Consider the following 115343-nt stretch of genomic DNA (forward strand, 5'->3'; position numbering starts at 1 on the left):
GGGCTGGGGCTGGGGCTGGGATTGCCGGGTTGGCCGGAGCCTGGCCGTGACTGGTGCCCTGACGGTCGGCTTCCTCCTGGGCGATGGCAGCTTCAGTGGCGCGTTCTTCCGGGGTGCGGCGGTCGCTGAACACCAGCAGCATGTAGCGGCTACGGTTGAGCGCGGCGGTCGGGATGGCGCGGACAATGGCGAACGGCTGGCCGGAGTCATGGATCACTTCGTTGACCGTGGCCACCGGGTAGCCGGCCGGGAAACGCTGGCCCATGCCGGAGCTGACCAGCAGGTCGCCTTCCTTGATGTCGGCGGTGTCGGCCACATGGCGCAGTTCCAGGCGCTCCGGGTTGCCGGTACCGCTGGCGATGGCGCGCAGGCCATTGCGGTTGACCTGCACCGGAATGCTATGGGTGGTGTCGGTGAGCAGCAGTACCCGCGAGGTGTAGGGCATCAGCTCGACCACCTGGCCCATCAGGCCACGGGCGTCGAGCACCGGTTGGCCGAGGAACACCCCGTCACGCTCGCCCTTGTTGATCAGGATACGGTGGGTGAACGGGTTGGGATCGACACCGATCAGCTCGGCGACCTCGACCTTCTCGTTGACCAGCGCCGACGAATTGAGCAACTCGCGCAGGCGCACGTTCTGCTCGGTCAGGGCTGCCAACTTCTGCAGGCGCCCCTGCAGCAGCAGGGCCTCGGTCTTGAGTTTTTCGTTTTCGGCGATCAGCTCGGTGCGGCTGCCAAACTGGCCGGCCACGCCTTGCCACAGACGCTGCGGCAAGTCGGTGATCCAGTAGGATTCCATCAGGACCAGGCCCATCTGGCTGCGCACGGGCTTGAGCAGGTCGAAACGCGAGTCGACCACCATCAGCGCGACCGACATCACCACCAGCACGAGCAGGCGCACGCCCAGCGAGGGGCCTTTGGAGAAAAGCGGTTTAATGGGCCGTTCCTCGTGGACGACTCAGGAAGTCATTGGGCATGGGACAACGCACCGGCCTGCTTGCGGGTTGACGGAAACGGCGCCCGGGCGGGCGCCAGCACAGCGCATACAGGTAGCACTGTGCGTGCCACCTGTAAACCTGGGGATACCTTGCTGCCCGGCGATCACTCGCTGGAGAGCAGGTCCATGGCGTGCTTGTCCATCATTTCCAGCGCACGACCACCGCCGCGGGCGACACAGGTCAGCGGGTCTTCGGCGACGATCACTGGCAGGCCGGTTTCCTGGGCCAGCAGCTTGTCCAGGTCGCGCAGCAGCGCGCCACCACCGGTCAGCACCAGGCCACGCTCGGCGATGTCGGAAGCCAGCTCCGGCGGCGATTGCTCCAGGGCGCTCTTGACCGCCTGGACGATGGTCGCCAGGGACTCCTGCAGCGCCTCGAGCACTTCGTTGGAGTTCAGGGTAAAGGCACGCGGCACGCCCTCGGCCAGGTTACGACCACGGACGTCGACTTCGCGCACTTCGCCACCCGGGTAGGCGGTACCGATTTCCTGCTTGATGCGTTCGGCGGTGGATTCGCCGATCAGGCTGCCGTAGTTGCGGCGCACGTAGGTGACGATGGCTTCGTCGAAGCGGTCGCCGCCAACCCGTACCGATTCGGCATAGACCACGCCGTTGAGCGAGATCAGGGCGATTTCGGTGGTACCGCCACCGATGTCGACGACCATCGAGCCACGGGCCTCTTCGACCGGCAGGCCGGCGCCGATGGCGGCGGCCATCGGTTCTTCGATGAGGAACACTTCACGGGCGCCGGCGCCGAGGGCCGACTCACGGATGGCGCGGCGCTCGACCTGGGTCGACTTGCACGGCACGCAGATCAGCACGCGCGGGCTGGGCTGCAGGAAGCTGTTCTCGTGCACCTTGTTGATGAAGTACTGCAGCATTTTTTCGCAAACGCTGAAGTCGGCGATCACGCCGTCCTTCATCGGACGAATGGCAGCGATGTTGCCGGGGGTGCGGCCGAGCATGCGCTTGGCTTCGGTACCGACAGCGACGACGCTTTTCTGGTTGCCGTGGGTACGGATGGCAACAACCGAGGGCTCATTCAGGACGATACCGCGCTCACGCACGTAGATAAGGGTGTTGGCAGTACCCAGGTCGATGGACAGATCGCTGGAAAACATGCCACGCAGTTTCTTGAACATGGGAAAGTGACCCTGGGGAAAGCGTGGGTAAAAAAGTGCGGCAAACTCTAACAATGGCAGGGATTTTGGGCAAGGAGCCAATATGTTAAATTGGCTGTTTTTCCGAGCATGCCTGCCGATGATCGCGGCCCTTTGACCGCCGGAATCCCGGCATGTTCCTCACCACGGACCCATTCCGTTTCTCGATTTCCTGGAGATCCCCATGGCGCTTCAACGCTCCGACGTGGAAAAGATCGCCCATCTGGCCCGACTGGGCCTGAATGAAGGCGAACTGCCACGCATTACCGATGCCTTGAACAGTATTCTCGGGCTGGTCGACCAGATGCAAGCCGTCGACACCACCGGCATCGAACCGCTCGCCCACCCGCTGGAGACCACCCAGCGTCTGCGCCCCGACCAAGTCACCGAAAGCAACCAGCGCGACCGCTACCAGGCCGTCGCCCCGTCGACCGAGAACGGTCTGTACCTGGTTCCGAAAGTCATCGAATAAGGGATAGCGCCTGCCATGCATCAACTCACTCTGGCCGAGATCGCCCGCGGTCTGGCCGACAAATCGTTCTCTTCGCAGGAACTGACCGGCGCCCTGCTGTCGCGCATCAAGCATCTCGACCCGCGGCTCAACAGTTTCATCAGCGTCACCGAAGACCAGGCTCTGGACCAGGCGCGTGCCGCCGACGCCCGCCGTGCCGCCGGTGAAACCGGCGCCCTGCTCGGCGCGCCGATCGCCCACAAGGACCTGTTCTGCACCAATGGCGTGCGCACCAGCTGCGGCTCGAAGATGCTCGACAACTTCAACGCCCCGTACGACGCCACCGTGGTCGCCAAGCTGGCCGAGGCCGGCATGGTCACCCTGGGCAAGACCAACATGGACGAATTCGCCATGGGCTCGGCCAACGAGTCCAGCCACTACGGCGCGGTGAAGAACCCGTGGAACCTCGAACATGTACCGGGTGGTTCCTCCGGCGGTTCGGCCGCCGCCGTGGCCGCGCGCCTGCTGCCGGCCACCACCGGCACCGACACCGGCGGTTCGATCCGCCAGCCGGCAGCCTTCACCAACCTGACCGGCCTAAAGCCGACCTATGGCCGCGTATCGCGCTGGGGCATGATCGCCTACGCCTCGAGCCTCGACCAGGGCGGCCCGCTGGCCCGCACCGCCGAGGACTGCGCCCTGCTGCTGCAAGGCATGGCCGGCTTCGATGCCAAGGATTCGACCAGCGTCGATGAACCGGTACCCGACTACAGCGCCAACCTCAACGCCTCGCTGCAGGGCCTGCGCATCGGCCTGCCCAAGGAATACTTCGGCGCCGGCCTCGACCCGCGCATCGCCGAGCTGGTCCAGGCCAGCGTCAAGGAGCTGGAAAAGCTCGGCGCGGTGGTCAAGGAAATCAGCCTGCCGAACATGCAGCACGCCATTCCGGCGTACTACGTGATCGCCCCGGCCGAAGCCTCCTCCAACCTGTCGCGTTTCGACGGCGTGCGCTTCGGCCACCGCTGCGCGAACCCGGCGAACCTGACCGACCTGTACGAACGCTCCCGCGGCGAAGGCTTCGGCGCGGAGGTGCAGCGACGCATCATGGTCGGCACCTACGCCCTGTCGGCCGGCTACTACGACGCCTACTACATCAAGGCGCAGCAGATCCGCCGCCTGGTCAAGAACGACTTCATGGCCGCCTTCCACGATGTCGACGTGATCCTCGGCCCGACCACGCCGAACCCGGCCTGGACACTCGGCGCCAAGAGCAGCGACCCGGTCGCCGCCTACCTCGAGGACGTCTACACCATCACCGCCAACCTGGCGGGCCTGCCTGGCCTGTCGATGCCGGCCGGCTTCGTCGACGGCCTGCCGGTGGGCGTGCAACTGCTGGCCCCGTACTTCCAGGAAGGCCGCCTGCTCAACATCGCGCACCGGTACCAGCAAGTCACCGACTGGCACACCCGCGCCCCCAACGGCTTCTGAGGAGTTCACACATGCAATGGGAAGTTGTGATCGGGCTGGAGATTCATACCCAGCTCGCCACCCAGTCGAAGATCTTCTCCGGCAGCGCCACCACCTTCGGCTCCGAGCCGAACACCCAGGCCAGCCTGGTTGACTTGGGCATGCCGGGCGTACTGCCGGTACTCAACCAGGAAGCCGTGCGCATGGCGTGCATGTTCGGCCTGGCGATCGATGCCGAGATCGGCCCGCGCAACGTGTTCGCGCGCAAGAACTACTTCTACCCCGACCTGCCCAAGGGCTACCAGATCAGCCAGATGGACCTGCCGATCGTCGGCAAGGGCCACCTGGACATCGCCCTGGAAGACGGCACCATCAAGCGCATCGGCGTGACCCGCGCGCACCTTGAGGAAGACGCCGGCAAGAGCCTGCACGAAGACTTCAACGGCGCCAGCGGCATAGACCTGAACCGCGCCGGCACGCCGCTGCTGGAAATCGTCTCCGAGCCGGACATGCGCAGCGCCAAGGAAGCCGTGGCCTACGTCAAGGCGATCCACGCCCTGGTGCGCTACCTGGGCATCTGCGACGGCAACATGGCCGAAGGCTCGCTGCGTTGCGACTGCAACGTCTCGGTGCGCCCGAAGGGCCAGGCCGAGTTCGGCACCCGCTGCGAGATCAAGAACGTCAACTCGTTCCGTTTCGTCGAAAAGGCGATCAACTACGAGGTCCAGCGCCAGATCGAACTGATCGAGGACGGCGGCAAGGTGACCCAGGAAACCCGCCTGTACGACCCGAACAAGGACGAGACCCGCTCGATGCGCAGCAAGGAGGAAGCCAACGACTACCGTTACTTCCCCGACCCAGACCTGCTGCCGGTGGTCATCGAGCCAAGCTTCCTCGAGACCGTGCGCGCCGCCCTGCCGGAGCTGCCGACGCAGAAGGTCGAGCGCTTCCAGCAGCAGTACGCGCTATCGGCGTATGACGCCAACGTGCTGGCATCCAGCCGCGAACAGGCAGACTACTTCGAGCACGTGGTGAAAATTGGCGGCGACGCCAAGCTCGCGGCCAACTGGGTCATGGTCGAGCTGGGCAGCCTGCTGAACAAGCTGGGCCTGGACATCGACCAGTCGCCGGTCAGCGCCGAACACCTTGGCGGCATGCTGCTGCGCATCCGTGACAACACCATCAGCGGCAAGATCGCCAAGACCGTGTTCGAGGCCATGGCCGCCGGCGAAGGCGATGCCGACAGCATCATCGAAAGCAAAGGTCTCAAGCAGGTCACCGACACTGGCGCGATCGACAAGATGCTCGACGAAGTGCTCGCCGCCAACGCCGAACAGGTCGAACAGTACCGCGCCGCCGACGAGGCCAAGCGCGGCAAGATGTTCGGCTTCTTCGTCGGCCAGGCGATGAAGGCTTCCAAAGGCAAGGCCAACCCGGGGCAAGTGAACCAATTGCTCAAGACCAAGCTCGAAGGGTGATCCCGATCGCGGGGCAAGCCCGCTCCCACAGGATGGCGCAGTACCTGTAGGAGCGGCCTTGCGTCGCGAAAGGACCGCATAGCGGTCCCAGTGCCTGAATCGGAGCAGTCGACTTGATCAAGCATTCCCTCGCCACCCTCAGCCTGTTTTCCCTGCTGGCCGGTTGCGCCAGCCACGACATCGACCCACGCGGTTACGACGAAACCGGTACCGCCTCCTATTACGGCGCCCGCCACCACGGCAAGCGAACGGCCAGCGGCGAGCCCTTCAACCAGCATGGCCTGAGCGCCGCCCACCGCAGCCTGCCCTTCGGCAGCCGGGTGCTGGTCACCAACCTCAACAATCAGCGCAGCGTCGTGGTGCGCATCAACGACCGCGGCCCGCATACCCGTGGCCGCCTGATCGACCTGTCACGCGCCGCCGCAGAAAAAATCGGCATGTTGCGTAGCGGAACGGCGCGCGTGCGAGTACAAGGTTTGAGCGACTGACCTGACTGGAGCCCTCGCTATTTTCGACCTGGCCACCCTTCCCGCCTTCAGCCTGCTGCAACTGGGCCTGGGCCTGCTATTGCTGATTATCGGCGCCGAGTTGCTGGTGCGCGCGGCCCTGCGCCTGGCCGGGCGCCTGCACGTGCGTCCGCTGATCATCGGCCTGAGCCTGGTCGCCTTCGGCAGCACCGCGCCACAGCTGACGGTAAGCCTGCAGGCCGCCTACCAGGGCGCGCCGGACGTCGCCGTCGGCAGCGTGATCGGCAGCAACATCTTCAATGTACTGGTAATCCTCGGCCTGGCCGCGCTGATCATTCCACTGCGCGTGTCACGCCAGTTGGTGCGCCTGGACATCCCGCTGATGATCCTGGCCAGCGCGCTGGTCTACCTGCTCGCCTTCAACGGCCAACTGGGCCGCCTGGAGGGTGTCCTGCTGCTGCTTGGCTTGCTGGCCTACCTGGGCATGCTCTGGCACCAGTCACGCCACTACGCCCGCACCTACCCCGCGCCCAGCGCCGCGCACACCGGCGCAGGCCGCTTCTGGAGCGGCGCCCTGCTGCTGATCCTGCTGGGCCTGGGCCTGCTGAGCCTGGCCGGGCATCTATTGCTCGAGGCCGCCGTCGAAGTGGCCACCGACCTGGGCTTGTCCGAGCGCATCATCGGCCTGACCGTGGTGGCAGTGTGCACCTCGCTGCCGGAACTGGCCGCCGCGCTGATCGCCGCCCTGCGCGGCGAGCGGGAAATCGCCGTGGGCACGGTGATCGGCAGCAACCTGTTCAACCTGCTCGCGGTCCTGGGCCTGACCGCGGTGCTCACCCCCGAGCCGCTGTCGATTTCGCCCAATGCCCTGGACTTCGACCTACCGGTGATGCTCGGCGTCGCCGCGCTGTGCCTGCCGGTGTTCTACTCCGGTTACCGGGTCACCCGCGCCGAAGGCCTGGTGTTCCTGTGCCTGTACCTGGCCTACGGCCTGCACGTGGTGACGTTCACCACCGGCATGCCGCTGGCTGGCCGCCTCGAGCGCTGGATGCTGTTCTACGTCCTGCCGGTGCTCGGTATCGTGTTGTTGTATACCACCGTCCGCGCCTGGCGCCGCCAACACTAAGGAAACAACATGGCAGATTCGAAATCCACCGGCGAGCGCATTCGCCGCCAGGTCATGGGCGATGCCTTCGTCGACCGCGCCCTGGGCAATGCGAGCGAGTTCACCCAGCCGCTTCAGGACTTCGTCAACGAGCACGCCTGGGGCAGTGTCTGGGCTCGCGATGGCCTGGCGCTGAAGACCCGCAGCCTGATCACCCTGGCCACGCTGACCGCGCTCAAGTGCCCGCAGGAGCTCAAGGGGCATGTGCGTGGGGCCTTGAACAATGGCTGCACGGTGGTTGAGATTCGCGAAGCGCTGCTGCATTGCGCGGTGTATGCCGGGGTGCCGGCGGCGGTCGATGCGTTTCGGGCGGCGCAGGAAGTGATTGATAGTTATCAGGCGAGTCCTAGCGATTAATTAAAAGTATCTGTGAATATCCACGCCTACCGACTTTGACTTTCAGAGCGGGGATTTTGAAAGTTACATGCGCATTCATTGGCGATGGCGACGCATAATCACCTTTCCGCCCTTACGGCGGGTCCCTTTTTGAAGGATCAAAAAGGAACCAAAAAATCCTCGCTCCATTCATCCGGCCCCTACGCTTCGCTCCGGGGTTCCCTCGCTACGCTCTTGCTCCCGTGGGGACCGCGCTGTACGCCCCATCCTGGGGCGCAGCGCTCGACGGCCATCCATGGCCGTCGCCCCACTACGCAAGAACTCCGCTCGGCCTCCTGAAGTCGCAATTGGCGACGCCTGCACTATCGCGCACCTAGAAGCAACAGCAAGATCAAGATCAAGATCAAAGACCAAGAGATACGAAGTTAGTGGTTAGACAGTTGGCGATGTATTGACTGCCTGTAATGGCAACCGCGAGATTGAAAACAGACTTGAGTAACAATAATACGCCATCCAAGCCAACTCGGTTTCAGGACACCGTAACATCCCGAAACCGAACTAGATCCAATCAGGCCTGACGAGACTTTTTGATCCGAAACGCCACCCACAACACGGCAATCCACGCCGGAATCAACATCACCGAAATGCGAATCGGCGGTGTCAGGTACATAACCACCAGGATCAGCACAATGAACGCCAGGCACAGGTAGTTGCTCAGCGGGTGCCACAGGCTCTGGTAGAACGGCGTGATCCCCGCCGCCAGCTTGGCCTTGCGGAACTTGAGATGGGTGATACTGATGCTCGCCCAGTTGATCACCAGCGCCGACACCGCCAGCGCCATCAGCAGGCCAAACGCTTCACCCGGCATCAGGTAGTTGATCAGCACGCACAGGCCAGTGGCGAACGCCGATACCCCAAGCGCCGTCAGCGGCACGCCACGACGGCTGACCTTGAGCAACTGGCGCGGCGCGTCGCCCTGGGCAGCCAGGCCGAACAGCATGCGACTGTTGGCATACACACAGCTGTTGTACACCGACAGCGCCGCCGTCAGCACCACGATGTTGAGGATGGTCGCCACCAGGTCACTGTCGAGGTTGTGGAAAATCATCACGAACGGACTGCCGCCCTGCACCACCTTCTGCCAAGGGTACAGCGACAACAGCACCGCCAGCGCACCGATGTAGAAAATCAGGATGCGGTAGACCACCTGGTTGGTGGCCTTGGGAATGCTCTCGCGCGGGTTGGCCGCTTCAGCGGCGGTGATGCCCACCAGCTCCAGGCCGCCGAACGAGAACATGATCACCGCCAGCGCCATGACCAGCCCGACCACGCCATTGGGGAAGAAACCGCCGTACTGCCAGAGGTTGGCAACGCTGGCATCCGGCCCGCCATCACCGCTGGCCAGCAGCCAGGCGCCGAAGGCGATCATGCTGACGATCGCCACCACCTTGACCAGGGCGAACCAGAACTCCATCTCCCCGTAGACCTTCACCTGGGTCAGGTTGATGGCGTTGATCACCACGAAGAAGATCGCCGCCGTGGCCCAGGTGGGGAAGTCCGGCCACCAGTACTGCACGTAGATGCCCACCGCGGTGAGCTCGGCCATGCCGACCAGCACGTACACCACCCAGTAGTTCCAGCCCGAGACGAACCCGGCGAACTCGCTCCAGTACTGGTGGGCGAAGTGGCTGAAACTGCCGGCGACCGGCTCCTCGACCACCATCTCGCCCAGCTGGCGCATGATCAGGAAGGCCATCAGGCCGGCGATGGCGTAGCCCAGCAACACCGAGGGGCCGGCCAGCTGGATGGTCTGGGCGATGCCCAGGAACAGCCCGGTGCCGATGGCACCGCCCAGCGCGATCAGCTGGATATGGCGATTCTTCAGCCCGCGCTGCAAGCGCTCGGGCGTGCTCTGGTCTTGCATGAAGTGTCCTTTAGGTGAGGCTGTATTGTTGGTTTTGTGTGCAGTGAGGGTCTAGATCCAGGCGCCCCACTGCAAGACGAAAATACCGATGTTGGTGGTGATGGCCGCCATCAGTGTAGTGATCACGATGATCGATGCCGCCAGTTCGTGGTTGCCGTTGGCCTCGCGTGCCATCACATAGCTGGCCGCGGCGGTCGGGCTGCCGATGTAGAGGAACAGGATGCCCAACTCGGCGCCGCGAAAGCCGCACAGCCAGGCTCCCAGGGTACCCAGGAGCGGCAGCCAGACCATCTTCACCAGGCTGGCGTCCACGGCTAGCCGGCCACTGTCGCGCAAGGCCGCAAGCGACAAGGTACCGCCAATGCAGATCAGCGCCAGCGGCAGGGTCATCTGCGCCAGGTAGTCGCCGGAGGTCAGCAGCCAGTTGGGCAGCGGCACCTGGGCATAGGCCATGGGCGTGGCCAGCAGCACGCTGAGGATCAACGGGTTGCTGAGGATGTTCTTGCCGATGCTCCAGGGGTCGGACTTCAGGTCCGGGCTGTACACCGCCAGCACCACCGCCGACAGCGAGTTGTACATGAGGATCACCAGGCCCGCGAGCACGGCGCCCAGGGAGATACCGTAGTCGCCATACAGGCTGGCCGCCAGGGCCAGGCCGATAACCCCGTTGTTGCCGCGAAACGCGCCCTGGGTATAGATGCCGCGGTCAGCCCGCGGGCAGCGCCAGATGGCCAGCCCCCAGGCCAGGGCGAAGCCCGCCAGGGTGGCGATGACGAAATAGAGCATCACCCCAGGTTGCACCGCCGTCGCCAGGTCAGCGTGGTAGATGCCGAGGAACAACAGCGCCGGCATGCACACGTTGAACACCAGCTTGGAGGCGACCCGGTTGAAATTGTCGTCGATCAAGCCAACGCGCTTGAGCAACACGCCCATGAACAGCATGGCGAACACAGGGGCCGTGATGTTCAGTGTCTGGATAAGAAGGGCGAGCATGCAGCGCGATCCTGAGGCTGGGCGTTGAGGGGGGCAATCATACGCCAGTGCCGGGGGCTTGCGCCCGCCGTAGCTGCCAGTTGCCCGCACAAACAGACCTTGACGTAGGAAATTTCCTGAATATGATAGCAATTACTGTATATGCATACAGTATAAAAATGGATTATCCCGACATTGCAAGGAGCAAATCATGTCAGGAACACACACTGCGCCTGCGGCCGCCAAAGCCCAGGCCACCCTGGTGGTGGCCGACCTCGACCAGCTGTTCGAGCCGCAAGGCGTCGCCCTCCCCGGCCCAGATAGCCACCTGGTGCTGGTCATGCATGGCCACCACACCCTCAAGTACCACCGCTTCGCCGTGCCACAGAACAGCGGCAAGGCCGGTCAGCACGACGCCGAGCAATACTTCGAAGGCGCCGAGCACACAGCGATTGGTGACAACACCTTGCTGCGCTTCGAGGCAGGCAAGGCGCCCATCGTCGCTCATGAGGCGCCACTGCCGCTGCCTAATGGCCTGACCCTCACCTATGGCCAGGTGATCGCCCTGGGTGGCGACTTCTTCGGCCTGCCCGAGCGCCCCATAGCCGATGGCAGCACTGAAGCCGAACGCCTCGAACGCTTCACCCAGGCGTTCGACTCCCTGGCCCGCCTACCGGCGGCCAAGGCCGAAGCCGAGCAGATCCTCGCGGTGATGCAGGAAGAAATCCGCGCCGCCAACCAGGCCATCAAGGACGGGCGCCAGCCCCACGAAGCCTACGATGCTCTGGGCGACAGCCTGTCGGCGCGCTGGAACCGCATCACCGGCGGCGGCAGTTTCGCCTCCGACCTGTTCCCCCTGGGACGCTACCTGAAGCTGGCCGCCAGCAACTGGGACCACTTCGGCCCCTGGGCGCTGCTGGCCTACCAGGCAGGTCATGCCGCCGCCCTGCAGCAAGCCGTGAAGGCCCGCGCCAGTGGCAACGAGCGCGACCTGCAACTGGCCTACGCGATGAACGCCTTCGCCGACCACTTCCTGACCGACCTGTTCTCCGCCGGCCACCTGCGGGTGCCGCGCAAGGCCCTGGCCGACACCGTCACCCCCAGCGACGTTGGCTCGCTGATCTCGCGCTTCATGCACGACGAGGACAGCAAGTACGGCCTGGCAGTGCGCAACGCCGAGGGCGAGCAATGGCGCGCCTACGGCGACAAGCGCTACTTCGACACGGTGGATGTGGCCAACCGCCGCCAGGTGGGCCGCGCCGTGCAGCGCTCGGCCGACGAAGTGTTCCAGGCCTTTGTCGATGGCCACGTGCCACCGGCCAAGGACTATGGCGCCCTGCGCCTGACCCCGGACCTGCGCGCCGCCGAACAGGACCTGGTGCCGGGCAACTTCGCCCCGCTGTACTTCCTCGACGGCAAGGCCGTGCTGCGACGCAAGGATGTCAACGACCTCAACGACCGCAAGCGCATTGCCGACTGGTGGGGGTGGAGCACCTACCTGCTGCTCAAGGACTACAAGCCGAACACGCCTGTCGGCTTCATCGAGCCACCCGCCGGGTCGCCGGCGATCACCGGCTGGCAGCGCCGCGATCCAGACGGCCTGAATTGGCAACCGGGCAATGCGGTGCGTTATGCCTACAGCATCACCGATGTGCTCAACGAGTCGTACATCGGCCCCTGGAGCGCCTATGCCGAGCTGACCGATCAGTTCCACCCCACCGTGCAGGTGCCAGTGGATGGCAAGCAGCGCGGGCGCAACCTGTTCCGTCAGTTCCGTGGGGGCTCGCCGGAACTGATCGCCAGCCTGGATGGCGTGGCAACCACTTACATCGATCGCAACGCGTGACAGGGAGGTCACTCATGACAATCAAGATCAAGCTGGAACTGGCGTCGGGCCAGTCGATGGCAGGGCTACCGCTGGAGTTGCTGCGTGATGGCAAGGTGATCGGCCGGGCCATGGTGCCGGCAGGCGGGCTGGTGGCGTTCGAGGCGCCATCAGGATCTGGACAGCTGGCGGTGCGGGTTGACCGCTCGGGAGGGAAAGCCTGATAGCCGGCGGGGCCGCTGCGCGGCCCTTTCGCCCCACATGCCGAGCCTCTCATCAAGCCATGCGCGCTCTCTGTAGGAGCGGACTTGTGTCGCGAAAGGGCTGCGCAGCAGCCCCAGGCCCGGTAAAGCGCTGAAACCGCAGGGGCCGCTTTGCGGCCCTTTCGCGGCACAAGGCCGCTCCTACAGGGATGCGTGTCACCTGCTCAGCAGACAAGACAGCGTGCCGCTGGGAAGGATCTCAGCGTCGAACCGGACGCTTCTGCAGCTTGCGCTGCAAGGTGCGCCGATGCATGCCCAGCGCCCGCGCGGTGGCGGAGATGTTGCCTTCGTGTTCGCCCAGCACGCGCTGGATATGCTCCCATTGCAGGCGATCCACCGACATCGGGTTTTCTGGCACCAGGGTATCCAGGTCGGTGTGCTCCGAGAGCAGCGCCGCCAGCACGTCATCGGCGTCGGCCGGCTTGCACAGGTAGTTGCAGGCGCCGCGCTTGACCGCTTCGACCGCCGTGGCGATGCTCGAGTAGCCGGTCAGGATCACCACCCGCATCTCCGGGTCCAGCTCCAGCAGCTTGGGCAGCAACACCAGGCCCGAGTCACCTTCCATCTTCAGGTCCAGCGTGGCGTAGTCCGGCAGGTCCTGCTCGGCCAGCTTCAGGCCTTCCTCGGCGGAACCTGCGGTACTCACACGGAAACCCCGGCGGCTCATGGCACGGGCCATGACCCGGGTAAAGGTGGCGTCGTCGTCCACCAGCAACAGGTGCGGCAGTTCTTCGCCTTCGACCTGGTTTTCTTCGCTCATCGTTCATCTCCTCGCTTGCCATGGGGCAGGCGCAATTCGGTCAGGGTGCCACCCTGCTCATGACTATAGAGTTTCACCGAACCGCCCGCACGGGTCACGCTGGCCTTGCTCAAGAACAGGCCCAGGCCGAAGCCTTTGCCCTTGGTGGTAATGAAGGGTTTGCCGATCGCCTCGGCGATGGCCGCCGGCACGCCAGGGCCATGGTCACGGATGCTGATGACGATGTCCTGGGCGTCCCAGTCCAGGCGTACCTCCAGGTCATCCGGGCAGGCATCGGCGGCATTGTTCAACAGGTTCAGCAGAGCCTGGGTCAGGTCCGGCGGCGGTGTCAGGCGCGGCACCGCGCCATCGCGCAGGCGCTGGAAGCGGTAGCTGGCCTCGGGGCGCATCAGGTGCCAGCGGTTGAGCGCCTCGTCGAGCCAGGCGGTGACATCCTGCTCGATGATCGCCAGGCGGCGATTGGCCTCGGCGGCGCGTACCAGCTGCTGCAGGGTCTCCTTGCACAGCTTGACCTGGTCCTGAAGGATCTGCAGGTCTTCCTGCAACTGCGGGTCGGCGTGGTCCTGGCGCATTTCGTTGAGCAGCACGCTCATGGTCGCCAGCGGCGTGCCCAGCTCATGGGCGGCGCCGGCAGCCTGGGTGGCCACGGCCAGCAACTGCTCGTCGCGCAGGCTCTCCTCGCGCCGCTCGGCACGCAGGTTCTCCTGGCGGCGTAGCTCCTCGGCCATGCGCGCGGCGAAGAAGGTGATCACCCCTGCGGCCAGGGCGATGCTCAGCCACATGCCGTAGACCTGCATGGTGTCACGGGCCAGTGGCAGCGTTTCCAGCGGGTAGTACTGCACCAGCAACAAGCTGTAGGCCACCAGGGCGATGCCAGAGAGCACCAGCGAATAGAGCCACGGCAAGGTCACCGCAGCGATCGCCAGCGGCACCAGGTAATAGGAAACGAAGGGGTTGGTCGAACCGCCCGAGTAATAAAGCAGGGCACTGTGGATCAACAGGTCGCAGGCCAGCTGCAGGGCATACTCAAGCTCGGTGACCGGCAGCGACAGGCGCAGGCGCAAGGCGGTGAAGGCGCACAGCAGCGACGACAGGGCCAGGGTCACCGCCAACGAGAACCACGGCAGCGGCAGCAGCTCGGTCCAGTAGGCCACGCCCACCGAGCCGGCCTGGGCGGCCAGGACGAGGATGCGAATGAAGGTCAGGCGCCAGAGGTTCTGGCGTGTAGCGGACAGCGGATGTGCGGCGGCGAGCATGAGCTCTCCCGATGAGTGCTCCAGGAAAATCGGCTGGAGTATACCGAAGCCGGGCGCCTCGCTGCAGCAATGCGGCAAAGCGCCACACTTTGTCACAGGTACATGATGGCACTTTTGAACCCACTACACTGTTTCACGGTCTGATCGGCCATGCGTGGTCTCGTTGCCACGCCTTATCTTGCCAAGGAGCTCCACATGCATATTCCCCGTCGCGGCGCCGCCGCCGTTGCCTTGTCCTGCGGTCTGCTCGCCAGCCTGCCCGCCCTGGCCGCCGACGAGCCGCGCTACAACCAGGTTTCACTGCGCGCCGAAGTGAGCAAGGAAGTGGCCCGCGACCTGATGGTCGTGACCCTGTACAGCGAAGCGCAGAACAGCGACCCGGGCAAACTGGCCAAAGAGATCACCGAGGCCATGAACAAGGCCGTGCAGCAGGCCCGCCAGGTCAAGGACGTGAAGATCAGCCAGGGCAGCCGCAACAGCTATCCGATCTACGACACCAAGGGCCAGAAGATCACCGGTTGGCGCGAACGCGCCGAACTGCGCCTGGAAAGCGCCGACTTCCCGGCCCTGTCCAAGCTCACCGGCGAGCTGCTGCAGGACCTGAAAATGGGCGGCATGGACTTCTCCATCGCCCCGAGCACGCGCAAGAGCAGCGAAGACGCACTGCTCAAGGACGCCGTCGCGGCCTTCAAGGCCCGCGCCCAACTGGCCACCGAAGCCCTCGGCGGCAAGGGCTACAAAGTAGTCAGCCTGAACCTCAACAGCAGCGGCTACCCGCGCCCGTACCTGCGCAACGCGCCGATGGCGATGATGGCCAAGGGCGCCGCCGACGAAGCCGCGCCAGCACCGGATATCGAAGCCGGCACCAGCGAAGTCAGCATGAGCGCCGATGGCCTGATCGAAGTCCAGGTACCCTGACCCCTCCACTTGAATATCCGAGGCGGTCAAAACCGTCTCGGATAACTGTTTCAGACCCTTCCTACGCACCAAACGGGTGCATCCGCTTGTCACATAAAGTGCGAAATATCCTGAAAAATTCGCTCCGTTTGACTACGCAAACGATCAACATTCGCCAAAGTTATACGGATGCGACATCCATGTACGTCCGTACCACGTTTTTGCCGTCAACCATCCTGCTGAGTGTTGCATTGGGAATACCCCCTGCATAAGTATCCGCAGGTCGGCTCACGAGGCCGCCTCAATTCGAAAAATGACAACAATGAGGCCACCATGCTTAAACACGCAGTCATTCCGTTCCTGGTAGGCGCAGGCTTGCTAGCCGGCGCACCGATCGCCCACGCCGCGTCCAACCTGGTGTTCTGCTCCGAAGGCAGCCCGGCCGGTTTCGACCCGGGGCAATACACCACCGGAACCGACTTCGACGCCTCCGCCGAGACCATCTTCAACCGCCTGACGCAATTCGAACGCGGCGGCACCAAGGTCATCCCCGGCCTGGCCACCAGCTGGGACGTCTCCGAGGACGGCAAGACCTACACCTTCCACCTGCGTGAAGGCGTCAAGTTCCACACCACCGATTACTTCAAGCCGACCCGCGACTTCAACGCCGACGACGTGCTGTTCACCTTCAACCGCATGCTCGACAAGGACCAACCCTTCCGCAAGGCCTACCCCACCGAGTTCCCGTACTTCACCGACATGGGCATGGACAAGAACATCACCAAGGTGGAGAAGCTCGACGACCACACGGTGAAGTTCACCCTCGCGCAAGTCGACGCCGCGTTCATCCAGAACATGGCCATGCACTTCGCCTCGATCCAGTCGGCCGAATACGCCGACCAGCTGCTCAAGCAAGGCAAGCCCGCCGACATCAACCAGAAGCCGATCGGCACCGGGCCGTTCGTGTTCAAGAGCTACCAGAAAGACTCCAACATTCGCTTTACCGGCAACAAGAGCTACTGGAATCCTGAGGACGTGAAGATCGACAACCTGATCTTCGCCATCAGCACCGACGCCTCGGTGCGCATGCAGAAACTCAAGAAGAACGAGTGCCAGGTCACCTTGTTCCCACGCCCTGCCGACATCAAACCGCTGAAAGAAGATCCGAAGCTGCAGATGCCCGACCAGGCCGGTTTCAACCTCGGCTACATCGCCTACAACGTGATGGACAAGGTCAAGGGCAGCAACCAAGCGAACCCCCTGTCCCAACTCAAGGTCCGCCAGGCCCTGGACATGGCGGTCAACAAAAAGCAGATCATCGAATCGGTGTATCAGGGTGCCGGCCAGCTGGCGGTCAATGCCATGCCACCGACCCAATGGTCCTATGACGACACCATCAAGGACGCCGCGTACGACCCGGAGAAGGCCAGGCAACTGCTCAAGGAAGCCGGCATCAAGGAAGGCACCGAGATCACCCTGTGGGCCATGCCGGTGCAGCGCCCCTACAACCCCAACGCCAAGCTGATGGCCGAAATGCTCCAGTCCGACTGGGCCAAGATCGGCATCAAGGCCAAGATCGTCAGTTACGAATGGGGCGAGTACATCAAACGTTCCAAGGGCGGCGAGCAGGGCGCCATGCTGATTGGCTGGAGCGGCGACAATGGTGACCCGGACAACTGGCTGGGCACGCTCTATGGCTGCGATGCCATGGACGGCAACAACTTCTCCAAGTGGTGCTACAAGCCCTACGACGACCTGATCAAGCAAGCCAAGGCGACCTCCGACCAGGCCAAGCGCACCGAGCTGTACAAGCAGGCGCAACATATCCTCAAGGAACAGGTGCCGATCACCCCGATCGCCCACTCCACCGTGTATCAGCCCATGAGCGCGAAAGTGAAGGATTTCAAGATCAGCCCGTTCGGCCTGAACTCCTTCTACGGGGTCAGCGTGGACAAGTAACGGCCGTGATCGTCCTGTCGCCATGGTTGGCGGCAGGACGATGACACGATCGGGCGATACGTAGGGAAAATCTCTCACGCTCGCCAGAATTTTCGCGCCCCCATACCAGTACTCAACCCATGGTTCCCGCATCCTGACGCCTCTATCGTCGGGACTGGGACGCCACAGCCGCGTGTTGCCCACGTGGCCCGTTTCGACAACACGGACAAAGGATATGCCATGCGCTTCACCACGCTGAGCTCTACCCTGATCGCCCTCGGCCTGCTGGGCCAGGCATCGACCAGCCTGGCCAACAACCTGGTGTTCTGCTCCGAGGGCAGCCCGGCGGGCTTCGACACCGCCCAGTACACCGCGGCCACCGACAACGACGCCGCCGAACCCATCTATAACCGCCTGGTCGAGTTCGAGCAGGGCGGTACTGCCGTGCAAGCGGGCCTGGCCACCGACTGGCAGGTGTCCGCCGACGGCCTGACATACACCTTCCACCTACGCCCCGGAGTGAAGTTCCACAGCAACAAGGACTTCAAGCCCAGCCGCGACTTCAACGCCGACGACGTGCTGTTCACCTTCAATCGCATGCTCGACAAGCAACAGCCGTTCCGCCAGGCCTATCCCACCGAGTTCCCCTACTTCGTCAGCATGGGCCTGGACAAGAACATCGCCAAGGTCGAGAAGACCGACCCACTGACCGTGGTCTTCACCCTCAACAGCGTCGATGCCGCGTTCATCCAGAACATCGCCATGGCCTTCGCCTCGATCCTCTCCGCCGAATACGCCGAACACCTGCTGGCCAGTGGCAAGCCCAGCGACATCAACCAGAAGCCTATCGGCACCGGGCCGTTCGTGTTCCAGCGCTACCAGAAGGACTCGCAGATCCGCTTCAAGGGCAACAAGGACTACTGGGCGCCGGAGCGAGTGAAGATCGACAACCTGATCTTCTCCATCAACGTCGACCCATCGGTACGCATCCAGAAACTGCGCAAGAACGAATGCCAGGTCACCTTGCACCCCCGCCCTGCCGACCTGCCGGCGCTCAAGCAGGATGACAAGCTGCAGGTCATGACCCAACCGGGCTTCAACCTCGGCTACATCGCCTACAACACCCAGCACCCGCCGTTCGACCGCCTCGAAGTGCGCCAGGCCATGGACATGGCGGTGAACAAGCAGGCGATCATCCAGGCTGTGTACCAGGACGCAGGGCAGCCGGCGGTCAACGCCATGCCGCCGACCCAATGGTCCTACGACAAGTCACTCAAGGACGCCCCCTTCGACCCGGAAAAGGCCAAGCAACTGCTCAAGCAGGCCGGAGTCAAGGACGGCACCGAGATCACCCTCTGGGCCATGCCGGTCCAGCGCCCCTACAACCCCAACGCCAAGTTGATGGCCGAAATGCTCCAGGCCGACTGGAGCAAGCTCGGCTTCAAGGTACGCATCGTCAGCTACGAATGGGGCGAGTACCTCAAGCGCATGAAGAACGGCGAACATGACATCGCCCTGATCGGCTGGACCGGCGACAACGGTGACCCGGACAACTGGCTCGGCACCCTGTTCAGCTGCGATGCCATCGGCAGCAACAACTACTCCTTGTGGTGCGATAAGCAATACGACGCGCTGGTGAAAAAAGCCAAGCAAGTCACCGACCGCGAACAACGCACCAGCCTTTACCAGCAAGCCCAACAACGCCTCAAGCAACAGGTACCGATCACCCCAGTGGCGCACTCGACAGTCAACCAGCCACTGAGCATCAGCGTGAAAGACTTCAAGGTCAGCCCCTTCGGACGCAACGTTTTCTCCGGCGTCAGTATCGATTGACCCTGCAACGTCAGGCCGGGGGTGCAACCCACTCCCGCGACCGCGTGCAGCCCGAATTTGCCTGGCAACCCCCAGGCAGACACCCGCAGTACCGCGTCACCGTGACAAGCCCGGCCCACGAAGCCGGGTGATAACTAAAAAAAAGAAAGGGAGCTTTCATGTCGAGACGTACCGCAACCACCGCATTGGCCTTGTCCGTGGGCGCCTTCTGCGCCCTCGCCCAGGCCGAACCCGCCAGCCAGGACTATATGCCGATCACGCTCAAGTCCAGCAGTGAACAGGCCGAGGCCAAAGGCTTCATCGACGGCCAGAGCCTGTCCGGCAGCACCCGCAACTGGTATGCCCGCGAACGCGCCACCCGCGCGCCGCTGTGGAATTACACCAAGAGCGACGGCACGCGCCGTCCCACCCACAGCCGTGACAACTGGGTGCAGGGCACCATCCTCAACTACAGCTCGGGCTTCACCGAAGGCACCGTGGGCTTTGCCGTCGAGGCCGCGGCCTACAACGCCATCGCCCTGGAGCGCGGGCGCGCCGCAGTGGCCGGGCCGAACAACCGGACACTGACCCATAGCGACGGTGACCCGATCGGCCAGTGGAGCAAGATGGGCCTGGGCAACGTCAAGGCGCGGATGTCCAACACCACCCTGACCCTGGGCCGCCAGTCGGTGGACACGCCGATGATCGCCTACATTGGCAACCGTGCGTTGCCGTCGAGCTTCCAGGGCGCGTTCCTGCACAGCGCCGAGTTCGACAACCTGTCGTTCGACCTGGGCACCTTCGACCGCGTCTCGCCGCGTACCGAGCAGAGCCTGAGCAAGTTCCGCAGCGAATATGGCGCCGAGGGGGTCGAGACCGACCGCGCCAGCACCGCCGGCATCAACTACCAGCCGTTCAAGAGCCTGACCACCAGCCTCTACGCGACCAAGGTCGATGACTTCTGGAACCAGTACTACTTCGGCGCCAACCATGTGCTGGGCGACAGCGCGGTGCTGAGCCTGACCACCGGCCTGAACTACTACAAGACAGTCGACGCCGGCAGCAAGAAAATGGGCGAGATCGACAACGACACCTACAGCCTGTCGTTCGGCCTGACCCACCAGGCCCATACCCTCACCGCCTCCTGGCAGCAGGTCAACGGCAACGAGTACTTCGACTACCTGCACGAGACCAACGGCATCTACCTGGCCAACTCCCTGCTGTCGGACTTCAACGGCCCGAACGAGAAGTCGCTGCAGATCAGCTATGTGTTGAACATGGCCCCATACGGCGTGCCGGGTCTCAAGTTCAACCTGTACAACGCCCGCGGCTGGGGCATCGACGGTACCCACTACAAGGGCACCGCCTATGAGGTGCGTGGCATGGACGGCGAAACTCACTACGAGTGGGGTATCGGCACCAGCTATGCGGTGCAGAGCGGCATGCTCAAGGACACCACCATCCGCGCCACCTACACCGCGCACCGCGCCAGCAAGGCCCAGGCCGACGGCAGCCTGGACGAGCTGCGGATCGTGACCACCATTCCATTCAACATCCTCTGACCGTTGCCGCCATGGCCCGACTCCCCACGGGCCGTGGCGGCTACGCTGGAACGAACACTGCAGGGAGGTTCCATGAAATCGCTACCGTTACGCGCTGCCCTGGCGGCGGTCATCCTGGGCGCCGCGTCGAACCTGGCGGCCAAGCCGCTGGTGGTATGCACCGAGGCCAGCCCGGAAGGCTTCGATATCGTCCAGTACACCACCGCCGTCACCGCCGATGCCACGGCCGAGGCCATCTTCAACCGCCTGGTCGACTTCAAGCCCGGCACCACCGAGATCCAGCCGGCGCTGGCCAAGAGCTGGGACATCAGCCCCGATGGCCTGGTCTACACCTTCCACCTGCGCGAAGGAGTCAAGTTCCACACCACCGACTATTTCACCCCCACCCGCGACTTCAACGCCGATGACGTGCTGTGGAGCCTGAACCGACAGCTGCGCAAGGACCACCCCTGGCACGACAAGACCAGTGTCGGCTACCCCTATTTCGAGAGCATGGCCTTCAAGGACTTGCTCAAGTCGGTTGAAAAAACCGACGACCATACCGTGGTGATCACCCTGACCCGCCCGGAAGCCCCGTTCCTGCGCGACATGGCCATGGCCTTCACCTCGATCTACTCCGCCGAATACGGCGATCAGTTGCTCAAGGCGGGCAAGACCGGCGACCTCAACAGCAAGCCGGTCGGCACCGGGGCGTTCATCTTCCAGCGCTACAACAAGGACGCCCAGGTTCGCTACAAGCCCAACCCGGACTACTTCCGTGGCAAGCCACCGGCCGATGCGCTGATCTTCGCCATTGCCACCGACAGCAACGTGCGCCTGCAGAAACTGCGCGCCAACGAATGCCAGATCGCCCTGTACCCCAAGCCTGACGACGTGCCGGGCATCAAGACCGATGCCAAGCTCAAGGTGGCCGAGATCGAGGCCCTGGTCACCGGCTATATCTCCATGAACACCCAGCACAAGTACCTGAGCGACGTGCGCGTGCGCAAGGCGATCAACATGGCCTTCGACCGCCAGACCCACGTCGACCAGCTGTTCGGCAAAGGCAACGCGCTGGTCGGGGTCAACCCCTACCCGCCGACCATGATCGGCTACAACACCGACAACAAGAACCCGCCCCACGACCTGGACAAGGCCCGCGCCCTGCTCAAGGAAGCCGGCGTCCCGGAAGGCACGGTGATCACCCTGTTCACCCGCAACGGCGGCGGCCCGACCAACCCCAACCCACGGTTGTCCGCCGAAATGCTGCAAGCCGACCTGGCCAAGATCGGCATCAAGCTCGATATCCGTGTGCTGGAATGGGCCGAGATGTTGCGCCGCGCCAAGAAAGGCGAGGCCGACCTGGTTTCGGCGGGCTGGGCCGGCGACAACGGCGACCCGGACAACTTCCTCACGCCGATGCTCAGTTGCGACGCGGCGAAAAGCGGCGAGAACTATGCGCGCTGGTGCAACCCTAAGTTCCAGGAACTGATCACCCGCGCCCGCGAGGTCATCGACAACGACGAACGCGCCAAGCTCTATAACGAGGCCTTGGCGGTGTACGATGAAGACCAACCGTGGATCAGCATGGCCCACCCGAAAATGTTCACCGCCATGCGCGAGAACGTCGAAGGCTATGTCATCAATCCACTGACCAACAATAACTTCGCCACCACCAAGGTGAAGTAGAACAACAACAACGACCGCCGGCAGCCTGTACGGGAGCCGGCGGCACTGCCTTTACCGGCTGGATGAGGTACCCACGAACATGTTGAGTTTTATTGCCCGGCGCCTGGGCCTGCTGATCCCGACCTTCTTCGGTATCACCCTGCTGACCTTCGCGCTCATACGCCTGATCCCCGGCGACCCGGTGGAAGTGATGATGGGCGAGCGCAGGGTCGACCCCGAGATGCACGCCCAGGCCATGGAGCGCCTGGGCCTGAACAAGCCCCTGCCGGTCCAGTACCTGGACTACGTCGGCAAGCTTGCCCAGGGTGACCTCGGCGAGTCCCTGCGCACCCGCGAAAGCGTCTGGAACGAATTCCTCACCCTGTTCCCCGCCACGCTGGAGCTGGCCATGGCCGCCCTGCTGTTCGCCGGGGTGATCGGCCTGCTGGCCGGGGTGATCGCCGCGCTCAAGCGCGGTTCGCTGTTCGACCACGGGGTGATGGGTATCTCCCTGGCGGGCTACTCGATGCCGATTTTCTGGTGGGGCCTGATCCTGATCATGTTCTTCTCCGTGAGCCTGGGCTGGACCCCGGTTTCCGGGCGTATCGACCTGCTCTACGACATCGAGCCGAAGACCGGCTTCATGCTCATCGACACCCTGCTCAGCGACGAGGAAGGCGCCTTCAAGGACGCGGTCATGCACTTGATCCTGCCGGCCATCGTGCTGGGCACCATCCCGCTGGCGGTGATCGCCCGCATGACCCGCTCGTCGATGCTCGAGGTGCTGCGCGAGGACTACATCCGCACCGCTCGCGCCAAAGGCCTGTCGCCGTCGCGCGTGGTATTCATCCATGGCCTGCGCAACGCGCTGATCCCGGTGCTCACCGTGTTCGGCCTGCAGGTCGGCACGCTGCTGGCTGGCGCCGTGCTCACCGAGACCATCTTCTCCTGGCCGGGCATCGGCAAATGGCTCATCGAAGCCATCGGCGCCCGTGACTACCCCGTGGTGCAAAACGGCATCCTGTTGATCGCCTGCCTGGTGATCCTGGTCAACTTCGTCGTGGACATTCTCTACGGCCTGGCCAACCCACGCATCCGTCACCAGCGCTGAGGATTCCATCATGACCAGCCCCATTCCGAAATCCGTCACACCGACCAGCGCGGTTGACCAAAGCTTGCTCTACCCCTCGCCGTACAAAGAGTTCTGGCAGGCCTTCTCGCGCAACAAAGGCGCGGTGGCCGGCCTGGCCTTCATGTGCCTGATCGTGTTCTGCGCGCTGTTCGCCCCCTGGGTGGCACCGCACAACCCCAGCGAGCAGTACCGCGACTTCCTGCTGACCCCGCCGGTGTGGCTCGAAGGCGGCACCTGGCAATTCATCCTCGGCACCGACGAGCTGGGCCGCGACCTGCTGTCACGCCTGATCCAGGGCTCGCGCCTGTCGCTGCTGATCGGCCTGTCGTCGGTGGTGATGTCGCTGATTCCAGGCATCTTGCTCGGCCTGCTGGCCGGTTTCTTCCCGCAGATTCTCGGCCCGTCGATCATGCGCCTGATGGACGTGATGCTGGCCCTGCCCTCGCTGCTGCTGGCCGTGGCCATCGTCGCCATCCTCGGCCCAGGCCTGATCAACACCGTGATCGCCATCGCCATCGTCTCGCTGCCCTCCTACGTGCGCCTGACCCGCGCCGCGGTGATGGGCGAGCTGAACCGCGACTACGTCACCGCCGCGCGCCTGGCCGGCGCCGGCCTGCCGCGGCTGATGTTCGTCACCGTGCTGCCCAACTGCATGGCGCCGCTGATCGTCCAGGCCACCTTGAGCTTCTCCTCGGCCATCCTCGACGCCGCCGCCCTGGGCTTCCTCGGCCTCGGCGTGCAGCCGCCAACCCCCGAGTGGGGCACCATGCTGGCCTCGGCCCGCGACTACATCGAACGCGCCTGGTGGGTAGTGAGCCTGCCAGGCCTGACCATTTTGCTCAGTGTGCTGGCAATCAACCTGATGGGCGACGGGCTGCGCGACGCGCTGGACCCGAAACTCAAGAATGCCGCCTGAGGAGACCGCCATGTCACTGTTGCAGATCAACAACCTGAACGTGCGCTTCGGCGACGCCAACGCCGTGCCCGTGGTCGACGGCCTGGAGCTTGCGGTGGACGCCGGCGAGATCCTCGCCATCGTCGGCGAATCCGGCTCCGGCAAGTCGGTCACCATGATGGCCCTGATGGGCCTGATCGACGCCCCCGGGCGCATCACCGCCGACGTGCTCAACTTCGACGGCATCGACATGCTCAAGCTCAGCAGCCGGCAACGGCGCAAGGTGGTGGGCAAGGACATCGCCATGGTCTTCCAGGACCCGATGACCGCGCTCAACCCCAGCTATACCGTCGGCTACCAGATCGAGGAAGTGCTGCGCCAGCACCTGGGCCTCAAAGGTAAAGCGGCGCGCCAACGCGCCCTGGAGCTGCTGAAGAAGGTCGAGATCCCCGCCGCCGAAAGCCGCCTGGATGCCTACCCGCACCAGCTGTCCGGCGGCATGAGCCAGCGCGTGGCCATCGCCATGGCCATCGCCGGCGAGCCGAAGCTGCTGATCGCCGACGAACCGACCACCGCGCTGGACGTGACCATCCAGGCGCAGATCATGGAACTGCTGGTCAACCTGCAGAAGGAGCGCAACATGGCGCTCATCCTGATCACCCACGACCTGGCCGTGGTCGCCGAAACCGCCAAGCGCGTGTGCGTGATGTACGCGGGCCAAGCGGTCGAGGTCGGCCAGGTGCCGGAGCTGTTCGACATCCCCGCCCACCCCTACAGCGAAGCGCTGCTGGCGGCGATCCCCGAGCACAGTATCGGCGCCGAGCGCCTGGCCACCCTGCCCGGCATCGTCCCCGGCCGCTATGACCGGCCGCAAGGTTGCCTGCTGTCGCCGCGCTGCCCCTACGTGCAGGAAAACTGCCGCCGGCAGCGCCCGGCCCTCGATCCCCAGGCCCATAGCCTGGTGCGTTGCTTCTATCCGCTTAACCAGGAGGTGGCGTGATGGCCGTCGTACTGTCCGCCCGCGAATTGACCCGCCACTACGAAGTCTCCCGCGGCCTGTTCAAGGGCCACGCGCTGGTGCGCGCGCTCAATGGCGTGTCGTTCGAGCTGGAGGCCGGCAAGACCCTGGCCGTGGTTGGCGAGTCCGGTTGTGGCAAGTCCACCCTGGCCCGCGCCCTGACCCTGATCGAAGACCCCTCCTCCGGTTCGCTGCAGATCGCTGGCCATGAGGTCAAAGGCGCCAGCAAGGAGCAGCGCAAGCAATTGCGTCGCGACGTGCAGATGGTGTTCCAGAGCCCCTATGCCTCGCTCAATCCACGGCAGAAGATCGGCGACCAACTGGCCGAGCCGCTGCTGATCAACACCTCGCTGAGCAAGGCCGAGCGCCGCGAAAAAGTGCAGAAGATGATGGAGCAGGTGGGCCTGCGCCCCGAGCACTACCAGCGCTATCCGCACATGTTCTCTGGCGGGCAGCGCCAGCGGATCGCCCTGGCCCGGGCGATGATGCTGCAACCCAAGGTGCTGGTGGCGGACGAACCGACCTCGGCGCTGGACGTGTCGATCCAGGCCCAGGTGCTGAACCTGTTCATGGACCTGCAGAAGGAATTCAACACCGCCTACGTGTTCATCTCGCACAACCTGGCGGTGGTGCGCCATGTGGCGGACCAGGTGCTGGTGATGTACCTGGGCCGGCCGGCGGAGATGGGGCCGAAGGAGGATATCTACGAGAAGCCGCTGCATCCGTATACGCAAGCATTGCTCTCGGCGACCCCGGCGATCCACCCGGACCCACTCAAGCCGAAGATCCGCATTGCCGGTGAGCTGCCCAACCCGCTGAATCCGCCGGATGGTTGCGCGTTCCACAAGCGCTGCCCGTATGCCACCGAGCGCTGCGCCAAGGAAGTGCCGGCGCTGAGGCAGGTCAGTACACGGCAGGTGGCCTGCCATTACGCCGAGCAGTTCCTGTAGATCGTTGGGGGCGCTTTGCGCCCCTTTCCGGCCGGTCCGGCCGGAAAGGGCCGCAAATCGGCCCCGGGGATCTCAGTGCATGAAGAACCAGATCAGGATGATCACCGGAATCGGCACCCCAATCATCCACAGCAGTATCGAGCGCATGATGCTTCTCCTCGTTCGTGGTCTACCAAAGTCCGTGCAGCGCCCATGCCAGTTGTGTCAAAAAATGACATCCATATGAAACAAGGCCTTAGCCATTAAGCCACGTTGATCCACCGTGCAAAATGCAGGATCACCGCCCACCCCCGAGGCGTTCTGCAATGCCTGGTCTTGTCACCCTGAACCACGCCAAGGCACTATCGCCCCCATGACCTCCACCACCCTCCCCGACAGCCCTGAGCAAACCCCGCTCACCGCCGCCACGGTCATGCGCTACCACCTGTGCTGGAAGCATCGCGACCTCGACGGGGTCATGGCGCTGTACCACCCGCACATCCAGTACCACGACTTCTTCCAGAACCGCGTGCTCGGCTTCGACGAGCTGCGCGACTACGTGCGCGCCTGCCTGCCCCATGAGGCCGGCGAGGACATCGTCCACAGCGATCGTATCCGCATCGATGGCTGTACCGCGTTCATCCAGTACCAGGTCACGGTGCAGGGCGGCGACGGGCTGGTGGCGTTCCAGTCCAGCGAAGCGATCACGGTCAGGGACAACCTGATCTGGCGGGTCAACGAATACGCCACCCTGGTTCGCCAGAACGACATCGGCCGGATCAGCGACGGCCCACGCCCGGCCACCAGCCGCCTCGGCTTGTCACCACGGCAGTTGTCGAGCATGGCCCAGGACCTGGAGCATTACTTCCAGCGCCAGCGTCCCTACCTCGACCCGGAACTGGACCTGCAGCAGGTGGCCAACGCCAGCGGCTACAGCCGCAACCAGATTTCCTACCTGCTCAACCAGGTGCTCGGGCAAAGCTTCTACCGCTATGTCAACCAGGCGCGCCTGCAACACCTGATGGCGAGCCTCGACGACGTCAGCGTCGAGACGCCGATCGACGACCTGGCGTTCAACGCCGGCTTCAACTCGCTCTCGGCGTTCTACAAGTGCTTCCGCGAGCACACCGGCCTTACCCCCAAGGCCTATCTCAAACAAATTTCCCTGCGTGCACGCACGTAAGACAGGCGCGGACCGACACCACTAGCATCGCCCACAGACCTAGACGGATGTGGAGCAAAACCCAATGCAACCCCCGCGCACGATCAGCCTGTGGATGGACCAGCTCAACGAGCCGCTGTGCGCGCGCCCGTCCCTGCGCCAGGACCTGGACGCCGATGTGTGCATCATCGGCGCCGGCTACACCGGCCTGTGGACCGCCTATTACCTCAAGCGCCAGGCGCCCCAGCTGAACATCGCGGTGATCGAGGCCAACATTGCCGGTTTCGGCGCCTCCGGGCGCAACGGCGGCTGGCTGATGGGCAACCTGCTCGGCGAGGACCGCCTGCTCGCCACCCTCTCGCCACAGCAACGGCGTGAAAGCATCGACCTGCTGCACGCCATCCCCGACGAAGTCCATGAGGTGCTGCTGCGTGAAGGCATCGCCTGCGATTACCGCAAGGGCGGCGTGCTGTATTGCGCCGCGCGCTACCCGGAACAGGAGCGCAGCCTACGCGCCTGGCTCGATGACCTCTATCGACTGGGCATGACCGAGGACGACTATCGCTGGCTGCGTCCCGAACAGCTAGAGACCCAGCTGAAGATCAGCACGCCCTATGGCGCCATCTTCAATCCGCATGTCGCCACGGTCCAGCCGGCCAAACTGGTACGCGGCCTGGCGCGAACGGTCGAGGCCATGGGCGTGCCGATCTACGAAAACACCCCGGCCATCGACTGGCAGGCCGGCGAAGTGCGCACCCCACTGGCACGCATCCGCAGCCACTGGGTGGTGCCCGCCGTCGAAGGCTATGCCGCCAGCCTGCCGCCACTTGGGCGGCACCAGTTACCGGTGCAGAGCCTGCTGGTGGCCACCGAACCCCTGCCGGAATCGACCTGGGAACAGATCGGCCTGAGCCAGGGCCAGGCCTTCAGCGAAAGCAGCCGCCAGGTCACCTACGGCCAGCGCAGCGCCGACAATCGCCTGGTGTTCGGCGCACGCGGTGGCTATCGCTTTGGCGGTCGCTTGCGCGAGGACTTCACCCTCACCGGCAACGAAGTCGAACTGCGCCGCTACCTGTTCGGCGAGCTGTTCCCGCAGCTCAAGCACGTGCGCATCACCCACTCGTGGGGTGGCAACCTGGGCATGGCCCGGCGCTTTCGCCCGCACATGCTGTGCGATCGCCAGCGCGGCATCGCCCTGTCCGGCGGCTACGGCGGGGAAGGTGTCGGCGCCAGCAACCTGGGGGGACGCACCTTGGCGGCGTTGATTCTCGACCAGCACAACGTCCTGACCGCCCAGCCCTGGGTACACGACAACCGCCCGCTGTCGAGCCTGGCCAGCTGGCCGCCCGAACCCTGCCGCTGGGTGGGTTACAACGCGATCATCCAGAGTTTCGTCCACGAGGACCGGACCCTCGCCAACCCGGCCAGCGCCCGCTGGCGGCGGCGCCTGGCCAGCGGCTTGGCCGATTTCATGGAAAGCTTCATGCACTGACTTCCCTTCATCACCACACAGGATCCACCGGCCATGAGCATCACCCAGTTCAAGCGCACCGACAGCGCCATCCTGGACAGTTCCACCCCGGTCGCCGTGCCGCTCGGCGCACCGGTCGCGGTCACCTCGGTCACCTGCGTCGAACGCGGTGACGGCGTCGAAACCGGCATCTGGGAGTGCACCCCCGGGCGCTGGCGGCGACAGATCGTGCAACAGGAATTCTGCCATTTCATCAAGGGCCGCTGCACTTTCACCCCCGATGGCGGCGAGCCGCTGACCATAGAAGCCGGAGATGCCCTGATGCTACCGGCCAACAGCCTCGGCACCTGGGACATCCAGGAGACGGTGCGCAAGACCTACGTCCTGATTTTCTGATCCGCTGATCGCCTGCCTTCGATAACAACAGACAAAGCAAGGTAACCCCGACATGCGCACCTACCTTCTCGCCCCCTTGATGCTGGCCGCAAGCGTTGCCAGCGCCGCCGACTCGGTGAAGATCTACAACTGGTCGAGCTATATCGCCCCCAACACCCTCAAACAGTTCCAGCAAGCCACGGGCATCGTGCCCACCTACGATGTGTTCGACAGCAACGAAACCCTCGACGGCAAGCTGATGACTGGCAACTCTGGCTATGACGTGGTGTTTCCGTCCAACCACTTCATGGCCCGGCAGATCCAGGGCAAGGCCCTGAAGAAACTCGACAAGTCGCAGTTGCCGAACTGGAAGCACCTCAACCCGGTGCTGCTCAAGGCGCTGGAGGTCAACGACCCGGGCAACCAGTATGGTTTCCCCTACCTGTGGGGCAGCACCGGCATTGGCTACAACATCGACAAGGTCAAGGCGGTGCTCGGCGACCATGCGCCCATCGACTCATGGGACCTGTTCTTCAAGCCCGAGTACCTGTCCAAGCTCAAGGGCTGTGGCGTGGCGGTGCTCGACAATGGCCCCGAACTGCTACCGATCGCCCTGCACTACCTGGGCCTGCCGCACCACAGCCAGGCCCCGGCGGACTACGACAAGGCCAAAGAGTTGCTGATGAAGGTGCGCCCGTACATCAGCTACTTCCACTCCTCGAAGTACACCGGCGACCTGGCCAATGGCGATGTGTGCCTGGTGGTGGGCTTCTCGGGCGATGTGCTGCAGGCGAAGAACCGTGCCGAAGAGGCGAACAATGGCGTGAAGGTGGGTTATTCGATCCCCAGGGAAGGCGCGCCGATGTGGTTCGACATGGTCGCCATGCCAGCCGATGCGCCCAACGAGAAGGCCGGCTATGCCTACATGAACTATCTGCTGCAGCCCGAGGTGATGGCGCAGATCAGCAACTTCGTGCAGTACGCCAACGGCAACCAGCAGGCCGATGCGCTGGTGGACCCGGCGCTGAAGGGCAACACGATGATCTATCCGAGCGCGGATGTGATGGACAAGCTATATGCGCTGGAGGCGATGCCGGCGAAGATCGACCGCATTCGCACACGCATCTGGACCAGTATCAAGGCCGGGAATTGATTGCAGGCATTACGCGGCCCCTGTAGGAGCGGCCTTGTGCCGCGAAAGGGCCGCGTAGCGGCCCCAGGGTTCAGTGTTAGAGAAAGATTCTGGGGCCGCTTTGCGGCCCTTTCGCGACACGAGGCCGCTCCGACAGGGTCGAGTGCAGGCCTGCTGGATCAGTGATGCTCGCGGGTCGCGCGGAACTTGATGTCCGGCCAGCGCTCTTCCATCAGCGACAGGTTGACCCGGGTCGGGGCCAGGTAGGTCAGGTGACCGCCACCGTCGATGGCCAGGTTCTCCATGGCCTTGTTCTGGAATTCCTCGAGCTTCTTCTTGTCGTCGCAGGCGATCCAGCGCGCCGACCAGACGGTGATCGGCTCATAGGCGCACTCGACCTTGTACTCTTCCTTCAGGCGGCTGGCGACCACATCGAACTGCAGCACGCCGACCGCGCCGAGGATGATGTCGTTGCTGCGCTCGGGGAAGAACACCTGGGTGGCGCCCTCTTCGGCCAGCTGCTGCAGGCCCTGGCGCAGCTGCTTGGATTTCAGCGGGTCCTTCAGGCGCACGCGGCGGAACAGCTCCGGGGCGAAGTGCGGGATACCGGTGAAGCCCAGCGCCTCGCCTTCGGTGAAGGTGTCGCCAATCTGGATGGTGCCGTGGTTGTGCAAGCCGATGATGTCACCGGCAAAGGCCTCTTCCAGTTGCTCACGCTCGGAGGAGAAGAACGTCAGCGCATCACCGATGCGCAGGTCCTTGTTCAGGCGCACATGGCGCATCTTCATGCCCTTCTCGTACTTGCCCGAGCAGATACGCATGAAGGCGATGCGGTCGCGGTGTTTCGGGTCCATGTTCGCCTGGATCTTGAACACGAAGCCGGTGAATTTCTCTTCCACCGGTTCCACGGTGCGCTCGTGGGCGACCCGGCCCAGCGGGCGCGGTGCCCAGTCGACGACCGCGTCGAGCACATGGTCGACACCGAAGTTGCCCAGCGCGGTACCGAAGAACACCGGGGTCAGCTGGCCGTTGATGAACTCGTCCTGGTTGAACTCATGGCAGGCGCCCTGTACCAGTTCCAGCTGCTCGACGAAGCTGTCGTACTGGTCGCCCAGATGCGCGCGGGCCTCGTCGGAATCCAGCTTCTGGATGATCTTGGCTTCGGTACGCTCGTGGCCGTGGCCCGGGGTGTAGACGATGATGTAGTCGCCAGTGAGGTGGTACACGCCCTTGAAGTCGCGGTAGCAGCCGATCGGCCAGGTGATCGGCGCGGCCTTGATCTTCAACACCGCCTCGATTTCGTCGAGCAGTTCGATCGGGTCGCGGATGTCACGGTCGAGTTTGTTGATGAAGCTGACGATAGGTGTGTCGCGCAGGCGGCACACGTCCATCAGGGCGATGGTCCGCGGCTCTACGCCCTTACCGCCGTCGAGCACCATCAGCGCCGAGTCCACCGCGGTCAGGGTGCGGTAGGTGTCTTCCGAGAAGTCCTCGTGGCCGGGGGTGTCGAGCAGGTTGATCATGTGCTCGCGGTAGGGGAACTGCATCACCGAGGTGGTGATGGAGATGCCGCGCTGTTTCTCCATTTCCATCCAGTCGGAGGTGGCGTGGCGGTCGGACTTGCGCGACTTCACGGTACCGGCGACGGCAATGGCCTTGCCCATCAGCAGGAGCTTCTCGGTGATGGTGGTCTTACCGGCGTCGGGGTGGGAAATGATGGCGAAAGTGCGGCGCTTCGCGACTTCGGCGGCCTGGTTGGTCATGGGAAATCGCCTGACTGGGGATTCAAAAAGGGGCGATATCATACCTGAAGTCGGGGCGCGGGCCAAAACCGAAGATACGAAAGGCGGCCCGAACATGGCATTCGAGGAATCACGACAGCCACGCATACATCGCCTAGCCCAGGGCCATCCAACGTCGCGTCGGCAAACGCCTCGATAGCAGGTACTTCAACGCCTCCACGTAATATCCGCGCTTTTTTTTCGCGTGAAAATTCCTAGAACCCAGTGATTAACACTGGCCAAATGCCGCCCCAGATGGGAACCTTTACGCCCACGGAGACGTCCACTCCCCTGCAAGCCGCTTCGCTTCAGGGCTGGTTTCACCTGCTTCACGAGCCCGACGGGGTTCGGCTCATGGCCTGATGCCACGCATCGGCTGCTACTCGCGAGCACACCACCCGCCGCCAGGAATGGCCGGCCGCACGGGGGTGTGATCGCCGACTATAAAAAAAGGAGTCCGCCTGTGGCTGCACGCTACGGAAAAGGGCTGTTGGGATGGGCCGCCGTGCTCGTCATCCTGGCCCTGCTGGTCCACTGGATCGGCATCGACACGATCGCCCGCTACCGCGACGATCTTGGGTTCTACCTGCAAGCGCACCTGGTCCTGGTGCTGGCTTCGATGGCGGCGGCGCTGGCCGTGGGCATCCCCGCCGGCATTGCCTTGAGTCGACCGCACCGGGTCGACAAAGCCGAACGCTTCATGCAGTTTTTCAACGTAGGCAACACCATCCCTCCCCTGGCCGTCCTGGCCATCGCCCTGAGTATCCTGGGCATCGGCGCAGGTCCTGCGATCTTCGCGCTGTTCCTCGCCTCCCTGCTGCCCATCGTGCGCAACACCTACGAAGGCCTGAAGAACGTCCCCGCCTCGCTCAAGGAAGCAGCCACCGGTATCGGCATGACCCCGCGCCAGCAGCTGTGGCAAGTGGAACTGCCCAATGCCGTGCCGATCATCGTCGGCGGCGTGCGCGTGGCCCTGGCGCTGAACGTCGGCACCGCGCCCCTGGCGTTCCTGATCGGCGCCAACAGCCTGGGCAGCCTGATCTTCCCCGGCATCGCCCTGAACAACCAGCCGCAACTGCTGCTCGGCGCCGCGTGTACAGCGCTGCTTGCCCTGGTGCTGGATGCCCTGGTGAGTTTCTCCAGCAAACGCTGGCTGGAACGCGGCCTGGCCGGATAACAAGAGGGAACCCATGAAAAGAATCATCGCCTTGCTGCTGGGCGCGGCCCTGCTATACGCAGGATTTGCCCAGGCAGCGGAAAAACCGCTGGTGCGCATCGGCGCGCGGGTGTTCACCGAACAGACCGTGCTCGCCGAAATCACCGCCCAGTACCTGCGCGCCAACGGCTTCGACGTGCGCGTGACCAGCGGCCTTGGTAGCAACATCGCGCGCCAGGCCCAGGAAACCGGCCAGCTCGACCTGATGTGGGAATACACCGGCGTCTCGCTGGTGTCGTACAACCATATCGACGAGCGCATGCCCGACGCCGCAGCCACCTATGCCAGGGTCAAGGCCCTGGATGCGCAGAAGGGCCTCGTCTGGCTGGCTCCGTCGCGCTTCAGCAACACCTATGCCCTGGGCCTGCCGAAAGCGGTCGCCGCCGCCTACCCGCAGATCAACTCGATCAGCGACCTCAACCAGGTGCTGCGTGACGAACGCCAGCGCACCCACCTGGTCGCGCTGGACACCGAGTTCGCCAACCGCCCCGATGGCCTGGTCGGCCTGCGCGAGCTGTACGGCCTGCCGCTGGACCGGCGCAACATCCGCCAGATGGACGGTGGCCTGGTGTACACCGCCATGCGCAACAACCAGGTGTTCGCCGGGCTGGTGTACACCACCGACGGCCGCCTGAACGCCTTCGACCTCAAGCTGCTGAAAGACGACAAGCACTACTTCCCCGACTACACCGCCGCCCCGGTCGTGCGCAAAGCCGTGCTCGACGCCCACCCGCAACTGGCAGGGCTGCTCAAGCCGTTGGCCGAGCGACTGGACGACCAGACCATGCGCCAGCTCAACGCCAAGGTCGATGTCGAGCACCAGAGCCCAAGCCGTGTAGCCGCCGCCTTCTTGCGCGAGCACTCACTCAGCGAGGTGCAGCCATGAACCTGCTCGATACCTTCGCCCACCTCGACTGGGTCCAGGTCCTGCAATTGACCGGCCAGCACATCACCCTGGTCGGCATCGCCGTGGGCCTGGCCATCGTCGTCGGCGTGCCGCTGGGCATCCTGATGACCCGCTTCCCAGTCTTTGCCGGCCCGCTGCAGGCCAGCGCCACGGTGCTGCTGACCATCCCCTCCATCGCCCTGTTCGGCCTGCTGCTGCCGTTCTACTCCAAGTTCGGCCAAGGCCTCGGCCCGCTACCGGCGATCACCGCGGTGTTCCTTTACTCACTGCTGCCGATCCTGCGCAACACCTACCTGGCCCTGACCAACGTCGAACCCGGTATCCGCGAAGCCGCCCGCGGCATCGGCATGACCTTCGGCCAGCGCCTGCGCATGGTCGAGCTGCCCATCGCGGTGCCGGTGATCCTCGCCGGGGTGCGCACCGCCGTGGTGATGAACATCGGCGTGATGACCATCGCCGCCACCATCGGTGCCGGTGGCCTGGGCGTGCTCATCCTCACCGCCATCAGCCGCAGCGACATGTCGATGTTGCTGGTCGGCGCGGTGCTGGTCAGCCTGCTGGCGATCATCGCCGACCTGCTCCTGCAAACCCTGCAACGTGCCCTGACTCCGGAAGGACTGCGCTCATGATCGAATTGAAGAACCTCAGCAAGACCTTCAACGTCAACGGCAAGGACGTCAAAGCCGTCGACTCGGTAAGCCTCACCGTCAACGAAGGTGAGATCTGCGTGTTCCTCGGCCCCTCCGGCTGCGGCAAGAGCACCACGCTGAAGATGATCAACCGCCTGATCACCCCGACCTCAGGGCAAGTGTTCATCAATGGCGAGGACACCACCGGCCTCGACGAGGTGACCCTGCGCCGGCACATCGGCTATGTGATCCAGCAGATCGGCCTGTTCCCCAACATGACCATCGAGGAGAACATCACCGTGGTGCCGCGCCTGCTCGGCTGGGACAAGCAGAAATGCCACGAGCGTGCCCGCGAGCTGATGCACATGATCAAGCTCGAGCCCAAGCAGTACCTGCAGCGCTACCCGCGCGAACTGTCCGGTGGCCAGCAGCAACGCATCGGCGTGATCCGCGCCCTGGCCGCCGAGGCCCCGGTGCTGCTGATGGACGAGCCGTTCGGCGCGGTCGACCCGATCAACCGCGAGATGATCCAGAACGAGTTCTTCGAGATGCAGCGGGCGCTGAACAAGACGGTGATCATGGTCAGCCATGACATCGACGAGGCCATCAAGCTGGGCGACAAGATCGCCATCTTCCGCGCCGGCAAGCTGTTGCAGCTGGATCACCCGGACACCCTGCTGGCACACCCGGTGGACGAGTTCGTAAGCAACTTCGTCGGCCAGGACAGCACCCTGAAACGCCTGCTGCTGGTGCGCGCCGAGGATGCGGCGGACAACGCGCCGTCGCTGAGCCCGGAAACACCGGTGGGCGACGCGCTGGAGCTGCTGGACGAGCATGACCGCCGTTATGTGGTGGTGACCGATGCGCAGAATCGCGCGCTGGGCTATGTGCGCCGGCGCGACATGCACCGCCAGCAGGGCACGTGCGGGGATTTCCTGCGATCGTTCAATGCCACGGCGGCGCACGATGAGCACCTGCGCATCCTGCTGTCGCGCATGTACGAGTTCAATCGGGCGTGGTTGCCGGTGCTGGATGCCGAACAGGTGTTCCTGGGCGAGGTGACGCAGGAGTCGATTGCGGCTTACCTGAGTTCGGGCAGATCACGGGGGGCCAAGACCAGTATTGTGTCGCCGGCCGAGGCAGTGATCTCCTGATAGAAAGCCGGGGCCGCTGTGCGGCCCATCGCGACACAAGGCCGCTCCTACAGAGGAATGCGATCTCCTGTAGGAGCGGCCTTGTGCCGCGAAAGGACCGCAAAGCGGTCCCATTCAGAACCCTACACTGGCCTGCACATAGAACGTGCGCGGCTCACCCACATAAATGCCGGCATTGTTGTCGCTGGAACGGGTGAAGTACTGCTTGTCGAACAGGTTCTTCACCCCGGCCGCCAGCTTCAGGTTCGACAACCGCGGACCGAAGTCATACCCGCCACGGGCATGCCAGATCACGTACCCCGGAATATCGCCATACTGCCCGTCGGCGCTCGGCTCGGTGATGTAGTTGCCGTTGAAGCTGCCATTGGCGTTCATCCCAGTGCCCGGCGCGCGCTGTTTCGACTGGGCGTAGGCATCCAGGTTCCAGGTCCAGCGGTTGACCTGGTAGCGCAACCCGGCGGTGGCCACCTGCCGCGAGTAGAACGGCAGGTCACGACCCTTGAACCCGGGGATTTCACCTTCGTAGGTGGCACGGGTATAGGTGTACCCGGCATTCACCGAAAGCCCTTGCAGACGCGGGTCCAGGCCAGACAGGTCGTAGCGCGCCGAGGCCTCGATGCCCTGGTGCTTGGTGGCGCCGAGGTTGGTCCAGCCGACATCGTTGCTGATGTACTGCAATTCATCGTCGAAGTCGATGTAGAACGCGGTCAGTTCACCCGCCCAATGGCCGTTGTCATAGCGCGTGCCGATCTCGTAGGTCTTGGCCTTCTCCGGCTCCAGGCCGTTGGCGGTGCTGTCGCCGCTGCCGCCCTGGCCGAGCTGGAAATACTGCAAGCTGCCGAACGAAGTCTCGTAGTTGGCGAACAGCTTCCAGGCGTCCGACAAGTGATACATCACGCTCAAGGCCGGCAGCGGCTCGTTGCTGGTGATGCTGCGGTTCTTCTCCGGCACCGGGCGCTGGTTGGCGTCCAGCACCGGGCGATCGCGCCAATCGGTGTTGATGTGCTCGAAGCGGATACCCGGGGTGATGGTCCAGTTGCCCACGTCGATCTTGTCGTCGATGTAATAGGCGCTGGCCTCGGTGCCGCCGCTGCGGTCCTGGAACACATGGCCATCGGAGGTCGGGGTCGCGGTCGGCACATTGTCGATCAGCGCCAGGCGGGTGGACTGCTCGCGCATCGCTTCCTTCAAGTAGCGATAGCCGACGCTGACTTCCTGGGTGGTCGGGCCGAGGAAGAAGATCCGCGACAACCGCGGCTCGATGGCGAAGGTGTGGTAGTTGCGCGGATACGCCGACAGGGTCTTCATGTCGCGCGCGGCGATGGCGCTGCCGCGGAAGCTGTCGGTGTAGTAGGTCAGCACCTCGAACTGGGTGGCGTCGTCGATCTGCCGCAGCCACTTGAACGACACATCCTTGCGCCGGCCACTGAAGTAGTCGTAGTCGCGCAGCGACTGGTAGGGGTTGTGGTCGTACTGGGCCTGGGTCAGGCCGCCAGGCATGTCGGCGCGGCCATCGTAGTAGTGGAAGTTGAGCCAGAACTCGTCGACATCGGTCGGTGCCCAGTGGGTCTTGAGCATCACATCATCGATGTCGTTGTCGTTGTTGCGCTCGCGATAGCCATTGCCGTTGACCCCGGTGTATAGCAACGCCACGCCCATGCCGTTATCGGCGGTGCCTCCGACGAAGGCTGACTCGGTGTGCTTCCAGCCACCATGGCGCGAGGTTTCCACGCTGGTCGACAACTCGCCGGTGGCCTTCTCGGGAATCGCCCGAGTGACGAAGTTGATCACTCCACCGACGTTCTGCGGGCCATAGCGCACCGAGCCTGCACCACGGACCACGTCGATGCTGTCGAGGTTGCCCGAGGAGATCGGCGCCATCGACAGCTGTGGCTGACCGTAGGGGGCGAAGGCCGCCGGAATGCCATCGATCAGCACAGTGGAACGCGGCGACAGGCGCGACGTCAGGCCACGCACGCCGACGTTCAGCGACAGGTCGCTGCCACCGGTGCCGTTGGAATCCTGCACCTGCACGCCCGGGATACCGCGCAGGGCGTCACGTACGTTCATCGTGCCCTTTTCCACCATCGCTTCGCGGCGCACCACGGTGCGCGCGCCTGGGTGGTTCTGCACCACGCTCTGATCGGCATTGCCCAGCCAGTCTCCGACCACCTTGATATCGGTGGGCGCCAGCTCCAGGCTGCCGCTGGTCAGGGTACCGGCGGCCTGGGCCGGCTTGACCACCACGGTGTCGGCGGACTGCTCGAAGGTCAGCCCGCTGCCTTGCAGCAGTTGCTGCAGGGCCTGCTCCGGCGCCAGGTTGCCGGAAACCGCCGGAGCCTGCTTGCCGTCCACCAGCTCGGGGCTGAAGAACAGTTGCAGGTTGGTCTGCTGGCCCAATTGCTTGAGCGCGCCCGCCAATGGCTGGGCCTGGATCTGGATGCTGTCGGCGTAGCTGTTGCCGGCGGCTGCGCTGACCGCCAGGGCCAGCGCCAGGCGGCGCAGCTGGAGAAGGGGATTATTGTTGTTCACGTCTTCGATGGGTCCTGAGAGTCGGTATAAACGCCAACCGCATGCAAATGGAAATGCTTGGCAGTTGCAGCTGGCGGGGAAGACGAACGAACGGGAAAAAACCTGAATCTATTTCAGAACAATTTCGCTGGAGCCATCTGCAAGGGTCTTCACCCGCACCGGCAAGATGCTCGGCAAGGCCCGCAACAAGGCGTCTGGGTCGTCGGTGCTGAAGGTGCTCGACAGGCGCAGCGCGGCGGCCTTGCCGGGCGCCACATGCAGTGGCCGGGCACGGTAGCGCGAGACTTGCGCCACGACGTCGCTCAGTGGCGCGTTGTCGAATACCAGCTTGCCCTGGCGCCAGGCGGTCACCGCGTTGGCATCGATGGCATAGGGCGCGGCGACCTTGCCCTGGGCGTCGATATGCGAACCCTGCCCGGCGCCGAGCAGCGCCAGCGACTCGCCCGCGCCCTGCACCTTGACCGAACCCTGCTCCACCGCCACGCGGGTGCTGTTCGGATCCTGGCGTACATCGAAGCGAGTGCCGGTGACGGTGACTTCACCTTGGGCGGTGCTCACCACGAATGGCCGGCCACTGTCGTGGGCGACGATGAACATCACCTCGCCCGCGCCCAGGCGCACATGACGTTGCCCCGAAGAGAACATCACCTGCACCTGTGTGGCACTGTTGAGCTCCAACCGTGAGCCGTCCGGCAACTCGACCTGACGCCGCTCGCCCAGGGCCGTGCTCAACCTGTCCTGATGGTTGAGCTGCTGATACTGCCAACCTGTCCAACCCAGCCCCAGCGCGACCACCGCTACGCCGGCCGCCAATGCCTGGCGCAGCAGGCGGCGGCGCGGAAGCTGGCGCACCGGCTCGGGCTGGCACAGCGCCTCGAGGCGTTGCCGAGGGATGAAGTCGGCGGCGCGCCACAGCTGTACCAGGCGCTCGTACTCCTGCCGATGCGCGGGATGCTGTGCCAGCCACGCCTGCAATGCCGCCTGCGCGGCGTCATCGCGCGGCGCGTCCTGGGTGCGGGCGAACCACGCGGCCGCCTGCTCGCCCACGGAGTCGGGCGCGTGCTGTTTCATCGAAGGGGTCTCCTGACTCATCTGGCCGACACATCCAGGTGCTCACGCAGATGTCGGAGCGTGCGGATCATATACTTTTCGACCATGTTCTTGGTCAAACCCATGCGCTCGGCAATTTCGGCCTGGGTCAGGCCTTCGAGCTTCTGCCAGATGAACACCCTGCGGCAATTGAGCGGCAGCTCGGCCAGCGCCCGCTCGACGCTGTCTGCCAGTTCCAGGGCGTGCACGTACGCCTCCGGATCGCTGCCATTGGCCGCGCCGTCGGCGAACGCCTCCAGTTCGAGTGCCTGGCGACGGTCCTCGCGGCGAAAGCCATCGACGGCGATGTTGCGGGCAGTCTGGTGCAGGTAGGCACGCGGCTGCTCGACCTGCTCGTTCGGGTTTTCCAGAACCCGGACAAAGGCGTCGTGAGTGAGGTCCTCGGCCTGCTGACGACTGCGCAACTTGCGCGTCCAGGTGCCGATCAGCTCATGGTAGTGGTCGAGGAAGCCTTTGTGTCCGGACACGTTCGGGGTCGTCAGGGAGGCAGATGAGGTCGCGAATAGTAATTCTTCTCATCAATGACGGCAATCGGCCCAGTCCTGAGCCGACCAAGAGTGATTTCCGGTGTCGGTAACAAAAAATTTATGGCGATTTCGAAAAAAAAGACAGGCGTCGCGGCGTGGCCATAAATATGAACACTCTGCAGAAAATTCCCGTTCAGCACACACACCTGACAAACGGTCTTCTGCCGATTCTTCGGCTCTTTCGCGGCGAAAGCCAGCCAACATGCAAAGAACCCAGCTATCAGCCGTTCGCGACCAGATCGCCACCTATTCCACAATTTTTAACGCTTGTGGCCTTTTCCGGAACATCCACTCGACGCATCGGTCGGTTATTGCAGCGGTGGGGACGAACACCCCGGACCTGCCTGTTGATATTGCCGTTTTCACGTCCTAAAGTGCGCGCCGAACGTCCATGCTGGAAACGATCCATCCGGCTCAAGTACTGACGACGAGACAGCAAGGTCACCCACCTTTTCCGGGCACGGCTGACCTTTTTGCTTTCGGCGACATGCCTTGGGAAGTAGGCGAACCAAAGTGGGGATACGGAGGACGTTCAGTTGCTGCCACTTATCTTTTCAGTTTGCCCATGGAGCCCCAGAGCATGTCGATCCAGGTCGAAGACTACTTTGCGCGTGACACCTTCCAGAAAATGAAGGCGTTCGCCGACAAGCAGGAAACCCCGTTCGTACTCATCGATACCCAGATGATCAGCCAGGCCTATGACGACCTGCGCGCCGGTTTCGAGTTCGCCAAGGTCTACTACGCGGTCAAGGCCAACCCTGCGGTCGAGATCATCGACCTGCTGAAGGAAAAAGGCTCGAGCTTCGACATCGCCTCGATCTATGAACTGGACAAGGTGCTCGGCCGCGGCGTCAGCGCCGACCGGATCAGCTACGGCAACACCATCAAGAAGTCCAAGGACATCCGCTACTTCTACGAGAAAGGCGTGCGCCTGTACGCCACCGACTCCGAGGCCGACCTGCGCAACATCGCCAAGGCCGCGCCGGGCTCGAAAGTCTATGTGCGCATTCTCACCGAAGGCTCCACCACTGCCGACTGGCCACTGTCGCGCAAGTTCGGCTGCCAGACCGACATGGCCATGGACCTGCTGATCCTCGCCCGCGACCTGGGCCTGGTGCCCTACGGCATCTCCTTCCACGTAGGCTCCCAGCAGCGCGACATCAGCGTGTGGGACGCGGCCATCGCCAAGGTCAAGGTGATCTTCGAGCGCCTGAAGGAAGAAGACGGCATCGAGCTGAAGCTGATCAACATGGGCGGCGGCTTCCCAGCCAACTACATCACCCGCACCAACAGCCTAGAGACCTACGCCGAAGAGATCATCCGCTTCCTCAAGGAAGACTTCGGCGACGACCTGCCGGAAATCATCCTCGAGCCTGGCCGTTCGCTGATCGCCAACGCCGGCATCCTGGTCAGTGAGGTGGTGCTGGTGGCACGCAAGTCGCGCACTGCCGTCGAGCGCTGGATCTACACCGACGTGGGCAAGTTCTCCGGCCTGATCGAAACCATGGACGAGGCGATCAAGTTCCCGATCTGGACCGAGAAGAAAGGCGAGGCCGAGGAAGTGGTGATCGCCGGCCCAACCTGCGACAGCGCCGACATCATGTACGAGAACTACAAGTATGGCCTGCCGCTGAACCTGGCCATCGGCGACCGCCTGTACTGGCTGTCCACCGGTGCCTATACCACCAGCTACAGCGCGGTGGAGTTCAACGGTTTCCCGCCGCTGAAGGCCTACTACCTGTAATGCAAGACGGGGCCGCGAGGCCCCGTTTTCATTTTGCCGTTTCAAACTACCTCGCCCCCTGTAGGAGCGGCCTTGTGTCGCGAAAGGGCCGCGCAGCGGCCCCGGCGATTGATGCGTCAATGCTGAAAACCTGGGGCCGCGATGCGGCCCTTTCGCGGCACAAGGCCGCTCCTACAGGGGGGGCGCCGACCTTAGTTCGATCTCCTCGGCATACCGCGCCGCATGGGCTTCCAACACCGGACCCGCGCCCTGCAACGTCACCAGCGCACTGCGCAGGAAATTCAGGTTACCCTCGACCCGCGCCCGTTCCAGCCACGGCCCGGCCTCAGCAAGCTCGCCGCGCTCGACCAGCACCAGCGCCAGGCTGAACATCCCGCGAAAATCCCCCGCCTCGGCTGAACGCCGATACCAACGTACCGCCCGCGCCGGGCTCGCGGTGGTGGCAATGCCCTGCTCCAGATAACGCCCATACAGGTTCATCGACTTGGCATGCCCCAACTGGGCGGCCTGTTCGTAGCACCCCAGCGCCTGGGCCTGGTTGGCCGGCACGCCACGCCCGGTGGCCAGCAGGTTGCCCAGGTTGTACATGCCCCAGTCCAGCCCGGCATCCGCCGCGTGGGCGTAATGAATAGCCGCCTGCGCCAGGTTCACCTCGCCGCCCCAGCCGTGCTCCAGGCAACGCCCGAGCATGTTGTGGGCCATGGCGCTGCCACCCTGGGCGGCGATGCCAAACCAGCGCCGGGCGACCACTTCATCGGCTTCGATACCTTGCCCATCCAGCAGGATCTGCCCGAGCAACAACTGGGCCTCGAGCACCCCCTGCCCGGCAGCGGCGAGGATCGCCTGGGCCGCCTGGCCCGGGCTGTGCTCGAGCATTGCCCGCAGCCCGGCCGCGTCCACCACCTCTTCACGGCGCAATTGATAAGACACGATTCAGACCTCGGCCCAGCGGCGCAGCAGGTTGTGGTAGGTGCCGGTCAGTTGCAGCAGCGAGGGGTGCTCGGGCACATCGGCGCCGAGCTGGCGAATGGCATTGTCCATCTCGAACAGCAAGGTGCGCTGGCTGTCCTCGCGGACCAGGCTCTGGGTCCAGAAGAATGCGGCATAGCGCGCCCCCCGGGTCACCGGGTTGACCTTGTGCAGGCTGGTGCCGGGGTACAGCACCAAGTCGCCGGCGGCTAGCTTGACCTCGCGCACGCCATAGGTGTCCTGGATCACCAGTTCGCCGCCGTCGTAGCTGTGCGGATCGCTCAGGAACAGCGTCGAGGACAGGTCGGTGCGCACCCGCTCGGCACTGCCCTTGGGCTGGCGCAGGGCATTGTCGATATGAAAATCGAAGCTGCCGCCCTCGCGGTAGCAATTGATCAACGGCGGGAACACCTTGTGCGGCAGCGCCGCCGACATGAACAGCGGGTTGCGCCACAGGCGGTCGATCAACGCACCACCGATCTCCTTGGCCAGTGCATGACCCTCGGGCAGTTGCAGGTTGTGCTTGGCCTTGGCCGACTGATAGCCCGCGGTGACCTTGCCATCGGCCCAGTCGGCCTGCTCCAGGGCCTGGCGGATACGCAAGATTTCGTCGGCATCGAACAGCCCGGGAATATGAAGCAGCATGGCAACGGCACCTGATGGGCGAGGAGTAAAGGCGCAATGATATTGATTACCTTTTACGCAGGACAAGCCCCCGGCATTGATCCACGACGTATGACCCCGTAAAAACCGTAAGGTGAAATTGTAAAGAATGTAAATTTATAGCGAATGGTAACGCTTCTCAATTGTTCCTTACATTCGCTTACATTATCATCCGCGGCCTTCATACCTTGGGGAAGGTCCATCACCATGCGTCACGTGCCAACCGCTGTGAGTTCACCACGCCTGCTCGTTTCCGCCATTGGCGTCGCCATCACCACTGCTGCTGCGGCCCAGGTCGCCGTCGCCGAACAAGCCAAAGATGCCGTCATTTCGCTGGATGCGACCAGTGTGAACGCGACGCAGGACGCTACCAGCTACAAAGCCGACACCGCCAGTTCGAAAAAGTACACGGCACCTCTGCGCGAAACCCCAAAGAGTGTCACCGTCATTCCGCAACAAGTGATTCGTGATACCGGCGCAACGACCTTGGTAGATGCGCTGCGTACGACGCCAGGCATCACCTTCGGCGCTGGCGAAGGCGGCAACCCAGCCGGCGACCGCCCGATCATCCGTGGCTTCAACGCCGAGAGCGACGTTTTCGTCGACGGCATGCGAGACGTGGCCTCGCAAAGCCGGGAAATCTTCAACGTGGAATCGGTCGAGGTCAGTAAAGGTCCTGGCTCGGCCTTCACTGGCGCGGGCTCCACAGGTGGTAGCCTGAACCTGGTCACCAAAACAGCAAAGCTGGGTGATGCTTATAACGGTGGGTTCACCTGGGGTAGCGATCAAACCAAGCGCACCACGCTGGATCTGAACAAGCAACTGACCGACAGTTCGGCATTTCGCTTGAACCTGATGAAGCACGAAGCCAACGTCGCGGGTCGCGATGGCGTCGATGTAAGCCGTTGGGGTGTTGCCCCGTCTTTCGCCTTTGGCCTGGGTACCGATACCCGCGTGACGGTAGGCTACTACCACCTCAAGACCGACGATATGCCGGACTACGGTATCCCCCTGACGCGCAGCGCCACGCGCAGCAAATACAACGTGGACAAGCCCGCCCATGTCGACCGTGACAATTTCTACGGGCTCAACAGCCGCGACTACCGCAAGACCAGCAACGACAGCGGGACCATCCGGATCGAGCACGATCTGAACGAAAACTTGACGTTGTCCAATAGCTTCCGGATGTCGCGCTCGACACTCGACTACATCGTTACCAACCCTGATGACAGCAAGGGCAACGTTGCCAATGGCACCGTCTATCGGTCCACCAAGAACCGTAACTCCACCTCCAAGGGCTGGGTCAACCAGACCGACCTCAGTGCCAAGTTCAACACCGGATTCATCGAACACAGCTTGGTTACAGGCCTGGAGTTCACCTACAGCGACACACACAACCGTGGCTATGTAATCACCTCCAGTGCCGGTACAGGCACAACCTGCAACCCTGCCCTGCTCGGTTCAGGTGATTGCACCAGCCTGTACGATCCGTCTCCAAAGGACGGTTGGTCTGGCACCATCACCGACAGCCCGGCCTATACGGACACCGACACCAAGACTAGCGCCGCTTACGTGTTCGATACGCTGACATTCAATGAGCAGTGGTCGCTGAACCTTGGACTGCGCTATGACGATTACCAGACCAAATCCAGCGGTTACAGCACTGGTGGACGTGGGTCGGTGGCGGGTGATTTTTCTCGCGAGAACAATGCGCACCTGTGGAACTACCAACTGGGCGTGGTCTACAAACCACTGCCCAATGGCAGCATCTACGCAGCCTGGTCGACTTCCAGCAACCCATCGGGTGAAACCAGCGGCAATGGCGGCTTAGAGCTCGCGGCCAACAACAGCAACCTCGATCCAGAACGCAACCGCAACTATGAGATCGGCACCAAGTGGGACTTCTTCGATGAGAACCTCTCGCTGACAGCAGCGCTGTTCCGTACCGACAAGACCAACGCTCGGGTAACCGACCCAGACAATGCCACCTATCAGGTACTCGACGGAGAACAACGCGTCCAAGGCTTGGAACTGACCTATGCCGGTAATCTGACCAGCAAATGGAAGGTCTATGGTGGCTACACCTACATGGAAAGCGAGATCGTCAAGACCACCACCGCGGCAAACGAAGGCAACCATATGCCGAGCACGCCGCGGAACAACTTCACCTTCTGGTCGACATACGACATCGTTCCGCAACTGACAGTCGGGGCCGGCGCCACCTTCGTCGACTCACGCTTCGGAGATGAGGCCAACTCTGTCGAAGTACCGTCCTACTGGCGTTATGACGCAATGGCGACCTATCGCCTGACCAAGAACGTCGATCTGCAATTGAACCTGCAGAACCTCACGGACAAACGCTACTTCGACCAAGTGTTTTCCACCCACTACGCACACGTCGCAGCGGGTCGTACAGCACTCATGAGCGCCAACTTCCACTTCTGATGGTGTGACAAAAAGCCCCGTTCATTCCCATGAACGGGGCTTTCGCATATCAAGGCATAATGCACGCCGCGCGGTAGTTGGCGGCCAGACAAGGTAATCGATGTGGTGAAGAAGACGCTGTTCCAAGTGCACTGGTTCTTTGGCATCAGCGCCGGCCTGGTGCTCGCGCTGATGGGCATCACCGGGGCCATCTGGTCGTTCCAGGAAGAACTGCTGCGCGCGTTCAACACCGAAGTGCTCAAGGTCCAGGTGCGCCAGGAAGGCGTGCTGCCACCGGCCGAACTGGTGCGCCGGGTCGAGGCCGCCGAGGGTGACAAGGTGTCGATGCTCTGGGTCGATACCCGCGAAGGCAATGCCGCACGGGTCTTCTTCATGCCCGCGCCTGGCGAGCGTCGTGGCCAACTGCGCTATGCCGATCCCTACACCGGCGAGCTCAAGGGTGAAGTCGCCGGGCTAAGTTTCTTCAACCTCATGCTCAACCTGCACCGCTTCCTGGCGATGGGTGACAGCGGCCGGCAGATCACCGGCGCCTGCACCCTGATGCTGATTTTCTTCTGCCTGTCCGGCCTGTACCTGCGCTGGCCGCGCAAGGCCTTGAACTGGCGCGCCTGGCTGACCCTGGACTGGGCCAAGAAAGGCCGCGCGTTCAACTGGGACCTGCATGCGGTATTCGGCACCTGGTGCCTGCTGTTCTACCTGCTGTTCGCCTTGACCGGGCTGTTCTGGTCCTACGAGTGGTACCGCGAGGGCTTGAATACACTGCTGGCCGACAAACCGGCTGCGGGCGCGCAGAAACGCGGTGAAGGCCGCGGTGGACGCCATGGCCCACCCAAGGCGGACAAGAACGCGCCACCGCTGGTGGTCGACTACGACGCCATCTGGGCCAACCTCAAGGAGGCCGCCGGCCCGAACCTTGCCAGCTATAACCTGCGCCTGCCGCCGGTTGGCGGCCAACCGGCGACCCTGTTCTACCTGCTGCAAGGCGCCGAGCATGAGCGGGCCTTCAACACCCTCACCCTTGATCCGGCCACCGGCCTGATCAAGCGCCACGAGCGCTATGCCGACAAATCGTTCAAGGCCCAACTGCTGCAGAGTGTCTACGCCCTGCACGTGGGCAGCTACTTCGGCCTGCCGGGGCGCATCATCGTCACCCTGGCCAGCCTGACCATGCCGTTGTTCTTCGTCACCGGCTGGCTGCTGTACCTCGACCGCCGCCGCAAGAAACGCCAGGTCCGTGCCGCCCGCGGCGCGGTGGGTAGCACGGCCAGCACTGGCGACAGCTGGCTGATCGGCTTCGCCAGCCAGAGCGGGCTGGCCGAGCAACTGGCCTGGCAGAGCGCCGGCCAGTTGCAGGCCGCAGGCGTGCCGGTCCAGGTGCGCCCGCTGGCCGAACTGGGCGAGCCCGAGTTGCGCCAGGCCAAGCGCGCCTTGTTCGTGGTCAGCACCTTCGGCGACGGCGAAGCGCCGGACAGCGCCCGTGGCTTTGAACGCAAGGTGCTGGGCCAACCCTGGGCGCTGGAGCACCTGAACTACGCCCTGCTGGCCCTGGGCGACCGCCAGTACCCGCACTTCTGCGGCTTCGCCCGCCGGCTCCAGGCCTGGCTCGGCGAACGTGGCGCCAGCAGCGCCTTCAGCCCGGTGGAGGTGGACAACGCCGACCCCGCCGCGCTGCAACTGTGGCAACAAGAACTGGCGCAACTGACCGGCGCCCGCCCGGTCGCCGCCTGGCAACCGCCGAGCTTCGGCAACTGGCGCCTGGCAAGCCGTGACCTGCTCAACCCTGGCAGTCAGGGCGCAGCGGTCTACCTGCTGGGCCTGCAAGCCGAAACACCCTGCGCGTGGGATGCCGGTGACCTGATCGAAATCCTGCCACGCAACGGCCAGCCCCGCGTCGATGCCTTCCTGGCCGGCCTGGGCCTTGATCCATGCAGCCCGGTGCAACTCGACGGCCTGCAGGAAACCCTGGCGCAGGCCCTGGCCAGGCGTCAGTTGCCGGTCAGCCGCGAACACCTGATCGGCCTGCATGCCCAGGCCCTGGTCGATGCCCTGGTCCCGCTGAGTGCCCGTGAATACTCGATTGCCTCCATCGCCAGCGATGGCGTGCTGGAGCTGATCGTGCGCCAGGAGCGTCACGCCGATGGCAACCTGGGCCTGGGCTCCGGCTGGCTGACCGAGTACCTGCCGCTGGATGGCACGGTCAGCGCACGCCTGCGGCGCAACAGCGGTTTCCACCTGCCCGCCGATTCGGCGCCCATGGTGTTGATTGGCAACGGCACCGGCCTGGCCGGCCTGCGTAGCCTGCTCAAAGCCCGTATTGCCGGGGGCGAGCAAGGCAACTGGCTGCTGTTCGGCGAACGCAACCGGGCGTATGACCTGCTGTGCGGCAAGGAGCTGCAGGGCTGGGTGCAAAGCGGCGACCTGCAACGGCTGGACCTGGCGTTCTCGCGCGACCAGGCCGAGAAGGTGTATGTGCAGGATGTGCTGTTGCAGCAGGCCGCCGAGCTCAAGCGCTGGATCGACGCTGGCGCGTGCGTGTACGTCTGCGGCAGCCTGCAAGGGATGGCCGCAGGGGTGGATGCGGCGTTGCAGGGGATCCTCGGTGACGCGGTCGTGCAGCAGTTGATCGAGGATGGGCGGTATCGGCGGGATGTGTATTGAGCACATCGCGCGGTATCCCCTCGTAGCGTGAACTGTAGGAGCCAGCCTTGCTGGCGAAGCAAACACCGCGGTGCTTGGCACCGGCTACGCCGGTGTTCGCCGGCAAGCCGGCTCCTACCCAAAATGCGCTGCGGTGCTGGCACCCACGGCGATCACCTCTTCAATGCAGCTCGAAGGTATCGGCATCCAGGTTGGCCGGGAAGCGCGCGCGGTACGCCGCCAGCTCCGCCGCGCGCAGCACCACGGTGAACACACCGTCGGCCTCGCCCGCGCTCAACAGGCTCTCGCCCTGGAAGTCGAGCACCTGGCTGTCGCCTGAATAGGCGAAGCCCTTGCCATCGGTGCCCACCCGGTTCACCGCCGCCACGAAGCACAGGTTCTCGATGCCCCGCGCCGGCAACAGGCGGTTCCAGTGCAGACGCCGTGCCGCCGGCCAGTTGGCGGTATACAGCAGCAGGTCGGTGTCCTGGGCATCGCGGCTCCACACCGGGAAACGCAGGTCGTAGCAGATCAGCGGACGGATACGCCAGCCCTTGAGCTCGAACTGCACCTGGCGCTCGCCTGGGGTGTAGTGCTTGTGTTCGCCGGCCATGCGGAACAGGTGGCGCTTGTCGTAGTGCAGGACCTCGCCGTCCGGGCGTGCCCACAACAGGCGGTTGCGGTGGCTGCCATCGGCGGCCTGGATGATCACGCTACCGGTAATCACCGCGTTGGCCTTTTTCGCCTGGGCCTTGAGCCACTTGTAGGTGGGGCCGTTCTCCGGCTCGGCGAGCCGCTCGGACTCCATCGAAAAACCGGTGGTGAACATCTCCGGCAGGATCACCAGGTCAACCTCGCCGGCCTGCCCGATCATTTCCTCGAAGTGCGCGTAGTTCGCTTCGCGGTCATGCCAGGCCAGGGTGGTCTGCACCAGGGCGATTTTCAGGTTCGCTAGTTCGCTCAGATCGCGCATAGTCGTTCCGCCGCCTGTCGCAGCGTCTCCTCACGTTTGGCAAAGCACAGGCGCACCAGGCGTTGCTCGGGGATGGGTTGCTGGTAGAACACCGACACCGGGATGCTGGCCACGCCGTGCTCGCGGGTCAGCCACAGGGCCATGTCGACATCGTTGAGGTCGGGGCGGATCTGTGAATAGTCGACCAGTTGGAAATAGGTACCCGGGGTGCGGGTGAAGGTGAAACGCGAGCCTTGCAGCAAGTCGCAGAACAAGTCGCGCTTGGCCTGGTAGAAGCCTGGCAGCTCATCGATGTGCTCGGGGTGTTCAGCCATGAAGTCGGCCAGGGCGCACTGCAACGGCGTGACACCGCAGAAATTGACGTACTGGTGCACCTTGCGCAGTTCTGCGGTCAGGGCCGGCGGGGCGACCACGTAGCCGGTCTTCCAGCCAGTAACGTGGTAGGTCTTGCCGAACGAGCTGATGACGAATGCCCGTGCGTAGAGCTGCGCGTGGGCGAGCACGCTGGCATGGCGCACGCCGTCGTAGACCAGGTGTTCGTACACTTCGTCGCTGACCAGGTAGATGTCACGGTCGGCGATCAGCCGTGCCAGCTGGTCCAGGTCGTCGCGGCTGATCAGCGCGCCGCTGGGGTTGTGCGGCGAGTTGAGGATGACCATGCGCGTGCGCGGGCTCAGCGCATCGCTGAAACGCTGCCAGTCGATGCTGAAGCTGCCGTCGCGCAGCGGTACATGCACGCAGCGCCCACCGGCCAGCTCTACCGAGGGTTCGTAGCTGTCGTAGCAGGGGTCGAAGACGATCACTTCGTCGCCGGGGTGGATCACCGCCTGGATGGCGCAGAAGATCGCCTCGGTGGCACCTGGGGTGATGGTCACTTCCTGATCGGCGTCCACCTGCGCGCCATACAACCGGGCGATCTTAGCCGCCACCTGCTGGCGCAGGGCCGGCAAGCCGGTCATGGGCGAATACTGGTTGTGCCCGGCGGCCACATGACGGCCAACAGCATCGAGCAGGGCCTGGGGGCCATTGAAGTCAGGGAAGCCCTGGGAAAGGTTCAGCGCACCGGTTTGCATGGCCAGTTGCGACATGGTGGTGAAGATGGTCGTGCCGACGTTCGGCAGTTTGCTGCGGATCATGGAGCCCTCTTTCCTGGGGTTGGTCCGGCACGGGGTGGAATCCGAGCATAGCGGATCGAGCAGTCAGGAAAAAGGTTGAAACAATAGGATCAAGCCATGGAAAGCAACGTGGGAGCGGGCTTGCCCGCTCCCACGATGAAGGTCAGCGCTTGTCGCGGCGCTTCTTCTCGGCCTTCTTGTGGTGCGACATCAAGCGGCGCTTCTTGTTGACCTGGCGATCGGTGAGGGTGTTCTTCTTGCCCTCGTACGGGTTGTCACCGCCCTTGTACTCGATGCGGATCGGCGTGCCGACCAACTTGAGCACCCGGCGGTAGGTGTTCTCCAGGTAACGCGAGTAGGAGTTGGGGATCTTGTCGGTCTGGTTGCCGTGGATCACGATCAGCGGCGGGTTGGCGCCACCGAGGTGGGCATAGCGCAGCTTGATCCGGCGACCATTGACCAACGGCGGCTGGTGCACGCTGATGGCGTCTTCGAGAATCTGCGTCAGGCGGCTGGTCGGCCAGCGGGTGACCGCCGACTTGAACGCGGCCTGCACCGATTTGTACAGGTGGCCCACACCGGTGCCGTGCAGCGCAGAAATGAAGTGGATGTCGGCGAAGTCGACAAAGAACAGCCGGCGCTCCAGCTCGGTCTTCACGTAGTCGCGCTCGCCCGACTCCATGCCATCCCACTTGTTCAGGGCGATGACCACGGCGCGGCCGGCGTCCAGGGCAAAGCCCAGCAGGTTGAGGTCATGGTCGACCACGCCCTCGCGGGCGTCCATGACGAAGATCACCACGTTGGCGTCCTTGATCGCCTGCAGCGTCTTGACCACCGAGAACTTCTCGACTTCCTCGTGGATCTTGCCGCGCTTGCGCACGCCGGCGGTGTCGATGAAGGTGTACTTCTCGCCATCACGCTCGAACGGGATGTAGATACTGTCGCGGGTGGTGCCCGGCTGGTCGTACACCACCACGCGCTCTTCGCCGAGCATGCGGTTGACCAGGGTCGACTTGCCGACGTTGGGGCGACCGATGATGGCAATCTTGATGCCATCCTTTTCGCTCGGGCCAGGGATACGCGTGGCTTCCTCGCCTTCGGCGACGTCCTCGTCGAGGGCTTCTTCCTCGGGATCACGGGGAATGTGGCCGAGCAACGACTCCATCAGGGCGTTGATGCCACGGCCCTGGGAACCGGCCACCGGGATGGCGTTGCCCATGCCCAGCGGCGAGAACTCGGCGCGGGCGATGTCGGGGTCGATGTTGTCGATCTTGTTGGCGACCAGCACCGCTTCCTTGTTCCGCTTGCGCAGATGGTCGGCGATCATCTGGTCAGCCGCGGTCATGCCAGCGCGGGCATCGACCAGGAACAGCACGTAGTCGGCTTCCTCGATGGCCATCAGCGACTGCTCGGCCATCTTCTCGTCCATGCCCACTTCGTCACCGGTGATACCGCCGGTGTCGATCAGGATGTAGGAACGACCCTGCCAGCTGGCATCGCCGTACTGGCGGTCACGGGTCAGGCCCGACAGGTCGCCGACGATGGCATCGCGGGTCTTGGTCAGGCGGTTGAACATGGTGGATTTGCCGACGTTCGGCCGGCCCACCAGGGCGATTACGGGAACCATGCGGCTCTCCACTCTTGAATTCTTGAAAATGCAAAGGCCGCTGCAAGGCAGCGGCCGGTATTCGGGGGCGCATCGTGCGCCGCAGCCCGGGGCCGGTCAGAGCCCCAAGCTTAGCTTCAGCGGATGGTCAGTGCCTCGAGCTTGCCGCTGTTGCCAAAGACGTAGATGGTGTCGCCGACCACCAGGGGCCGGGCGCGCAGGCCATCGCTGTCGATACGCTCACGGCCGACGAAGCGGCCATCGACCTGGCTGAGCAGGTGCAGGTAACCCTCGAAGTCACCCACCGCCACGTAGCTGGAGAACACTTCCGGCGCCGACAGCTGACGACGGGCCATGCTGTCGTTGCTCCACAATGCGCTGGAGGAACGTTCATCGACACCCTCGACGGTGCCCGAAGCCAGGCTCACGTAGACGTTGCCGAAGCCCTGGGCGACGCCGACATAGCTGCTGGCATCGCGCTGCCAGAGTACCCGGCCGCTGTCCAGATCCAGGCCAGCGACGCGGCCTTGATAGGTGCTGACGTACAGGGTGCCACCGGACAGCAGCAGGCCGCCGTCGATGTCCACCACGCGGTCCAGCTCGGAACGGCCCTGCGGAATCGCCACGCGGCTTTCCCATACCGGCACGCCGTTGCTGATGTCCACCGCCACCACCTTGCCGGTGGACAGGCCAGCGATGGCCAGGCGGTTGGTCACCACCGGGGCACCGGTACCACGCAGGGTCAATACCGCCGGGCTGCTCTCGTAGATCCAGCGACGATCGCCAGTGGCGGCGTCCAGGCCGATCAGGCGGTCGTCCTGGGTCTGTACCACCACCACGTCGCCGTTGTTGGCCGGCGGTGCCAGCACTTCGCTGGTGACGCGGGAACGCCAGCGTTCCTCACCGGTGCTGGCGTCCAGGGCAACCACTTCACCCTTGAGGGTGCCGAGCATGACCAGGCCGTAGCCGACACCGACCGCGCCGGATACCGGCAGCTCCAGGTCCTGCTTCCACACCACGTCGCCGTTGACACGGTTGAGGGCGAACACCTTGCCGGTGACGTCGGCAGCGTAGATGCGCTCGTTCTCGATGGCCGGTACCAGGGTGTTGTAGGTTTCGCCCTGGCCATCACCGATCGAACGGCTCCACTGCTTCTTGAGCACCACTTCCTCGGTGAACTTGGTCAGCTCGGCCGGGGGCAGTTCCTTCTTGCTGTTGCTGCTGCAACCCGCGGCCAGTACGGCAAGGGTGAGCACAGCTGCTGTTTTCCAACCCTTCACTTCAGGCGTCCCCTTTGGCCAGGTCATCCAGCTTCAGTTGCAGGCCACCGATCGCGGCGTCGTCGGACAGCGCGGCCTTGGCTTTCTCGTAGGCGCTGTGCGCATCGTCGGCACGACCCAGCTGTACCAGCAGGTCGCCCTTGAGTTCTTCACGGCTGGCCTGGAAGGCCTTGTCGGTATCACCGTCGAGCAGCTTGAGCGCATCCTCGGCCTTGTCCTGGGCCGCGAGCACGCGGGCCAGACGCTGGCGGGCGATCTCGCCCAGGGTGGCATCGGCCGGTTTTTCCATCACGCCCTTGAGCTCGCTGGCAGCATCGTCCAGCTTGCCGCTCTCGACCGCGACCTTGGCCACGAACAGGCTGCCGTACTGGGCATAGGCGCTGCCGCCGAACTCGCTCTTGAGCTTGCTCGACAGCTCGGCGACCTTGGTCGCATCCGGCTTGCCGTCAGGGGTCAGCGAGGTTTCCAGCAGGGCCTGGTACAGCGCCGAGGCACCTTGCGACTGGTTGGCCTGGTACTTGTGCCAGGTCTGCCAGCCCATCACCACCACGCCGGCCAGCAAGGCACCGGTCAGCAGCGGCTTGCCGTTGCGGTTCCACCAGTCCTTGATCCCTGCCAGATCATCATCATCGGTACTCGACACCCCAATACTCCTTTTCGCCTATTCGCTTGTTGAACCGCGTTACGCTTGCGCGATCGCGGTTTCCAGGTGCTCTGCCAGAGCATCCCAGGCAATGTTCTGTTGTTCGCCCTGGCCACGCAGGGGCTTGAGGCCGATCTCTTGCTTGGCCAGTTCGTCGTCACCCAGGATAAGGGCGAACAAGGCGCCGCTCTTGTCGGCTTTCTTGAACTGGCTCTTGAAGCTGCCACCACCAGCGTTGACCGCCAGGCGCAGGCCCGGCAGGCGGTCGCGCAGGCTTTCGCTCAGGCGCAGGCCTGCCAGCTCAGCCGGCTCGCCGAAGGCGCACAGGTAGACATCGAGGGTACGGCTGAGCGACTCGGGCACCTTGCCCAGGGTCTCCAGCAGCAGGATCAGGCGCTCGATGCCCATGGCGAAGCCAACGCCCGGGGTCGGCTTGCCGCCCATCTGCTCGACCAGGCCGTCGTAGCGGCCGCCGGCGCAGACGGTGCCTTGGGCGCCGAGCTTGTCGGTGACCCACTCGAACACGGTCTTGCTGTAGTAGTCCAGGCCGCGCACCAGCTTGGTGTTGATCACGAACGGAATGCCGGCGGCGTCGAGACGGGCCTTGAGGCCCTCGAAGTGCACGCGGGACTCTTCGTCCAGGTAGTCTTCCAGCTTAGGCGCGCCGACCAGCACCGCCTGGGTGTTCGCATCCTTGCTGTCGAGGATGCGCAGCGGGTTGCTCTTCAGGCGGCGCTGGCTGTCTTCGTCCAACTGCTCGAGGCGGGCGCTGAGGTAGTCGACCAGCGCGTCGCGATAGCGCGCGCGGGCTTCACTGGTGCCCAGGCTGTTGAGCTGCAACTCGACGGCATCCTGGATGCCGAGCAGGCCCCACAGGCGCCAGGTCAGCATGATCAGCTCGGCATCCACGTCCGGGCCGTCGAGGTTGAACACCTCCACGCCGATCTGGTGGAACTGGCGGTAGCGGCCTTTCTGCGGGCGCTCGTGGCGGAACATCTGGCCGATGTACCAGAGCTTCTGCACCTGGCCGTTGCCGGTGATGCCATGCTCGAGCACGGCGCGCACGCAGGCGGCGGTGCCCTCGGGGCGCAGGGTCAACGAATCGCCGTTGCGGTCCTCGAAGGTGTACATCTCTTTTTCGACGATGTCGGTGACTTCACCGATGGAGCGCTTGAACAGCTCGGTGAACTCGACGATCGGCGTGCGGATCTGGCTGTAGCCGTAGCTGTCCAGCAGGCCGGCCACGGTGCCCTCGAAGTAGCGCCACAGCGGCGACTGGTCGGGCAGGATGTCGTTCATGCCACGAATGGCTTGCAGCGATTTGCTCACGAATAGTCCTTACGAATCTGTGTCAGCCGCGGGCGATCAGCGCCGCGTCGGCCTCGGCCTTCTCGGCCGCTTTCTGGCGGATGAGCTTTTCCAGCTCATCGACCAGGTTGTCGTTGTTCAGCTTCTGCGACGGTTTGCCATCGATGTACACCAGGTTCGGCGTGCCACCGGTCAGGCCCACGTGCGACTCCTTGGCTTCGCCCGGGCCGTTGACCACGCAGCCGATCACCGCCACGTCCAGCGGCACCAGCAGGTCTTCCAGGCGCCCTTCCAGCTCGTTCATGGTCTTGACCACATCGAAGTTCTGCCGCGAGCAGCTCGGGCAGGCGATGAAGTTGATGCCACGCGAACGCAGGTGCAGCGACTTGAGGATGTCGTAGCCGACCTTCACTTCCTCGACCGGGTCGGCCGCCAGCGAAATGCGAATGGTGTCGCCGATGCCTTCGGCCAGCAGCATACCGAGGCCAACGGCGGATTTCACCGTCCCTGAGCGCAGGCCACCGGCTTCGGTGATCCCCAGGTGCAGCGGCTGGATGATCTGCTTGGCCAGCAGGCGGTAGGCCTCGACGGCCATGAACACGTCGGAGGCCTTGACGCTGACCTTGAAGTCCTGGAAGTCGAGGCGATCAAGGTGCTCGACATGGCGCAGCGCCGACTCGACCAGCGCGGCCGGGGTCGGCTCGCCGTACTTCTTCTGCAGGTCCTTTTCCAGGGAGCCGGCATTGACCCCGATACGAATCGGGATACCACGGTCGCGAGCGGCATCGACCACCGCGCGCACGCGGTCTTCGCGGCCGATGTTGCCCGGGTTGATGCGCAGGCAGTCGACGCCCAGCTCAGCCACGCGCAGGGCGATCTTGTAGTCGAAGTGAATGTCGGCGACCAGTGGCACGCTGACCAACTGCTTGATACGGCCGAACGCCTCGGCGGCGTCCATGTCCGGCACCGACACGCGGACGATGTCCACGCCGGCATCGACCAGGCGCTGGATCTGCGCCACGGTGGCGGCCACGTCGTTGGTGTCGGTGTTGGTCATGCTCTGCACCGCGATGGGGGCATCGCCACCCACCGGCACATTGCCGACCCAGATTTTGCGGGATTCGCGACGTTTGATCGGAGATTCGCCGTGCATGACTTACTGTCCCAACTTCAGGCGAGCGGTTTCGCCACTGGTGAACGGGGCGACATCGACCGCCTGGCCGTTGTAGCTCACCTGGGCGCCGCGGGCGAAGCCCAGGCGCACCGCGAACGGTGGCTTGCCGGTCAGTTCCAGGCTGTCGCCCTTGCGCTTGATGGCGCTGAACAGCACCTTGCCGTTGCCGTCGGTGACCTGGGTCCAGCAATCGGCGGTGAACTGGATGTGTACATTAGCGCTGCCGGCGGCGGCCGGGGTGGCCTCGCTGACCGGCGCCGCGGCCACGGGGGCAGCGGGCACCACGGGCACGACCGGAGCCGCCGGCGTGCTGGCGACAGCCTGGGCCGGGGCACTGGCGAGCGGCGCGCTCGGCGCCACAGGAGCGACCGGCGCGGTAGTGCTGGCGGGTGCCGTCGGGGCTTGCGCAGCCTCGGCAGGTGCCGCTTCAGGGATGGCGGGCTCCAGCGGCAGGGCCTGGCCCTCGGCTTGCTGGCCCTCGCTCACGGCCTGGTCTTCCGGCTCGTCCAGCGGGTGGATCTGGGTGGTGCCGTCGGCGCTCTCGACCTCTACGTGCTCCAGGGCAATCTTGGCCAGGTCCTTGCCACGCTGGCTGCTCTGGTCCTGCCACCAGAAGAAACCACCACCGACCACGGCCACCAGCAGCAGCAGGCTGACCACCCGCAGGATGTTGTGGGACAGGCGCACCGGCTCTTCGATACGGCCCAGCGCATGCACTTCGCTGCCCTTGGCGTGGCTCCCGGTGATCTGGTCGAAAGCCTCGACCAGCGGCGCCTGGTCCATGTCCATCAGCTTGGCGTAGGCGCGAATGTAGCCACGGGCGAAGGTGTGCCCCGGCAGCTTGTCGAAGGCGCCGTTTTCCAGGTTGTTCAGCGAAGATACCGTGAGGTTGAGCTTTCGAGCGACCTCGGCCTGGCTCCAGTCCCGCTTTTCGCGAGCCTGGCGCAAGACGTCACCGGGGTTCTGGCCAGTCGCTGCTGCTACTTCGGTGTGCGCGGCTTTCATCGTTGCTCCGACAGGTATTGCTGATATTCCGGCGTACCGGGATAAAGTCGTTGTAGTTGCCGGCCCAGCCGGGCCGCGTCGCCCTGTTCGTCGAGGGCACGGGCCAGGCGGCTGCCCAGCAGCAGGCTGCGGGCGTTCTGGTCGCTCAGCTGGCTGAATCGATCGTAGTAGTCCCGGGCCGGCACATAATGCCTGTTTTCGTAGGACAACTCAGCCATTTCGAGCAAAGCCTTCGGTTGCCGCTGATTGAGCCGAAGGGCTTTTTCCAGATAGTCGCGCGCTTGCGCTGCCTGCCCCAGCTTCAGGGCGGTCAGCCCCAGGTTCTCGTACACCCGGGACCGCTCAGGATACAGGGTATCGGCGGCGGCCTGGCGAAAGTTCGCCTGGGCTTCGCCGAAACGGCCCTGAGCATATAGGAAACTGCCGTAATTGTTACGGATTCGTGTGTCATTCGGCTGGGTCGCCAGCGCCTTGGCAAAGTGCTGGTCAGCCAATGCCGGTTCGCCTTCGGCCTGGAACACCAGCGCCAGGGCGGCGTGGGCATCGGCATCTCGGCTATCGAGGGCCAGGGCCTTGCCCAGTGGCGCCTTGGCCTGTTCGGTCAAACCTTGTTGCAAATACCCCAGGCCCAGCTGCACATAGGCCCTGCCCGCATCCTCGCGCCCCTGGCGGCTGGCCAGGGGATCGCCCGCGCCACCGGACACGCAGCCGGCCAGCAGCGAAAGCGTCAGGATCGACAGCGCGGTGCGCAAGGTCATGGGCAGGTGCTCGTCAGGGGCGCGCGGCGCTGTCTTGCGGCTCGTCGGCGGCCAGCTGGCGCACGGCGATGTAGCGCTCGCTGCGCCGGGTGCGGTCGTTGACCTGGCCCACCAGCTGCCCACAGGCGGCATCGATGTCGTCACCGCGGGTGGTGCGGGTGGTGACGTTGAAACCGCCGTGGTGCAGCAGGTCCTGGAAACGCCGAATGGCGTTGTTGCTCGGCCGCTCGTAGCCCGAGTGCGGGAACGGGTTGAACGGGATCAGGTTGATCTTGCACGGCACGTCGCGCAGCAGTTCGATCATTTGCGCCGCGTGCTCTGGCTGGTCGTTGATGTCCTTGAGCAGGGTGTACTCGATGGTCAGCACACGCTTGCCACCCAGGGTGGACATGTAGCCCATGCACGAGTCCAGCAGCATCTTCAGCGGGTACTTCTTGTTGATCGGTACCAACTTGTTGCGCAGTTCGTCGTTCGGGGCGTGCAGCGACAGGGCCAGCGACACGTCGATGTGCTTGGCCAGCTCGTCGATCATCGGTACCACGCCCGAGGTGGACAGGGTCACGCGACGCTTGGAAATGCCATAGCCCAGATCTTCCATCATGATCTTCATGGCGGCGATGACATTGTCGAAATTCAGCAGGGGCTCGCCCATGCCCATCATGACCACGTTGGTAATCGCGCGGTCGATCTTGGCCGGGACGGTCCCGAAGGATTTGTTGGCAAGCCACACCTGGCCGATCACTTCGGCGGCGGTGAGGTTGCTGTTGAAGCCTTGCTTGCCGGTGGAGCAGAAACTGCAGTCCAGGGCGCAGCCGGCTTGCGACGACACGCACAGGGTGCCGCGATCGTCGGTGGGGATGTAGACGGTCTCGACGCAGCTGCCGGAGGCAACGCGGACCACCCACTTGCGGGTACCGTCGGCGGAAATGTCTTCACTGACCACCTCCGGACCACGAATCTCGGCAACGGCCTCGAGCTTTTCGCGCAAGACCTTGCCGACATTGGTCATGGCGGCGAAATCATCGACGCCAAAATGGTGAATCCATTTCATCACCTGACCGGCACGGAAACGCTTCTCCCCGATTGAGTCGAAGAACTGTTCCATTTCCGCCAGGGTCAGCCCCAGCAGGTTGATCTTGTCAGTCGATGTCGTCATGGATTCACCCTCACCCGTAAGCTTTCGCTTAGCGAGTGGTTACCTCGGTAGCAGCGAAGAAGTAAGCGATTTCGCGAGCAGCGGCGGCTTCGGAGTCCGAACCGTGAACGGCGTTGGCGTCGATCGACTCGGCGAAGTCAGCACGGATGGTGCCGGCAGCAGCCTCTTTAGGGTTGGTGGCGCCCATCAGCTCGCGGTTGGCCAGAATGGCGTTCTCGCCTTCCAGAACCTGTACAACGACAGGGCCCGAAGTCATGAAGGCAACCAGGTCACCGAAGAAGCCGCGCTCTTTGTGCTCGGCGTAGAAACCTTCGGCCTCGGCTTTGGACAGCTGCTTCATTTTCGAAGCGACGACGCGCAGGCCGGCTTTCTCGAAGCGAGTGGTGATCTCGCCGATGACGTTCTTGGCAACGGCGTCAGGCTTGATGATGGAGAAAGTACGTTGAACAGCCATGGAAAACTCCAGAATATTGAGTGTTGCGAAAAATTAAACCCGCGAATTATACGCGGGTTCCAGGGGATTGCCTAACCTACAGCGTCACGCTTAGTCGGCTTCTTCGATCCAGGCCGCCTGGATGGCCTCGAGCACTTTCTCACCGCCGCGTGACGGATCGTCGCTGAACTCTGGCAAGGCCAGTACCCAGCGGTGCAGATCGACGAAATTCACGTAACGAGGATCGACCTCAGGCTTGCTTTCCGCAAGCTGGATGGCGATCTCAAGTACATCAATCCATTTCAGGCTCATGGGGCAACCCTCAGTGCGGCGCTTCGGCGGCGTGGTTGAGCGAGTACTTGGGGATCTCGATGGTGAGGTCCTCGTCACCGACGATCACCTGGCAGGCCAGGCGCGATTGCGCTTCCAGGCCCCAGGCCTTGTCGAGCATGTCTTCCTCGAGCTCGTCGGCTTCCTCGAGCGAGTCGAAGCCTTCGCGCACGATGCAATGGCAGGTGGTGCAGGCGCACACACCGCCACAGGCGCTTTCCATCTCGATGTGATGCTCGTGGGCCAGCTCCAGGATATTGGTGCCCGGCTCCACTTCAACCACCAGCCCATCCGGGCAGAACTTTTCGTGCGGCAGGAAAATCACCTGGGGCATCGGTTACTCCTCGATCTCATTCAGGTTGCGCCCGGCCAGTGCGGCTTTGACCGTCGAATCAAGGCGACGGGCGGCAAATGCATCGGTCACCTGCGACAGACGCTTGGTCTGCTGCTCGATGGCGGCGCCATCGGTGCCGGTGAGCAAATCACGCAATTCTTGCATCTGGAAGGCAATGGCCTCGCGTTCGTCGCTGCTGAGCAGGCGCTCACCGTCGGCATCGAGGGCGCCCTGCACCGCTTCGAGCAGACGCTCGGCATCGACCTGGTGCTCGCGCAACTGGCGGGCCTGCTTGTCGGAACCTGCGTGCTCGAAGGAGTCCTTGAGCATGCGCGCGATCTCGCCGTCGGTCAGGCCATAGGACGGCTTGACCTGGATGCTCGACTCGACCCCCGAGGCCAGTTCGCGAGCGGCCACGCTGAGCAGGCCGTCGGCGTCGACCTGGAAGGTGACACGGATCTTCGCCGCGCCGGCGACCATCGCCGGAATGCCGCGCAGCTCGAAGCGCGCCAGCGAGCGGCAGTCGCTGATCAACTCGCGCTCGCCCTGCAGCACGTGGATCATCATGGCCGACTGGCCATCCTTGTAGGTGGTGAACTCCTGGGCGCGAGCCACCGGAATGGTGGTGTTGCGCGGGATCACCTTCTCCATCAGCCCGCCCATGGTCTCAAGGCCCAGGGACAGCGGGATGACGTCGAGCAGCAGCAATTCGCCCCCTTCGCGGCGGTTGCCGGCCAGGGTGTCGGCCTGGATGGCGGCGCCGATGGCCACCACCTGGTCTGGGTCGATCGAGGTCAACGGGGTGCGGCCGAACAGCGTGCCGACCGCTTCGCGCACACGCGGCACGCGGGTCGAACCACCGACCATCACCACCGCGCCGACCTCTTCGAGCTCGACGCCACTGTCGCGCACCGCGCGGCGGCAGGCCTTGAGGCTGCGGGCCAGCAGAGGCTCGATCATCGCTTCGAAGGCTGCGCGGCTCAGCTCGCCCTGCCAGGCACCATGGCTGACGACGACCACATCGGCATCGGTCAGGGCTTCCTTGGCGGCGCAGGCGGCCTGCAGCAACTGGCGCTGGGTAGCCGGATCAAGGTCCGAGGACAACCCGGCCTGCTCGATGATCCAGCCGGCAATGGCATGGTCGAAGTCATCACCACCCAGGGCGGTATCGCCGCCGGTGGCCAGCACCTCGAACACACCGCCGGTCAGGCGCAGGATGGAAATATCGAAGGTACCGCCACCCAGGTCGTAGATCGCCACCAGGCCTTCGGCGTTCTGGTCCAGGCCATAGGCCACGGCCGCCGCGGTTGGCTCGTTGAGCAGGCGCAGCACGTTCAGGCCGGCCAGGCGCGCAGCGTCCTTGGTGGCTTGGCGCTGGGCATCGTCGAAATAGGCCGGCACGGTGATCACGGCACCGACCAACTCGCCACCGAGGGTGGCCTCGGCGCGTTGGCGCAGCACCTTGAGGATATCGGCGGATACCTCCACCGGGCTCTTCGGCCCCTGCACGGTGTCGATGAACGGCATGTGCGATTCACCACCGACGAAACGGTACGGCAGTTGCTCACCCAGTTGCTTGACGTCCGCCAGGCCACGCCCCATCAGGCGCTTGACCGACAGGATGGTGTTCAGCGGGTCGCTGGAGGCGGCGTCGCGGGCGGCCTGGCCGACTTCGTTGCGGCCTTCGAGGTAGCGCACCGCCGACGGCAGGATCAACTGCCCCTGGGCATCGGGCAGCGGTTCGCTGCGCCCGCTGCGCACGGCGGCGACGAGAGAATTGGTGGTGCCCAGGTCGATACCCACCGCCAGGCGGCGCTGGTGCGGCTGGGGGCTCTGACCGGGTTCGGCGATCTGCAGTAGGGCCATGCTTATCTGAGTACCTTAGGCGTCATCACGGGCGACGCCGGGGTTAATCGTCGAGGCGCTCTTCGAGTTGGCGCACTTCTTGGGCGAGCTTGTCGAGGAACTGCATGCGGCGCATCAGGCGCTCGGCCTGGTCGCGCTCGGCAGCCACATCCCAGCAGGCGGCGAAATCCTCGTTGAGCTTGTCCTGGGCGGCCTTGAGGCGCTTCTTGAACACCCCCACGCCGTCGAGGTCGGCTTCGTCCTGCAGCTCTTCGAGCTCTTCGCGCCACTGCATCTGCTGCAGCAGGAAGTCCGGATCGTGCACGGTGACTTCCTGGGGCACTTCGTGGCCACCGATGGCCAGCAGGTAGCGGGCCCGACGTGGCGCACTGCGCAAGGTCTGGTAGGCGTCGTTGAGGGCCGCGGATTTTTCCAGGGCGAGGCGTTGCTCGCGCTCGGAAGCATCGGCGAAGCGGTCCGGATGGACCTCGCGGGCCAGCTCGCGATAACGCGTGGCCAGTTGGTCGAGGTCCAGGCGGAAGCCCGGCTGCAGGTCAAACAGGGCGAAATGACAAAGAGTACCCACAGCCAGCCTCAGACGTTGAAGCTTTCGCCGCAGCCACACTCACCGCGCACGTTGGGGTTGTTGAACTTGAAGCCTTCGTTCAACCCTTCCTTGACGAAGTCCAGCTCGGTGCCATCGAGGTACACCAGGCTTTTCGGGTCGATGATGACCTTCACGCCGTGGTTCTCGAACACCTGGTCCTCTGCGGCCAGCTCGTCGACGAACTCCAGCACGTAGGCCAGGCCCGAGCAGCCGGTGGTGCGCACGCCCAGGCGAATGCCCTCACCCTTGCCGCGCCCGTCGAGGGAGCGGCGAATGTGGTTGGCGGCGGCTTCTGTCATGCTGATAGCCATCGGAACTCCTTACCTCTACCTTGCGTCAGTCGACTCAGATCAAGCCTTTCTTCTGCTTGTAATCGCGCACGGCTGCCTTGATGGCATCTTCGGCGAGTACCGAGCAGTGGATCTTGACCGGCGGCAACGCCAGTTCTTCGGCCAGCTGGGTGTTCTTGATGGTCTCGGCTTCGTCCAGGGTCTTGCCCTTCATCCACTCGGTGGCCAGGGAACTGGAGGCGATGGCCGAACCGCAGCCGTAGGTCTTGAACTTGGCGTCTTCGATGATGCCTTGCTCGTTGACCTTGATCTGCAGACGCATCACGTCGCCACACGCCGGGGCGCCGACCATGCCGGTCCCGACATCCGGGTCCTCGGCGTTCATCTTGCCGACGTTGCGTGGGTTTTCGTAGTGGTCGATGACCTTTTCACTGTATGCCATGGTGCAATTCCTTCCTCATCAGGGAGCCGCTCTTGCCGGCGACTGCTTAGTGGGCGGCCCACTCGATCTTGGAGATGTCGACGCCGTCTTTGTACATGTCCCACAGCGGCGAGAGTTCGCGCAGCTTGTTGACTGCCTTGCAGACTTCCTGCGCGGCGTAGTCGACTTCTTCCTCGGTGGTGAAGCGGCCGAAGGAGAAGCGGATCGAGCTGTGCGCCAGTTCGTCGTTGCGGCCCAGGGCGCGCAGGACGTAGGACGGCTCGAGCGAAGCGGAGGTGCAGGCCGAACCGGACGAAACGGCGATGTCCTTGAGCGACATCAGCAGCGACTCGCCTTCGACGTAGTTGAAGCTCAGGTTCAGGTTGTGCGGCACGCGCTGGGTCTGGCTGCCGTTGACGTACAGCTCCTCGAGGTCGGAGACCTGCTTGAAGAAGCGGTCGCTCAGGGCCTTGATGCGCACGTTTTCCGCGGCCATTTCCTGCTTGGCGATGGCGAAGGCTTCGCCCATGCCGACGATCTGGTGGGTCGGCAGGGTGCCCGAACGCATGCCGCGCTCATGGCCACCGCCGTGAATGATGGCTTCCAGGCGCACGCGCGGCTTGCGGCTGACGTACAGCGCGCCGATGCCTTTGGGGCCGTAGACCTTGTGCGCCGAGAACGACATCAGGTCGACCTTGAGCTTTTGCACGTCGATCTCGACCTTGCCGGCCGACTGGGCGGCGTCGACATGGAACAGCACGCCGCGCGAGCGGGTCAGCTCACCGATGGCGGCGATGTCGTTGATCGAGCCGACTTCGTTGTTCACGTGCATCAGCGAGACCAGGATGGTGTCATCACGCAGGACGGCCTCGACCATGGCCGGGGTGACGATGCCGTCTTCGCCCGGCTCCAGGTAGGTCACTTCGAACCCTTCACGCTCGAGCTGGCGAGCGGTATCCAGGACCGCCTTGTGCTCGATCTTGGAGGTGATGATGTGCTTGCCCTTGGTCTGATAGAAGTGCGCCACGCCTTTCAGGGCGAGGTTGTCGGACTCGGTGGCACCACTGGTCCAGACGATCTCGCGCGGGTCGGCGTTGATCAGCTCGGCCACTTGGCGGCGGCCGTTTTCCACCGCTTCCTCGGCTTTCCAGCCAAACACGTGGGAACGCGAGGCCGGGTTACCGAAGTTCCCGTCGACCAGCAGGCACTCGGCCATCTTTTGCGCAACGCGCGGGTCGACCGGGGTGGTCGCGGAGTAATCGAGGTAGATCGGCAACTTCATTGAGTATCTCCTATCAGGCGGTGGCGTCGCTCGTCGCTGCTATCAGTCGACGGCGGACGTCTCAATCTTGTCCAGCTGGGCGCTACGGCCTGCGACGCGGCGCAGGTCCTGACGCTGGGCGACTTCCTGCACCTCGCGGCGCATGACGAGGTCGGCCAGGCTGATGCCACTGAGGAATTCATGGATTTGCTGGCTGAGATCGCACCACAGGTGGTGGGTCAGACAGGTATCACCGGCGTGGCAATCCCCCAGGCCCTGGCAGCGGGTGGCATCGACCGATTCGTTGACTGCGTCGATAACCTGGGCCACCTGGATGGTTTCCATGCCCCGCGACAGCTGGTAGCCGCCGCCCGGGCCGCGAACGCTGGAAACCAGGCTGCTGCGGCGCAGCTTGGCGAACAGCTGCTCCAGATAAGAGAGGGAGATGCCCTGGCGCTCGGAAATATCGGCCAGAGACACCGGCCCATGCTGCGCGTGCAACGCCAGGTCGAGCATGGCGGTCACGGCGTATCGGCCTTTGGTAGTCAGTCGCATGGCGTATGGGTACCACGGGAGTTACAGGATGTGTGCGAGTATGCGATTCCCGAGCATTTAAGTCAACTATTAGACCTAGTGCTTTAGTCGGGTATGCATGCGGGAGGCGGGCGCGAGTGTAGCAGACAAGGGGCGCGAGCACACGCCCCTTGTATCGGACCGGCGCAATCAATGCGACTGAGTGTCGCCCTGCTTGGCCTCGGCGCAGGCTTCGGCAAACTCATCGGCGGGCAGCGCCGGCAGCTCCTTGGCACAGTAGTCACTGCCCATCCGGGTCAGCGCGCCACACATGCCCTCCAGGCGCTCGTCGACGGCTTGCAGATGGTCGAGCATCTGGCCGATCGCGCGCGCCACCGGGTCGGGCATGTCGCCGCTGACCCCATAGGCGTCGAAACCGATCTTCTCGGCCATGGCCTTGCGCTTGGCCTCGAGCGCGTCATCCTCGCTCTTGACGATGATCCGCCCGGGGATGCCCACCGCGGTGGCACCGGCCGGCACCGCCTTGGTCACCACCGCATTGGAGCCGATCTTGGCCCCGGCGCCGACGGTGAACGGGCCCAGCACCTTGGCGCCGGCACCGACCACCACGCCGTTCTCCAGGGTCGGGTGGCGCTTGCCCTTGCTCCAGCTGGTGCCACCTAGGGTCACGCCCTGGTACAACGTGACGTCGTCGCCGATCTCGGCGGTTTCGCCGATGACGATGCCCATGCCGTGGTCGATGAAGAAGCGCCGGCCGATGGTGGCGCCGGGATGGATCTCGATGCCGGTCAGCCAGCGGCCGAAGTTCGACACCAGCCGCGCCAGCCATTTGCAGTCACGCTTCCACAATGCGTTGCCCAGGCGGTGCAGCCAGATCGCGTGCATGCCGGGGTAGCAGGTCAGCACCTCGAAGGCGTTGCGCGCCGCCGGGTCACGATGGAACACGCTCTGGATATCTTCACGCAGACGCTCGAACATCTTTCAGTCCTTCCGTTTATGCGGCTCGCCCCGTGCGACTTTCTGGGTCTCGGTGAGGATGCCGCGCAAAATGCTCATTTCCGAACGATTGACCGCGCTGCGCCCATAGAGCCGGCGCAGGCGCGGCATCAGGTGCTTGGGCTTTTCCGGGTCGAGGAAGCCGATGTCCACCAGGGTCTTTTCCAAGTGGTCGTAGAACAGTTCCATTTCGTCCATGGTCGCCGGCTCGTTGCTGCGCAGCGAGTTGGCATCGAACTTCTCGACTTTCGACGGCGCGCCTTCGGCCGCCAGCCAGGCCATGCGCACCTCGTAGGAGAGCACCTGGACCGCGGCGGCAAGGTTCAGCGAGCTGAAGTCGGGGTTCGAGGGAATATGCACATGGAAGTGACATCGCTGCAGTTCTTCGTTGGTCAGGCCGGCGTGCTCGCGCCCGAACACCAGGGCGATCTCTTCGCCGCCACGGGCGTGCTCCACGGCCTTGGCCCCGCACTCGCGCGGGTCGATCAGCGGCCAGGGGATACTGCGCTCGCGGGCGCTGGTGCCCATCACCAGGCTGCAACCGACCAACGCATCCTCGAGGCTGTCGACCACCTGGGCATTGGCCAGGATGTCGTCGGCGCCCGAGGCGCGCGCGGTGGCGTCGCCTGACGGGAACTCTTTTGGCTGCACCAGCACCAGGCGCGACAGGCCCATGTTTTTCATGGCACGAGCAGCGCCGCCGATATTGCCGGGGTGGCTGGTATTGACCAGAACAACACGAATATTCTGCAACAAGGTGTTGAGCTCACGGAGTAGGGATAAAGGGGCAAACGATCTTACAGAAGCGACGGACGTAACGCCACGAAAGCGCATCTGACCCTTCTGCCGTCGTGGATTTCTGATAGACTATGCGGCTTTCCTCTTTAACATCCCAGGTGAAACGCCCATGCAGCCTATGCTGAATATCGCCCTGCGCGCCGCTCGCAGCGCCAGTGAACTGATTTTCCGCTCCATCGAACGCCTGGATAGCATCAAAGTCGACGAAAAGCAGGCCAAGGACTACGTCTCCGAGGTCGACCGCGCCGCCGAGAAAGTCATCGTCGATGCCCTGCGCAAGGCCTATCCGAACCACTCCATCCAGGGTGAAGAGACCGGCCTGCACGCCGGCTCCGGCGAAGAAGGCAAGGACTACCTGTGGATCATCGACCCGCTCGATGGCACCACCAACTTCCTGCGTGGCGTTCCTCACTTCGCGGTCAGCATCGCCTGCAAATACCGCGGCCGCCTCGAGCACGCCGTGATCGTCGACCCGGTTCGCCAGGAAGAATTCACCGCCAGCCGTGGTCGTGGCGCCCAGGTCAATGGCCGCCGCATCCGCGTCAGCTCGCGCACCAGCCTGGACGGCGCCCTGCTGGGCACCGGCTTCCCGTTCCGCGACAACCAGATGGCCGACCTGGACAACTACCTGGGCATGTTCCGCGCCCTGACCGGCCAGACCGCCGGCATCCGCCGCGCCGGTTCCGCCAGCCTGGACCTGGCCTACGTGGCCGCCGGCCGCTTCGACGCCTTCTGGGAGTCGGGCCTGTCCGAGTGGGACATGGCGGCCGGCGTGCTGCTGATCCAGGAAGCCGGTGGCCTGGTCAGCGACTTCAACGGTGGCCACGACCACCTCGAGAAGGGCCACATCGTCGCGGGTAACATCAAGTGCTTCAAGGCCGTGCTGACTGCCATCCAGCCGCACCTGCCAGAGCACATGAAGCGCTGATCGCTTCGGGCACAAAAAAGCACCCTCGGGTGCTTTTTTTATGCCTATTGTCCCGCGAACCACGCCCCCCCCTTGTAGGAGCGGCCTTGTGTCGCGAAAGGGGCGCAAAGCAGCCCGCGCCGGGATCACTGCCCCGGCTGATTCTGGCTCAGCACCAGCTTGCCATTCTTGTCCAACGGAATGGTCGAGCCCGGGTCGCGGTCCATCTTCACCTTGCCCACCTGGTCACCGATGGAATAGGTCACGTTGTAGCCCACCACCTTCTCGCTCAGGTCGTTGACCGTGTTGCAGCGGGTCTGGGTGGTGGTGTAGGTGTCACGCTCCTGCATGTACTCCTGGGCCTTGTTGCCGGCATAACCGCCACCGACCGCGCCGGCCACCGTGGCGATCTTCTTGCCGGTGCCGCCACCGATCTGGTTGCCCAGCAGGCCGCCGGCGAGCGCGCCGACCACGGTGCCGGCGATCTGGTGCTGGTCCTTGACCGGCGCCTGGCGCGTCACCGCCACGTCCTTGCACACCTGACGCGGCGTCTTGATGGTTTCCTTGATCGGCTGCACGTCGGTGACCTGGGCGTACTCAGGCCCCTTGTTGACCAAGCTGTAGGTCGCCACAGCACCTCCGGCGGTTACACCGACAGCACCCAGTACCGCACCCACCAGCATTGATTTGTTCACGCGAACCTCCTAGTCATACCCGCGGGGTCTTGGCCCGCCTTCTCCCTGCCTTGGAGCAAAAAAAAAGGCGCGAGTTCAACACTCGCGCCTTTCTTTACGCCAAACGGCGTGGGACCCAGCGTTATGGACGCTCGTCCACACCCTCGGTCTTCACCGGCGGGATCAGGTCTTCGCTGTTCAGGTTCAGCCAGATCAGCACCACGTTGGCGATGTAAATCGACGAGTAGGTACCTGCCATGACGCCAATGAACAGCGCCAGGGAGAAGCCGAACAGGTTGTCGCCGCCGAAGAACAGCAGCGCGGCGATGGCCAGCAAGGTCGACACCGAGGTGGCGATGGTGCGCAGCAGGGTCTGGGTGGTCGAGACGTTGATGTTCTCGATCAGCGAAGCCTTGCGCATCACCCGGAAGTTCTCGCGCACCCGGTCGAACACGACGATAGTGTCGTTGAGCGAGTAACCGATGATCGCCAGTACCGCCGCCAGCACCGTCAGGTCGAAGGTGATCTGGAAGAACGACAGGATACCGAGCGTGACCACCACGTCGTGGACCAGCGAGATGATCGCGCCCACGGCGAACTTCCACTGGAAGCGGAAGGCCAGGTAGATGAGGATGCCGCCCAGGGCCAGGAGCATGCCCATGCCGCCCTGGTCGCGCAGTTCTTCACCCACCTGCGGGCCTACGAACTCGACGCGCTTGACCGTGGCCGGGTTGTCGCCACCGGCCTTCTGCAGCGCCGCGGCCACCTTGTTGCCCAGTTGCGGGTCGTCGCCCGGCATGCGTACCAGCAGGTCGGTGGTGGCGCCGAAGCTCTGCACCACGGCCTCGTGGAAGCCGGAATCGACCAGCTCGGCACGCACGGCCTTGAGATCTGCCGGACGCTCGTAGGTCAGCTCGATCAGCGTACCGCCGGTGAAGTCCAGGCCGAAGTTCAGGCCTTTCTGCCACCAGCTGAACAGCGCCAGCACGGTCAGGAGCACGGTAATGGCGAACGCGACATTGCGCACGCCCATGAAGTTGATGGTTTTCATCGCAGCTCCCTCAAACCCACAGCTTCTTGATGTCACGCCCGCCGCAGGTCAGGTTGACCATGGCGCGGGTCACCATGACGGCGGTGAACATCGAGGTGAAAATCCCGAGGGACATGGTGACCGCGAAGCCCTTGACCGGGCCAGTACCCATGGCGAACAGGATGCCGCCGACCAGCAGGCTGGTCAGGTTGGCGTCGATGATCGCGGTGTAGGCGCGATTGAAACCTTCGTGGATGGCGCGCTGCACCGACATGCCGGCTTTGAGCTCCTCGCGGATACGCGAGAAGATCAGCACGTTGGCGTCCACCGCCATGCCCATGGTCAACACGATACCGGCAATACCCGGCAGGGTCAGCGTGGCGCCCAGCAGCGACATCAGCGCCAGCAGCAGGACCATGTTGCCCGCCAGGGCAACGGTGGCGATCACGCCGAAGCCGCGGTAGATGGCGATGATGAACAGCGAGACGAACAGCATGCCCCACAGCGACGCATCGATACCCTTGGTGATGTTGTCGGCACCCAGGCTTGGGCCAATGGTACGCTCTTCGGCGAAGTACATTGGCGCGGCCAGGCCACCGGCACGCAGCAGCAGGGCCAGCTCGGACGACTCGCCCTGGCCGTTCAGGCCAGTGATGCGGAATTGGCTGCCCAGCGGCGACTGGATGGTCGCCAGGCTGATGATCTTCTTCTCTTCCTTGAAGCTCTGTACGGCAACGTCCTTCTCGACGCCGTCGACGGTCTGCTTCTCGTAGCGGGTGATCGGCTTCTGCTCGATGAAGATCACCGCCATGCTGCGCCCGACGTTGCTGCGGGTGGCGCGGCTCATCAGCTCGCCACCATGGCCGTCGAGGCGAATGTTCACCTGCGGGCGACCGTGCTCGTCGAAGCTGGCCTGGGCGTCGGTGACCTGGTCACCGGTGATGATCAGGCCGCGCTCGACCGCGGCGGAGCGGCCGCCTTCGCGGAACTCGAACACCTCGGTGGTGGCCTTGGACGCGCCCGGCTCGGCACCGAAGCGGAACTCCAGGTTGGCAGTCTTGCCGAGGATACGCTTGGCCTCGGCGGTATCCTGCACGCCCGGCAGCTCGACCACGATGCGGTTGGCGCCCTGGCGCTGGACCAGCGGCTCGGCCACGCCCAGCTCGTTCACACGGTTGCGAACGGTGGTCAGGTTCTGCTTGATGGAGTATTCGCGGATCTCGGCGACCTTGGCCTGGGTCAGCGCCAGGCGCAGCACGGCGAGTTCGCTGCGCTCGGTGGTGGTCAGGTCGAAATCATTGAAATTCTTGCGGATCAGGCTACGGGCCTGTTCGCGGGTGGCATCGTCGGCGAAGCCCAGCATGATCCCGCCATCCTGCTGCGGCAGGCTGCGGTAGCGGATGCGCTCTTTGCGCAGCAAGGTCTTGACCTCGCCTTCGTAGACTTTCATGCGCGCGGTCATGGCCTTGTCCATGTCCACTTCCAGCAAGAAGTGCACACCACCGGACAGGTCCAGGCCAAGCTTCATCGGGCTGGCACCCAGGTTGCGCAGCCACTGCGGGGTGGTCTGGGCCAGGTTCAGGGCCACGACATAGTCGTCGCCGAGGGCCTTGCGCGCCACATCCTTGGCTGGCAGCTGGTCTTCCTGGTTGCTCAGGCGCACCAGGGCACTGCCCTTCTCGCCCAGGCTGCCGCCCTTGACGGTGATGCCGGCATCGCCCAGCGCCTTGGTCACGCGGTCGAGGTCGGCCTGGCTGACATGCAGGGCGGAGCTGGCGCCGCTGATCTGCACCGCCGGATCATCCGGGTAGAGGTTGGGTGCGGAATAAATGAAGCCGACCGTCAGTACCAACACGATCAGCAGGTATTTCCACAGAGGGTATTTGTTCAGCATCACGCCGCCCGTTCAAGACGCGGGGCGCTTTGCGCGCCCCGACTGGAAAAATGAAACCGGTAACTCAGATAGCCTTGAGCGTACCTTTTGGCAGGGTCGCGGCAATGGCGCCCTTCTGGAACTTCAGTTCGACGTTGTCGGACACTTCCAGGACCACGAAGTCGTCGGCAACCTTGACGATCTTGCCGGCGATGCCGCCATTGGTAACCACTTCGTCACCTTTTTGCAGGTTGCTCAGCAGGTTTTTCTGCTCTTTGGCACGCTTGGCCTGCGGGCGCCAGATCATCAGGTAGAAGATGACCAGGAAACCGACCAGGAAAATCCACTCGAAGCCGGTACCGGCTGGGCCGGCGGCGGGGGCTGCTGCGTCCGCGTAGGCGGCGGGAATCAAGAAGCTCATTGGGCACTCCTAATGCAAATTTTCTAATAATGGATGCGAACAGTCAGTCCAAGGGCGGCACAGGCAGCCCGCGCTTGGCATAGAAGGCGTCGACAAAGGCGGCCAATTTACCTTGTTGGATAGCTTCGCGTAAACCGGCCATCAAGCGCTGGTAATGGCGCAAGTTGTGGATGGTATTCAGCATGCTGCTCAGCATTTCGCCGCACTTGTCCAAGTGGTGCAGATAAGCGCGGGAGAAGTTGGTGCAGGTATAGCAATCGCAGGTCGGATCCAGCGGCGATTCATCGTGACGATGGAACGCGTTGCGGATCTTGATCACCCCTGTATCGACGAACAGGTGGCCGTTGCGCGCATTGCGGGTAGGCATCACGCAGTCGAACATGTCGACGCCGCGGCGCACACCCTCTACAAGATCCTCCGGCTTGCCTACCCCCATAAGGTAACGAGGTTTGTCAGCGGGCATTTGCGCCGGCAGGTAGTCCAGCACCTTGATCATCTCGTGCTTGGGCTCGCCCACCGACAGGCCGCCGATGGCCAGGCCGTCGAAGTCGATGTTGACCAGCGCTTCCAGCGAGCGCATGCGCAGGTCCTGGTACATGCCGCCCTGGACGATGCCGAACAGCGCCGCGGTGTTGTCGCCGTGGGCGTTCTTCGAGCGCTGGGCCCAGCGCAGCGACAGCTCCATCGAGGTGCGCGCCACGTCGTGCTCGGCCGGGTACGGCGTGCACTCGTCGAAGATCATCACGATGTCCGAGCCCAGGTCGCGCTGGACCTGCATGGACTCTTCCGGCCCCATGAACACCTTGGAACCGTCCACTGGCGATGCGAAGGTCACGCCTTCCTCCTTGATCTTGCGCATGGCGCCCAGGCTGAACACCTGGAAACCACCGGAATCAGTGAGGATAGGGCCTTTCCATTGCATGAAGTCGTGCAGGCCGTTGTGTTTCTTGATGACCTCGGTGCCCGGACGCAGCCACAGGTGGAAGGTGTTGCCGAGGATGATCTCGGCGCCGATGGCCTCGATATCGCGCGGCAGCATGCCCTTGACCGTGCCGTAGGTGCCCACCGGCATGAAGGCCGGGGTCTCGACGGTGCCACGGGGGAAGGTCAGCCGGCCGCGACGGGCCTTGCCGTCGGTGGCCAGCAGTTCGAACGACATTCGACAGGTGCGACTCATGCTTGATCCTCTGGGCCGCGTGGCGCCGGATTGCGGGTGATGAACATGGCATCACCGTAACTGAAGAAGCGGTAACCGTTTTCGACCGCCGCCGCGTAGGCAGCCATGGTCTCGGGGTAACCGGCGAAGGCCGAGACCAGCATCAGCAGCGTGGACTCCGGCAGGTGGAAATTGGTGACCAGGCAATCGACCACATGGAACGGCCGGCCCGGGAAGATGAAGATATCGGTATCACCGCTGAAGGCCTTGAGCTCGCCGTCGCGCGCCGCGCTTTCCAGCGAGCGCACGCTGGTGGTGCCCACCGCGACCACTCGCCCGCCACGGGCGCGGCAGGCCTGCACGGCGTCGACCACATCCTGGCTCACTTCGAGCCACTCTTTATGCATGGTGTGGTCTTCGATCTTGTCGACCCGCACCGGCTGGAAGGTGCCCGCGCCCACGTGCAGGGTGACGAAGGCCCGCTCGACACCCTTGGCGGCGATCTTCGCCAGCAGGTCTTCGTCGAAGTGCAGGCCGGCGGTGGGCGCCGCCACCGCGCCGGCGCGCTCGGCGTAGACGGTCTGGTAGCGCTCGCGATCAGCGCCCTCGTCGGGGCGGTCGATGTAGGGCGGCAGCGGCATGTGCCCGACGCGCTCGAGCAGCGGCAGCACTTCTTCGTTGAAGCGCAGCTCGAACAAGGTCTCGTGGCGCGCGACCATCTCGGCCTCGCCGCCGCCATCGATGAGAATCACCGCGCCAGCCTTGGGCGCCTTGCTGGCGCGCACATGGGCCAGCACGCGGTGGCTGTCGAGCACGCGCTCGACCAGCACTTCCAGCTTGCCGCCGGAGGCTTTCTGGCCGAACAGCCGCGCCGGGATCACTCGGGTGTTGTTGAACACCATCAGGTCGCCGGGGCGCAGGTAGTCGAGCAGGTCGGTGAACTGCTTGTGGGCCAACTCACCGCTGGGGCCATCGAGCACGAGCAGGCGGCTGCCGTGACGCTCGGCCAGGGGGTGGCGGGCGATGAGGGAGTCTGGAAGTTCGAAGGAGAAATCGGCGACGCGCATGATGATGTTCGGTTCGACAGGGCCGGGAAGTTTAGCCCAATGCATGAAAATTGACCATGAAAGCCGATTGACCGCCTTGAGCGACCTCTCTATACTGCGGCGCCACAAGCCCTGATGGCGGAATTGGTAGACGCGGCGGATTCAAAATCCGTTTTCGAAAGGAGTGGGAGTTCGAGTCTCCCTCGGGGCACCAAGATCCAGAAAAAACCGACCTTATGGTCGGTTTTTTTGTGCCTGAAAAACACCTGAAAGCCAGCCACCTTCACCACCACCACGACAGGAAGTCCAGGGTATGCCAGCACAGCAATCGAACACAGGAATGCGAACACGTCTTTGGACCGTTCTGCCCGGCTTGCTCGGGGGCATGGCAGTAACCACCTGCATCGCCCCCTTCGGCGAGTTTTTCTGGGCGAATGTTGTCGACATCTGGGGGCCGCAGGCCGCCATCCTGTTCGTTTTGCTGATACTACGAGCGCCAAGCCCGGTAATCGGCGGCGCCGCACTGACCATGGCGCTGTACCTCGGGCTGTTCTATCTCTGGTTCTTCACCAGTGGACGAGGCGATGTGATGGCTTGGTTCGCCTATCTGTTCAGCTTGCCTGGAGCACCGATCGGCGCCTGCCTGGCGCTGTGCTTCACGCGGCAGGCAAGGCCTATCGTCGCCGTTGTGCTGGCCGCAGCCTGGGTGACGGCTGGGCTGGTGGTCAATCAGACGATCATCTGCTCTACCCTCATCTATTGCCTGGGGTGAGGCAGACATAGGACGTTCAACGGCGAGGCCATGGCGTATGCTGGCCGCTCACTCGAGCACGGACTTCCCCATGCAACTCAGCCACCGCCCCGTCACGCATGCCGATATCCCCGCCCTTTGCTGCTTCCCACAGGGCCCGGACGAACTGTTCTACATGTTCCCCAAGGCCACCTACCCCCTGACGCCCGAACAATTGAGCGACGCCATCGCCCAGCGCAGCGGCTCGACGGTGATCGAGGCCGATGGCGTGCTCGTTGGCTTCGCCAATTTCTACCAGGCCGAACACGGCGGCGTCTGCGCGCTGGGCAACGTCGTGGTGGCACCGGCCGCACGGGGCAAGGGGGTGGCGCGCTACCTGGTGCAAAGCATGCTCGCCCTGGCCCGCGAACAGTTCGCCGCGCGGGAGCTGTGGGTGTCGTGCTTCAACCACAACACCGCAGGCTTGCTGCTTTATCCACAACTGGGTTTCGTCCCGTTCGCGATCGAACAACGCCGAGCGCCCGATGGCAACCGGGTGGCGCTGGTGCGGATGAAGCAGATGTGCAACCCATGACCCGGCAGGAGCCAGCCTTGCTGGCGAACAGCACCACCGCCGATTTGCGCGTGGCGTTGGTTCGCCAGCAAGGCTGGCTCCTACACGACGAAACACACCGAACCTTACCCCGCCGCCGGCGTCGGAACCTGCATCCATCGTTTCGAGGTTCCCCCACGTGAAAACCCTCCTCGCCCGCAAGTACCGCCTGGTGGTCAAGACCTTTGGCTACATCGGCTGGTCGCTGTTCTGGCTGCTGATCTGGGACGTGCTGGTCACCATCGACTTCATGCTGTTCTTCAACAGCAAGTTCAGCCTGCCGCTGATCCCGCTGACCTTGCTGGGCTCGGCGCTGGTGGTGCTGGTGAGCTTTCGCAACAGCAGCGCCTACAACCGCTGGTGGGAAGCCCGCACCTTGTGGGGCGCGCTGGTGAACGGCTCGCGCAGCTTTGCCCGCCAAGTGCTGACGCTGATGGACGACCCGGACGATGGGCCGAACCCGGTGAAGGCGACCTTGCTGCGCCGGCATATCGCCTATGTGAACTGCCTGGCGGCGCACCTGAAGGGCGACAAGTGTCCGGACGAACTGATGGCGTTCATCCCGCTCGCCGAGTTCGAGCGGCGCAACCGTTCGAACAACTTCGCCAACGATATTCTCGCAGGCTCGGCGGCGTTACTGGCCCAGGAGTACCAGGCTGGGCGCCTGGACAGCATTCGCCTGGCGCGACTGGAGTCGACGCTGGTGGATCTGTCCAATGCCCAGGGCGGCATGGAACGCATCGCCAATACACCGCTGCCCTACCCCTACGTGTACTTTCCGCGGCTGTTCATCACCTTGTTCTGCCTGATCGTGCCGGTGGGGCTGGTGGAGTCGCTGGGCTGGTTCACCCCGTTGGCGTCGACGGTGGTGGGCTTCATGCTGCTGGCGATCGAGCGCATCGGCACCGACCTGCAAAGCCCGTTTCGCGCCAGCGAGCACCAGATCCCGATGGATAGCATCTGCGAGACCATCGAGCGCAACCTGGAGTCGATGCAGCGTGGGGAGCAGGTGTCTGCGGCGAACGCCATGCCGTAGCCAGCTTGCTGGCGAATCCGGCGGCGCGGTGGATGGCACCGGCGCTGCCGGTGTTCGCCGGCAAGGCCGGCTCCTACGGGGGGGGGGCGGAGGTTGCGGCGTGTAGGAGCCAGCCTTGCTGGCGAACCCGGCAACGCGGTGGATGGCACCGGCGCTGCCGGTGTTTGCCGGCAAGGCCGGCTCCTGCAGGGATAGCGCCTGTCTAGGCCCTCACATACCGCTGGCGCAGCACATCGCTGAACGCATCCACCAGCAACACCAACACCAGCATGGCAATGATCACCGTGCTGGCCTGGGCTTCCTGGAACAGGCTCAGGGTGGTGTAGAGCATCTGCCCCAGACCGCCCGCTCCGACGAAACCAAGCACGCTGGCCATGCGGATGTTGTTCTCCCAGCGGTACAGGCTGTAGGCCAGCAGTTGCGGCCAAAGGTTGGGCAAGGTGCCGAAACAGAACGCCGCCACCTGGCTGCCGCCCTGCAGGCGAATTGCCGCCGCCGGCTCAGGCGGGGCGTTTTCCAGGGCCTCGGCGAACAGGCGGCCGAGCACGCCGGCGGTATGCAGTGCCAGCGCCAGCGTGCCGGCGTTGGGCCCCAGCCCTGCGGCGAGCACGGTCAGCGCCGCCCACACCAGCTCGGGAATCGCCCGCAGCGCATTGAGCAGCAAACGCGCCGCGCCTTGCAGCGGCCAACCAAATCGCCCTGCCGCCGGCAGCGCCAGCAACATGCCGAGCAGCATCGCCAGCAAGGTGCCGAGCCCGGACATCGCCAGGGTCTCCAGCGCCCCACGGGCCACGGCGCGCAAGTGCTCGAGCGACAGGTCCGGCTGCAGGAAGCGCCCGGCGTACTCCGCCATCTGCCCCAGCCCGCCCTCGCCGACCAGCGCGTGCAGGTCCAGCTCCAGGTAGGCGAACGACGCCACCAGCGCCGCGACGATGCCCAGCAGCACCAACAGGTTGATTGACCGGCTCATGCCAGCCTCCCGCGCAGAAAACGGCTGAGCAGGTCGGCCAGCACCACCAGCACCAGGAACGCCAGCAGCATGCTCGCCACCTGGTCGCCGGCGAACATGCGCATCGACAAATCGATCTGCTGGCCCAGGCCGCCAGCACCGACGAAGCCCATCACCACCGAGGCGCGCACCGCGCACTCCCAGCGGTAGACGGTGTACGACACCACCTCGGCCGCGGCATTGGGCAGGATGCCATAGCAGAAAGCAGCCAAGCGGCCGCTGCCGGCCTGCAACAAGGCATGGGCCGGGCGCTGGTCGACCGACTCGAAGATTTCCGCATAGACCTTGCCGAGCATGCCGCTGTAGGTGATGGCGATGGCCAGCACCCCGGCGGTCGGGCCAAGGCCCACGGCGCGGACGAACAGCAGCGCCCAGACGATCTCCGGCACGCTGCGCAGGAACACCAGCAGGCCGCGCACCGGCAGGCGCAAGGTGCGCGACCAGAACCCCGGGCGCCCGCCGCGGGAGGCTGCGCGCAACGACAGGGCGCGACTGGCCAACAGGCTCGCCGGCACCGCCAGCAGCAAGGCCAGGGCCATGCCGGCAGTGGCCACGGCCAGGGTCTGCAAGGTGGCTTGCCACAGCAGGCCAAGGAAGTCGTGATCGTGAGCCGGCGGCCAGAAGCCACTGACGAAGCTGGCCATCTGTTGCCGGTTTTCCGCCTGCAACAGCACGCCGGGGTTCAGTTCGCTCAACTGCAATCCGGGCCACAGCAGCGCCAGGCACAGCAAGGTCAACAACAGGCGAGGTAGCGCCGCAGGGTCGCGGACAGCGGCGTTCAGCATCGTGGGATCTGCACCGTCAGGGTCGCCCCGGCGGTGACCGGCGACGCCAACTGCTCGTTGGCATACAGCGCATCCAGCAGGCTTTCGGTCACTGCCTCGGCCGGGCAGTCGAAGGCCACCTGCCCTTCGCGGATACCGACGACCCGCGGGAAGTGCGCCAGCGCCAACTCCACCGCGTGCAGGCTGGCGACCAGGGTCACGCCATGGGCCTGGGCATGACGGTTGAGCAGCGCCAGGCTGTGGTCGGCCAGCACCGGGTCCATCGCCGAGACCGGCTCGTCGGCCAGCAGCACCTGCGGGCGCTGGTACAACGCCCGGGCGATGCCGACCCGCTGCAACTGGCCGCCGGACAACTGCCCGCACTGGACGAACAGCTTGTCCGCCAACCCCAGTTCGGCCAGGGCCTGGCGCGCGCCCGGCACATCGCCTGGGTGCAGCAGGTTGAGCAACCCGCGCAGGGTGCTCCACTGCCCCAGGCGCCCGGCCAGCACCGCGGTCACTACCCGCTGGCGCGGCGGCAAGGGCGGCGCCTGGTGCACCAGTGCCACCCGTGCCCGCAGTCGCTGGCGGGCGCGCGCCGACAACGCCCAAGGCTGGGCGTCGAGCAACGTCAGTTGCCCGGCGCTGGGTTGCACGGCGGTGGCCATCAGGTGCAGCAGGCTCGACTTGCCGGCCCCGGACGGGCCGATGATCGCCACCCGCTCACCCTGGTCGATACGCAGATCCACTGTATTCAGGGCCTGGACCTGGCCGTGGCGCAGGCTGGCCCCTTGCAGACGAATAGTCACTTGAGCAGGCCGGCCTCACGCGCGGCTTGCTCGGTGCCCTGGTAGTTCTCCGGCTGGGTCTCGATGAAGCGGCTGGCCGCCTGCAGGTCGAGGATCGCCTTGTCGGCGGGCTTGGCCGGGTCCAGGGCGAGGAAGGCCTGCTTGATCTTGGCCTTGAGCGCCGGGTCCATGTTGCCGCGCACGGTCCAGTTGTAGTCGAAGTAGGTCGGCGTGGTGGCGAACACCTTGACCTTGCTGGTGTCGACCTTGCCGGCATCGACCAGCTTCTGCCACACGCTGGCGTTGAGCACGCCGGCGTCGACCTTGCCTGCGGCAACCCAGGCCACGGTGGCGTCGTGGGCCCCGGAGTAGGCGACGCGGCTGAAGTAACCCTCGGGCTTGATGTTGTCTTGCTTCAACATGAAGTAGCGCGGCATCAGGCTGCCGGAGGTGGACGAGATCGAGCCGAAGGCGAAGGTCTTGCCCTTCAGGTCGGCCAGGCTCTTCACCTCGGGGTTGGCGGTGATGAACTTGGAGGTGAACTGGGCGTCCTGCTCACGCTGCACCAGCGGGGTCGCGGTCGGGTCCTTCAGGTGCACCTGGACGAAGGTGAAACCACCCAGCCAAGCCATGTCCAGGCGGTTGCTGGCCAGCGACTCGACCACTGCCGGATAGTCGCTCACCGGCACGAACTGCACCTTCATGCCCAGTTGCTGCTCGAGGTATTCACCCAGCGGCTTGAACTTGCGCAGCAGTTCGGTCGGTGCTTCGTCGGGGATGGCGCTGACGCGCAGTACGTCGGCAGCCTGGGCGAAAACGGCGCAGCAGGACAGCGCGAGGCCGGCAGCGAGTGCCAGGGGGCGTTTGAACATGGGGGTTCTCCGGTTCAATAGCGGGGAAGGTGCGGCAAAACGCCGACGCAGTGGAATTATAAGAGGCGCAGGCGCAAAGGCCAGCTTTGCTACAATCGCCCATCACGAAAATCCCGAGGTGCGTATGAGCGAGCCGATTCGTCTGACCCAGTACAGCCACGGCGCCGGCTGTGGCTGCAAGATCTCCCCCAAGGTGCTGGATGTGATCCTCGCCGAGAGCGGCACGCAGGCGCTGGACCCGAAACTCTGGGTCGGCAACGCCTCGCGCGACGACGCCGCGGTCTATGCCCTGGACGACGAGCGCGGCGTGGTCTCGACCACCGACTTCTTCATGCCCATCGTCGACGACCCGTACGACTTCGGGCGCATCGCCGCCACCAATGCCATCAGCGACATCTACGCCATGGGCGGCGACCCGCTGATGGCCATCGCCATCCTCGGCTGGCCGGTCAACGTACTGCCACCTGAGGTGGCCCGCGAAGTGATCCGTGGTGGCCGCGCGGTGTGCGCCGAGGCCGGCATCCCGCTGGCCGGCGGCCACTCCATCGACGCCCCCGAACCGATCTTCGGCCTGGCCGTCACCGGCGTGGTCAGCAAGCGCCACCTCAAGCGCAACGACACCGCCAGCGTCGGCTGCAAGCTGTACCTGACCAAGCCACTGGGCATCGGCATCCTCACCACCGCCGAGAAGAAAGCCAAGCTGCGCGAGCAGGACCAAGGCCTGGCCCGCGACTGGATGTGCACCCTCAACACCCCGGGCAGCCGCTTCGGCAAGCTCGCTGGCGTGCAGGCGATGACCGACGTCACCGGCTTCGGCCTGCTCGGCCACCTGGTCGAGGTCGCCGAAGGCAGCGGCCTGACCGCGCGCTTGCAGTTCGACGCGGTGCCGCGCCTGCCCAGCGTCGACTACTACCTGGCCGAAGGCTGCATCCCCGGCGGCACCCTGCGCAACTACGACAGCTACGGGCATAAGATCGGCGCGCTCAGCGACGATCAGAAGCACCTGCTATGCGATCCGCAAACCAGCGGCGGCCTGCTGGTGGCGGTCACCCCCGAGGGCGAGGCCGAATTCCTTGCCGTGGCCCGGGAGCTGGGCCTGGACCTGGCGCCAATCGGCGCGCTGGTCGAGCGACAGAGCCACGCGGTCGAGGTGATCTGATGCGCCCCGACTGCACCGAGCTGAAACAGCTGTTCCTCGACGACGTGCCGCTGATGGATATGCGCGCCCCCGTCGAGTTCGCCAAGGGCGCCTTTCCCGGCGTGGTCAACCTGCCGCTGATGACCGACCAGGAGCGGCAGAAGGTTGGTACCTGCTACAAGCAGCAAGGCCAGGCCGCCGCCATCGCCCTGGGCCACCAACTGGTCAACGGCGCGCTCAAGCAGCAACGCCTGGACGCCTGGGCGGCCTTCGCCCAGGCCCACCCCGACGGCTACCTGTACTGTTTCCGTGGCGGCCTGCGCTCGCAGATCGTCCAGGGTTGGCTCAAGGAAGCCGGCATCCAGTACCCGAAAGTCGTCGGCGGCTACAAGGCCATGCGCACCCTGCTGCTGGAAACCACCCAGCAGGCGGTCGAGCAGTGCGACTTCGTGCTGGTCGGCGGGCTCACCGGCACTGGCAAGACCGACGTGCTGCACCAGCTGGACAACGTGCTCGACCTCGAAGGCCACGCCAACCACCGCGGCTCCAGCTTCGGCAAGCGCGCCACGGCGCAGCCGGCGCAGATCGACTTCGAGAACGCCCTGGCCATCGATGTGCTGAAAAAGCGCCACCGTGGCATCGAGCAGTTCGTGCTCGAGGACGAAGGGCGAATCGTCGGCAGCTGCTCGGTGCCGCTGGAGCTGTACCAGGGCATGCAGCAGTACCCGCTGGTATGGCTGGAAGACAGCTTTGCCAACCGCGTGGAGCGCATCCTGCGCGACTACGTGATCAACCTGTGCGCCGAGTTCGTCGCGGTGCACGGCGAGGAAGAAGGCCGCGGGCTGTTCGCCGAGCGCATGCGCCAGAGCATGGCCAATATCCACAAGCGCCTCGGCGGCGAGCGTTTCCAGCGCTTGTCCGAGCTGCTGGGGCAGGCCCTGGACGAGCAACTGCGCAGTGGCGATGTGAACCTGCACCGCGGCTGGATCGAAGGGCTGCTCAAGGAATACTACGACCCGATGTATGCCTACCAGCGCGAGGCCAAGTCGAGCCGCATCGAGTTCGCCGGGGATGGCGTGGAGGTGCGCGAGTACCTCAAGGCCCGGGCCAGGCGCCAACAGCGCAGCGCTTGACGGTCACTGCCCCGGGCTGAGGATTCGTTCCAGCTCCGCGGCGCGGTCCTTGCTCATGTCCATCTCGCACATCGCCCCTTCGATGCGATAGATGCTGCCGTTGCTCAGCTTGCCATGGAACGCGCAATTGCCGTCGCGGTACTTCATCCAGGTGCGCTGCACCTCGCGCAGGTCCTTCTGCTGCTGGCTGTCGAGCTTGGCCATCAGTTGCTTGTACACCCGGTTCAGACGGTCATCCTGCAGCTTGGTCTCGGCCTGGATGCAGGCGCCCATGGCCAAGGTGCTGGAGGCCTTGTCCATGCACTGGGTGTAGGTGGACGAATAGTCGTCGGCCTGGGCGCAGGCCATCGCCAGCAAGGCACTGGCGCCGAGCAGATAGTGCTTGAACATGGGCATTCCTTTATCGGGTGATCGCGGCACAGCCTAGCACCCTGTCGCGCTTTCATTCACACACAAGGCGGCGATCTGCGCGCGCAACCAGCGGTGCCCGGCATCGCCCTCGCGCCGCGGATGCCAGGCCTGGGTGAAGGCGAAAGGTGCAATGGCCAAGGGCGGCGAGAACTGGCGCAAGGCCGGGTCCAGGCGCGCGCCGGCGAGGCTGCGGCGGGCGACGGTGAGGACCAGGTCGGTGCCGGCGATCACGCCCTGGGCCACGCCCCAGTGGGGCAGGGTCAGGGCGATACGGCGACGCTCGCCCAAGGCGCCAAGGGCCAGGTCGATCTCGTTGTCGATACCCGCCCGCACCGCCACCAGCACATGGGGCCGGGCCAACCACTGGGGCAAGTCCAGCCCGCCGCGCGCCGGCAGGCTGGCGCGATCGGCCAGGCAGACGAAGGATTCCTCGAACAGCACCTGCTGGGCCATCTCCTCCGGCAGCTCCGGAAACACCCCCAGCGCCAGGTCCGCCTCGCCATCGATCAACTGCCCGAGCATCGCCTCGCGACTGCCCTGGGCCACCAGCACATCGATGCCCGGCGCTTCGCGGCGCAACAGGCGCATCAACGCCGGCAGCACCACCCGCGCGCCATAGTCCGACATTGCCAGGCGAAAGGTACGCCGAGCCTTGCCAGGCTCGAATCCGGGGCTGCCAAGCAGGCCATCGAGCTGCTGCAAGGCCTGCTGCAAGGGCTCGCGCAGGGCCTCGGCGCGGGCGCTGAGCTGCAATCGGCCGCCGCGGCGCACCAGCAGCGGGTCGGCGAACAGTTCGCGCAATTGCGCCAGCGCATGGCTGACCGCCGGCTGGCTACGGTGCAGGCGCAGCGCCGCGCGGGAGACATGTTGCTCGCTGAGCAGCGCGTGCAGGGTGAGCAGCAGGTTGAGGTCGATACGGCGTAAATCATCCATGGTACGAATACAGCCTGTGCAAAATTCGAATTTCCATCATTGAAATGCATGACTGAGACTAAAGCCACTGTTTTGATCAGGAGTAGACACCATGCCCGCCAGCCTCTTAGCCGCCCTCCCCTTGCTCATCGCCCTGCTCGCCGGGGCCGCCGTGCCGTTTCAGGCCGGCAGCAACGCCGCGCTCGGGCGCCTGCTCGGCCATCCCTTGTGGGCCGCCGGGGTGTCGTTGCTGGTCAGCCTGCTGATGTTGGTGCCGGCCCTGCTGCTGCTGCGCGCGCCTGTGCCGCAGGTGCAGCAACTGGCCCATGCGCCCTGGTGGGCCTGGTTCGGCGGGGTCGCCGGGGTACTCTACATCACTGCCGCGCTGGTGCTGACGCCGCGCCTGGGGGCGGCGGGGTTCATCGTCTGCGTGGTGGCAGGGCAGGTGCTGTCGTCGCTGCTGATCGACCAGTTCGGCCTCATGGGCCTGCCGGAGCGCCCGGTAAACCTGTTGAGACTGGCAGGAGTGGGGATGATCGTGATCGGCATGATCGTGGTGCAGTGGGGCACGGTGCGTTGAGCGCCTGAGGTGGCAACCCTATCGCGGGGCACCCTCACAAGGTCTGCGGCTGCTCCGGCGGCACGATCACCTTGTGCGGCTCGAAGCGCAGCGAGGGCATTTGCGTAGCGGCATACAGCGTGACGCCCAGGGCCGCGATCAGGGCCACGTCGAGCCAGCGCCAGCCCGGCATGTCAGCGGCCGAGCGCGCCCTCCAGCACCACCAGGCCTGCCCTGCGCAGAACACCAGCATCGCCAGCAACCACAGGTAGAACCCTGTGCCGAAACCGGTAAGATCCTGGAAACCGTAGCTTTGATTGTCGGGCAATCGCTCGATGGTGAAGCTGCTGGCCGCCAGGTACAGCGCCGCCAGGCCACAGCCCAGCGCCAGCCGGCGAAAGCGCCGATGGGCCAGGATCGCCAGCGCCAGCAGTGGATTGGCGAACCATTGGTACAAGCCGAAGGCGATACCCCAAGGGCCATAGAGCAGCATCTGCAACGCTGGGATGTGCCGCCCGGCGCCGCTCAGCGCGCCATCGAAGGCCAGGCTTAGCAGGTACAGCACCAGGCTGCAGGTCAAATAGAAGGCAGGCAACCGCGAACTCCGTCAATCCAATATCGAACGCCGACCATAGCGCACCCGGGCGTCAGGCGACAGGCGGTTCGAGCAGCAGGCCGTAAAGCCCCGAGTCAGACAACTCGCCGGCCACGCACCAGCGAGCGCGCAAGGTGCCTTCGAGGACAAACCCCTGGCGTTCCAGGGTACGTGCCGACCCCTGGTTGCGCGGGTCGATTTCCGCCTCCAGACGGCGCAGGTGCAAGGTGTGCGCGAGGTAGTCGATGAAGCAGGTCAGGGCTTCGTCCATGTAGCCACGGCCCTGAGCCGACTTGGCCAGGCAGTAGCCGATCTCGCCACGGCGCGAGCCCTCCTCGAGGTTGAACAGCTGGACCATGCCGATCAGTTCGCCGTTGTCGCGGCGGTACATGCCCAGCTTGAGCAACTGGCCGGCGGCGTAGGCTTCACGGTCGGCGGCCAGGGCGCTTTCGGCCTCGGCCAGGGTCTGCCAGGGGGCGTGGTACCAGTAACGCATGACCTCGGGGTCGGCCATGATGGTCAGCCACTGCTGCGCGTCGCCATGGCGCATGGGGCGCAGTTGCAGGCGTGGGCTATCGAGGCACAGGTCGCTGGGGAAACTGCGGGGGTCGGGCACACCGGGACTCCTGTCCGATTGCGGGAGATGACAGTCTAACGACAGTGCGCCGGTCTGGCATCCCTCGGGGCGCTTTGCGCCCCTTTCGCGACACAAGGCCGCTCCTACAGGGAAACGCGATCCCTTGTAGGAGCGGCCTTGTGTCGCGAAAGGGCTGCAAGGCAGCCCCGGCGATCTACCTCAGAACCCCATGCTGAAGCTCACCACCACCCCATGGTCGCGGTTCTCGCTAGACAACTGCCCGGAGTACCCGACCCCCAGCTTGCCACTCGCGCCAACCGACAGGTCCACCCCTGCCTCCACAACCGCGGCGTCCTTGGCGATCGGCACGCCCTCGGTGCTGAACCCGGCGCCACCACCGATGAAGCGCAGGTCGGCATCGGGCTTGTCGTCGCCGAAGGCATGGCGCCAGCCCAGCGATACCCGTGGGGTGATCTGGCTGCCGTTGTCGAGGGTGATGCGCTTGCCGGCGCGCACGCCAAGCGTGGAGAAGGTCACGTCCTGCTTGACCTTGCCCTGCAGGCGCCCGGCCCCGCCTTTCTCATGGGCGGTGTCGCTGTCGTAGTTGACGTAGGCCAGCCCGGCGAACGGCTCCAGGGCGATGCCAGCGGCGTCGATGGCATAGCCCACCTCGCCGAACACCTGGGCGCTGCGCGCCTTGTACTTGGCTTTCAGGCGATCGCTGTAGCTGCCCACCTGGACATCGCGCTTGCTGTCGATATCGTGCCAGCTGTAAGCCACGCCCAGGCGCGCGGCGAAGGCGTCCAGCTGGTAGCCGAGGTAGGTGGTCAGGTGGTAGCTGTCCACCGTGGCGTCCGAATGGCGACGGTGCGCATCGATGCTCGAGCGGGTGTAGCCGGCGGCGGCGCCGACCTTCCACTGGTCATCCAGGGCACGGTCGGCACCGAGCATGAAGCCCGACAGGTCGCGGTCGACACTGGCATGGCTGCTGCTGCCGTCGTAGGTGCCCCAGCCGCCGATGGCACGGATCCAACCCACTGCCTGGCCCTGGCAACCTTCGCTGGTCAGTTGCTGGTTGGCGGTCGGCGCCAGGGTCCGACGCGGGTCGTCCTGGTTGCTGCAATCGGCCTGGCGCAGGCGGTCGCTGACCGCGTCGCGGATGTAGCGCGAGTCCTCGATCAGCACGGTCGCGGTGCTGGCGTGGATCTCGCCGGACAGGCTGTCGAACGCGGCCTGGGCGCCCTGACGGTCGAGCGGCAGCAGGTTGTTGACCAACGCTGCCGGTGCCCCGGCACTGCTCAGGGCATTGGCCACGCCACGCTGGTTGCCGGTGGCGGCGACCTCGGCGAACGAGGTGCCGTTGCGGCTGACCGACAAGGTCACCTGGTTGGCGCCGTAGGCCAGCGCGCTGTTGATGAACGCCGAGTTGGCCAGGTTGGTGGTGGCGAAGGTGCCATTCACCCCGCCCGCGGCGTTGACCACGGTGTACTGGCCATTGCCGCTGGCGAGGTTGGCCACCATCAGGCTACCGCCGAGGTTGGCGGTGCCACCCACGTTCAGGTAGTTCACCGGCGCGGTGCCCAGGTCGATGACCAGGGTACCGCTGGCGCCATTGGTGAAGTTGCCCGAGACGTTCAGGTTGCCAGCCGGCCCCGGCAGCACGGTGCCGTTGTTGGTCAACCCGGCGACGGTGCCGTTGCCAGTCAACGCAGCGCCATTGGCCACGGTGACCTGGGCGCCGAGGTTGCTGCCCGGGTTGCCGGCATCGCCGACTTGCAGCACGCCCTGGTTGACGTTGAAGGCGCCGCTCAATGGCTGGTTGCCGGTCAGCAGCAAGGTGCCGCCCCCCTGCTTGGTGGTGGTGCCGGTGCCGCTGAGGGTGCCATTGAAGGTGCCATTGCTGCCTTGGGCGAAGACCAGGTTGGCATTGTTGAGGATGTTGCCCTGCAGGCTGGTGGTGTTGCCGACCAGGGTACCGCCACTGACGGTGGTGCCACCGCTGTAGGTGTTGGCACCGGCCAGGATCAGCGTGCCGGCGTCGAGCTTCTCGATGCCGCCGCTGCCCACCAGAGGCGCGCTGACGGTGGCAGTGGCGCCGGCGTTGACCCGTACCGACGCCAGGCTGCCATCCGCGTCGTTGACCGGGGTCAGGCTGCCGCCGGCACCGGGCACCACCTGGTAGCCGTCGCTGAGGAACTGCAAGCCCTCGAACGACTGGTTGCCGACCACGGTGACGGTACCCGGGGTACCGCCGAATACCGCGTAGCCGCCACTCCAGCCTTCGTTGCTGGTACCGCTGGCGTTGGTCCAGCCGGTGTTCGAACCCCAGGTACCGCTGCCACCGCCGATGCTGCCATCAGGGTTGGTCTTGCCGCCGTTCCAGAACTGCAAATCCTCGCCATAGTTCTGCACTACCAGGTTGATCTGGTTGGCGATGGCCGTCTGCAAGGTCAGGTCACCCAGCACCACGCTGCCCGGAATGGCGCCGAACACCAGGCCATTGTCGGTCAGCGCGCCAGCATAGTTGAACAGCTGGTACACGCCGGTGCCGAAGCCGCCGGCATCGGTGATGTTCAGGGTACCGTCGAGCACCAGGTTGCCGTTGACCTTGACCACGGTAGTGGACGCAGCCGGGGCGCCGAGGTTGAAGTCCAGGGCACTGCCTGAGGCCAGGTCGAGGCTGCCCACGGTGAGCGGCGTGGCGCCCTGGCCAGCGGCCAGGGTGGCGCCATTGGCGATCTGCACCGCGCCGCCGTAGGTACCGCTGCCGCCCAGGCGGGCGCCAGTGGCGACCTGCACGCTGGCACTGTCGAGGCGGCCGTTGACCAGCAGGCTGCCGGCGTTGACCTGGACCGCGCCGGTCAGGCCATTGATGCCGGTCAGCAGCAGTTCGCCGGTGCCGTTCTTGGTCAGGGTGCCAGTACCGGTAAGGTTGCCGGTGTAGCTGCCGTTGGCGTTCTGCTCGAAGGTCAGCGCCGCGTTGTTGAGGATCGCGCCTTGCAGGCTGGTGGTATTGCCGACCACGCTGCCTGCGTTGATCTGGGTGCCGCCGGCGTAGGTGTTGGCGCCATTCAGGGTCAGCAGGCCGGCGCCGTTCTTGATCAGCCCACCGCTGCCACTGACCACACCGTTGAGGGTCAGGGCGTTGCTGCCGCCGATGGCCAGGGCGCCATTGAGCACGGCGTCGTTGGCCAGGGCCACGGCGGTATTGTTGTCCAGCGTGGTGCCGCCAGCGGCAGTCAGCACGCCACTGCCCAGCGCGCTGTCGTTACCCAGCACCAGGGTGCCGCCGTTGAGCGCGGTGCCGCCGCTGTAACCGTTGGCGGCGTTGAGTACCAGGGTGCCGGCATCCTGCTTGGCCAGGCTGCCGGTGCCATTGAGCGCGACGTTGAGGGTGGCGGTGACGCCTGGGTTGACCCGCAGGTTGCTGACACCATTGCCCAGCAACTCACCCGCCGTGCCAGCGTTGAGCACATAGCCATCGGTGAGGAACTGCAGGCCGCCGATGCTGTGGCTGCCGTCCACGGTGACAGTGCCTGGAGCACCCTGGAACACCGCGAAGGTGTCGTTCCAGGTGCTGTTGAGCACGCCATTGGCGTCGGTCCAGTTGCTGTTGGTGGCGTTCCAGGTGCCGCTGCCGCCCTCGATCAGGCCGTTGGCGACGGTCTGGCTGCCATCCCAGAACAACACATTGCTGGCCCCGCCGACCACCAGGTTGACCTGGTTGGCGATGGCGGTCTGCACGGTCAGGTCGGTGACCGGCACGGGCGTGCTGCCGAACGCCATGCCGTTGTTGGTCAGGCTGCCGCCGTAGTTGAACAGGCTGTACACGCCAGCACCGAACCCACCGATATCGGTGATGTTCAGGGTGCCGCCAAGGGTCAGGTTGTTGGCCACATTGACCAGCGGCCCGCCGCCCGTGCCAGCAGTGCCCAGCGAGGCATTGAAGTTGGCGCCGCTACCGAGCGTCAGGTCGCCGGCACTCAGGGTGCTGCCGGTGATTGCGTTGAGGTTGCCGCCGTTGGCCACGTTCACCGTCCCGCCGAGGCTGCCGGCACCGGCCAGGGTGGCGCCGCTGGCAACGTTGACCGTGCTGCTGGCCAGGCTGCCATCGACCTTCAGGCTACCGGCCTGGACGTTGGTAGTACCGCTGTGGCTGTTGACCGCGCTGAGCGCCAGGACACCGACGCCGAGCTTGTTGAGGGTACCGGTGCCACCGATGTTGCCGGCGAAGTTGCCGCCTTCGACATTGAGGCTGTTGCCCGGCGCGATGTCGATTGCCCCGCTACCGCCGATATCGCCCAGGGTGGTGTTGCCATCGAGGTTGAGGATAGCGCCACTGCTGACATTCAGCTCGCTCTGGGTACCCAGGGCGGTGGTGCCGAGGGTGCTGAGGCTGCCAGACAGCAGGTTGAGAACACCGCTGAAGGTATTGTTGCCCGACAGGGTCAGGTCGGCCAGGCCGCTCTTGTTCAGCGTGCCGGCGCCGCTGAGCACGCCGGCCAGGTGCAGGTCGTTGCTGCCCAGCACATTGAGCACACCGCCGACATTGACCGGGTTGGCCAGGGTCACGGCACTGGCGGTATCGAGGTTGGCGTTGCCGGTGACATCCAGGCCACCCGTGCCGAGGGCGGCGTTATTGCCCAGTACCAGCGTCCCGGCCTGCAACTCGGTCCCGCCGCTGTAGGTGTTGGCGCCCATCAGCGCGAAGCGGGCGAGCCCGGCCTTGAGCAGGCGACCACTACCGCCGACGGTGCCGGCGAGGGTCAGGTCGTTGCTGCCCACGATCGTCAAGTCACCGGTGGTGTTGATGGTGTTGGCCAAGGTCACGGCCTGGCTGCTGTCCAGGCCGGTGCCAGAGGAGGTGTTCAGGATGCCGGTGCCCAGGGCGGTGTTGGAGCCCAGCACCAGGATACCGCCAGTGAGCGCCGTGTTGCCGGCGTAGGTGTTGATGCCGCTCAGCGATAGCCGCGCAGTGCCCGACTTGACCAAGCCGCCAGCACCACTGATGACGCCGCCCAGGGCCAGGTCATTGCTGCCGGCGATGCTCAGCGGGCCAGCCAGGGTGATGGCGTTGCCCAGGGCGACCGCCTTGTTGGCATCCAGGCTGGTGCCGGCGGCGGCGGCAAGCACGCCACTGCCCAAGGCACTGTCGCTGCCTACCACGATCGTACCGCCACTGAGCGTGGTGCCCCCGCCATAGGTATTGATGCCGTTGAGCACCAGGGTGCCGCTGTCGAGCTTGTTGAGTTTGCCACTGCCGGTCAGGCCGACATCGAGGGTGGCGGTCACGCCCGGATCGACCCGCACGCTGGTGTCGCCGCTGCTGCCGTTGACCAGGTTGAGCGCGCCAGCGGTGCCGGCCAACAGCCGATAGCCATTGCTGACGAACTGCATGCCGCCGAGGCTCTGGCTGCCGTCGACGGTGACATCGCCCGCGGTGCCCTGGAACACCGCGAAGTTGCTGGCCCAGGTGCTGTTGGCCAAGCCGTTGAGGTCGGTCCAGTTGCTGTTGCCGGCGTTCCACACGCCGCTACCGCCATCGACTTGGCCGTTGGCCACATTCTGGCTGCCGTCCCAGAACTGGATGTTCAGCCCGGCGGCGCTGACCAGCAGGTTGACCTGGTTGGCCAGGGCGGTCTGCAAGGCCACGTCAGCCAAGCCGACACCCAGTGGCAGGCTGCCGAAGTCTAGGCCGTTGTCGGTAAGGCCGCCGCTGTAGTCGAAGAGCCGGTACACGCCGTTGCCAAAACCGCCGACGTTACTGACGTTGAGGGTACCGTCGAGGGTCAGGTTGCCAGCGACGTTGAACAGCGCGGTGGTGCCACTGGACGGCGCGCCAAGGCCGGCATCGACGATCGAACCGCTGTTGAGCACCAGGCTGCCGAGGCCCAGGGTGGCGCCGCTCTGCCCGGCCAGGTGACCGCCGTTGTCGATCACCACCGCGGCATTGGCGCTGCCGCTGCCGGCGAGGGTCGCCCCGCTGGCCACGGTGAGCAGGTTGCTGCCCAAGGTGCCGTCGACTTTCAAGGTACCGGCGTTGACCTGGGTATTGTCGCCCAGGTTGCTGGTGCCGGTCAGGGTCAGGGTGCCGCTGCCGACCTTGGTCAGGCCGCCCAGGCCGTTGAGGCCACCGGCGAAGGTGCTGCCGAGGTTGTTGCCGCCCAGGCTCAGGACGCTGCCGACGCCGACATCGACCAGGCCGCTGCCGGTCAGGCTGCCGAGGCTGGCGTTGCCATTGAGGTTGAGCTGGCCGCTGGCGCCGACGTTGAGGGTGTCGACGTTGGCCAGCACACCGCTGCCGAGGGTGGTGAGGGAGCCCGCCTGAATATCGACGTTGCCGGTGAAGGTCTTGACGCCGACCAGGGTAAGGTCGTCGACACCGGTCTTGACCAGGTTGCCACTGCCGCCGAGATCGCCGCTGAAGATCAGCGCATGGGTGGTTTCGACAGTCAGGTTGGCGCCGTTGCTCAGGGCGAGGGTATTGCCCAGGGCCATGGCCGAGCTGTTGGCCAGGGTGGCGTCGGCGGTGACCGCCAGGGTGCCGGTGCCCAGCGCACCGCTGCTGCCCAGGGTCAGGCGCCCGGCGTTGAGCTGGGTGCCGCCCTGGTAGCCGTTGTTGCCATTGAGGGTCAGGTTGCCGCTGCCGTTCTTGGTCAGGCCTGCGGTGCCGTTGATCACGCCGTTGAGAGTCAGGTCGTTGCTGCCCTCGACGCTCAGGCCTGCGTTGAGCGTGACGTTATTGGCCAGCGTGGTGCTGCTGGCGCCGCTGCTGAGGGTCGAGACACCGGCGACGGTCAGGGCACCCTGCCCCAGCGCGTTGTCATTGCCGACCACCAGCCGGCCGGCACCGAGGGTGGTGCCGCCCAGGTAGCTGTTGGCGCCGTTGAGGGTCAGGGTGCTGGCACCGGCCTTGTTCAGGCCGCCGACGCCATCCACCACGCCAGTGAGGGTCAGGTCGGTGCTGCCCGGCAGGTTGAGGGTGCCGCCCAGGTGCAGGTTGTTGGCCAGGGTAGCGCCCGCGCCGCTGGCATCGAGGCTGGTGTTGGCGCCAGTGCTGAGGTCGCCGCTACCCAACGCGGTGTTGCTGCCGACCACCAGGGTGCCGCCATTGAGGGTGGTGCCGCCGCTGTAGGTGTTGTTGCCGTTGAGGGTCAGGCTGGCCGAGCCGTTCTTGACCAGGCCGCCGTTGCCGGAGACCACGCCGCCGAGGGTCAGCGCCTGGCTGCCGCCAAGGGTCAGGTTGCCACTGGCGAGGTTGACGGCATTGGCCAGTACCAGCGCCTGGCTGGCGTCGAGGCCGGCGGCGCCGTTGACGGTCAGGACGCCGCTGCCCAGGGCGCCGGCATTGCCCAGCAGCAGGCTGCCAGCCTGCAGCGAGGTGCCGCCAGCGTAGGTGTTGCTGCCATTGAGCACCAGTTGCCCGGCACCCAGCTTGTTCAGCGCGCCGGCACCGCTGATGATACCGTCGAGGGTCAGGGCCTGGGTGTTGTTGACGCCGAGAGAGGTACCGGCGCCGAGGCCGATGGCGTTGGTCACTTGCAGCACGCCGGAGCTGGCCAAGGTACTGTTGCCAGTCACCGCCAGGTTGCCCGTGCCCAGCGCGCTGTTGTTGCCCAGCGTCAGGGTGCCAGCGCCAAGCGTGGTACTGCCTTGATAGGTGTTGGCTGCGCCGAGGGTGAGGTTGCCGGTACCGGTCTTGGTCAGGCCGCCGGTCCCACTGATCACGCCGTTCAATGTCAGGTCGTTGTTGCCGGCCAGGCTAAGGGTGTCGTTCAGCGCCACCTGGTTGGCCAGGGTCAAGGCACCCGTGGTGGCCAGGTTGCTGGCGCCGCCGACGACAAGGTTGCCGGTACCCAGCGCCTGGTTGTTGCCCAGGGTGAGCGTGCCGGCATTGAGGGTCACGCCGCCAACCAAGGTGTTGGCGCCACTGAGGGTGAGGTTGCCGGCACCGTTCTTGGTCAGGCTGCCGGCCCCGGTTACCAGCCCGCCCAGGCCCAGGTCGTTGCTGCCGGCGATGGTGAGGTTGCCCGCCAGGTTGACGGTGTTGCCGATAGTGATCGCCGAAGCGCTGTCCAGCGTGGTGCCGGCAGCCGCGTTGAGCTGGCCGAGGCCAAGGGCGCTGGCGCTGCCGAGCACCAGGGTGCCGGCATTGAGATTGGTGTTGCCCAGGTTGCCATTGCTGCCGTTCAGGGTCAGGGTGCCGCTGCCGGTCTTGGTCAGGCCGCCGACGCCGGTGACGTTGCCGCCCAGGGTCAGGTTCTGCGCCCCGGCGATGGTCAGGTTACCGGCCAGGTTGATCAGGTTGGCCAGGGTGACGTTGGCATTGCTGCTCAAGGTGGTGCCACCGGCTGCGTTCAGGGCACCCGTGCCCAGCGCCGTGTTGCTGCCGACCACAAGGGTGCCGCCGTTCAGGCTGGTAATGCCCTGCTGGCTGTTGCTGGCGTTGAGGGTGAGCGTACCCGCGCCGCCCTTGATCAGGCCACCGGTGCCGCTGAGCGTACCGTTGAGGGTGAGGTCGTTGCTCCCAGACAGGGTGAGGTTGGCGTTCAGGGCGATGGTGTTGCCAAGCGCCAGGTTGCCGGTGGAGTCCAGGCTTGAGGCGCCAGTGACGGTCAGGCCGCCAGTGCCCAGGGCCTGGGCGTTGCCCAGGGTCAGGGTACCGGCCCCCAGGCTGGTGCCGCCGCTGTAGGTATTGGCATTGCCCAGGGTCAGGTTGGCGCCGCCGTTCTTGATCAGGCTGCCAGTCCCCGATACCACGCCGGACAGGCCCAGGTCGGCGGAACCGGCGACGGTCAGGGCACCGCTGAGGCTGAAGGCGTTGCCCAGGGTGACAGCGGTATTGCTGTCCAGGGTAGTACCGTTGGCGGTGCTGACCGTGCCGGTACCGAAGGCGGTGTTGTTGCCGACCACCAGCGTGCCGCCATTGAACAGGGTGCCGCCGGTATAGCTGTTGGCGCCATTGAGCACCAACGTGCCGCTGTCGAGCTTGGCCAGTTGGCCGCTGCCAGAGAGGCCAACGTTGAGGGTCGCGGTGACGCCCGGGTCGACGCGCAAGGCGAAGGCGCCGTTGCTGCCGTTGACCAGGTCCAGGCCACCGGCGCCGATCAGGCGATAGCCGTTGGTGACGAACTGCAGGCCGGTGGCGGCCTGGGTGCCGACCACGGTGACATCGCCCGCGGTGCCCTGGAATACCGCGAAGTCGCTGGCCCAGCTGCCATTGAGCACGCCGTTGACATCGGTCCAGTTGGTGTTGCCAGCATTCCAGGTACCGGTACCGCCGTCGATCACGCCATTGGGCACGCTCTGCGCGCCATCCCAGAACTGCACGGTGCCGCTGGCGCCGCCGACCAGCAGGTTGATCTGACTGCCAATGGAGGTCTGCACCTGGAGATCGCCGGGCAACATGACGCCCGGCACGTTGCCGACCAGCAGGCCGTTGTCGACCAGCGCGCCGGTGTAGTCGAACAGCCGGTAGATACCGGTGCCGAAGCCGCCGAGGTCGGTGACGTTGAGGGTACCGTCCAGGGTCAGGTTGCCATTGACGCTGACCACTGCGGTGCCGCCGGTGGCCGGCGATGCCAGGCCGAAATCGAGGATCGAGCCACTGTGCAGGGTCAGCGCACCGGTGCTGAGGGTCGCGCCGCTATTGGCCAGCAGGTGCGCGCCATTGGCAATGTCGACTGCGCCGAGCAGGCTGCCGGTGCCACCGAGGCTGGCGCCGCTGTTGACCTGCACGCTGGCGCTGGCCAGCGAACCGGTGACGTTGAGCAGGCCGGCATTGACCGTGGTGTTGCCGCCGAGCACGTTGACGCCGGACAGCTCGAAGCTGCCGGTACCGGTCTTGATCAGCCCGCCACTGCCGGCCAGGGCACCGCTGAACACGCTGTTGAGGTTGTTGCCACCGAGGGTCAGGGCACCGCCGCCGGCGATGTTCACCGTGCCGGCCCCGCTCAGGCCACCGATGGTGGCGCTGGCGCCGAGATTGAGGCTGGTGCCGGCGCCGACGCTGACCGCCGAAGTGTTGCCCAGGGCCGTGTTGCCGACCGTGGTGATGCTGCCGCCAAGCAGGTCGATGGCGCCGCTGAAGGTGTTGTTGCCGCTGAGCGTCAGGTCGGACACGCCGTTCTTGATCAACCCGCCGGTACCGCCGAGCACGCCGCCCAGGGTCAGGTTGTTGCTGCCGCCGAGGGTCAGGTTGGCGCCGAGGTTGACGTCGTTGCCCAGGGTCATTGCCACGCTGTTGACCAGCGTCGAGGCGCCGCCGACGTTCAATGCGCCGGTGCCCAGCGCGGCGGCGTTGGCCAAGGTCAGGGTGCCGGCATTGAGGTTCAGGCCACCGCTGAAGCTGTTGGCGCCGCTCAGGGTCAGGTTGCTGCTGCCGTTCTTGGTCAAGGCCCCGGCACCGCTGATCACGCCGCCCAAGGTCGTGGTGTTGTTGCCTGGCAGGGTCAGGGTGGCGCCGTTGCCAAGGGCGATGGCGTTGCCGAGGTTGAGGGTGGCGCTGGAGTCGAGGCTGGCATTGCCGCCCACGCTCAGGGCGCCACTGCCGATGGCGTTGTTGTTGCCCAGGACCAGGGTGCCGGCATTGAGGGTGGTGCCGCCGCTGTAGGTGTTGTTGCCGTTGAGGGTCAGCACGGCGCTGCCGTTCTTGACCAGTGCACCGCTGCCGCTGATGAGACCGCCGAGGGTGGTGGCGTTGCTGCCAAGCACGGTCAGGGTATTGGCACCGAGGTTGATGCCGTTGGTCACGGCAACGGCGGTGCTGGCGTCGAGATTGGCGTTGCCGCCCACGGTCAGGGCGCCGATGCCCAGCGCGGTATTGCTGCCCAGGGTCAGGGTGCCGGCATTGAGCTGGGTGCCGTTGGTGTAGAGGTTGTTGCCGCTCAGGGTCAGGTTGGCGTTGCCGTTCTTGACCAGTGAACCGATGCCGCTGACCACGCCGCTCAGGCCCAGGTCGGCGCTGCCATCGATGGTCAACGGGCCGGCGATGTTCACATCGTTGGCCAGGCTCACCGCCGTATTGGCATCCAGGTGGGTACCGGCCAGGGTGTTGAGGGTACCGGTACCCAGCGCGGTGTTGCTGCCGACCACCAGGGTGCCGGCGTTCAGGCGGGTGATGCCGCTGTTGCTGTTGTTGCCGGTCAGGGTCAGGGTGGTGCCGCCATTCTTGGTGATGCCGCCGGCACCGGCGATGGCGCCGCTCAAGGTCAAGTCGTTGCTGCCGGGCAGGATGAAGTTGCCCGCCAGGTTGAGCGCGTTGCCAAGGTTCAGCCCGGCCACGCTGGTATCCAGCGTGGTGTTGTTGGCGGCGTTGAGCGCGCCGCTGCCCAGTGCGGTATTGCTGCCGACCACCAGGGTGCCGGCGTTGAGGGCGGTGGCGCCGCTGTAGGTGTTGTTGCCGCTCAGGGTCAGGGTGGCGCTGCCGTTCTTGACCAGGCCGCCAGTGCCGCTGAGGGTGCCGGCCAGGGTGAGGTTGCTGGTGGTCGGCAAGGTCAGGTTGGCGCCGAGGTTGACGGCGTTGTTCAGGGTCATCGCCGTCGAGTTGGCCAGGGTCGCCGGGCCACCGACCGTCAACGCGCCGGCTCCCAACGCGGCGGCGCTGGCCAGGGTCAAGGTACCGGCATTGAGGGTGAGGCCGCCGCTGAAGGTATTGGCGCCGCTCAGGGTCAGGTTGGTGGCGCCATTTTTGACCAGTGCGCCGGTGCCGCTGATCACCCCGCCCAAGGTGGTGGTGTTGCTGCCTGGCAGGGTCAGGGTGTTGCCGGCAAGATTGATGGCGTTACCCAGGTTCAGGGTACCGCTGCCGTCGAGGCTGGCATTGCCGCCCAGGGTCAGGCCGCCCGTGCCCAGGGCATTGCTGTTGCCCAGGGTCAGCAGCCCGGCGTTCAGGGTGGTGCCGCCGCTGAAGGTGTTGTTGCCATTGAGCGTCAGGCCGGCACTGCCGCTCTTGACCAGGGCACCGGTGCCGCTGATCTGCCCGGTCAGGGTGGTGGCGTTGCTGCCCAGCACGGTCAAGGTGTTGCCGCCCAGGCTGATGCTGTTGGTCGCCGAGACGGCGGTACTGGTGTCCAGGTTGGCGTTGCCGCCCAAGGTCAGGCCGCCGATGCCCAGTGCGGTGTTGCTGCCGAGAATCAAGGTACCGGCATTGAGCTGGGTGCCGTTGGTGAAGGTGTTGCTGCCACTCAGGGTCAGGCTGGCGTTGCCGTTCTTGACCAGCGAACCGATGCCGCTGATCACGCCGCTCAGCCCGAGGTTGGCAGTGCCGTCGATGGTCAGGGGGCCGGCGGCGATGACGTCGTTGGCCAGGCTGACCGCGGTGCTGGCGTCCAGGTGGGTACCCACGGCGGTGTTGAGGATGCCGGTACCGAGCGCCGTATTGTTGCCGACTACCAGGGTGCCACCGTTGAGGAAGGTGGAACCACTATTGGTATTGGCGCCGGTCAGGGTCAGCGTGGTGTTGCCGGCCTTGGTCAGGCCGCCACTGCCGGCGATGACGCCACTCAAGGTCAGGTCGTTGCTGCCCGGCAGGTTGAGGTTGCCGGCCAGGTTCAGGCCGTTGCCGATGTTCAGCCCGGCGACGCTGGTGTCCAGGCTGGTGTTGGCCGCGGCGTTGAGCACGCCGGTGCCCAGCGCGGTGTTGCTGCCCAGCACCAGGGTGCCGGCGTTGAGCGCGGTGGCGCCACTGTGGGTGTTGTTGCCGCTGAGGGTCAGGCTGGCGCTGCCGTTCTTGACCAGGCCGCCGGTGCCGCTGAGGGTCCCGGCCAGGTTGAGGTTGTTGGCGCCTGCCAGGGTCAGGTTGCCGCCCAGGTTGACCGCGTTGCCCAGGGTCAGCGCCGCGGTGTTGGCCAGCGTCGATGCGCCGCCCACGGTCAGGGCGCCGGTACCCAGCGCCGTGGCGCTGGCCAGGGTCAGGGTGCCGGCGTTGAGGGTGAGGCCACCACTGAAGGTGTTGGCGCCGCCCAGGGTCAGGTTGCTGCTGCCGTTCTTGACCAGCGCGCCGGTGCCGCTGATCACGCCGCCCAAGGTGGTTGCGCTGGTGCCAGGCAAGGTCAGGGTGTTGCCGGCCAGGTCGATGGCGTTGCCGAGGTTCACCGCCACGCCCGCGTCGAGGCTGGCGTTGCCACCCAAGGTGAGGCCGCCGGTGCCCAGGGCGTTGTTGTTGCCCACGGTGAGGACACCGCTGTTGAGGGTCGTGCCGCCGCTGAAGGTGTTGCTGCCGTTCAGGGTCAACCCGGCGCTGCCGCTCTTGACCAGCGCGCCGGTACCGCTGATCACGCCGCCCAGCGTGGTGCTGCTGGTGCCCAGCAGGTTCAGGGTATTGGCGCCGAGGTTGACGGCGTTGCCCAGGCTCACCGCCGTGCTGGCGTCCAGGCTGGCGTTGCCGGCGAGGGTAAGGGCACCGGTACCCAGGGCGTTGCTGTTGCCCACGGTGAGCTTGCTGGCGTTGAGGGTCAGGCCGCCACTGAAAGTGTTGTTGCCGTTCAGCGCCAGGTCCCCTGCCCCGCTCTTGACCAGTGTACCGGTACCGCTGATCACGCCACCCAGGGTGGTGGCGCTGGTGCCGAGCAGGTTCAGGGTGTTGGCGCCAAGACTGACGGCGTTGCCCAGGCTGACCGCGCTGCTGGCATCGAGGCTGGCGTTGCCCCCCAGGGTCAGCGCGCCGGTGCCCAGCGCACTGCTGGTGCCGACGGTAAGCTTGCCACCCGCCAGACTGGTACCGCCGCTGTAGGTATTGACGCCGTTGAGGGTGAGGTCGGCGGCGCCCGCCTTGGCCAGCGCGCCAGTGCCGCTGATGATGCCACCCAAGGTGGTGGCATTGTTGCCAGCGAGGGTGAGCGTGCCTGCGTTCAGGGCGATCGCGTTGCCCAGGTTGAGCGCCGAGGCACTGTCCAGGATGCTGCTGGCGGTCACTGTCAGCGCGCCGCTGCCCAGCGCCGTGTCACTGCCCAAGGTAAGCGTTCCGCCGCCCAGGGAGGTGCCGCCACTGAAAGTATTGAGACCATTGAGTGTCAGGCTGCCGGTACCGCTCTTGACCAATGAGCCGGTGCCGCTGAGCACGCCGCCAAGGGTCAGTGCGTTGCTGCCCGGCAGCGTCAAGGCTGCGTTCAGCGCCACCGCGTTGTTCAACACCAGCGGCACGCTGCCTTGCAGGCTGCCGGCGCCACTGACGGTCAGCCCGCCGCTGCCGAGTGCCGTGGCACTGGTCAGGTTGAGGCCGCCAGCGGCCAGGGTGGTACCACCACTGTAGGTGTTGCTGGCGCCAAGGGTGAGCAGCCCCGCACCGGTCTTGGTCAAGCCGCCGACACCCGAAACCACGCCGTTGAGGGCCATGTCGGTGGCACCGCCCACGTTCAGGCCGGCATTCAAGATCAGCGCATTGTTAAGGCCCAGGCCTGCCACCGTGCCCGCGAGGCCACCGCCGTTCACCGTGATGCCACCACTACCGAAGGCGCTGGCATTGTCGAAATTGAGCAAGCCACCGTTGAGGGTGGTCTGGGTGGTGCCGTTGAGCAATTGCCCGATCAACGACCAGGTACCGCTGTCGACGATCAGGCGGTTGAAGTTGATGTAGTTCGAGGCGTTGATGGTGCCGCTGCCGCTGGTGCCGCTGCCGCCACCGATGGCGTTCTGCAACGCCAGGGTGTTGGTGCCGCCGGAACCGCCGTCGACCACGCCGGCAGGCGCGAAGGCCAGGTTGGGGTTACTGGTGACCAGCAGCGATACACCGATACCGGCACCCGCGCTGAGGCTGGAGCCGGTGATGGCGTTGAAGCGGTTGGTGCTGCCGGCGCCCATGGACAGGCTGCCGGTCAGGCTCCCGGCGTTGGTGAAGGTGTTGCCGGCTGCCGACGCCTGAAATGCTGTGCGACCGAGCACGGTGCCGGTGTTGGTGAAGTCCACCGACCCGCCCCCGCTCACGGCGATGACCGGGGTGTCCTCGCTGAGGATCGTCAGGCTGGCCAGCGCCGCGGAGCCAATGCTACCGGCGTTGCTGATGGTGGTGACGCCACCGGCGGCGTTACGCACGTCCAGGGCCATGCCAGTGAGGTTCAACAGGCTGGCGCCGAGGACGGCGCCGGTACCGCGAATCACGCCCGTGGCATTGTTGGTGATGTTGATGGTACTGGCGGTGCTGGTGTTGCCGATCAGCGCCGCGGTGGACTGGATGCTCAGGATCCCCAGCAACGACGGGTTGACGGTACCGGAGTTGTTCAACGTGATGTTGTTGCCGGTGAGCGACAGCGCGGTGCCGCCCACGCCCAGCAGCACGCCCAGGGATGCACCGCTGTTGACGTTCACGGTGAGCCCGCTGGCGGCGTTGGAGTAGCTCGGTGCGAGCGGGTTGGCAGCGCCGTTGCAGGTCACGGTGGACCCGGCCAGGGAACAAGCCGCCAGCGCCTGTTCACTGGTCAGGCCCAGCGCCATCCCTCCCACCGCCAGACTGACAGCCAGAGACAATTGAGAGAGACGAGCAGGTAAACGGGCGGCAACAATTCTGTCCACGGAGAGCTCCTTCGTGGATCAGGCGGTTCAGTCCCTGAATGCGTGAACAGCGTTTGTCGCAGTGAATCTGGGCACGCGAACGGCGAAACACCTGACCATGGCTACAAATTTTCCTTTGCTGGAATGTGTAGCCGCTCGCAGCCGGCTGGCTGGGGGTCAGGGTCGGTCAAATGGTGTTAATACTTTGTCGAGGCGGCACGTGTTTCGCGGGTTTCAGCCGCTTGTGGGTTGGATCCAACCGACGAACGGTCATGGCGAATGGCCAATATGCTCGAGGCGCAGGCGGTCGATCACTCATCAAGCGACCTCGGCGCCCTCCTCTGGCCAATGCGGCTCGTTGGCCCCCGGCGGGGTCAATGGCGGCAGGCCATAAGCGGCGCGAGCCTCATCGCAACTAGGGTTGTGCTCGCCGTTTTCCCACGAAGCCTCGAACTCTCGGCACGTGCTGGAACGGTTCTGATAAATGGAGCACGCCACTTGCGTGCCGATCTCACCACCGAGGCTCACGCAGCGGCAAGGCTTGGCGTCGGTGCCAATCATGGCGACACGGGAGGGGTTGATCTGCACCACCAGATCGTCGGGCACCAGGCCGCCGGCGGACTGGCATTCACCCCAGAAGAAAGACACACGAAAGTAACCGCAGCAGGCGCCGCAGGACATGCAAGGATTCTGTTCGGACATGATGGCCAGGAAGGGAGGTTGTTGTTATCCGGGCGAGCGCCCGCGGCGCTATTTGTAATCCAGCCGTGAACGGCTGAGAAGAGGGGCGATGAAAAAAAGATGGCCGCTTATCGCGGCCTCAAGCTGTTAGCGACAAGCGGCAAGAAAAAGCTTTGCTCTTCCCTGCCCCGCTCAATATGCAAAGCCGCAAGAAGGCTGTATTGCACAGATCGACTTGCGGCTTGCAGCTTACTTGCTGGTCACCCCATCAGCCCGGAACATCTGGCGGATGCCGCGAATGGCCTGGCGGATGCGATCCTGGTTCTCGATCAGGGCGAAGCGCACATGATCGTCGCCGTAATCACCGAAGCCAATTCCCGGCGACACACAGACCTTGGCCTCGGCCAGCAGTTTCTTGGAAAACTCAAGCGACCCCAGGTGCGCATACTGCTCGGGGATCTTTGCCCAGACATACATCGAGGCCTTGGGGTTCTCGACCATCCAGCCCAGCTCGTGCAGGCCCTTGACCAGCAGGTTGCGGCGCTGGCGGTACTGCTCGGCGATATCGCGCACGCACTGCTGGTCACCCTCCAGCGCGGCAATCGCCGCAACCTGCAAGGGTGTGAAGGTGCCGTAGTCGTGGTAGCTCTTGATCCGCGCCAGGGCACTGACCAGCTCGGGGTTGCCGACCATGAAGCCGATCCGCCAGCCGGCCATGTTGTAGCTCTTGGACAAGGTGAAGAACTCCACCGCAATATCCTTGGCCCCCGGCACCTGCATGATCGACGGCGCCTTCCAGCCGTCGTAGACGATATCGGCATAGGCCAGGTCGTGCACCACCAGTACATCGTACTGCTTGGCCAGGGCCACCACGCGCTCGAAAAAGTCCAGCTCGACGCACTGGGCCGTGGGATTGGACGGGAAGCCAAGGATCATCATCTTCGGCTTGGGAATCGATTCGCGAATCGCCCGCTCCAGCTCATTGAAGAAGTCCACGCCCGGCACCAGCGGCACCGAACGCACCTGGGCGCCGGCGATCACCGCGCCGTAGATATGGATCGGGTAGCTGGGGTTGGGCACAAGCACGGTATCGCCGTGATCGAGGGTGCCAAGCATCAGGTGCGCCAGGCCCTCTTTCGAGCCGATGGTGACAATGGCCTCGCTTTCCGGGTCGATCTCGACCTCGTAGCGATCCTTGTACCAGTTGGAGATCGCCCGGCGCAGGCGTGGAATGCCGCGCGAGGTGGAGTAGCCATGGGTGTCGTCGCGCTGGGCGACCTGCACCAGTTTCTCGACGATGTGCGGCGGCGTGGCGCCGTCGGGGTTGCCCATGCTCAGGTCGATGATGTCCTCGCCACGGCGGCGGGCAGCCATCTTGAGTTCGGCGGTGATATTGAAGACGTAAGGGGGGAGACGATCGATGCGCGCGAAGCGGCGCGGCGAACCTGAGTTGGCCATGGTGTTCCTCTGCAGACGTAAGCGCCCGGAACCGTCCGAGCGACGTTGGCCGCTGTGGCGACCGAAACAGAAGATAATCCCGAAATACCAAACAGGTAAAGGATAAATTCCTGTTTATCTACATGTTTTTAGGCTTAATAGTTGAAAATACCTATTTCACAAAACAGCACAGGATATTATCGCGAGGTAAGCCTGCTCCCCCAGGAGTATCCACTGCATGGGAGCGGGCTGCCCCGCGATGGCATCAGCTTGAAAGCGCCCATAAAAAAACCCTGGCACCAGGCCAGGGTTTTTCAGATAACAGCCCGCTGTATCAGCGTGCGTAGGTCATCAGCACATCGGCCGCGGTCTGGCTGTCCACGCCCATCATCACGCTCAGGGCGGTGACGGTGAGGATGGAGAAGCCGAACACCTTGCGCGCCCATTTGCTGTCGTCCTCGGCCTTGTAGCCGCCCCAGGCCATGTACAGCCAGTACAGGCCCATGGCGGCCGCCACGGCGAGGTAACCCAGGCCGGCGTATCCGCCCAGGGTCAGCATCAGGGTCGCCAGCACGAAGGCCAGCACATACAGCACGATCTGCTTCTTCGCCGCGAGGATACCGCGCGCCACCGGCAGCACCGGAATGTTGGCGGCGCTGTAATCCTTGAAGCGGAAGATGGCAATGGCAAAGCTGTGCGGCATCTGCCACAGGCTGAACATCACCAGCAGGGTGACCGCGGCCAGGTCGAAGCTGTTGCTCACGGCGCAATAGCCGATCACCGGAGGCATGGCACCGGACAGGCTGCCGACCAAGGTGCCGTGCACCGATTTACGCTTGAGCCACAGGCTATAGAAGCCGACGTAGACCACGAAGCCCACCAGGGCGCAGAACGCCGCCAGCGGATTGGCCTGGACATACAGCAGGCTGAAACCCGCCACCCCGAGCAGGGTGGCGTAGATCAGCGCCAGGGGCAGCGACATGCCGCCCTGGACCATGACGCGGTTCTTGGTGCGCTCCATCTTGTGGTCGATGTCACGGTCGATGCAGTTGTTGAACACGCATCCGGACGCAACCACCAGGGACGTACCGATCACCACCGCCAGGAACAGGGCGAAATCCACATGCCCCTTAGCGGCAAGGAAGAAACCGCCTGCCACGGAAAGCACGTTACCGAAAATGATCCCCGGTTTGGTGATTTGGATAAAGTGCTTCACGGACATGCAGTCTTACCTCACTTGGCCAACATTTCGAAGTGGATGCTGAACATGATCCACAGCGACAGGCCGACCAGCAGAGCGATCACCAGGGTGGTGAACAGGAACGTCGACACATTGGAACGCTGCTCTTTCGAGCGGTCCATGTGCAGGAAGTACACGAGGTGTACAACCACCTGGATGACGGCCATGGCCACCACGATCAGAACGGTCAGGTTCTTCGGCAGGCTCGGGTACATCACCAGGCCGAACGGGATCGCGGTCAGGATGATCGACAGGATGAAGCCGATCATGTACGACTTGACGCTGCCGTGGTTGCCTTCGTGATGAGTGTCGTGTGCGCTAGCCATTACAGAACTCCCAGCAGGTAGACGACGGTGAACACGCAGATCCAGACCACGTCCAGGAAGTGCCAGAACAGGCTCAGGCAGCTCATGCGGGTCTTGGCGGTCGGCGTGATGCCGTGCTTGTTGATCTGGTACATCATGATTGCCATCCAGATCAGGCCGGCAGTCACGTGCAGACCGTGGGTACCTACCAGGGCGAAGAAGCCCGACAGGAAACCACTGCGCTGCGGGCCGAAGCCCTCGCTGATCAGGTGATGGAATTCATAGATTTCCATCGCGATGAAGCCAGCACCGAACAAGAAGGTCACGGCCAGCCAACCCAGCACGCCACCCTTGTTGCCTTTGAACATCTGCAGCATGGCGAAGCCGAAGGTGATCGAGGACAGCAGCAGGAACAGCGTCTCGACCGCAACGAAGTCGAGCTGGAAGATATCGTGACCCGACGGGCCGCCGGCAAAACTGCCGGACAGCACCGCGTAGGTGGCGAAGAGCGACGCAAACAGGATGCAGTCGGTCATCAGGTACAGCCAGAAACCGAGGACGGTCATCTGGCCCGAGTCGTGGTGGTGGTCATCGTGTGCATGGTCATGACCATGCGCGCCACCGTGGATTACTTGACTGGACATTGATTACACCCGTTCAAACGATTCGACACGTGCGCCGCCGGCAGGCAGTGCACCAGCGTTGGCCAGCGCTTTCATGCGCTCGCCTTCGATGCGCGCCACTTCTTCGGCCGGAACCATGTAGCCCTGGTCGTCACGCGCGGCGTGGCGAACGAAGACGGCGATGGTCGCAACCAGGCTCGCGCCCACCAGCCACCAGATGTGCCAGATGAAGGCGAAGCCGAACACGGTCAGCAACAGACCCATGAACAGACCGGTGGAAGTGTTGCTCGGCATGTGGATCGCTTCGTACTTGGCCGGAGCCTTGTACGCGGCGCCGGCTTGCTTGGCTTCGTGCCAGGCGTCCAGGCCAACGTGCTCAGGCATGTGGGCGAAGTTGTAGAACGGAGGTGGCGACGAAGTCGACCATTCCAGGGTACGGCCGCCCCATGGGTCGCCGGTGACGTCCATGTTGTCCTTGCGGTCGCGAACCGAGACGTAGATCTGGATCAGCTGGCAGGCGATACCGAACAGGATCAGCACGGCGCCGACCACGGCTACGTACAGGTAGGGTTCCCACAGCGGGTTGTCGGAGTGGTTCAGACGACGGGTCATGCCCATGAAGCCCAGGGCGTACAGCGGCATGAACGCTACGTAGAAGCCGGAGATCCAGAACCAGAAGGCAGCCTTGCCCCACTTCTCGTTCAGGGTGAAACCGAAGGCTTTCGGGAACCAGAAGGCGAAGCCGGCGATGTAGCCGAATACCGCGCCACCGATGATCACGTTGTGGAAGTGGGCGATCACGAACAGGCTGTTGTGCAGAACGAAGTCAGCACCTGGAACAGCCAGCAGGACGCCGGTCATGCCACCGATCGAGAAGGTGACCATGAAGCCCAGGGTCCACATGATCGGCGCGGTGAAGCGCAGACGGCCCTGGTAGATGGTGAACAGCCAGTTGAACAGCTTCACACCGGTCGGAATGGAGATCAGCATCGTCGCCAGGCCGAAGAAGGTGTTGACGCTGGCGCCGGCACCCATGGTGAAGAAGTGGTGCAACCAGACCGCGAAGCCCAGGATGGCGATCGCGCCCGATGCGTAGATCATCGAGTGGTGACCGAACAGGCGCTTGCCCGCGAAGGTCGAGGTGACTTCCGAGAACACGCCGAAGGCCGGCAGGATCAGGATGTAGACCTCAGGGTGACCCCACGCCCAGAACAGGTTGACGTACATCATCGGGTTCCCACCAAGCTCGTTGGTGAAGATGTGGAAGTCCAGATAACGGTCAACAGTCAGCAGTGCGAGTGCGGCGGTCAGGATCGGGAAGGAAGCGACGATCAGCACGTTGGCCCAGGTGCAGGTCCAGGTGAAGATCGGCATGTCCATCAGCTTCATGCCAGGGGCGCGCATCTTCATCACGGTGACGAGGAAGTTCACGCCGGTCAGCGTCGTACCCAATCCGGAGAGCTGTAGCGCCCAGATGTAGTAGTCGACACCCACCCCAGGGCTGTATTGGATACCCGCGAGCGGCGGATAGGCAACCCAGCCGGTCTTGGCGAATTCACCAACGCCCAGCGAGATGTTGACCAGCAGCACGCCTGCCAGCAGCAGGTAGAAGCTCAGGGAGTTCAGGAACGGGAAGGCAACGTCACGTGCACCGATCTGCAGAGGAACCGCAAGGTTCATCAGGCCGGTGAAGAACGGCATCGCCATGAAGATGATCATGATCACACCGTGGGCGGTGAAGATCTGGTCATAGTGTTCAGGCGGCAGGTAGCCTTCGGAGCCACCGGTGGCGGCGGCCAACTGGGTACGCATCATGATGGCGTCGGCGAAGCCGCGCAGCAGCATGACCATAGCGACGATGATGTACATCACGCCGATTTTCTTGTGGTCGACCGTGGTCAACCACTCGGTCCACAAGTACGACCACTTGCGGAAATAGGTGATGGCACCAACGACAGCGATACCACCGAGCGCGATCATGGCAAGCGTCACCATGACTATCGGCTCGTGATACGGTATCGCCTCCAGAGTTAATTTACCGAACATCTCTTACTCCTCTGCACCGGCAGCTGGTTGCATACTCGATTCCACACCCTTGGTAGTGGCCAGGTCTTTGCTGCCTGCTTCTTCGTGGTTCGGACGACCGCGGTTCATGCCTTCGTACTTGTCGACGATGCGCTGGAACTGGTCAGCCGGAGCCTCGCTGTACAGCGCGACTGGGTTGTTTTCGCTTGCTTTGGCCAGGGCGTCGTATTCGGCCTGGTCCAGTTTCTTCGGCGAGGCCTTCACTTCGGCGACCCATGCATCGAAGTCGGCTTGCGAAGTGGCGGTTGCCTTGAATTTCATACCGGTGAAGCCGGCGCCGCTGTAGTTGGCGGAGATACCGTCGAACTCACCGTTCTCGTTGGCGATCAGGTGCAGTTTGGTGGTCATGCCAGCCATGGCGTAGATCTGGCCACCCAGGCCCGGGATGAAGAAGGAGTTCATCACGGCGTCGGAGGTGACACGGAAGTTGACCGGGGTGTTGGCCGGGAAGACGATCTTGTTGACCGTGGCGATGCCCTGTTCCGGGTAGATGAACAGCCACTTCCAATCCAGCGCGACCACGTCGATCTGCACCGGCTTCACGTCGGAATCCAGTGGACGGTACGGGTCCAGCTTGTGGGTGGAGTGGTAGGTGAAGTAACCCAGGGCGATGATGATCAGGATCGGGATGATCCACACCGCGGCTTCGATCTTGGTCGAGTGCGACCATTCGGGGGTGTAGGTGGCGGCCTTGTTGGAAGCACGATACTTCCAGGCGAACGCCAGGGTCATGATGATCACGGGCACGACCACCAGCAGCATCAGGCCGGTGGCGATCAGGATCAGGTTCTTCTGCTCAATGCCCACCTGGCCCTTCGGATCGAGCAGGGTCCAGTTGCACCCACTGAGTAAAAGCATGCCTAAAAAGGGCAATATGCCAAACAGTCTGGGGTAACGCTTTTTACTCATCTCACGACCTCTAGATCAGCTTGCTTCAATGCAATTTGTGTTTTGGTAGCCAACACTTCGTCCTGCCAAGTGCGGCAATTGGCGCCCGTACTCGCCCCTGCCCGGGATCCGACTGCAGGATCTTGGCGTCAAGCGGGTTAGCGGTGCTTATGGTTTCGTAGGCAACAGGCCTGTACTTCAGACCAAGTCCATTTGGTGCGGGAAAACGCGGAGGGGTGTCCGCCCGGTATCGCCGTTGGGCGAAACTTGTCGAAGTCAGCAAATGGAAAGCGCTGCGGCTCCCATCAATCCTGCGACTCGCAAGCAGTGCCGAACGGAAATTGGGGGCGATTGTAGATAGGTCAATAGACCTTGACTATGACTTATTGAGCAACAGTCTTTTACAGAATGCGTAACAATACTGCTCAAAAAATCAACTTCGCGACAGTTTGTCGCACCCCGCTTGATAGCCCTCAACCCCTTGTAGCGCAAGGGCCGAAGCCTGACCTGGATCAACCGTTGCGCGCACTTTGCGGCTTATCTCGCTGCGCAATAGACCCAGGTCAATTCGGGACTTTGGTCTAAGCGCGGCGGCGGTTGCGGTAGATGCCCAGCGGCACCAGCAGCGCGGTCAGGACGAAGGCAACCAAGGCCCATTGGGCAAGGGACAGACCGAGAATCGGCGGGTACGGGGTGGCGCAGAAGCCATCGACCTGGAATGCCAGCGGCCATAGCTTGGCCAGCGGCAGTTCGTCGACGATGGGCTGCAGGGTGTCGATGCCGCAGCTGACCATCGGGTTGGCGAGTATATACACATGGTTGCCGGCTGCAACGATGCCACCGATGGCGCTGAGCACTACCAGCGCCTCGAAGAAGGTCAGGCTGCGCCGCCCCGGCATGGCCGCGGCGAGGAAGGCGAACACGGCGATGAACAGCAAGGCGTAGCGTTGCAGGATGCACAGCGGGCAAGGTGCCTCGCCCAGCACCACCTGCATGTACAGGGCGCCGCCAATCAGCGCCAGGCAGATCACGCCGAGCAGCACCAGAAAGCGCCGTTCCCGATTCAGGCGCGATGAGAGTTCGTTCATTGCCGATTCCTTCGATGGAGTGTGGCAGCGCGGGCTGCCCGGGGGCGCCAAGTCTACACGCTGGAGATGACCTTTGAATGCATCGAGGAAGGACGTGCGCGCGATCCACTGCTGACCTAGGACCGAGCAGGTCGGTTTCGGTTCAACGGCCGCGCGTGAAAAACACGGCAACCCGAGCGCCGGACAGGGACAGGCCCCTCGACACTCGGGAGTGAAGGATACAGTGATTAAAGGAGGATTAAAGATGAAGGCGGGTGTAACCGCGTTCATCTCCTCTTATATAGAGAAGGGGTTGTTGGCCCAATCGCTGCGGTTCGGCGCTCGGCCAGGCCGACAGCGCCGAATGTCATCGTCCGCTTCGTTCTCGATTACCCACGGCCGGGAGCATCCGTGTGCTGACGCCCCGACGGAACGCCGAACCGCAGCGATTGGGATGAATCGCGGGGCAAGCCCGCTCCCACACCGCCATCCTAGGCTTCGTGGGAGCGGGCTTGCCCCGCGATGGGCTCAGCGCTTCACTCCAAAGCCGCCGCCGGCCCGAAGAACTCGTAGCGACTCTGCCCTTCCGGCACACCCAGGCCCTTGAGCTGACGCTTGATCGCCGCCATGAAACCTTTAGGCCCGAGGAAGTAGGCATCGACGTCGCGCTCGCGCGGCAGCCACTCGCCCAGCAATTCCTGATTCAGCAGGCCCACGGCATCGGCCTGGCGGCTACCGTCGTCCTCGGCGTAGCAATAGAAGCGTTTGAGCTGTGGGTAGCGCGCGGCCAGGCCGTCGATAAAGTCGCCGAAGGCATGCACCGCGCCATTGCGCGCGCAGTGGATGAAATGCACCGGGCGCTGGGTCTTCAACGCCGCCTCGAGCATGGCCAGGGTCGGGGTGATGCCCACGCCGCCGCTGATCAGCACCAGCGGCTTGTCGCTGGCGGCCAAGGTGAAATCACCCGCCGGCGGGAACAGTTGCAGGGTATCGCCCACCTGCAGTTGCTCGTGCAGGTAGTTGGAGACCTTGCCGCCCGCCTCGCGCTTGACGCTGATGCGGTACTGCTCGCCGTCGCACAGGGCCGACAGCGAATAGTTGCGACGCTGCTCCTGGCCGTCGATCTCCAGCTTCAGGCCGATGTACTGGCCGGGTTCGGCCTTGAGTACCGGCTTGCCATCGACCGGGGCGAAGTAGAACGAGACGATCTCGCTGCTTTCCTGCTCGCGGCGCGCCAGGCGGAACTCGCGGGTGCCGCGCCAGCCGCCAGCGGCCTCTTCTTTCTGCTTGTACAGGTTCTCTTCGGCGCCGATGAGGATGTCGGCCAACTGGCCATAGGCGCCAGCCCAGGCAGCGATCACCTCAGGGGTGGCGATTTCCTTGCCCAGTACCTCCTCGATGGCGCGCAGCAGGCAGCTGCCGACGATCGGGTAGTGCTCGGGGAGAATCTGCAGGGCGACGTGCTTGTTGATGATCTGGCCTACCAGACCGCCCAGCTGCTCGAGCTGGTCGATGTGGCGGGCATACATCAGCACGCCGTTGGCCAGGGCGCGCGGCTGGTCGCCGCTGGCCTGGTGGGCCTGGTTGAACAACGGGCGTACCTCGGGGTACTCGCTGAGCATCATCTTGTAGAAATGGGTGGTCAGGGCCTCACCGCCGCTTTCCAGCAGGGGCACGGTGGCTTTGATGATTGCACGTTGTTCGGCATTGAGCATTACGACAACTCCTGAGCCTGTGGCTTCGAATGGTTGCGTAGGCTATTTCAGCAATCGTGCCAACTTTCATCGTCAATAAAACCGGGGGTTTTCATTGACCGGTGTCAAAAGGACACACTCGCGCGTATAGTCATTTCGACCAACAGGAGTCCATATGACTGCAAAACCCCTGCTCACCGCCCTCCTCCCCCTGGTGAGCGACCTGTCCTGCGACCTGCCCGACCAGGAACGTTATCGTCGCTTGCTCCAGGCCATGCGCGGCCTGCTCCCCTGCGATGCCGCCGCGCTGCTGCGCCTGGACGGCGAATGGCTGGTGCCGCTGGCGGTGGACGGGCTGTCGGCGGATACCCTCGGCCGGCGCTTCCGGGTCAGTGAACACCCGCGCTTCCAGGCCTTGCTCAGCCGCCCCGAGCCCACCCGCTTCCCCAGTGACAGCCCGCTGCCCGACCCTTACGACGGGCTGGTGGATGCCGCCCATGTCGACCTCGAGGTGCACGACTGCATGGGTTGCCCGCTGATGGTCGACGAGCGTCCCTGGGGTCTGCTGACCCTCGATGCCCTTACCGCCGGCCAGTTCCAGAGCCTCGAGCTCGAGGCTCTACAAGCCTTTGCCAGCCTGGCCGCCGCCACCGTCACCGTGGCCGAGCGCATCGAGCACCTGGCCCTGCGCGCCGAGGATGAGCACCAGCGTGCCGAGGTGTATCGCCAGGCCAGCGGCCAGGACAAGGAACTGATTGGCCAGAGCAAGGCGCACAAGCGCCTGGTCGAGGAGATCCGCCTGGTCGGCGGCAGCGACCTGACCGTGCTGATCACCGGCGAAACCGGCGTGGGCAAGGAACTGGTAGCCCAAGCCCTGCACCGCGCCAGCAACCGCGCGGACAAACCGCTGATCAGCCTCAACTGCGCCGCCCTGCCCGACACCTTGGTCGAGAGCGAACTGTTCGGCCACGTGCGCGGCGCCTTCACCGGCGCCCACGGTGAGCGCCGGGGCAAGTTCGAACTGGCCAATGGCGGCACGCTGTTCCTCGACGAGGTCGGTGAACTGCCACTGGCAGTACAGGCCAAGCTGCTGCGGGTATTGCAAAGCGGGCAGTTGCAGCGCCTGGGCTCGGACCGCGAGCATCGGGTGGATGTGCGCCTGATCGCCGCGACCAACCGCGACCTGGCCGAAGAGGTGCGCAACGGCAACTACCGCGCCGACTTCTATCACCGGCTGAGCGTGTACCCGCTGCAAGTGCCGCCGCTGCGCGAACGCGGCCGCGATGTGCTGCTGCTGGCCGGTTATTTCCTCGAGCAGAACCGCTCGCGCCTGGGCCTGGGCAGCCTGCGCCTGTCGGCCGAGGCCCAGGCCGCGCTGCTGGGGTATGACTGGCCGGGCAATGTGCGCGAGCTGGAACACCTGATCGGCCGCTCGGCGCTCAAGGCCTTGGGGCAGCATGGGCAGCGCCCGAGGATCCTCACCCTGGAGGCGGCGGACCTGGACCTGCGCAACGTGGCACCGACCATGCAGGTAGTCGCCGAGGCGCCGTCGGCCGACCTGCCATTGCCCGAGGGCGGGCTGCGCGAAGCGGTGGATGACTATCAGCGGCAGATTGTCGAAGCCTGCCTGCATCGCCACCAAGACAACTGGGCCGCCACCGCGCGGGAACTGGGGCTGGACCGGGCCAACCTGAACCGGCTGGCCAAGCGCTTGGGCTTGCGCTAAGCGCCCTCCCTACCCTGTAGGAGCCAGCCTTGCTGGCGAATCAGGCGACGCGGTGCATGGCACCGGCAACGCCGGTGTTCGCCTGCTCCTACAACGGTTACGGCCCACAACACCTGTAGGAGCCAGCCTTGCTGGCGAACCAGGCAACGCGGTGCATCGCACCGGCAACGCCGGTGTTCGCCGGCAAGCCGGCTCCTACACGGTTACAGCCTGCAACACCTGTAGGAGCCAGCTTGCTGGCGAACCAGGCGACGCGGTGCATCGCACCGGCAACGCCGGTGTTCGCCGGCAAGCCGGCTCCTACAACGGTTACGGCCTGCAACACCTGTAGGAGCCAGCCTTGCTGGCGAACCAGGCAACGCGGTGCATGGCACCGGCAAGCCGGCGCCTGCTTGCAAACGCCAATAGCGAACTAAGCTAAAGCCCGGCAGTAAAAAGCCGATAACCCGGCATCCTCCCCCTCATTCATAGCGAAGGTTGCCCATGGCCACGCAAAAAGCCCGCGCGGACTCCTTGTCCCTGCTGCTGTTCACCCTGCGCAGCGGCAAGCTGATGGCAATCAACCTGCTGAAAGTCAGCGAGATCATCCCCTGCCCGCCGCTAACCAAGCTGCCGGAGGCCCACCCGCACGTCAAAGGCGTGGCCACCCTGCGCGGCAACTCGTTGTCGGTGATCGACCTGTCCCGCGCCATCGGCGAAATGCCCCTGGCCGACCCCGACGGCGGCTGCCTGATCGTCACCGAGATCAGCCGCTCGCGCCAGGGCCTGCACGTGCAAGCGGTGAGCCGTATCGTGCATTGCCTGAGCACCGACATCAAACCGCCGCCCTACGGCTCGGGCAACCGCTCGTTCATCACCGGCGTGACCCGAGTCGACAACACCCTGGTTCAGGTGCTGGATATCGAGAAGGTCATCCACGGCATCGCCCCGCCGCCCCACGAAACGCACCCGGGGGAAGTCAGCGAAGAAGATGCAAGCCTGCTGGCCGCCGCCAACATCCTGGTAGTGGACGACAGCCAGGTCGCGTTGCAGCAATCGGTGCACACCCTGCGCAACCTCGGCATCGAGTGCCACACCGCGCGCAGCGCCAAGGACGCGATCAATGTGCTGCTGGAGCTACAAGGCACCGAGCGGGAAATCAACATCATCGTTTCCGACATCGAGATGTCCGAGATGGACGGCTTCGCCTTCACCCGCACCCTGCGCGAAACCCCGGACTTCCAGCACCTGTACATCCTCCTGCACACCTCGCTGGACAGCGCCATGAGCGGCGACAAAGCCAAGCTGGCCGGGGCCAACGCGATCCTGACCAAGTTCTCCTCGCCAGAGCTGACCAACTGCCTGGTGACGGCGGCGCGGGCGGTGGTGTTCGAGGAGCGCTGACATATCAAGTCAGGATTTTCCTGGCTTGATGCAGGAGAATGTTCGGGCATAATTCGCGCCTTTCGGTTGTTTAGTGCCGGTACCGCGTATGAAACCTCTCAGCTCGCTCCTGATCACCTGCGCCCTGCTCATCAGCGGCGCAGCCCATGCCTCCAGCAGCCAGGCCTGGAACGACCAGCGCCAGCAGATGCTCAAGGCCTGCCTAGCCGCCAGTCAATTCAAGGATGCCCACGCCCTGGGCAAGCCCGCCGAGTTCGACGACCAGGTCGGCTACAGCGCGCTGCTGATCGAAGGCGTCTACCCGCAAAAACACATGAACAACCGCAGCGGCACCGAGCTGTGCCTGTACAGTCGCCAGCAGCAGCATGCGGTGGTCACCGAATGGAACCCAGGCAAACCGTGAGCGAGGAACTGCGTTTCGCCTGCACCGGTTGCGGTAAATGCTGCACCGGCCATCATGTGCCTTTGACCCTGGCCGAGGCCCGACAGTGGGCGATCTCCGGCGGCCAGGTAGTGGTGCTGATCGAAGGTTTTCTCGTCGATGGCCCTGGCATGCCGACGGACCAGCGCGAGCATGTGCTGCGCCGGTCGCACCCGGTGCCATGCGGTGACGCGCAGTTGCAGGTCTCGGTGACTTTCGCCGCGTTCAACCCGGGACGCTGCCGCAACCTCGATGACAATGACCTGTGCGGCATCTATGAAAGCCGCCCGCTGGTCTGTCGCATCTACCCGGCGGAGATCAACCCGCACCTGCCGCTGCGCCCGGAAAACAAGGACTGCCCGCCCGAGGCCTGGACGCAAGGGCCGGAACT

96 protein-coding genes and 1 tRNA gene (1 of these 97 running past the window's edge) are annotated in these 115343 nt (G+C 64.5%); 40 read left to right on the forward strand and 57 right to left on the reverse strand.

Going from position 1 to position 115343, the window contains the following annotated elements; genetic code table 11:
• Positions 1-889 (reverse strand): rod shape-determining protein MreC (gene mreC / locus E3U47_RS05205; protein ID WP_256660229.1); only part of this gene is annotated, 889 nt, incomplete at its 3' end.
• Positions 890-1101: 212 nt separating this feature from the next.
• Positions 1102-2139, reverse strand: coding sequence for a rod shape-determining protein MreB (gene mreB / locus E3U47_RS05210; RefSeq protein ID WP_003255163.1), 1038 nt, complete (start codon positions 2137-2139; stop codon positions 1102-1104).
• 202 nt (positions 2140-2341) lie between these two features.
• Between mreB and gatC the strand changes: the two genes are divergently transcribed.
• From gatC to E3U47_RS05240, 6 genes are all read left to right on the forward strand, one after another.
• Positions 2342-2629 carry an Asp-tRNA(Asn)/Glu-tRNA(Gln) amidotransferase subunit GatC gene (gene gatC / locus E3U47_RS05215; RefSeq protein WP_134689941.1) on the forward strand — a complete coding sequence of 96 codons (288 nt, stop codon included), beginning with the start codon at positions 2342-2344 and terminating at the stop codon, positions 2627-2629.
• A gap of 15 nt (positions 2630-2644) precedes the next feature.
• Complete coding sequence (gene gatA / locus E3U47_RS05220) at positions 2645-4096, forward strand: Asp-tRNA(Asn)/Glu-tRNA(Gln) amidotransferase subunit GatA (RefSeq protein WP_134689942.1); 1452 nt, start codon at positions 2645-2647, stop codon at positions 4094-4096.
• An 11-nt stretch (positions 4097-4107) separates the two neighbouring features.
• Entirely contained in the window at positions 4108-5553 is a 1446-nt protein-coding gene (gatB, locus tag E3U47_RS05225; protein WP_134689943.1) for an Asp-tRNA(Asn)/Glu-tRNA(Gln) amidotransferase subunit GatB, read from the forward strand.
• Positions 5554-5666: 113 nt separating this feature from the next.
• Positions 5667-6041: a septal ring lytic transglycosylase RlpA family protein gene (locus E3U47_RS05230; protein WP_177414203.1), complete on the forward strand. Its 375-nt coding sequence runs from the start codon at positions 5667-5669 to the stop codon at positions 6039-6041.
• A 61-nt stretch (positions 6042-6102) separates the two neighbouring features.
• Entirely contained in the window at positions 6103-7146 is a 1044-nt protein-coding gene (locus E3U47_RS05235) for a calcium/sodium antiporter (protein ID WP_134689944.1), read from the forward strand.
• 9 nt (positions 7147-7155) lie between these two features.
• On the forward strand, positions 7156-7542 hold the full coding sequence (locus tag E3U47_RS05240; RefSeq protein ID WP_134689945.1) for a carboxymuconolactone decarboxylase family protein: 387 nt from the start codon (positions 7156-7158) through the stop codon (positions 7540-7542).
• A 547-nt stretch (positions 7543-8089) separates the two neighbouring features.
• On the opposite strand, the gene E3U47_RS05245 is transcribed toward E3U47_RS05240, so the two are convergent.
• Together E3U47_RS05245 and E3U47_RS05250 are read right to left on the reverse strand one after the other, a co-directional pair.
• Positions 8090-9445 carry an amino acid permease gene (locus E3U47_RS05245; RefSeq protein ID WP_134689946.1) on the reverse strand — a complete coding sequence of 452 codons (1356 nt, stop codon included), beginning with the start codon at positions 9443-9445 and terminating at the stop codon, positions 8090-8092.
• A gap of 51 nt (positions 9446-9496) precedes the next feature.
• Complete coding sequence (locus E3U47_RS05250; RefSeq protein ID WP_134689947.1) at positions 9497-10438, reverse strand: AEC family transporter; 942 nt, start codon at positions 10436-10438, stop codon at positions 9497-9499.
• A gap of 190 nt (positions 10439-10628) precedes the next feature.
• On the opposite strand from E3U47_RS05250, the gene E3U47_RS05255 reads away from it, so the two are divergent.
• A complete protein-coding gene (locus tag E3U47_RS05255; RefSeq protein WP_134689948.1) occupies positions 10629-12263 on the forward strand; it encodes a phospholipase in 1635 nt (544 codons plus the stop codon).
• 14 nt (positions 12264-12277) lie between these two features.
• The gene (locus tag E3U47_RS05260) at positions 12278-12466 is read left to right on the forward strand and encodes a hypothetical protein (RefSeq protein WP_134689949.1); all 189 of its coding nucleotides are present in this window, start codon (positions 12278-12280) and stop codon (positions 12464-12466) included.
• A gap of 238 nt (positions 12467-12704) precedes the next feature.
• Here E3U47_RS05260 and E3U47_RS05265 read toward each other — a convergent pair whose 3' ends face one another.
• On the reverse strand, positions 12705-13265 hold the full coding sequence (locus tag E3U47_RS05265) for a response regulator transcription factor (RefSeq protein WP_023632665.1): 561 nt from the start codon (positions 13263-13265) through the stop codon (positions 12705-12707).
• The gene (locus E3U47_RS05270; RefSeq protein ID WP_134689950.1) at positions 13262-14521 is read right to left on the reverse strand and encodes an ATP-binding protein; all 1260 of its coding nucleotides are present in this window, start codon (positions 14519-14521) and stop codon (positions 13262-13264) included. The genes E3U47_RS05265 and E3U47_RS05270 overlap by 4 nt, the downstream gene beginning before the upstream one ends.
• A gap of 195 nt (positions 14522-14716) precedes the next feature.
• On the opposite strand from E3U47_RS05270, the gene E3U47_RS05275 reads away from it, so the two are divergent.
• The 13 genes from E3U47_RS05275 (at position 14717) to E3U47_RS05335 (ending at position 30512) form a co-directional block, all read left to right on the forward strand.
• Positions 14717-15439 (forward strand): SIMPL domain-containing protein, encoded by a 723-nt coding sequence (locus E3U47_RS05275; RefSeq protein WP_134689951.1) that lies wholly within the window; start codon positions 14717-14719, stop codon positions 15437-15439.
• Between the two features lie 312 nt (positions 15440-15751).
• Entirely contained in the window at positions 15752-17377 is a 1626-nt protein-coding gene (locus E3U47_RS05280; protein WP_134689952.1) for an ABC transporter substrate-binding protein, read from the forward strand.
• A 219-nt stretch (positions 17378-17596) separates the two neighbouring features.
• Positions 17597-19189: an ABC transporter substrate-binding protein gene (locus tag E3U47_RS05285; RefSeq protein ID WP_134689953.1), complete on the forward strand. Its 1593-nt coding sequence runs from the start codon at positions 17597-17599 to the stop codon at positions 19187-19189.
• 158 nt (positions 19190-19347) lie between these two features.
• Complete coding sequence (locus tag E3U47_RS05290; protein ID WP_134689954.1) at positions 19348-20730, forward strand: OprD family porin; 1383 nt, start codon at positions 19348-19350, stop codon at positions 20728-20730.
• A gap of 72 nt (positions 20731-20802) precedes the next feature.
• A complete protein-coding gene (locus E3U47_RS05295; RefSeq protein ID WP_134689955.1) occupies positions 20803-22398 on the forward strand; it encodes an ABC transporter substrate-binding protein in 1596 nt (531 codons plus the stop codon).
• A gap of 79 nt (positions 22399-22477) precedes the next feature.
• On the forward strand, positions 22478-23488 hold the full coding sequence (locus tag E3U47_RS05300) for an ABC transporter permease subunit (RefSeq protein ID WP_134689956.1): 1011 nt from the start codon (positions 22478-22480) through the stop codon (positions 23486-23488).
• 10 nt (positions 23489-23498) lie between these two features.
• Positions 23499-24425 carry an ABC transporter permease subunit gene (locus tag E3U47_RS05305; protein ID WP_134689957.1) on the forward strand — a complete coding sequence of 309 codons (927 nt, stop codon included), beginning with the start codon at positions 23499-23501 and terminating at the stop codon, positions 24423-24425.
• A 10-nt stretch (positions 24426-24435) separates the two neighbouring features.
• Positions 24436-25404 carry an ABC transporter ATP-binding protein gene (locus tag E3U47_RS05310; RefSeq protein WP_134689958.1) on the forward strand — a complete coding sequence of 323 codons (969 nt, stop codon included), beginning with the start codon at positions 24436-24438 and terminating at the stop codon, positions 25402-25404.
• On the forward strand, positions 25404-26372 hold the full coding sequence (locus tag E3U47_RS05315) for a peptide ABC transporter ATP-binding protein (protein ID WP_134689959.1): 969 nt from the start codon (positions 25404-25406) through the stop codon (positions 26370-26372). Before E3U47_RS05310 ends, E3U47_RS05315 begins: the two co-directional genes overlap by 1 nt.
• Positions 26373-26724: 352 nt before the next feature.
• Positions 26725-27534, forward strand: coding sequence for a nuclear transport factor 2 family protein (locus E3U47_RS05320; RefSeq protein ID WP_134689960.1), 810 nt, complete (start codon positions 26725-26727; stop codon positions 27532-27534).
• 64 nt (positions 27535-27598) lie between these two features.
• On the forward strand, positions 27599-29005 hold the full coding sequence (locus E3U47_RS05325; RefSeq protein WP_134689961.1) for an FAD-binding oxidoreductase: 1407 nt from the start codon (positions 27599-27601) through the stop codon (positions 29003-29005).
• Positions 29006-29038: 33 nt separating this feature from the next.
• A complete protein-coding gene (locus E3U47_RS05330) occupies positions 29039-29380 on the forward strand; it encodes a cupin domain-containing protein (protein WP_134689962.1) in 342 nt (113 codons plus the stop codon).
• A gap of 52 nt (positions 29381-29432) precedes the next feature.
• Positions 29433-30512: a polyamine ABC transporter substrate-binding protein gene (locus tag E3U47_RS05335; protein ID WP_134689963.1), complete on the forward strand. Its 1080-nt coding sequence runs from the start codon at positions 29433-29435 to the stop codon at positions 30510-30512.
• 158 nt (positions 30513-30670) lie between these two features.
• Here E3U47_RS05335 and E3U47_RS05340 read toward each other — a convergent pair whose 3' ends face one another.
• A complete protein-coding gene (locus tag E3U47_RS05340; RefSeq protein WP_134689964.1) occupies positions 30671-32254 on the reverse strand; it encodes a peptide chain release factor 3 in 1584 nt (527 codons plus the stop codon).
• A gap of 481 nt (positions 32255-32735) precedes the next feature.
• Between E3U47_RS05340 and E3U47_RS05345 the strand changes: the two genes are divergently transcribed.
• From E3U47_RS05345 to E3U47_RS05360, 4 genes are read left to right on the forward strand one after another with little or no spacing between them, the layout of a single operon-like run.
• Positions 32736-33449 carry an ABC transporter permease gene (locus tag E3U47_RS05345; protein WP_134689965.1) on the forward strand — a complete coding sequence of 238 codons (714 nt, stop codon included), beginning with the start codon at positions 32736-32738 and terminating at the stop codon, positions 33447-33449.
• Between the two features lie 13 nt (positions 33450-33462).
• On the forward strand, positions 33463-34374 hold the full coding sequence (locus E3U47_RS05350; protein WP_134689966.1) for a glycine betaine ABC transporter substrate-binding protein: 912 nt from the start codon (positions 33463-33465) through the stop codon (positions 34372-34374).
• Positions 34371-35024, forward strand: coding sequence for an ABC transporter permease (locus E3U47_RS05355; protein ID WP_134689967.1), 654 nt, complete (start codon positions 34371-34373; stop codon positions 35022-35024). The genes E3U47_RS05350 and E3U47_RS05355 overlap by 4 nt, the downstream gene beginning before the upstream one ends.
• Positions 35021-36178, forward strand: a complete 1158-nt coding sequence (locus E3U47_RS05360) for a betaine/proline/choline family ABC transporter ATP-binding protein (RefSeq protein ID WP_134689968.1) — start codon at positions 35021-35023, stop codon at positions 36176-36178. Before E3U47_RS05355 ends, E3U47_RS05360 begins: the two co-directional genes overlap by 4 nt.
• Positions 36179-36292: 114 nt before the next feature.
• Here the strand turns inward: E3U47_RS05360 and E3U47_RS05365 are convergent, their stop codons facing one another.
• The 3 genes from E3U47_RS05365 to E3U47_RS05375 form a co-directional block, all read right to left on the reverse strand.
• The gene (locus E3U47_RS05365) at positions 36293-38710 is read right to left on the reverse strand and encodes a TonB-dependent siderophore receptor (RefSeq protein ID WP_134689969.1); all 2418 of its coding nucleotides are present in this window, start codon (positions 38708-38710) and stop codon (positions 36293-36295) included.
• 108 nt (positions 38711-38818) lie between these two features.
• Positions 38819-39781 (reverse strand): FecR family protein, encoded by a 963-nt coding sequence (locus E3U47_RS05370; RefSeq protein WP_134689970.1) that lies wholly within the window; start codon positions 39779-39781, stop codon positions 38819-38821.
• A gap of 17 nt (positions 39782-39798) precedes the next feature.
• On the reverse strand, positions 39799-40287 hold the full coding sequence (locus E3U47_RS05375) for a sigma-70 family RNA polymerase sigma factor (RefSeq protein WP_134689971.1): 489 nt from the start codon (positions 40285-40287) through the stop codon (positions 39799-39801).
• 640 nt (positions 40288-40927) lie between these two features.
• On the opposite strand from E3U47_RS05375, the gene E3U47_RS05380 reads away from it, so the two are divergent.
• Positions 40928-42091: a type III PLP-dependent enzyme gene (locus E3U47_RS05380; protein WP_025337787.1), complete on the forward strand. Its 1164-nt coding sequence runs from the start codon at positions 40928-40930 to the stop codon at positions 42089-42091.
• 171 nt (positions 42092-42262) lie between these two features.
• Here the strand turns inward: E3U47_RS05380 and E3U47_RS05385 are convergent, their stop codons facing one another.
• Together E3U47_RS05385 and E3U47_RS05390 are read right to left on the reverse strand one after the other, a co-directional pair.
• The gene (locus tag E3U47_RS05385; protein WP_134689972.1) at positions 42263-43021 is read right to left on the reverse strand and encodes a tetratricopeptide repeat protein; all 759 of its coding nucleotides are present in this window, start codon (positions 43019-43021) and stop codon (positions 42263-42265) included.
• Positions 43022-43024: 3 nt separating this feature from the next.
• The gene (locus tag E3U47_RS05390; RefSeq protein ID WP_134689973.1) at positions 43025-43705 is read right to left on the reverse strand and encodes a Fe2+-dependent dioxygenase; all 681 of its coding nucleotides are present in this window, start codon (positions 43703-43705) and stop codon (positions 43025-43027) included.
• 225 nt (positions 43706-43930) lie between these two features.
• On the opposite strand from E3U47_RS05390, the gene E3U47_RS05395 reads away from it, so the two are divergent.
• Both E3U47_RS05395 and E3U47_RS05400 read left to right on the forward strand, forming a co-directional pair.
• Positions 43931-46168, forward strand: coding sequence for a TonB-dependent siderophore receptor (locus E3U47_RS05395; protein WP_134689974.1), 2238 nt, complete (start codon positions 43931-43933; stop codon positions 46166-46168).
• 102 nt (positions 46169-46270) lie between these two features.
• On the forward strand, positions 46271-48826 hold the full coding sequence (locus E3U47_RS05400; RefSeq protein WP_134689975.1) for a sulfite reductase flavoprotein subunit alpha: 2556 nt from the start codon (positions 46271-46273) through the stop codon (positions 48824-48826).
• 160 nt (positions 48827-48986) lie between these two features.
• Here E3U47_RS05400 and E3U47_RS05405 read toward each other — a convergent pair whose 3' ends face one another.
• The 21 genes from E3U47_RS05405 to trmJ form a co-directional block, all read right to left on the reverse strand.
• The gene (locus tag E3U47_RS05405; RefSeq protein WP_134689976.1) at positions 48987-49778 is read right to left on the reverse strand and encodes an amidohydrolase; all 792 of its coding nucleotides are present in this window, start codon (positions 49776-49778) and stop codon (positions 48987-48989) included.
• A complete protein-coding gene (locus E3U47_RS05410; protein WP_134689977.1) occupies positions 49766-50914 on the reverse strand; it encodes a pyridoxal phosphate-dependent aminotransferase in 1149 nt (382 codons plus the stop codon). The genes E3U47_RS05405 and E3U47_RS05410 overlap by 13 nt, the downstream gene beginning before the upstream one ends.
• A 142-nt stretch (positions 50915-51056) precedes the next feature.
• Complete coding sequence (gene der / locus E3U47_RS05415) at positions 51057-52520, reverse strand: ribosome biogenesis GTPase Der (protein ID WP_134689978.1); 1464 nt, start codon at positions 52518-52520, stop codon at positions 51057-51059.
• A gap of 116 nt (positions 52521-52636) precedes the next feature.
• The gene (gene bamB, locus E3U47_RS05420; RefSeq protein ID WP_134689979.1) at positions 52637-53806 is read right to left on the reverse strand and encodes an outer membrane protein assembly factor BamB; all 1170 of its coding nucleotides are present in this window, start codon (positions 53804-53806) and stop codon (positions 52637-52639) included.
• Entirely contained in the window at positions 53781-54422 is a 642-nt protein-coding gene (locus tag E3U47_RS05425; protein ID WP_134689980.1) for a tetratricopeptide repeat protein, read from the reverse strand. Before E3U47_RS05425 ends, bamB begins: the two co-directional genes overlap by 26 nt.
• 39 nt (positions 54423-54461) lie before the next feature.
• Positions 54462-55751 carry a histidine--tRNA ligase gene (gene hisS, locus E3U47_RS05430; protein ID WP_134689981.1) on the reverse strand — a complete coding sequence of 430 codons (1290 nt, stop codon included), beginning with the start codon at positions 55749-55751 and terminating at the stop codon, positions 54462-54464.
• 22 nt (positions 55752-55773) lie between these two features.
• Positions 55774-56883 carry a flavodoxin-dependent (E)-4-hydroxy-3-methylbut-2-enyl-diphosphate synthase gene (gene ispG / locus E3U47_RS05435; RefSeq protein WP_134689982.1) on the reverse strand — a complete coding sequence of 370 codons (1110 nt, stop codon included), beginning with the start codon at positions 56881-56883 and terminating at the stop codon, positions 55774-55776.
• A 3-nt stretch (positions 56884-56886) separates the two neighbouring features.
• Complete coding sequence (locus tag E3U47_RS05440) at positions 56887-57909, reverse strand: RodZ family helix-turn-helix domain-containing protein (protein ID WP_134689983.1); 1023 nt, start codon at positions 57907-57909, stop codon at positions 56887-56889.
• Complete coding sequence (pilW, locus tag E3U47_RS05445; RefSeq protein WP_134689984.1) at positions 57906-58667, reverse strand: type IV pilus biogenesis/stability protein PilW; 762 nt, start codon at positions 58665-58667, stop codon at positions 57906-57908. Before pilW ends, E3U47_RS05440 begins: the two co-directional genes overlap by 4 nt.
• Positions 58668-58680: 13 nt before the next feature.
• On the reverse strand, positions 58681-59823 hold the full coding sequence (gene rlmN / locus E3U47_RS05450; protein WP_134689985.1) for a 23S rRNA (adenine(2503)-C(2))-methyltransferase RlmN: 1143 nt from the start codon (positions 59821-59823) through the stop codon (positions 58681-58683).
• A gap of 28 nt (positions 59824-59851) precedes the next feature.
• On the reverse strand, positions 59852-60277 hold the full coding sequence (gene ndk, locus E3U47_RS05455) for a nucleoside-diphosphate kinase (protein WP_023630072.1): 426 nt from the start codon (positions 60275-60277) through the stop codon (positions 59852-59854).
• Positions 60278-60367: 90 nt separating this feature from the next.
• Positions 60368-60568 carry a Fe-S cluster assembly protein IscX gene (iscX, locus tag E3U47_RS05460; protein ID WP_003257859.1) on the reverse strand — a complete coding sequence of 67 codons (201 nt, stop codon included), beginning with the start codon at positions 60566-60568 and terminating at the stop codon, positions 60368-60370.
• Positions 60569-60578: 10 nt separating this feature from the next.
• Entirely contained in the window at positions 60579-60920 is a 342-nt protein-coding gene (fdx, locus tag E3U47_RS05465) for an ISC system 2Fe-2S type ferredoxin (protein WP_134689986.1), read from the reverse strand.
• 3 nt (positions 60921-60923) lie between these two features.
• Positions 60924-62786, reverse strand: coding sequence for a Fe-S protein assembly chaperone HscA (hscA, locus tag E3U47_RS05470; RefSeq protein ID WP_134689987.1), 1863 nt, complete (start codon positions 62784-62786; stop codon positions 60924-60926).
• Positions 62787-62829: 43 nt separating this feature from the next.
• Positions 62830-63351 carry a co-chaperone HscB gene (hscB, locus tag E3U47_RS05475; protein ID WP_134689988.1) on the reverse strand — a complete coding sequence of 174 codons (522 nt, stop codon included), beginning with the start codon at positions 63349-63351 and terminating at the stop codon, positions 62830-62832.
• Positions 63352-63359: 8 nt separating this feature from the next.
• The gene (gene iscA, locus E3U47_RS05480; protein WP_023630636.1) at positions 63360-63683 is read right to left on the reverse strand and encodes an iron-sulfur cluster assembly protein IscA; all 324 of its coding nucleotides are present in this window, start codon (positions 63681-63683) and stop codon (positions 63360-63362) included.
• A gap of 34 nt (positions 63684-63717) precedes the next feature.
• Positions 63718-64104 carry a Fe-S cluster assembly scaffold IscU gene (iscU, locus tag E3U47_RS05485; protein WP_007929523.1) on the reverse strand — a complete coding sequence of 129 codons (387 nt, stop codon included), beginning with the start codon at positions 64102-64104 and terminating at the stop codon, positions 63718-63720.
• Between the two features lie 46 nt (positions 64105-64150).
• Positions 64151-65365, reverse strand: coding sequence for an IscS subfamily cysteine desulfurase (locus E3U47_RS05490; protein WP_134689989.1), 1215 nt, complete (start codon positions 65363-65365; stop codon positions 64151-64153).
• A 42-nt stretch (positions 65366-65407) separates the two neighbouring features.
• Positions 65408-65899, reverse strand: a complete 492-nt coding sequence (gene iscR, locus E3U47_RS05495) for a Fe-S cluster assembly transcriptional regulator IscR (RefSeq protein ID WP_042111731.1) — start codon at positions 65897-65899, stop codon at positions 65408-65410.
• 168 nt (positions 65900-66067) lie between these two features.
• Positions 66068-66856: a serine O-acetyltransferase gene (gene cysE / locus E3U47_RS05500; RefSeq protein ID WP_134689990.1), complete on the reverse strand. Its 789-nt coding sequence runs from the start codon at positions 66854-66856 to the stop codon at positions 66068-66070.
• A 3-nt stretch (positions 66857-66859) separates the two neighbouring features.
• The gene (trmJ, locus tag E3U47_RS05505; protein ID WP_134689991.1) at positions 66860-67630 is read right to left on the reverse strand and encodes a tRNA (cytosine(32)/uridine(32)-2'-O)-methyltransferase TrmJ; all 771 of its coding nucleotides are present in this window, start codon (positions 67628-67630) and stop codon (positions 66860-66862) included.
• A gap of 151 nt (positions 67631-67781) precedes the next feature.
• Here trmJ and suhB point away from each other — a divergent pair, with 151 nt between their 5' ends.
• The gene (gene suhB, locus E3U47_RS05510; RefSeq protein ID WP_134689992.1) at positions 67782-68600 is read left to right on the forward strand and encodes an inositol-phosphate phosphatase; all 819 of its coding nucleotides are present in this window, start codon (positions 67782-67784) and stop codon (positions 68598-68600) included.
• A 125-nt stretch (positions 68601-68725) separates the two neighbouring features.
• Here the strand turns inward: suhB and E3U47_RS05515 are convergent, their stop codons facing one another.
• The 6 genes from E3U47_RS05515 to queA form a co-directional block, all read right to left on the reverse strand.
• Positions 68726-69274, reverse strand: coding sequence for a glycine zipper 2TM domain-containing protein (locus E3U47_RS05515; RefSeq protein ID WP_134689993.1), 549 nt, complete (start codon positions 69272-69274; stop codon positions 68726-68728).
• Between the two features lie 121 nt (positions 69275-69395).
• Positions 69396-70304, reverse strand: coding sequence for a protein translocase subunit SecF (secF, locus tag E3U47_RS05520; protein WP_134689994.1), 909 nt, complete (start codon positions 70302-70304; stop codon positions 69396-69398).
• A gap of 10 nt (positions 70305-70314) precedes the next feature.
• A complete protein-coding gene (gene secD, locus E3U47_RS05525; protein WP_134689995.1) occupies positions 70315-72177 on the reverse strand; it encodes a protein translocase subunit SecD in 1863 nt (620 codons plus the stop codon).
• A gap of 64 nt (positions 72178-72241) precedes the next feature.
• Positions 72242-72577 (reverse strand): preprotein translocase subunit YajC, encoded by a 336-nt coding sequence (gene yajC, locus E3U47_RS05530; RefSeq protein WP_110735801.1) that lies wholly within the window; start codon positions 72575-72577, stop codon positions 72242-72244.
• A 43-nt stretch (positions 72578-72620) separates the two neighbouring features.
• Positions 72621-73736, reverse strand: a complete 1116-nt coding sequence (gene tgt / locus E3U47_RS05535; protein WP_023629281.1) for a tRNA guanosine(34) transglycosylase Tgt — start codon at positions 73734-73736, stop codon at positions 72621-72623.
• A 14-nt stretch (positions 73737-73750) separates the two neighbouring features.
• Positions 73751-74800, reverse strand: coding sequence for a tRNA preQ1(34) S-adenosylmethionine ribosyltransferase-isomerase QueA (gene queA / locus E3U47_RS05540; protein ID WP_134689996.1), 1050 nt, complete (start codon positions 74798-74800; stop codon positions 73751-73753).
• 108 nt (positions 74801-74908) lie between these two features.
• Here queA and E3U47_RS05545 point away from each other — a divergent pair.
• The 4 genes from E3U47_RS05545 to E3U47_RS05560 all read left to right on the forward strand — a co-directional run bounded on the left by E3U47_RS05545 (position 74909) and on the right by E3U47_RS05560 (position 77158).
• Positions 74909-74993: transfer RNA gene (locus E3U47_RS05545), tRNA-Leu, on the forward strand.
• A gap of 99 nt (positions 74994-75092) precedes the next feature.
• On the forward strand, positions 75093-75551 hold the full coding sequence (locus E3U47_RS05550; protein ID WP_134689997.1) for a hypothetical protein: 459 nt from the start codon (positions 75093-75095) through the stop codon (positions 75549-75551).
• Between the two features lie 70 nt (positions 75552-75621).
• Entirely contained in the window at positions 75622-76104 is a 483-nt protein-coding gene (locus E3U47_RS05555) for a GNAT family N-acetyltransferase (RefSeq protein WP_134689998.1), read from the forward strand.
• Between the two features lie 157 nt (positions 76105-76261).
• A complete protein-coding gene (locus E3U47_RS05560) occupies positions 76262-77158 on the forward strand; it encodes a bestrophin family protein (protein WP_134689999.1) in 897 nt (298 codons plus the stop codon).
• Between the two features lie 202 nt (positions 77159-77360).
• Here the strand turns inward: E3U47_RS05560 and phnE are convergent, their stop codons facing one another.
• Genes phnE through E3U47_RS05580 form a run of 4 tightly spaced genes read right to left on the reverse strand, consistent with a single transcriptional unit; the run spans position 77361 to position 80591 of the window.
• Entirely contained in the window at positions 77361-78128 is a 768-nt protein-coding gene (phnE, locus tag E3U47_RS05565) for a phosphonate ABC transporter, permease protein PhnE (RefSeq protein WP_134690000.1), read from the reverse strand.
• A complete protein-coding gene (locus E3U47_RS05570; protein WP_134690001.1) occupies positions 78125-78952 on the reverse strand; it encodes an ABC transporter permease in 828 nt (275 codons plus the stop codon). Before E3U47_RS05570 ends, phnE begins: the two co-directional genes overlap by 4 nt.
• Positions 78946-79740, reverse strand: a complete 795-nt coding sequence (locus tag E3U47_RS05575; RefSeq protein WP_134690002.1) for a phosphonate ABC transporter ATP-binding protein — start codon at positions 79738-79740, stop codon at positions 78946-78948. Before E3U47_RS05575 ends, E3U47_RS05570 begins: the two co-directional genes overlap by 7 nt.
• A complete protein-coding gene (locus E3U47_RS05580; RefSeq protein WP_134690003.1) occupies positions 79737-80591 on the reverse strand; it encodes a putative selenate ABC transporter substrate-binding protein in 855 nt (284 codons plus the stop codon). Before E3U47_RS05580 ends, E3U47_RS05575 begins: the two co-directional genes overlap by 4 nt.
• 124 nt (positions 80592-80715) lie before the next feature.
• On the opposite strand from E3U47_RS05580, the gene selD reads away from it, so the two are divergent.
• Together selD and mnmH are read left to right on the forward strand one after the other, a co-directional pair.
• Entirely contained in the window at positions 80716-81750 is a 1035-nt protein-coding gene (gene selD, locus E3U47_RS05585) for a selenide, water dikinase SelD (protein WP_134690004.1), read from the forward strand.
• Positions 81750-82862 carry a tRNA 2-selenouridine(34) synthase MnmH gene (mnmH, locus tag E3U47_RS05590; protein ID WP_134690005.1) on the forward strand — a complete coding sequence of 371 codons (1113 nt, stop codon included), beginning with the start codon at positions 81750-81752 and terminating at the stop codon, positions 82860-82862. The genes selD and mnmH overlap by 1 nt, the downstream gene beginning before the upstream one ends.
• Before the next feature lie 3 nt (positions 82863-82865).
• On the opposite strand, the gene E3U47_RS05595 is transcribed toward mnmH, so the two are convergent.
• Positions 82866-83252: a lysozyme inhibitor LprI family protein gene (locus E3U47_RS05595; protein WP_134690006.1), complete on the reverse strand. Its 387-nt coding sequence runs from the start codon at positions 83250-83252 to the stop codon at positions 82866-82868.
• A 33-nt stretch (positions 83253-83285) separates the two neighbouring features.
• Positions 83286-84206 carry a LysR family transcriptional regulator gene (locus tag E3U47_RS05600; RefSeq protein WP_134690007.1) on the reverse strand — a complete coding sequence of 307 codons (921 nt, stop codon included), beginning with the start codon at positions 84204-84206 and terminating at the stop codon, positions 83286-83288.
• 91 nt (positions 84207-84297) lie between these two features.
• On the opposite strand from E3U47_RS05600, the gene E3U47_RS05605 reads away from it, so the two are divergent.
• Complete coding sequence (locus E3U47_RS05605) at positions 84298-84765, forward strand: DMT family transporter (RefSeq protein ID WP_134690008.1); 468 nt, start codon at positions 84298-84300, stop codon at positions 84763-84765.
• 34 nt (positions 84766-84799) lie between these two features.
• Here the strand turns inward: E3U47_RS05605 and E3U47_RS05610 are convergent, their stop codons facing one another.
• The 12 genes from E3U47_RS05610 to hmpA all read right to left on the reverse strand — a co-directional run bounded on the left by E3U47_RS05610 (position 84800) and on the right by hmpA (position 111443).
• Positions 84800-85339, reverse strand: coding sequence for a hypothetical protein (locus tag E3U47_RS05610; RefSeq protein WP_134690009.1), 540 nt, complete (start codon positions 85337-85339; stop codon positions 84800-84802).
• Between the two features lie 52 nt (positions 85340-85391).
• Positions 85392-85955, reverse strand: a complete 564-nt coding sequence (locus tag E3U47_RS05615; RefSeq protein WP_134690010.1) for a GNAT family N-acetyltransferase — start codon at positions 85953-85955, stop codon at positions 85392-85394.
• Between the two features lie 180 nt (positions 85956-86135).
• Positions 86136-101423 carry an autotransporter-associated beta strand repeat-containing protein gene (locus E3U47_RS05620; RefSeq protein WP_256660227.1) on the reverse strand — a complete coding sequence of 5096 codons (15288 nt, stop codon included), beginning with the start codon at positions 101421-101423 and terminating at the stop codon, positions 86136-86138.
• A 297-nt stretch (positions 101424-101720) separates the two neighbouring features.
• Positions 101721-102104, reverse strand: coding sequence for a YkgJ family cysteine cluster protein (locus tag E3U47_RS05625; protein WP_134690011.1), 384 nt, complete (start codon positions 102102-102104; stop codon positions 101721-101723).
• A gap of 228 nt (positions 102105-102332) precedes the next feature.
• Entirely contained in the window at positions 102333-103541 is a 1209-nt protein-coding gene (alaC, locus tag E3U47_RS05630; protein ID WP_134690012.1) for an alanine transaminase, read from the reverse strand.
• A gap of 313 nt (positions 103542-103854) precedes the next feature.
• Positions 103855-104742, reverse strand: a complete 888-nt coding sequence (gene cyoE / locus E3U47_RS05635; RefSeq protein ID WP_028689798.1) for a heme o synthase — start codon at positions 104740-104742, stop codon at positions 103855-103857.
• Positions 104743-104753: 11 nt separating this feature from the next.
• Positions 104754-105086 carry a cytochrome o ubiquinol oxidase subunit IV gene (gene cyoD / locus E3U47_RS05640; RefSeq protein WP_134690013.1) on the reverse strand — a complete coding sequence of 111 codons (333 nt, stop codon included), beginning with the start codon at positions 105084-105086 and terminating at the stop codon, positions 104754-104756.
• A complete protein-coding gene (gene cyoC, locus E3U47_RS05645) occupies positions 105086-105709 on the reverse strand; it encodes a cytochrome o ubiquinol oxidase subunit III (RefSeq protein WP_134690014.1) in 624 nt (207 codons plus the stop codon). The genes cyoD and cyoC overlap by 1 nt, the downstream gene beginning before the upstream one ends.
• A gap of 3 nt (positions 105710-105712) precedes the next feature.
• Positions 105713-107734 carry a cytochrome o ubiquinol oxidase subunit I gene (cyoB, locus tag E3U47_RS05650; protein ID WP_134690015.1) on the reverse strand — a complete coding sequence of 674 codons (2022 nt, stop codon included), beginning with the start codon at positions 107732-107734 and terminating at the stop codon, positions 105713-105715.
• Between the two features lie 3 nt (positions 107735-107737).
• The gene (gene cyoA, locus E3U47_RS05655; protein ID WP_134690016.1) at positions 107738-108682 is read right to left on the reverse strand and encodes a ubiquinol oxidase subunit II; all 945 of its coding nucleotides are present in this window, start codon (positions 108680-108682) and stop codon (positions 107738-107740) included.
• Between the two features lie 560 nt (positions 108683-109242).
• On the reverse strand, positions 109243-109749 hold the full coding sequence (locus E3U47_RS05665) for a disulfide bond formation protein B (RefSeq protein ID WP_134690018.1): 507 nt from the start codon (positions 109747-109749) through the stop codon (positions 109243-109245).
• Positions 109750-110264: 515 nt separating this feature from the next.
• Positions 110265-111443 (reverse strand): NO-inducible flavohemoprotein, encoded by a 1179-nt coding sequence (hmpA, locus tag E3U47_RS05670; RefSeq protein WP_134690019.1) that lies wholly within the window; start codon positions 111441-111443, stop codon positions 110265-110267.
• A 154-nt stretch (positions 111444-111597) separates the two neighbouring features.
• On the opposite strand from hmpA, the gene norR reads away from it, so the two are divergent.
• The 4 genes from norR to E3U47_RS05695 form a co-directional block, all read left to right on the forward strand.
• A complete protein-coding gene (gene norR / locus E3U47_RS05675) occupies positions 111598-113148 on the forward strand; it encodes a nitric oxide reductase transcriptional regulator NorR (protein WP_134690020.1) in 1551 nt (516 codons plus the stop codon).
• Positions 113149-113631: 483 nt separating this feature from the next.
• Positions 113632-114531, forward strand: coding sequence for a chemotaxis protein (locus E3U47_RS05685; protein ID WP_134690022.1), 900 nt, complete (start codon positions 113632-113634; stop codon positions 114529-114531).
• 88 nt (positions 114532-114619) lie between these two features.
• Positions 114620-114934, forward strand: a complete 315-nt coding sequence (locus E3U47_RS05690) for a hypothetical protein (protein ID WP_134690023.1) — start codon at positions 114620-114622, stop codon at positions 114932-114934.
• Positions 114931-115343: the 5' portion of a YkgJ family cysteine cluster protein gene (locus tag E3U47_RS05695; RefSeq protein WP_134690024.1), read on the forward strand. It continues 322 nt past the right edge of the window; the window shows 413 of its 735 coding nt (coding positions 1-413); its start codon is at positions 114931-114933; its stop codon lies off the right edge, out of view. Before E3U47_RS05690 ends, E3U47_RS05695 begins: the two co-directional genes overlap by 4 nt.

This window comes from Pseudomonas sp. RIT623 (genome assembly GCF_004519305.1).
In the GTDB taxonomy this organism is placed as follows: Bacteria; Pseudomonadota; Gammaproteobacteria; order Pseudomonadales; family Pseudomonadaceae; genus Aquipseudomonas.

What these genes read in the sequence shown, in the direction of transcription:
- tgt (WP_023629281.1), bottom strand. Translation starts at nt 73,736, where the DNA reads ATGTCGTTCGAACTGCTGGCCACCGACGGCAAGGCCCGTCGCGGCCGG.
- hmpA (WP_134690019.1), bottom strand. Translation starts at nt 111,443, where the DNA reads ATGCTCAATGCCGAACAACGTGCAATCATCAAAGCCACCGTGCCCCTG.
- E3U47_RS05600 (WP_134690007.1), bottom strand. Translation starts at nt 84,206, where the DNA reads ATGGATGATTTACGCCGTATCGACCTCAACCTGCTGCTCACCCTGCAC.
- der (WP_134689978.1), bottom strand. Translation starts at nt 52,520, where the DNA reads ATGGTTCCCGTAATCGCCCTGGTGGGCCGGCCGAACGTCGGCAAATCC.
- gatB (WP_134689943.1), top strand. Translation starts at nt 4,108, where the DNA reads ATGCAATGGGAAGTTGTGATCGGGCTGGAGATTCATACCCAGCTCGCC.
- yajC (WP_110735801.1), bottom strand. Translation starts at nt 72,577, where the DNA reads ATGAGCTTCTTGATTCCCGCCGCCTACGCGGACGCAGCAGCCCCCGCC.
- selD (WP_134690004.1), top strand. Translation starts at nt 80,716, where the DNA reads ATGAGCGAGCCGATTCGTCTGACCCAGTACAGCCACGGCGCCGGCTGT.
- phnE (WP_134690000.1), bottom strand. Translation starts at nt 78,128, where the DNA reads ATGAGCCGGTCAATCAACCTGTTGGTGCTGCTGGGCATCGTCGCGGCG.
- E3U47_RS05690 (WP_134690023.1), top strand. Translation starts at nt 114,620, where the DNA reads ATGAAACCTCTCAGCTCGCTCCTGATCACCTGCGCCCTGCTCATCAGC.
- suhB (WP_134689992.1), top strand. Translation starts at nt 67,782, where the DNA reads ATGCAGCCTATGCTGAATATCGCCCTGCGCGCCGCTCGCAGCGCCAGT.
- secF (WP_134689994.1), bottom strand. Translation starts at nt 70,304, where the DNA reads ATGAAAACCATCAACTTCATGGGCGTGCGCAATGTCGCGTTCGCCATT.
- cyoD (WP_134690013.1), bottom strand. Translation starts at nt 105,086, where the DNA reads ATGGCTAGCGCACACGACACTCATCACGAAGGCAACCACGGCAGCGTC.
- E3U47_RS05355 (WP_134689967.1), top strand. Translation starts at nt 34,371, where the DNA reads ATGAACCTGCTCGATACCTTCGCCCACCTCGACTGGGTCCAGGTCCTG.
- E3U47_RS05555 (WP_134689998.1), top strand. Translation starts at nt 75,622, where the DNA reads ATGCAACTCAGCCACCGCCCCGTCACGCATGCCGATATCCCCGCCCTT.
- E3U47_RS05410 (WP_134689977.1), bottom strand. Translation starts at nt 50,914, where the DNA reads ATGATCCGCAGCAAACTGCCGAACGTCGGCACGACCATCTTCACCACC.
- pilW (WP_134689984.1), bottom strand. Translation starts at nt 58,667, where the DNA reads ATGACCTTGCGCACCGCGCTGTCGATCCTGACGCTTTCGCTGCTGGCC.
- cyoE (WP_028689798.1), bottom strand. Translation starts at nt 104,742, where the DNA reads ATGTCCGTGAAGCACTTTATCCAAATCACCAAACCGGGGATCATTTTC.
- E3U47_RS05265 (WP_023632665.1), bottom strand. Translation starts at nt 13,265, where the DNA reads ATGAGCGAAGAAAACCAGGTCGAAGGCGAAGAACTGCCGCACCTGTTG.
- cyoC (WP_134690014.1), bottom strand. Translation starts at nt 105,709, where the DNA reads ATGTCCAGTCAAGTAATCCACGGTGGCGCGCATGGTCATGACCATGCA.
- mreB (WP_003255163.1), bottom strand. Translation starts at nt 2,139, where the DNA reads ATGTTCAAGAAACTGCGTGGCATGTTTTCCAGCGATCTGTCCATCGAC.
- E3U47_RS05370 (WP_134689970.1), bottom strand. Translation starts at nt 39,781, where the DNA reads ATGAAACAGCACGCGCCCGACTCCGTGGGCGAGCAGGCGGCCGCGTGG.
- E3U47_RS05260 (WP_134689949.1), top strand. Translation starts at nt 12,278, where the DNA reads ATGACAATCAAGATCAAGCTGGAACTGGCGTCGGGCCAGTCGATGGCA.
- iscX (WP_003257859.1), bottom strand. Translation starts at nt 60,568, where the DNA reads ATGAGCCTGAAATGGATTGATGTACTTGAGATCGCCATCCAGCTTGCG.
- iscR (WP_042111731.1), bottom strand. Translation starts at nt 65,899, where the DNA reads ATGCGACTGACTACCAAAGGCCGATACGCCGTGACCGCCATGCTCGAC.
- E3U47_RS05275 (WP_134689951.1), top strand. Translation starts at nt 14,717, where the DNA reads ATGCATATTCCCCGTCGCGGCGCCGCCGCCGTTGCCTTGTCCTGCGGT.
- ndk (WP_023630072.1), bottom strand. Translation starts at nt 60,277, where the DNA reads ATGGCTGTTCAACGTACTTTCTCCATCATCAAGCCTGACGCCGTTGCC.
- queA (WP_134689996.1), bottom strand. Translation starts at nt 74,800, where the DNA reads ATGCGCGTCGCCGATTTCTCCTTCGAACTTCCAGACTCCCTCATCGCC.
- E3U47_RS05320 (WP_134689960.1), top strand. Translation starts at nt 26,725, where the DNA reads ATGACCTCCACCACCCTCCCCGACAGCCCTGAGCAAACCCCGCTCACC.
- gatC (WP_134689941.1), top strand. Translation starts at nt 2,342, where the DNA reads ATGGCGCTTCAACGCTCCGACGTGGAAAAGATCGCCCATCTGGCCCGA.
- E3U47_RS05625 (WP_134690011.1), bottom strand. Translation starts at nt 102,104, where the DNA reads ATGTCCGAACAGAATCCTTGCATGTCCTGCGGCGCCTGCTGCGGTTAC.
- E3U47_RS05280 (WP_134689952.1), top strand. Translation starts at nt 15,752, where the DNA reads ATGCTTAAACACGCAGTCATTCCGTTCCTGGTAGGCGCAGGCTTGCTA.
- E3U47_RS05595 (WP_134690006.1), bottom strand. Translation starts at nt 83,252, where the DNA reads ATGTTCAAGCACTATCTGCTCGGCGCCAGTGCCTTGCTGGCGATGGCC.
- hscA (WP_134689987.1), bottom strand. Translation starts at nt 62,786, where the DNA reads ATGGCCCTACTGCAGATCGCCGAACCCGGTCAGAGCCCCCAGCCGCAC.
- E3U47_RS05490 (WP_134689989.1), bottom strand. Translation starts at nt 65,365, where the DNA reads ATGAAGTTGCCGATCTACCTCGATTACTCCGCGACCACCCCGGTCGAC.
- iscU (WP_007929523.1), bottom strand. Translation starts at nt 64,104, where the DNA reads ATGGCATACAGTGAAAAGGTCATCGACCACTACGAAAACCCACGCAAC.
- E3U47_RS05665 (WP_134690018.1), bottom strand. Translation starts at nt 109,749, where the DNA reads ATGAACGAACTCTCATCGCGCCTGAATCGGGAACGGCGCTTTCTGGTG.
- fdx (WP_134689986.1), bottom strand. Translation starts at nt 60,920, where the DNA reads ATGCCCCAGGTGATTTTCCTGCCGCACGAAAAGTTCTGCCCGGATGGG.
- E3U47_RS05255 (WP_134689948.1), top strand. Translation starts at nt 10,629, where the DNA reads ATGTCAGGAACACACACTGCGCCTGCGGCCGCCAAAGCCCAGGCCACC.
- E3U47_RS05570 (WP_134690001.1), bottom strand. Translation starts at nt 78,952, where the DNA reads ATGCTGAACGCCGCTGTCCGCGACCCTGCGGCGCTACCTCGCCTGTTG.
- bamB (WP_134689979.1), bottom strand. Translation starts at nt 53,806, where the DNA reads ATGACCTGGCCAAAGGGGACGCCTGAAGTGAAGGGTTGGAAAACAGCA.
- E3U47_RS05395 (WP_134689974.1), top strand. Translation starts at nt 43,931, where the DNA reads ATGCGTCACGTGCCAACCGCTGTGAGTTCACCACGCCTGCTCGTTTCC.
- E3U47_RS05360 (WP_134689968.1), top strand. Translation starts at nt 35,021, where the DNA reads ATGATCGAATTGAAGAACCTCAGCAAGACCTTCAACGTCAACGGCAAG.
- E3U47_RS05685 (WP_134690022.1), top strand. Translation starts at nt 113,632, where the DNA reads ATGGCCACGCAAAAAGCCCGCGCGGACTCCTTGTCCCTGCTGCTGTTC.
- E3U47_RS05250 (WP_134689947.1), bottom strand. Translation starts at nt 10,438, where the DNA reads ATGCTCGCCCTTCTTATCCAGACACTGAACATCACGGCCCCTGTGTTC.
- E3U47_RS05325 (WP_134689961.1), top strand. Translation starts at nt 27,599, where the DNA reads ATGCAACCCCCGCGCACGATCAGCCTGTGGATGGACCAGCTCAACGAG.
- E3U47_RS05405 (WP_134689976.1), bottom strand. Translation starts at nt 49,778, where the DNA reads ATGCGCGATCTGAGCGAACTAGCGAACCTGAAAATCGCCCTGGTGCAG.
- E3U47_RS05550 (WP_134689997.1), top strand. Translation starts at nt 75,093, where the DNA reads ATGCCAGCACAGCAATCGAACACAGGAATGCGAACACGTCTTTGGACC.
- gatA (WP_134689942.1), top strand. Translation starts at nt 2,645, where the DNA reads ATGCATCAACTCACTCTGGCCGAGATCGCCCGCGGTCTGGCCGACAAA.
- secD (WP_134689995.1), bottom strand. Translation starts at nt 72,177, where the DNA reads ATGCTGAACAAATACCCTCTGTGGAAATACCTGCTGATCGTGTTGGTA.
- rlmN (WP_134689985.1), bottom strand. Translation starts at nt 59,823, where the DNA reads ATGACGACATCGACTGACAAGATCAACCTGCTGGGGCTGACCCTGGCG.
- E3U47_RS05305 (WP_134689957.1), top strand. Translation starts at nt 23,499, where the DNA reads ATGACCAGCCCCATTCCGAAATCCGTCACACCGACCAGCGCGGTTGAC.
- E3U47_RS05300 (WP_134689956.1), top strand. Translation starts at nt 22,478, where the DNA reads ATGTTGAGTTTTATTGCCCGGCGCCTGGGCCTGCTGATCCCGACCTTC.
- E3U47_RS05340 (WP_134689964.1), bottom strand. Translation starts at nt 32,254, where the DNA reads ATGACCAACCAGGCCGCCGAAGTCGCGAAGCGCCGCACTTTCGCCATC.
- cysE (WP_134689990.1), bottom strand. Translation starts at nt 66,856, where the DNA reads ATGTTCGAGCGTCTGCGTGAAGATATCCAGAGCGTGTTCCATCGTGAC.
- E3U47_RS05290 (WP_134689954.1), top strand. Translation starts at nt 19,348, where the DNA reads ATGTCGAGACGTACCGCAACCACCGCATTGGCCTTGTCCGTGGGCGCC.
- E3U47_RS05245 (WP_134689946.1), bottom strand. Translation starts at nt 9,445, where the DNA reads ATGCAAGACCAGAGCACGCCCGAGCGCTTGCAGCGCGGGCTGAAGAAT.
- E3U47_RS05380 (WP_025337787.1), top strand. Translation starts at nt 40,928, where the DNA reads ATGTCGATCCAGGTCGAAGACTACTTTGCGCGTGACACCTTCCAGAAA.
- alaC (WP_134690012.1), bottom strand. Translation starts at nt 103,541, where the DNA reads ATGGCCAACTCAGGTTCGCCGCGCCGCTTCGCGCGCATCGATCGTCTC.
- E3U47_RS05350 (WP_134689966.1), top strand. Translation starts at nt 33,463, where the DNA reads ATGAAAAGAATCATCGCCTTGCTGCTGGGCGCGGCCCTGCTATACGCA.
- mnmH (WP_134690005.1), top strand. Translation starts at nt 81,750, where the DNA reads ATGCGCCCCGACTGCACCGAGCTGAAACAGCTGTTCCTCGACGACGTG.
- cyoA (WP_134690016.1), bottom strand. Translation starts at nt 108,682, where the DNA reads ATGAGTAAAAAGCGTTACCCCAGACTGTTTGGCATATTGCCCTTTTTA.
- E3U47_RS05335 (WP_134689963.1), top strand. Translation starts at nt 29,433, where the DNA reads ATGCGCACCTACCTTCTCGCCCCCTTGATGCTGGCCGCAAGCGTTGCC.
- E3U47_RS05580 (WP_134690003.1), bottom strand. Translation starts at nt 80,591, where the DNA reads ATGTTCAAACGCCCCCTGGCACTCGCTGCCGGCCTCGCGCTGTCCTGC.
- E3U47_RS05240 (WP_134689945.1), top strand. Translation starts at nt 7,156, where the DNA reads ATGGCAGATTCGAAATCCACCGGCGAGCGCATTCGCCGCCAGGTCATG.
- ispG (WP_134689982.1), bottom strand. Translation starts at nt 56,883, where the DNA reads ATGCACGGCGAATCTCCGATCAAACGTCGCGAATCCCGCAAAATCTGG.
- E3U47_RS05270 (WP_134689950.1), bottom strand. Translation starts at nt 14,521, where the DNA reads ATGCTCGCCGCCGCACATCCGCTGTCCGCTACACGCCAGAACCTCTGG.
- E3U47_RS05330 (WP_134689962.1), top strand. Translation starts at nt 29,039, where the DNA reads ATGAGCATCACCCAGTTCAAGCGCACCGACAGCGCCATCCTGGACAGT.
- iscA (WP_023630636.1), bottom strand. Translation starts at nt 63,683, where the DNA reads ATGGCTATCAGCATGACAGAAGCCGCCGCCAACCACATTCGCCGCTCC.
- cyoB (WP_134690015.1), bottom strand. Translation starts at nt 107,734, where the DNA reads ATGTTCGGTAAATTAACTCTGGAGGCGATACCGTATCACGAGCCGATA.
- norR (WP_134690020.1), top strand. Translation starts at nt 111,598, where the DNA reads ATGACTGCAAAACCCCTGCTCACCGCCCTCCTCCCCCTGGTGAGCGAC.
- E3U47_RS05295 (WP_134689955.1), top strand. Translation starts at nt 20,803, where the DNA reads ATGAAATCGCTACCGTTACGCGCTGCCCTGGCGGCGGTCATCCTGGGC.
- E3U47_RS05440 (WP_134689983.1), bottom strand. Translation starts at nt 57,909, where the DNA reads ATGAAAGCCGCGCACACCGAAGTAGCAGCAGCGACTGGCCAGAACCCC.
- E3U47_RS05390 (WP_134689973.1), bottom strand. Translation starts at nt 43,705, where the DNA reads ATGCTGCTTCATATTCCCGGGCTGTTCGATGCCGACGAAATCTTGCGT.
- E3U47_RS05285 (WP_134689953.1), top strand. Translation starts at nt 17,597, where the DNA reads ATGCGCTTCACCACGCTGAGCTCTACCCTGATCGCCCTCGGCCTGCTG.
- E3U47_RS05605 (WP_134690008.1), top strand. Translation starts at nt 84,298, where the DNA reads ATGCCCGCCAGCCTCTTAGCCGCCCTCCCCTTGCTCATCGCCCTGCTC.
- E3U47_RS05315 (WP_134689959.1), top strand. Translation starts at nt 25,404, where the DNA reads ATGGCCGTCGTACTGTCCGCCCGCGAATTGACCCGCCACTACGAAGTC.
- E3U47_RS05310 (WP_134689958.1), top strand. Translation starts at nt 24,436, where the DNA reads ATGTCACTGTTGCAGATCAACAACCTGAACGTGCGCTTCGGCGACGCC.